Consider the following 81128-nt stretch of genomic DNA (forward strand, 5'->3'; position numbering starts at 1 on the left):
CCGCGAGATGCTGACGATCGACGTTGCCAACAAGCTGGCCGGCGAGCTGCGCTCGGCGCTGGAGCATGAGGACCGGGTGCTGATGGCGGTGCCCGGCGGCACCTCGCCCGGACCGATCTTCGACGATCTCTGCGCCGCCAATCTCGACTGGAGCCGGGTCGACGTGATGCTCAGCGACGAACGCTGGGTGCCGGAGGACAGCGAGCGCTCCAACACCCGCCTGCTGCGCGAAAGGCTGCTGGTCGAGCGGGCGGCGGCGGCGCGCTACCTGCCGCTCTATCTGCCCGGTGCCGCGCCCGAGGACCGGATGGCCGAGCTGACCGAGACAATCACCCCGCGGCTGCCGATCCAGGTGCTGCTGCTGGGCATGGGCGCCGACATGCACACCGCCTCGCTGTTTCCCGGCGCCGACAATCTCGCCCGTGCGCTCGACCCCCGCGCGCCCGCCCTGATGGCGATGCGTGCGCCCGGCGCGCCGGAGCCGCGGATCACCCTGACTGCGCCGGTGCTCGACGGGGCGATGTCGAAACATGTCGTCATCTTCGGCGATGAAAAGCGCGCCGCGCTGGAGCGTGCCCGCAGCCTCAAGCCCGCCGAGGCGCCGATTGCCGCGGTGCTGTCGCAGGCGCTGGTGCACTGGGCGCCCTGATCCCCTCAACCGTCTAATGAAGGACATCGCCTCATGTGGACCAAGCTGACCTCTCTGGCGCAGGCCGCCGAGACCCGGAAGATCACCGACTTGTTCGAAAACGCCAATCGCGCTGCGGAGTTCTCGACGCGTTTCGACCAGACCCTGTTCGATTTCTCCAAGACCAACATTGACGCCGAGACCCTGACGGCGCTGCTGGATCTGGCCGAGACCGCCGGTGTCGCCGCCAAGCGCGACGCGATGTTCGCCGGCGAAAAGATCAACCAGACCGAGGGCCGTGCGGTGCTGCATACCGCGCTGCGCAACCTCGACGGCGGGCCGGTTATGGTCGACGGCGCGGATGTCATGCCCGGCGTGCTCGAGACGCTGGACCGGATGGAGGGTTTTGCCAACGACGTGCGCGACGGAAGCTTTACCGGTCAGGGCGGGGCGATCACCGATGTGGTGAACATCGGCATCGGCGGTTCCGATCTCGGGCCGGTGATGGCCTACAAGGCGCTCTCGCCCTACGCCGACGGGCCTCGGGTGCACTATGTCTCGAACGTCGACGGCGCCGATATCGCCGACACGCTGCGCGGGCTGAACCCGGAGACCACGCTGGTGATCGTGGCCTCGAAAACCTTTACCACCATCGAGACCATGACCAATGCCCGCACCGCGCGGGCCTGGATGTCAGAGACCGTGTCGGATCCGGCGGCGCAATTCGCCGCGCTGAGCACCGATCAGGAGAAGACCGGCGCCTTCGGCATCGCGCCAGACCGGGTTTTCGGCTTCGAGGACTGGGTCGGCGGGCGCTATTCGGTCTGGGGGCCGATCGGCCTGTCGCTGATGCTGGGCATCGGGGCCGAGGCCTTCCGCGCCTTTCTGCGTGGTGGTCAGGCGATGGACCGGCATTTCTGTTCCGCCGATTTCGCCGAGAACATGCCGGTGCTGCTGGCGCTGGTCGGCATCTGGCACAACCAGGTGCTGGGCCATGCCACCCGCGCGGTGCTGCCCTATGACAACCGGCTGGTGCGCCTGCCGGCCTACCTGCAGCAGCTCGAGATGGAGAGCAACGGCAAGTCGGTCGCCATCGACGGCTCGGACCTGACCCACAACTCCGGCCCGGTGGTCTGGGGCGAGCCCGGCACCAACGGCCAGCATGCCTTCTATCAGCTGATCCATCAGGGCACGCGGGTGGTGCCTTGCGAATTCCTCGTTGCCGCCGAGGGCCACGAGCCCGACCTCGCGCATCATCACCAGCTGCTGGTGGCCAATTGTCTGGCGCAATCCGAGGCGCTGATGCGCGGCCGCACGCTCGACGCGGCGCGCGAGAAGGTGGCGGACAAGTTCGAGGGCGACGAGCTGGAGCGGCAGGCCCGCCACCGGGTGTTCCCCGGCAACCGGCCCTCGACCACGCTGGTCTATCCCAAGCTGACGCCGGAGATCCTCGGCCAGATCGTGGCGCTCTACGAGCACCGGGTGTTTGTCGAAGGCGTGATCCTCGACATCAACTCCTATGACCAATGGGGCGTCGAGCTGGGCAAGGAGCTGGCCACCGCGCTGGGGCCGATCGTGGCCGGCGAAGAGAGCGCGGAGGGCAAGGACGGCTCGACCCGTCAGCTGGTGGATTACGTGCTGAAACACCGCGGCTAGCGGCGGCGCGCCCTCCCGGCGGCGCGCCGGGCGCTTTTATCGCAGCCGTGTTGGCTGTGGCTGGCGGAGCAGGGGGGCGCTGCCCCCGTCGCCTTTGGCGACTCCCCCGAGGGTATTTTTGAACAGAAGAAGACTGGATCGCAGGGTCTCAGCCGGAACGAAAAAAGGACGGGAATGAATCCCGTCCAAGTTTGTAGAGCTGGTGGTAAAAACAGGTTCCAGCCAGAAGGCTAGAACAGGCCTTGCCAACCACCACGGACAAGGGCCGTCTCGCCGCCGCCCTGGATTGTCAGCACCAGCAGCGAGAAGAGGAACCCTGTCGCGTGCAGGAATTCCCAGATCGCCGCGGGTCCGTAGACAGCAGAGGGGGCGGAAAAATCGAAAAGAATGAGCACCGTGATGAGGACCATCGCCGAGAAGGCGATGATGCGGGTGCGGATGCCGAGCATCAGCCACAGCGCGAAGATGGCCATCAGCAGGACCAGCGGAACGGTCAGGAAGCGAAACTGCGACACGTAGTCGAAATTCATCCACGAATGGGCAAAGGGACCGTCGTAGGCACCGATCGTGGTCAAAGCGCAGACCAGCAGGGTGTACCCACAGAACAAGCGAGCCGTCAGGGTCATGTAGCGTTGGTATTTCATCACTGCCTCGATGGGATCGTGTTTTCTTTTGGTTGAGTTCATCATATTTAACAAAATTAGCAAATCAACTACAAAGGTGCATGTGAGATGCGGATTAACCGTCTCTGAGGGCCAAATTTTCCTCTAAGCTATTGGATATAAGGAGAATTTATGTGTGCACGTTAGGGGCGAGTGTTGTTTGCGGCTAGGTCGTATGTAAATCGAGGTGATTTACTCGCGCGCGTGATTGAGCGCATTACGTGGCTCGGCACTGCGTCATTTGCCGAGTGGTTTTCGGGTGCCGGCAATAGCCTGAGGCTATGAAAGCTGACGCGGGAGTATCCGAAGGAAAGCAAAATTGAGGCGTCAGTGCGCCTCCGGTCCCGTTTTTCGGCAGCGTTTCGCCGACCGGGGGCTTTGCATCCGCAGAAAGACGCCGGTGGGCACAAACCTGCTGGCCGCGGCAAAATGCAGCGCTAGGTTCGCGCGCATGGACATCAGAATTAGGAGATACCCATGAAACTCCCGAGCCTTGCGGCAGCAGCCTTTGCCATCACCGGTCTGGCCGCCTGCGACTCGCTCACCCCCGAACAGCGCTCTGTCGTTGGGGTGACCGGCGGTGCGGCAGCGGGCCTGATCGCAGCCTCCGCGCTTGAGGCGGACGACAACTGGCGCCTGATCGCAGCGCTGGCTGGCGCGGCCGCAGGCACCGTCGTGGCGCAGAACACCGCCACCGGAAACTGTGCCTACGCCCGTGGCGACGGCACCTATTACACGGCGCCCTGCTGAGGCGTCTGACCTGATCCGGCGGTGTCCCTCTGTCTGGGGCACCGCCACCCCGGCCGGTCATGGCCGGCTTCATGCACGCACACATGACAGCCCAGAGCCGCCCGGTCATTACCGCATGCTGCACCGCGTCATGGCTTTGCCGACACCCTCTGAAAATCGATAATTCCGGGTCTATAGGCTGCGCCTATGCCCGGGGTGGTGCGGCTTTGCCCCGTTCTTCTGCTGGGCGCGCGATTCGGCCTTCGGTTGTGCGAACTGGCCCAGTCGGTCGGGGCGGCGTGCTGGGCCCGTGCGATTCGCCCCTGCGGGAACGCAAAACGGGCCCCTCCAGGTGACTGGAGAGGCCCGCGGATCGGCGCTTTGGCCAAGGTTTATGTCTTGAGGATCGAACGGCCGGCATATTCCGCGGTCTCGCCGAGGATCTCCTCGATGCGGATCAGCTGGTTGTATTTCGCCAGCCGGTCGGAGCGCGCCAGCGAGCCGGTCTTGATCTGGCCGCAGTTGGTGGCGACCGCGAGATCGGCGATGGTCGCATCCTCGGTCTCGCCTGAGCGGTGCGACATCACGTTGGTGTAGCGCGCGCGGTGCGCCATATCGACGGCCTTGAGGGTTTCCGTCAGGGTGCCGATCTGGTTGACCTTGACCAGCATGGAGTTTGCCACGCCGCGTTGGATGCCGTCGGCCAGGCGGGTGGGGTTGGTGACGAAGAGATCGTCGCCCACCAGCTGGATCTTGTCGCCGAGCTTGTCGGTGAGGATCTTCCAGCCGTCCCAGTCGTCCTCGGACATGCCGTCCTCGATCGAGATGATCGGGTAGTCGTCGCAGAGCGCGGCGAGGTAATCGGCATTCTCTTCCGAGGTCAGCGACTTGCCTTCGCCCTTGAACTCGTACTTGCCGTCCTTGAAGTACTCGGTCGCGGCGCAGTCGAGCGCGAGGTAGATATCCTCGCCCGGGGTGTAGCCGGCCTTTTCGATCGACTTGAGGATGAAGTCGAGCGCATCGCGGGTCGAGCCCAGCTCGGGCGCGAAACCGCCTTCGTCACCAAGTCCGGTGGACATGCCGGCGGCCGAGAGCTCTTTCTTCAGCGTGTGGAACACCTCGGAGCCCATGCGCACCGCTTCGCGGATGTTGGTCGCGCTGACCGGCATGATCATGAATTCCTGGATGTCGATCGGGTTGTCGGCATGTTCGCCGCCGTTGATGATGTTCATCATCGGCACCGGCAGGACCCGCGCCGAGGTGCCGCCGACATAGCGGAACAGCGGCTGGGCGGTGTAATCCGCCGCCGCCTTGGCCACCGCGAGCGAGACGCCGAGGATCGCATTGGCGCCGAGACGGGCCTTGTTGTCGGTGCCGTCAAGCTCGCACATCGCCATGTCGATCGAGACCTGCTCGGTGGCGTCCATGCCGACGATCTCGTCGGCGATCTCGCCGTTGACCGCGGCGACCGCCTCAAGCACGCCCTTGCCCATGTAGCGGCTCTTGTCGCCGTCGCGCTTTTCCACCGCCTCATAGGCGCCGGTCGAGGCACCCGAGGGCACGGCGGCGCGGCCGATGGTGCCGTCGTCCAGGGTCACGTCGACCTCGACGGTCGGGTTGCCGCGGCTGTCGAGAATTTCGCGCGCAAAGATGTCGATAATAGTGCTCATGGGCTTGTCCCTCATGACGATAAAGTTGCCGCATCCTTAGCAGAGGCCTCGGGCTTTGGGAACCGGGTTGGTTAGCGCTAACAAGCTCTGCCGGCAGGAGAGTTCCCGCGATCCTGCCCCTGGGGCCTGCGGGCGGGCCGGGGCGCCCCGCGAATCTGCCCTCAGGCGGCGGCCATGGCCAGGCGATGCTCGCGGTAGAAGGTGTAGAGCCCGGAGGCCAGGATGATCGCCGCGCCCACCAGGGTCAGCGTGTCGGGCCGGTCGCCCAGCACGATCACCCCCAGCCCCATGGTAAAGACCAGCCGGCTGTAGCGGAACGGCGAGACGATGGCCGCCGGCGCCAGCCGCATCGCGGTGGTGACGAGGTAATAGCCCGTGGTGGTGACCAGCACCGCCACCGCCACATGGCCGAAGCCCGCGCCGCCGGTGGACCAGTCCGGCCCCATGATCAGCATCAGCACCAGCCCCGCCGGCACCGTCGCGGCGAACCCCCAGGTCGAGAGCGTCAGCGAGTTGACCGCATCCGGCACCCGCCGGGTCAGCAGATCGCGCGCCGCCAGGCCACAGGCCCCCATCGCCACCAACAGCGCCGCCGGCTCGAAGCCCGCCATGCCCGGCCGGATCACCAGCAGCATGCCGACCAGCCCGGCAAAAATCGCCGCCCATCGCCGCCAGCCCACGGTTTCTCCCAGAAACAGCGCCGCGCCGAGGGTGACGAGCAGCGGCGTGGTCTGCATGATCGCCGCCACCATCGGCAGCGGCGTCCAGGCGATGCCGGTCACCATGCCCAGCGCCGCGAGGATCTCGGCGCCGTTGCGCCACATGACAGTGGGGTGCCAGAAGGCCGGGCTGAACACCGGGATGCGGCGCACCGCGGCCACCAGCATGAACAGCAGCGTGCCGCCGAGGCTGAGAAAGAACATCACCTGTCCGGGCGGCAGGCTGTGCGCGGCCAGCTTGATGAACAGGTCGCTGAGCGCGAGGCAGGCCATCGACGCCGTCATGAAAAGGATCGCGCGCAGCACCAGCATCGGTTTGCTTTCAATGTGAAGTATCGGGCCCTGCCTATCCTGCGGCGGCGGGGATTCCAAGCCTGCTCATTTCTTGAGCGGCACGCCGTAAAGTTCCAGCCGATGCCCCTTGAGCCGGTAGCCCAGCTTCTCGGCGATCTTTTCCTGCAGCGCCTCGATCTCGGGGTCGACGAATTCGATCACCGCGCCCGAGTTCATGTCGATCAGGTGGTCGTGGTGGTCGCGTTCGGCATCTTCATAGCGCGCCCGGCCGTCGCCGAACTCGAGCTTGTCGAGAATGCCGGCCTCTTCGAACAGCTTGACGGTGCGATAGACCGTGGCGATCGAGATCGCCGCATCGCGGGCCGAGGCGCGGGCATAGAGCTCTTCGACGTCCGGGTGGTCGTCGCTGTCCTCGAGCACCGCCGCGATCACCCGGCGCTGGCCGGTCATGCGCAGGCCCTTGGCTTCGCAGCGTTCCAGAATGGTGTGGTTCATGATTTCGTCCGGCTGTCGTCACGCCGGCCGAGGTCTAGGCGATTTGCCCCGCGCGGGAAAGCCCCGGCAAGGGTTTTCTGCCGCCCGCTGCCGTGTCGGCGCGAGCATTGGACAAAAATGTCTAGACGGAATCGCAAGGTCCTCCTACCGTCGCCTGAGATGCCGGGGGAGCCTGCCATGAAGTCGCATTACCGCGTGGTCGTGATCGGTGGCGGTGTCGTCGGCGCTTCGGTGCTCTATCACCTGGCGCGCTACGGCTGGACCGATGTCTGCCTGATCGAGCGTGACGTGCTGACCGCTGGTTCGAGCTGGCATGCGGCGGGGGGCTTTCACGCGCTGAATGCCGATCCCAATATCGCCGCGCTGCAGGGCTATACCATCGACCTGTTGTCGGAGGTCGAGGCCGAGAGCGGCCAGTCGATCGGCTTGCATATGACCGGCGGCATGCATCTCGCCGGCACGCCCGACCGCTGGGAGTGGTTGCAGGCCAATTACCGCACCTTTCAGTCGATCGGCATCGACGACGTGCACCTGATCACCCCCGAGGAGGCCGGCCGCCTGTCGCCTGTGCTGAGCACCGAGGGCATTCTCGGCGGCATGTGGGCCGACCGCGAAGGCTATGTCGACACCACCGGCACCGTCCACGCCTATGCCGGTGCCGCGAAAAAGCGTGGCGCCGAGGTGATCGAGCACAACCGGGTGCTCGAACTGCACCAGACCGGCGGCGGCTGGCAGGTGGTGACCGAACAGGGCACCGTGACCTGCGAGCACGTGGTCAACGCCGGCGGTCTCTGGGCCAAGCAGGTGGGGCGGATGGCCGGGATCGAGCTGCCGGTCTCGCCGCTGGCACATCATTACCTGATCACCGACACCATCCCAGAGCTGCAGGGGCTCGCGCGCGAATTGCCGATGTGCGTCGATCTCGAAGGCTTCACCTATTCGCGGCAGGACCAGCAGGGGATGCTGGTGGGGATCTACGAGCTCACCCCGAAACACTGGATGATGGACGGCGCGCCGTGGAGCTATGGCATCGAGCTGTTGCAGGAAGAGCCTGACCGCATCGAGAGCGAGCTCTACCACGTGTTCCGCCGCTTTCCGGTGCTCGAGAGCGTCGGCGTCAAGACATGGGTGCATGGCGCCTTCACCTTCTCGCCAGACGGCAACCCGCTGGTCGGCCCGGTGCGCGGCAAGCCCGGCTACTGGTGCGCCTGCGCGGTGATGGCGGGGTTCCTGCAGGGCGGCGGGGTCGGCAAATCGCTGGCGGAATGGATGATCCACGGCGAGACCGAGGCGGATGTCTTTGGCATGGACGTGGCGCGCTATGGCGAATACGCCGCCAACAAGCGCTATATCCGCGAGACCACCGGCCAGTTCTATTCCCGCCGCTTCGTGATGACCTATCCCAACGAACAGCTGCCCGCCGGCCGGCCGCTGAAGATGGCCCCGGCGCATGACGCGATGACCGACGCCGGCGCCCGCTGGGGGGTGAACTTCAGCCTTGAGGTGCCGCTCTACTTCGCGCCGGACGGCTTCGAGGAGCACCCGAGCCTGCGCCGCTCAAACGCCTTCGATCTGGTGGCGACCGAGGTCCGCGGCGTGCGCGAGGCGGTGGGGCTTCTGGATATCTCGGGCTTTTCGCGGTTCGAGGTGAGGGGGCCGGGGGCGGCGGCTTGGCTTGACCGGATGATGGCGGGTCGGTTGCCGGCGCCGGGGCGCGCGCGGCTGGCGCCGATGCTGAGCCGCTCGGGTCGTCTGAAGGGGGATCTGACGGTCTTCAACTGGGGCGATGGCGCGTGGTGGATCATGGGCAGCTATTACCTGCGCGACTGGCACATGCGCTGGTTTGCCGATCATCCCGCGTCCGGCGTGCATGTCGGCGATATCTCCGACACCATCGTCGGCTTCGGTCTGGCCGGTCCCAATGCCCGCAAGGTCCTCGAACAGCTCACCGAGGGGCCGGTCGGCGAGTTGCCGTTCATGGCCTGCGGAGATTTCGACATCGGGCTGATCCGCGCCCGCGTCGCCCGGCTCTCGGTGACCGGCGCGCTGGGTTACGAGATCAACTGCCACGCCGCCGACCACATCGCGCTGCGCAGCATGTTGATGGAGGCCGGGACGGAGCTCGGGTTGCGCGAGATCGGCTACGAGGCGCTCGGCAGTCTCAGGCTGGAAAAGAGCTTCGGCATCTGGTCGCGCGAGTTCACCCAGATCTACACCCCGGGCCAGACCGGCCTTGACCGATGGATCGACTGGGACAAGGGCGATTTCATCGGCCGCGCCGCAGCGCTGGCCGAGGGTGATGGCCCCGGCCCCGAGCGGGTGATTGCCACGCTGGCGATCGAGGCCGAGGATGCCGACGCCAGCGGCTACGAGCCGGTCTGGCAGGGCGACAGGCGCGTCGGCTACGTCACATCGGGCGGCTACGGCCACGCCGTCGGTCTGTCGCTGGCGATGGCGATGCTTGACCGCGCGGCGGCGGCGGAGGGCACCGCGCTCACGGTACACGTGGTGGGCCGGGCGCGGGCGGCGCGGGTGATTGCGCCCGCGCCCTACGACCCTTTGGGCAAGGAGATGCGGTCATGACGGGCGAGGACACAAGGGCCCGCCGGCGCAAGCGCGCGCCGCGCGGTGCCGAGGCGCACCAGCGGCAGGTCACCTACACCGAGCTGCGCAGCCCGTTCCCGGTCATGAAGGCCTTTTCGGATGACAGGATCGAGGCGATCCACGAGGCCGCGCTGGGCCTGCTCGAGACCGCCGGCATCAAGGTACTGCTGCCAGAGGCGCGGCGGATCCTGAAAACCGCCGGTGCAAGCGTCGACGAGGCCAGCCAGATGGTGCGCCTTGGCCGCGAGATCGTGCGCGCCGGGCTGGCCACCGCGCCGCGACGGGTGGTGGTGAAGGGCGGCCGGCCCGAGCGCGACGTGACGCTCGCGCCGGGCCGGCTGGTGTTCCAGCCCGGTGGCGGCACGCCGCATGCCGCCGACCGGCTGCGCGGTCGCCGCCCCGGCACCGGGCGGGACTTTCGCGAGCTGGTGCAGATCACCCATAATTTCGACGCGCTGCAGATGGTCTCGGCGCTGCTCGAGCCGCAGGACATCGCCCCGGCGCTGCGCCACTACTTCATGATCGAGGCGCAGCTGACGCTGATGGACAAGGCGCCCTTTGTTTATGGACGCGGCAGCCCGCAGGTCCGCGAGAGCTTCGAGATGATCCGCGAATTCAGGGGCTTGTCGGACGAAGCTTTTGTATCGGATGCGTGGGGCTACACCGTCATCAACACCAATTCGCCGCGCCAGATCGACATTCCGATGGCGCAGGGGCTGATCGATTTCGCCCGTCACGGCCAGATGGTGATTGTCACGCCGTTCACGCTGATGGGGGCGATGGCGCCGATCACCGTCGCCGGCGCGATGACGCTCAGCCATGCCGAGGCGCTGGCGGCGATCACCCTCAACCAGCTGGCGAAACCCGGCGCGCCGGTGCTCTACGGCACCTTCACCTCCAACGTCGACATGAAATCCGGCGCCCCGGCCTTTGGCACGCCGGAGCATTTTACCGCCTCGCTCGCCGCCGGCCAGCTGGCGCGTCATATCGGCCTGCCGTGGCGCTGCGCCAGCGGGGCGGCCGGGGCGGCGGCGGATGCACAGGCCGCCAACGAGACCCAGTTCGGCCTCTGGGGCTGCCTGCTGTCGGGGGCGACGGTGGTGATCCATGCGGCGGGCTGGCTGGAAGGCGGGCTGACGCTGGGCTATGAAAAGCTGATCACCGACATGGAGGTGCTGAACATGGTGGCCGAGCTCTGCACGCCGACCTCCGCCGCCGAGGCCGAGCTGGCGCTCGACGCGCTGGCCGAGGTGCCGCCGGGCGGGCATTTCTTTGGCTGCGCCCACACCATGGCGCGCTACCAGACCCAGTTCTATCAGCCGCTGGTTGCCGATTGGTCGAACTTCGGCCGCTGGCAGGAGACCGGCAGCCAGACCGCCACCGAGCGCGCCACGGGCGTCTGGCAGGGCATCCTAGCCGCCGACGCGCGCCCCGAGGTCGACGCGGCACGGGTCGCCGATCTGCACGCCTATATCGCCAAGCGCAGCGCTGCGGGCGGCGCGGCACCGGAAAGCTGAGGCCCCGGGATGGCAAACGGCCCGCTGCTGCACCGAGACGATCCTGACAAGGCGCCGCTGACCGGCCATGTCAAGGTGACCCGCGAGGACTGGCTCAATGTCGCGCGCGACATCCTCGTCACCGACGGGGTGGCCGAGGTCAAGGTGCTGGCGATCGGCACCCGGCTCGGCGTCTCGCGCTCGAGCTTCTACTGGTATTTCAAGAGCCGCAAGGACCTGCTGGGCCAATTGCTCGACGATTGGGAGGCGCGCAATACCGCCCGCATCGAGGCCCATTGCGCGGTCGAGGCGGCGACGATCACCGCCGCGGTGTGCAGCTTCTTTCGCTGCTTCATGGACCCGGCGCAGTTCGATCAGGGCCTGGATTTCGCCGTCCGCGAATGGTCGCGCCGCGACGGCCAGGTACGCCGGCGGATCGATCTGGCCGACAAGGCGCGCATCGCCGCCGTCACCGCGATGTTCGCGCGGTATGGCTATGACAGCTACGAGGCCGATGTCCGCGCCCGCATCCTCTATTTCATGCAGCTGGGCTACCACGCGCTCGACCAGACCGAGCCGATGGCCGACCGGCTGGCGCGCACCCGCGGCTATCTGCTGGGGTTCACCGGGCAGGAGGCCGACCCACAGGCGCTGGCGGCATTCACCGCCTTTGCCGAGCGCCTCGGCTGAGCCGCATTGCCGCGCCGCCGGGCCGCGTGTAGTCAGCGCGGGCAGACGGGACGGGGCAGGGCATGACACAGGGCGGACGGGCATTGGGCATCGCCGCGGTGATCGCGGCGGCGGCGCTTTGGGGCACCACGGGTACGGTGCAGGCGCTCCTGCCGGACGGCAAGGAGCCGCTGGTGGTCGCTGCCCTGCGGCTGGCCTTTGGCGCCGCCGCGCTGATCGGTCTGGCGGCGCTTCGGGTCGAGAGCCGGCGGGCGGTCCGGGCCTTGCCGCTGGCCGGTGTGGTTGTCGCCGGGCTCGCGATCGGGCTCTACAACCTGTTGTTCTTCTGGTCAGTTCTGGAAACCGGCGTGGGCGTCGGCACTGCCATCGCGATCGGCTCGGCGCCGCTCTGGGTGACCGCCTATGAGGGGCTGATCCGCCGCCAGTTGCCCGACCGGAGGCGCGCCCTGGGCCAGGCGATCTCGATCTGCGGCGCGGCGCTTCTGGTGATGTCGGGCGCCGGCGGCGCGGGCTCGGTCTTCGGCGTCACCCTCGCGGCGCTGAGCGGCGCGGCCTATGCCGGCTATTCGCTGATCACCAGCCGCATCAGCCAGTCGGCACCCTCGGCCACTGTCGCCGCCGCCACTTTCACCGTCGCTGCGGTCGCGGTGCTGCCGGTGTTCTGGGTCGCGCCGCTGGGCTGGCTCGCGGCACCCGGCGTCTGGCCGGCGGTGGCGTTCCTCGGGCTGTGCGCGACTGGCGTCTCCTATGCGCTCTACACCTGGGGGCTCGGCCGGGTCGCGGCCTCGACCGCGGTGACCCTGGCCTTGATCGAGCCGCTGACAGCCTGGGGGCTGGCCACCGTGGTGGTGGGCGAGGCGCTGACGCCGTCGAAACTCGCCGGCGCGGCGCTGCTGATCGTCGGGCTGGCGATCGTCACCGCCTGTCCCCGGCGCTGAGCCTCAGGCGAACGCGACAAATTTTGCGAACGGCATCTCGCGCAGCCTGGTCCCGGTGGCGGCAAAGATCGCGCCGGCCAGCGCCGGGGCGGCGGGCGGCACCGGGGGCTCGCCGATGCCCCGGATATTGTCGCCGTTCTCCAGCCCGCGCACCGCGATCTCAGGCGCCTGAGAGAGCCGCATCGCCGGGTAGCCGTCATAGTTCGACTGCTGAGCGATCCCGTCCTCATAGGTGATCTCGCCGTGGATCGCATGCCCCAGCGCAAAGATCACGCCGCCCTGCACCAGGTTCTCGAAGTTCACCGGATCGAGCACGCGGCCGACCTCGGCGGCGACCCAGACGTTTTCCAGCTTGATCCCGTCGTCAGTCACGCGCACCTCCACCACCTCGGCGCAGCGTACGCCAAAGCTCGTGGTCAGCGCCACGCCGCGGCCGCGGCCTTCGCCCAGCACGCCCTGCCAATCGCTCATCTCGGCCACCGCCTCGAGCACCTGCCGCGCCAGCGGGTCGTTGCAGAGCCGCAGCCGCTCTTCCAGTGGGTCGGCACCGGCGGCATGGATCAACTCGTCAAGCGCGGCATTGTGGAAGAAGCCGGCATGCGAAGCGCCAACCGAACGCCAGGACGAGACCGGCGCCAGCTCCGGCGCGCGGTAGCCGGTAACCCGGTGGTGCGGAATGGCAAAGGGCGCGTTCCAGGCGCCCGAGACGATCTGGCTGTCTGGGCCGGGCACCGAAATGCCCTGACGGCCCATCTGTGACACCATCACCGAGGGGCTGGCGATATCCAGGTCCAGAGCGGTGACCTTGCCGCCCGATACCGCACCACGCAGCCGCGCCATGGCGATCTGGCGGGGGAAGTCGTGGGTCATGTCCTCTTCGCGCGAATAGGTCAGCTTGACCGGCACGCCGGGCATCTGCACCGCCACCTCCGCCGCGCGTTTGACCACCTCGTCCTCGAGCCTGTGGCCAAAGGAGCCACCCATCATTTGCACGTGCAGGGTCACGTCCTCTGGCGCGATCCCGGCAATCGCGGCGACGTTTTTCTGAACGAAGCGCGGGACCTGCGTGCCGGTCCAGACCTCGGCCTTGCCATCCTCAACGCGCACGATGGCAGAGATCGGCTCGAGCGGCGCATGGGCGAGATAGGGCGCGCGGTACTCGGCCTCGATCACCTCGGCCCCGGCCAGCGCGGTCTCGATATCGCCGTCGTCGCGCTGCCGGCTGTCCTGCCGGTCGCGGGTGAAGGCCGCGGCCAGCGCCTGCCAGTGGTCGTCCATGCTGGCGGGCATCTCGGACGGGCCCCATTCCGCCACCACCGCTTCGGCCGCGCGAAAAGCGCGCCAGGTGTTGTCGGCCACCACCGCCACGCCGCCAGTCACCGGCAGCACTGCCTGCACGCCGCGCAGCTTCTCGGCCTCGGTGGCGTCATACCCCAGCAGCGCGCCGCCCTGTGCCGGGTTCAGCTTGACGGCGGCATGCACCATGCCGTCGATCTCGAGATCGATGCCATAGACCTGCGTGCCGGTGCTCTTGGCCAGCATGTCGATCCGCTGCATCGGCTTGCCCAGATAGCGCCAGTCGGCGGGTGGGCGCAGGGCCACGTCCTGTACCACGTCGACCCCGGCCAGCGCCGGGATCAGCGCGGCATAGGGCAGGGCGCGGCCGTCCGGCAGGATCACCGTGCCGTTTTCGGTGCGGAGCGCGCTGGCGTCGAGCCCCTCCTGTTTTGCGGCGGCGGCTTTCAGGGTTTCGCGGGCCGAGGCGGCGGCGCTGCGCAGCTTGTCGAACTGGTCTGGCACCGTGGTCGAGCCGCCGGTGATCTGCATGCCCATCATCTTCATCACCGCGCCGACGGCGGTTTCGGCGACATTGCGCATCAGCCCGGCCGAGGGCACCGAAAACTCCGCCGCCTCGGCCGCGAGCGCAGTGTTCCAGTAGGCCGCGCCCGGCGGGCCGGGATCGACGCGCACCTGCGCGAGGTCGAGGTCCAGCTCTTCGGCCAGCAGCGCTGCCTGAACGTGATAGGCGCCTTGCCCCTTGTCGGCGCGCGGGGTGATCAGCGTCACACCCTCGGCATCGAGCCGCAGGTAAGGCGTAAGCGCGACCTCGCCTTCGGCCAGCGCCCCGTCCAGCGGGTTCTCATGCGGTGTGCGCACCGCATAGATGCCAAAGGCCACGCCGCCGGCCACGGCCACGGAGCCCACCAGAAAGGCGCGGCGGGAGTAGGTCTTCAGCCGGCCCATCTCACGCCTCCCTGAGGGTGGCGGCGGCGGTGTGGATCGCGGCGCGAATGCGGGGATAGGTGCCGCAGCGGCAGAGGTTGCCCGACATCACATCGTCGATCACCGCGTCGCTGGGGTCGGGATCCTCGGCCAGCAGGGCCGCGGCCTGCATGATCTGGCCGGACTGGCAATAGCCGCATTGCGCCACCTGATGCGCGACCCAGGCGGCCTGCACTGCGTGCAGCGCTTGCGGTTGGCCCAGCCCTTGAATGGTGGTGATTTCGGCGCCTTCGGCATCCTCGGCCCAGATCTGGCAGGACCGCACGGCCTCGCCATCCAGATGCACGGTGCAGGCGCCGCATTGGGCGATGCCGCAGCCGTATTTGACGCCCTTGATCTTCAACTCGTCGCGCAGCACCCAGAGCAGCGGCATGTCGGCCTCGACATCCACCTCATGGGCCACGCCATCCACGGTCAGTTTCATCGCAATGCCCCTTTGCCCTGTCCCCTTGCAGATAGGGACAGGGCAGGGCGGTCGCTATTCTGACGTAGCGGCAGGCTTCGGGGTCAGGCGGCTTTGGGGTCGCTGACCTCAAGGTGACCCGCGCTCCACAGCGCCGGGCAGACCTCGGCCTCGGCCTGACCGTTGCGCAGCCGGCGGCAGGCGCCGGTGGGGATGTCGCGGGCCATCAGCACCGGGTCGGTCATCATCGCGGCGGTTTGCGGCGCCAGCGCCGCATGGGTGCCGTCGAGCGAGACATTGACGTCGCAGGGCAGGAACACGCTGGCCCCGCCGACACCGGTGTCGGTCAGCGGCTGGCCAAAGGGCACGCCCACCGCGCCCAGCACGCAGACGGCGGTCTGCAACTCGATCGCGCGCGCCCTGGCACAGCCGAAGACCCGGTTGTAGCCGGTGATCATGTCGGTCTTGGCCGGGATGATGACGAGGTCGAGATCGAGCGCGCCCAGCCGCGACCAGAGGTCGGTGAACTCGCTGTCGAGACAGATGATCATCGCCAGCCGCAGGCCGTTCCACTCGATCACGTTGATGCTCTCGCCCGGCGCGGTGGTGCCACCGGCGCCCTGTGCCTCGAGCGGGGTGAGGCTCAGCTTGTCCTGGGTGTGGCGCCCGCCCTCCGGGGTCAGCAGCCAGGCGCGGTTGAAGAAGGCCGGTGCGCCCTTGACCGGCGGCGCGGCACAGGGAATGGTGCCCGGCAGGATCGAGACGCCGTGGCGCGCGGCCATCGCGGCGATGGCGTCAAGCGCGAGCGCCCCGGTTTCGGCCAGGTAGGAGAGGGTCTGCGCCGGGACCATGTCGAGCGGGGCAAAGCTCAGCCACTGGGCGCAGGCGAACTCCGGCAGCACCAGCATCTGCGCGCCGCGGGCCGCTGTCTGCGCGGCGCGGGCGTCGAGCTGGGCGAGCCAGGTCTGCAGGTCGGGCACCGCAGGTTGAAGATTTGCGGCCCAAAGGTCGATCGAAACATGTTCCACGGAGGGTGTCTGCCTTGTTGCAAGAGGTCCACCGCAAGTAGGACGGCGGCGCGCAAAGGCAATGGGCGTTGGGTTTTCGGGCCCGTCCGCGAAGCGCGCCCCCGGTCGCCGAAGGACCGGGGATGCGCGCGCGGGCCCCGGTCAGAGCCGGTTCAGCAACGCCCGCGTCGGCCAGGCGTCTGCCGGTATCCCCAGCTCCTGCTGCACCTTCTGCACCGCGTCGCGGGTGCCGGCGCCGAGGATGCCGTCGATCTCGCCCACGTCATACCCGCGCGCCTGCAGCTTGCGTTGCAGCTGTTTCATCTCTTCGCCCTCGAGCCCCGGCTCGGGAGTGCCGGCATTGAACACGGCGGCGCCTTCCAGCCGGTTGGCGAAATAGGCAGCGGTGAGCACATAGACGAAGCTCTTGTTCCACTCGAAATAGACGTTGAAGTTCGGATAGGCAAAGAAGGCCGGCCCCCGCCGCCCCTGCGGCAGCACCAGCGCGGCGGGCAGATCGGCGGCGGTGCCCTCGCGCACCCGCACGCCCATCGCCTGCCACTCAGAGGCCGGGCGCGGCTGGTCCAGCCCGGTCAGCGACCAGTCGAGATCGGACGGCACCGTCACCTCCTGCAGCCAGGGCTCATTGGCGCGCCAGCCCAGGTCGCGCAACATGTTGGCACCCGACAGCAGCGCATCGGGGGCCGAGGTCTTGAGGCTGACCTTGCCGTCGCCATCGCCGTCGACGCCATTGGTCAGGATGTCCTCGGGCAGCATCTGCACCATGCCGATCTCGCCGGCCCAGGCACCGGTGGTGGTGCGCGGGTCGAAACTGCCCTGCTCGTAGAGCTCGAGCGCGGCAAAGACCTGCGGCCGGAACAGCTCGGGCCGGCGGCAGTCGTGGCTCAGCGTCACCAGCGCGTTCAGCGTGTTGAAATCGCCCTGGACCTGTCCGTAGTCGGTCTCGAAGGCCCAGAAGGCCAGCAGAACGCCGGGCGAGACGCCGTAATCGCGCTGCATCCGGTCGAAGACCTCGGCGTAGCGCCGCGCGTTGGCCTTGCCGTTGTCGATCCGGTTCTGGCTGATCAGCCGGCGGGCGAAGTCGGTAAACGGCATCTGGAACACGCCCTGCCGCCGGTCGGCGCGCAGCACCTCAGGGTCCTGCCGCACGTTCGCGAAGAAGCCGTCGATGGCCGTGACCGAATGGCCCTTTTCGGCGGCCTCGGATTTCAGGTCGGCGACGAACTGGGAAAACGTGCCGCCGCACGCCTGATCCATGGCCGAGGTGGACTGGGCGGGCGAGGACAGGGCAAGGGCGCAGGCCAGCACGGCCGCGCTGCGGGAAACGTTCATGAAGGACCCTCTGACTGAGAAACTGTCCCGCGCAACCTAGCAGCCAGGGCCGGGGTCACAAGCGCGAACCAGACGGGCGCGGCGCGGGGCGCGCCGGGACCGACCGGCCGTTTTACAAAAATTCGTCAAAGTTAATCACTTGTTAAGGAATAGGGCAGAGGCTGATAGCCATGGGCGCGAGGGGCTGACACGGCCTGTCGAAGGGCAGTGTCCATGCATAGCCCCTGTCACGGTTGGGTCCGCGTCGGGATACCGTCTGATGGCGGGGACCAATTGCGAAATCTGGCAGGGCTGGTCTTCAGTACCGGTGTCCTTGGCAGGGCAGGTTGCCCGGGCAGGGCCGGGATTGCGGGCAAGGCCAATAGCGTCGAGGTCACAAGCATGCATGTACTCATCGTGGAAGCCAATCCGGCGCTCGGCCTGATCTGGACCCGACATCTCGAGCGTCTGAGCGCCCGGGTGGTTCTGGTCGATGCCGAAGGCGCGGCGATCCAGGCGCTGACCGATACCGATTTCGAGGTCATCATCCTCAACCTCGATCTCGCTGGCGGCATTGCGTTGACGGTGGCCGATTTCGCGTCCTACCGCCAGCCAGAGGCGCGGGTCATCTTTGTCACCAATGCCGGCTTCTTCTCGGACGGCTCGATCTTCCAGTTCTTTGGCAATGCCGCCGCCCTGCTGCCCTGTACCACGCCGCCAGAGGATCTGGCGGCGCTGGTCGAACATCACGCCGCCACGGGAAGCGAACTGTCGCGCCCGTGAGGGGCGTCAAAGTCGATCTCGGGGCCGATCGGCACGATCCGGTCCGGATTGATGCTGTCCTGGCTGTAGTGGTAGTGGCGGCGGATATGGTCGAAATCCACCGTCTCGGCCACGCCGGGCACCTGGTAGAGTTCTCGGGTGTAGGCCCAGAGGTTGGGGAAGTCGACGATCCGCGCACGGTTGCACTTGAAGTGGCCGTGGTAGGCATGGTCGAAGCGCACCAGCGTGGCAAAGAGCCGCCAGTCAGCCTCGGTCTGCCGGTCGCCCATCAGGTAGCGGTTCCGGCCCAGCCGGTCCTCCAGCCATTCGAGCGTGTCGAACAGCGGGTGCACCGCGTCGTCATAGGCCTCCTGCGAGGTGGCGAAACCGGCCTTGTAGACGCCGTTGTTCAAGGTGTCATAGATCCGGTCGTTGACCTCTTCGATCTCACCGCGCAGATCCTCTGGCCAGTAGTCGTCGTGGTTGCCGGTGATCTCGTCGAAGGCGCCGTTGAACATCCGGATGATCTCAGCGCTCTCGTTCGAGACGATAGTCTTGCGCACCTTGTCCCAGAGTACCGGCACCGTAACCCGGCCCGAGACCTTGGGATCGGCCTTGAGGTAGATGTCGCGCAGGTAGGGCAGGTCGTAGAGCCGGTCGCCGGTGGCACCGGGATAGGCGGCGTCCAGCTCCCAGCCGTCAGTGAGCAAGTCTGGGTGGACCACCGAAACGCCGATGTGGTCCTCGAGCCCTTTCAGCTTCCGGAAGATCAGCGTGCGATGCGCCCAGGGGCAGGCGAGGCTGACATAGAGGTGATAGCGGCCGCTCTCGGCCGGAAAGCCGCCCTCGCCGCTGGGGCCGGGGCTGCCGTCGCTGGTGATCCAGTGGCGGAATTTCGCGGAGGAACGCTTGAAGGCGCCGCCGGTCTTCTCGGTGTCGTACCCTTGGTCGTGCCATTCGCCGTCAATCAGAAGTCCCATGTCATCCTCCTTAGTTGACAGAAGACATAGCCATTAAATTCGCAGGCAACACCGGAACGACCGCGCAAGCCCTGCGCATGGCTGCACAATGGGCGACGGCCCCACCACGAGCCGGGCCAGCGGCGTGCCGCCGTGACGGTTCTAGTAAGGCAGTTTATCCCGGCACCTCCCGTAGAACCTCGAAAGGCACGGCCTGCGGCAGCCAAGGCAGCAGCCCGTCACGCCAAAGGCGTGCAACGATCATCGACGCGGTGCGACGGGGCGGGCAGCCGCTGGCCTCTCGCACTTTGCATGCAAAGTGCTGTCGGCATGCGTCTGCTATGCAAACGCCGAGAGACCGGCGGCCTTCGGCCTTGTTCCGGGCCGGAGCTTCGCCTCGACCTCATATTGCCAGCGTTGGGTGCCGGGTTGGCACCTCTCACTACCTCAGTTACGAGGCCACCAGAGCAACCCGACTACTGCAAATCGCTGAACGCCGTCTGCAGCCGCGCCACCGCCTCCTCTACCCGCGCCCGCGGGGTGGCGAAATTGAACCGCAGGAAGCTCTCGCCGCCCTTGCCGAAGGTCGGACCGTGGTTCACCGCGATCCGGGCCTGCTTTTCCACCCGGCGCAAGAGCTCCTCGTGCCCCATCCCGGTGCCGCTGAAATCGGCCCAGGCCAGATAGGTCGCCTCCAGCGGCATCGAGCGCACCCCCGGCAGCCCGTTCAGCCCCGCGTCGATCAGCCGGCGGTTGCCGTCGAGATAGTCGACCAGCGCATCGACCCAGTCCGCCCCCTCGGGGCTGTAGGCGGCCTCGATCATGTGCATGCCAAAGGCGTTGCCCGAGATCCCCAGTCCCGCCATGGCGGCGGAATAGGCCTGCCGCAGCTTGTCGTCGGGGATGATCGCATGGCCGGTGTGATGGCCGGCGAGGTTGAAGGTCTTCGAGGTGGCGCCCAGCACGACCAGCCGCTCGCGGGCCTCTGGCGCGGCCAGGTCGGTGGCGAGGAACCTTTGGCCGGGAAAGACGATGTCCTGATGGATCTCGTCCGACACCAGCACCAGATCGTGCCGGGCGCAGAAGTCGGCCACGCCGCGCAGTTCTTCGGCCGTCCAGACCCGGCCGCCGGGGTTGTGCGGCGAACACAGCAGCAGCACCTTCTCGCGGCCGGTCATCTGCGCATCCCAGGCGTCGAAATCCATCTCGTAGCGGCCGTTTCGATCCGCCAGCTGGCATTCAACCGCCACCCGGCGCGCGGCGCGGATGATCCGGCCGAAGGCGTGATAGACCGGCGACATCACCACGATGCCGTCACCGGGCTCGGAAAACGCATGGATGCACAGCGCGGCACCGGTGACCACGCCGGGGGTATAGCGGATCCAGCTCTCCTCGATCTGCCAGCCATGGCGCTCCTGCATCCACCAGGCGACGGCGGCATTGGTGGCCGAGGGATCGCCAAAGTAGCCATAGACGCCATGGGCCACCAGCGCCTCGAGCTTGGCCTGTACCGATTGCGGCGGGCGGAAGTCCATGTCGGCCACCCACATCGCGATACCATCCTCGGGCGAGACGCCGTAATGACCCTCCATCGCATCCCACTTCGAGCAATGGGTGCCGCGGCGGTCGATGATCTCGTCGAAATCGGGGGACATGTTCACACTCCTGACGTTTGCCCGGACGCTAGCAATTTGACCCGCGGATGCAAGACCCGCCGATTGCCCCGGCGCGCACGCTCGGCTAGAGCAGGCGCATGCAACTCTCCGATTTCGATTTCGACCTGCCGCAAGACCGTATCGCCACCCGCCCGGCGCGGCCGCGCTCCTCTGCACGGCTGCTGGTGGCCGAGGGCGCGCGTGTCACCGATGCCCATGTCTTCGACCTGCCGGACTGGCTGCGGCCCGGCGACCGTCTGGTGCTCAATGACACGCGGGTGATCCCGGCGCGGCTTTCGGGTACTCGGGCGCGCGACGGCGCGCAGGGGCCGACCGAGGCGCGGATCGGCGTGACGCTGCTCGAGCCGCAGGCCGATGGCACTTGGCAGGCGCTGATCAAGCCGCTGAAGAAGGTGGCTGATGGCGAGGTGATCCGCTTCTCTGATGCGCTCTCGGCGGTGATGGAACGGCGCGCCGAGGGGCAGGGCTTCTTGCGCTTCAACCTTGCGGGCGAGGATTTCGACACCGCCCTGGCCGAGGCCGGCGCCATGCCCCTGCCGCCCTATATCGAGGCGCTGCGCCCGGCCGACGACCGCGACCGCGAGGATTACCAGACCGTCTGGGCCGCGCGCAGCGGCGCGGTGGCCGCCCCCACCGCCTCGCTGCATTTCGACGCGGCGCTGCTGGCGGCGCTGCGCGACAGGGGGATCGCCTTCACCAAGGTCACGCTGCATGTGGGCGCCGGCACCTTCCTGCCGGTCAAGGTCGACGATGTGACCACCCACAAGATGCACGCCGAATGGGGCGAGGTCAGCGAGACCGCCGCCGCCGAGATCGCGGCGACGAAAGCCGCCGGCGGCCGGGTGATCCCGGTCGGCACCACCGCGCTGCGGCTGATCGAGACCGCGGCGCGCGACACCGGCGCGATCCGGCCCTGGCAGGGCGACACCGACATCTTCATCTATCCCGGGTTCCGGTTCCGCGTCACCGATGCGCTGATGACCAATTTCCACCTGCCACGCTCGACCCTGATGATGCTGGTGGCGGCGCTGATGGGCCGGGAGTGCATCCTCCGGGTCTACGATCACGCGATCGCCGGGGGCTACCGTTTTTTCTCTTACGGCGATGCCTCGCTCTTGATCCCGCAAAGCTAATCTGAGAGGCGTCACCGGACGCCCGCATTGAGTCGCTTTCGGGCCAGCGTTGACACCGAACCGGCGCTAGGGTGCCGGAAGCGAAGGGGATGAGCCGATGATGGCCGTGGTCTCGAACGCCTGGGCGTTGCTCCTGGGTATCATGCTGTTGATGGTCGGCAACGGTCTGCAGGGCACGCTGCTCGGCGTCCGGGGCGAGATCGAGGGCTTCTCGACGCTCGAGATGTCGATCGTGATGTCGGCCTATTTCGTGGGCTTCCTCGGCGGCTCGCGCATGGCGCCGGAAATGATCCGCCGGGTCGGCCATGTGCGCGTCTTTGCGGCGCTGGGCTCGTTCATTTCCGCCGTGCTGATCCTCTACCCGGCGCTGACCCACCCGATCGCCTGGACGCTCGGCCGGGTGATCATCGGCTTCTGCTTCTCCGGCGTCTATGTCACCGCCGAAAGCTGGCTCAACAACGCCGCCACCAACGAGACCCGCGGCCAGACGCTCTCGGCCTACATGATTGTCCAGATGGTGGGCATCGTTGCCGCACAGGGCCTGCTCCTGGTGGCGGACCCGTCGGGCTATGCGCTCTTCGTCATCATCTCGGTGCTGGTCTCGATCTCCTTCGCGCCGATCCTGCTGTCGATCTCGCCGACGCCGGCGTTTGACACCACCAAGCCGCTGAGCCTGCGCGAACTCTATGCCATCTCGCCGCTGGGCTGCGTCGGCATGTTCCTGCTGGGCGGCGTGTTCTCGGCACAGTTCGGCATGGCGGCGGTCTATGGCGCCGAGACGGGGCTGTCGCTGGGCCAGATCTCGATGTTCGTCTCGGCGTTCTATATCGGCGCGCTGGTGGTGCAATACCCGCTGGGCTGGCTGTCGGACCGGATGGACCGGCGGATGCTGATCCTCGGCGCGGCGCTGGTCTGCGGCCTTGGCGCGCTTCTGGGCGCGCTGACCGGCGGGTATTTCCCGGTGCTGCTGGTGGCGGCCTTCATGATCGGTGGCATGTCGAACCCGCTCTATTCGCTGCTGATGGCCTATACCAACGACTACCTGCAGGTCGAGGATATGGCCGCGGCCTCCGGCGGGATGATCTTCATCAACGGTGTCGGCGCCATTTCGGGCCCGCTGATCACCGGCTGGGCAATGGGGTTCTTCGGCCCGACGGGCTATTTCCTCTACATCGGCGCGCTGATGATCCTGATGTCGGCCTATGCGGCCTATCGCGCCATGGTGCGCCCCGCGGTGCAGGTGGAAGAGACCACCTCCTATGCGCCGGTCGCCCCCTCGGCGACCATGGTCGCGGTCGAATTCGCGCAGGAATACGCCGTTGCCGAGGCCGAAGAGGATGAAAAATCTGAATAAAGTGTTAACTCTGTCGCAAATCGTGAACACACTCTGCGGAAACATCCGGTACCGTGAAGATCACGGGGGTGAACGCAAGGAGACCAGAGATGGCAGCACCCGAGGATATTCTGGCCTTTTGGCTGGACGAAATTGGCCCCGAGGGCTGGTACAGGGCCGACGCGGCGCTTGACGCGACGATCCGAGAGCGGTTCGAGGCGGCCTGGACCGGCGCGATGGAGGGGCGCTACGGGCTGTGGCTGACCTATCCCAGCGGCACCCTGGCCTATCTGATCCTGCTCGACCAGTTCTCGCGCAACATGTTCCGCGGCGAGGCCCGGGCCTTCAGCTCGGACCGGCTGGCCCTGGCCGCGGCCAAGAGCGCGATCACCAAGGGCTATGACCTCAGGATCGACCCGCCTGCGCGGCAGTTCTTCTACCTGCCGCTGATGCATTCCGAGAACCTCTGCGATCAGGAGCGCTGCGTGCGGCTGATGGCCGAGCGGATGCCGGATGCCGATGGCAACCTGCTGCACGCCCGCGTGCACCGCGAGATCATCCGCAAGTTCGGCCGCTTTCCCTATCGCAACGAGGCGCTGTCGCGCCGCGCCACCGCGCCGGAACAGGCCTTCATGGCCGAGGGCGGTTATGGCGAGACGCTGCAGGAACTCGAGCAGGCGAGCTGAGCGCAGGGTGATTGAAGCCCGCCGGGCCTTGGGCTAGCGTTCCCCGACACCAGCCGGGGAGGGCGCTTGAATGGCAGGCCAGAGCTTTGACATGATTGTAATCGGGGCCGGGCCCGGCGGCTATGTCGCCGCCATCCGCGGCGCGCAGCTGGGCCTCAAGGTGGCGATCGTCGAACGCGAGCACATGGGCGGCATCTGCCTCAACTGGGGCTGCATCCCGACCAAGGCGCTGCTGCGCTCGTCCGAGATCCTTCACCAGATGCAGAACGCCGCAGCCTACGGGCTCAGTGCCGAGGGGGTGAGCTTCGATCTCGACGCCGTTGTCAAACGCTCGCGCGGGGTGGCGAAACAGCTCAACGCCGGCATCGGCCATCTGATGAAGAAGAACAAGGTGACCACCGTCATGGGCACGGCGACCCTGCCGGCAAAGGGCAAGGTCACCGTCAAGACCGACGGCGGCACCGAGGAGCTGACCGCAAAGAACATCGTGCTCGCCACCGGCGCCCGCGCCCGCGAGCTGCCGGGGCTCGAGGCCGACGGCGATCTGGTCTGGACCTACAAGCACGCGCTGACCCCGCCGCGCATGCCGAAAAAGCTGCTGGTCGTGGGCTCGGGCGCCATCGGCATCGAATTTGCCAGCTTCTACAATACCTTGGGCGCCGAGACGACCGTGGTCGAGGTTCTGGACCGCATCCTGCCGGTCGAAGACGCCGAGATCTCGGCCTTCGCCAAAAAAGCCTTCGAGAAACAGGGCATGGTGATCCGCGAAAAGGCGATGGTGAAACAGCTCGACCGTTCCAAGGGCAGCGTCACCGCCCATATCGAGCAGGGCGGCAAGGTGACGAAAGAGGATTTCGACACGGTGATCTCGGCGGTGGGCATCGCCGGAAATACCGAGGGCCTCGGGCTCGAGGAGTTGGGCGTCAAGGTTGAACGCAGCCACGTGGTCACCGACCGCCACTGCCGCACCGGCATCGAGGGGCTCTACGCGATCGGCGATCTCGCCGGCGCGCCCTGGCTGGCGCACAAGGCCAGCCACGAGGGGGTCATGGTGGCCGAGCTGATCGCCGGCGGCACCCCGCATGCGGTCGACCCAGAGGCGATTGCCGGCTGCACCTATTGCCAGCCGCAGATCGCCTCTGTCGGCCTCACCGAGGCGCAGGCGAAAGAGGCCGGCCACGACATCAAGGTCGGGCGCTTCCCCTTCATCGGCAACGGCAAGGCGATCGCGCTCGGCGAGCCGGAGGGGCTGATCAAGACGGTCTTCGACGCCAAGACCGGCGCGCTGCTCGGCGCGCATATGGTGGGGGCAGAGGTGACCGAACTGATCCAGGGCTACATCGTCGCCCGCCAGCTCGAGACCACCGAGGAGGACCTGATGAACACCGTCTTCCCGCATCCGACCCTGAGCGAGATGATGCACGAAAGCGTGCTCGACGCCTTCGACCGCGCCATCCACATGTGAGCCAGAACGGGGCTATGTCCCTCATGACGGCACCACTCACCCCCGGATATTTATCGACCCAAGGAAGCCAGGGACCCGCTCCCAGGCTTCATCTTGCCAGATAAACTCCCGCCGGAGGCTCCCGCAGCCAGCCAGATACGCGACGCCCACGAAAAAGGCGCCCCCGACAACAGGGACGCCTTCCAACAGGTCAAACGCGCCGGTCTCAGCGCTTTTCGATGTCCACGTAATCGCGCTCGGTCTCGCCGCGATAAAGCTGGCGCGGACGGCCGATCTTGTTCTGCGGATCGGTCAGCATTTCCTTCCACTGGCTCACCCAGCCCACGGTGCGCGACAGCGCAAAGATCGGGGTGAACATCGAGGTCGGGAAGCCCATCGCCTCGAGGATGATGCCGGAGTAGAAATCGACGTTCGGGAAGAGCTTCTTCTCGGCGAAATAGGGATCGTTCAGCGCCGCCTCTTCCAGCGCCTTGGCGGTCGCCAGCACCGGGTTGTTCTCGACGCCAAGCAGGTCGAGCACCTCGTCGGCGGACTGTTTCATCACCGTCGCGCGCGGGTCGAAGTTCTTGTAGACCCGGTGGCCAAAGCCCATCAGGCGGAACGGATCGTTCTTGTCCTTGGCGCGTGCGATATACTCGGGGATGTTCTCGGGCGAGCCGATTTCCTTGAGCATCTCGAGGCAGGCCTGATTGGCGCCGCCATGTGCAGGCCCCCAGAGGCAGGCGATGCCGGCCGCGATACAGGCAAACGGGTTGGCGCCGGACGACGAGGCCAGACGCACCGTCGAGGTCGAGGCGTTCTGCTCGTGATCGGCGTGCAGGGTGAAGATCCGGTCCATCGCGCGGGCGAGGATCGGGTTGACCTCGTATTCCTCGGCCGGAACCGAGAAGCACATGCGCAGGAAGTTCGACGCGTAGTCGAGATCGTTGCGCGGATACACGAAGGGCTGGCCGGTGTGGTACTTGTAGGCCCAGGCCGCGATCGTCGGCATCTTGGCGATCAGCCGGATCGAGGCGACCTCGCGCTGCCACGGGTCGTTGATGTCCGTCGAGTCATGGTAGAACGCCGACATCGCGCCCACCACGCCCACCATGATCGCCATCGGGTGCGCATCGCGGCGGAAGCCGCGGAAGAAGTACTGCATCTGCTCGTGCAGCATGGTGTGCTTGGTCACCCGGTTCTCGAAATCCTCAAGCTCTGTCGCCGTCGGCAGGTTGCCGTAGAGCAGCAGGAAGCAGACCTCGAGGTAATGCGATTTGCCGGCCAGCTGGTCGATCGGGTAGCCGCGGTGAAGCAGCACGCCCTCTTCGCCGTCGATATAGGTGATGGTGGAGTCGCAGGCCGCCGTCGAGGTGAAGCCCGGATCATAGGTGAAGACACCCGCCTGGCCATAGAGCTTGCGGATGTCGAGCACGTCCGGCCCGACGGTGGGGCTGTGGATCGGGAGCTCATAGCTCTGATCGCCAATCGTGAGCTTCGCGGTCTGTTTGCTGTCTGCCATGGTCATCCCTTCGTCCTTGAGCCGCGCAATCCTGCCTCGGCAATCTGTAAAGTCACGTGACGGTCAATCGGTAAATGCACCCTCAACCGGCATTCTTCGCGGCCTGGGTCAGTCGCAGGATAGTCTCGTCCTTGCCCAGTACCAGCATCATGTCAAAGACGCTGGGGGTCACCGTGCGCCCGGCCAGTGCGGCCCTGAGCGGGCCCGCCATCTTGCCGAATTTGATCCCGAGCTCCTCGCCGACCCGGGTTGTGACCGCCTCCAACTCTTCCCGCGACCAGCTAGCATTTTGCAACTGCGGCGTCAATCTGTCCAGTATACCACGGGATACATCGTCGAGGGCCTTGGCCGCCTTCTGGTCTGGTTGGACCGGCGCATCTGTCAGGGCAAAATGAGCCTTTTCAATGAGTTCTGGGAAGGTCTTCGCGCGTTCCTTGAGGCAGTACATGGCGCTGAGCATTTTTGTCTCCTGCGCCTCGCTCAGCGGTGGCTGCCCGCTGACGGCCAGATATGCCTGCAATTCTTGCAGCAGTGCAGCATCGTCTGACACGGCAATATGCTGGCCGCAAAGATTTTCCAGTTTCTTGAAGTCGAACCGCGACGGTGATTTGCCGATCCCGTCGAGCCCGAACCATTCCACGGCCTGGGCGTCGGTAAAGAATTCGTCGTCGCCGTGGCTCCAGCCCAGCCGCGCCAGGTAGTTGCGCACGCCGGCGGCCGGATAGCCCATGGCCTGGTATTCCTCGACCCCGAGCGCGCCGTGACGTTTCGACAGCTTCTTGCCGTCGGGCCCGTGGATCAGCGGGATATGCGCCCAGACCGGCACCTCCCAGCCCATCGCCTGGTAGATCATCATCTGCCGGGCGGCATTGTTGAGGTGATCGTCGCCGCGGATCGCATGGGTGACCCCCATGTCGTGATCGTCGACCACCACCGCCAGCATGTAGACCGGCGTGCCGTCTGAGCGCAGCAGCACCATGTCATCCAGTTGATCGTTGCGGATGGTGACGTCGCCCTGCACCTGATCGCGGATCACCGTGGTGCCGTCCTGCGGTGCCTTGATGCGCACGACGTAGGGCGCATCGGGGTGGCCCGCCGGATCGGCCTCGCGCCATGGCGAGCGGAACAGGGTGGACTTGCCCTCGGCCTTGGCCGCCTCGCGGAAGGCGGCGATCTCGTCCTGCGACGAGAAGCACTTGTAGGCCTTGCCCTCGGCCAGCAGCTGATGCGCCACTTCGGCATGGCGGTCGGCGCGGGCGTTCTGGCTGATCACCTCGCCGTCGTGGTCGAGACCCAGCCAGTCAAGCCCGCGCAGGATCGCATCGGTGGCTTCCTTCGTCGACCGCGCGCGGTCGGTATCCTCGATCCGCAGCAGAAACTTGCCGCCGCGGCCGCGGGCATAGAGCCAGTTGAACAGCGCGGTGCGGGCGCCGCCGATGTGAAGGAAACCTGTGGGCGAGGGGGCGAAACGGGTCACCACCGGAGAGACGTCGGACATGGGGGCCGTTAACCTTTCGATAACCATGGCGGGATAGCTTGGGGCCTGATTACCCTCCGCAGCGGGCGGGAACAAGCATGAGGATGTGGCACGCAGTCGGACAGGTGATCCTCGCCCAGCGGGGCGCGCTGATGCCCTGGTCGCCGGTGATGCTGGGCCTTGGCATCGGGGTCTACTTTGGCCTGCGGCAAGAGCCGGCGTCCTGGCTGCTCGTCCTGCTGGGTCTCTCGGCGACAGGCGCCTTTCTCGCGGCCTGGCGGGCCGGGCCTCTGCTCGGGCCCGGCCTCGTGGCGCTTGGTCTGCTCGCGGCAGGGGTGGTTCTGGCCGGCGCGCGGGCCCAAATGGTGGCGGCGCCGGTGCTGGATTTCCGCTACTACGGCCCGATCGAGGGGCGGGTCATCGGAATTGACCGCTCTGCCTCGGGCGCCTTGCGGCTGACGCTCGACGAGGTGCGCCTGCGCCGGGTGCGCGACACGCCCGAACGGGTGCGCATTTCCCTGCACGGCCCGCCGGGCACCACACTGGAGCCGGGCCTGCGGGTGATGACCACCGGCCACCTGTCGCCGCCGCAGGGCCCGGTCGAGCCCGGTGGGTTCGACTTCCGCCGCCATGCCTGGTTTCTCAAGATCGGTGCGGTGGGCTATGCCCGTGTACCGCTTCTGGCCAGCGCTCTGCCTGATGGCGATCAACCGGTGTTTGCCCTGCGCATGCGGTTGTCAGGCGCGGTGCAGGCGGCGCTGCCCGGCGAGGTCGGCGCCTTCGCCGCCGCGATCACCACCGGCGACCGCTCGCATATGGGAGAAGCCACCAAGCAGGCGCTGCGCGACACCAACCTGGCGCATCTGCTGGCCATCTCCGGCCTGCATATGGGGCTTCTGGCGAGCTTTGTCTTCGGTGCGGTCCGGCTGGCGCTGGTCATGGTGCCGCCGCTGGCGTTGCGCGTGCCGGTTCGCAAGATCGCGGCCGTCACTGCGCTTTTGTCCTCCGCCGGGTATCTCGCGCTGTCGGGCGGCAATGTCGCGACCGAGCGCGCCTTTGTCATGGTGGCGGTGGCCCTGGTGGCGATTCTGCTCGACCGACGGGCGATCAGCCTGAGGGCGGTGGCAGTGGCGGCGATGATCGTGCTCATCCTGCGGCCCGAGGCCTTGCTTGGTCCCGGGTTCCAGATGTCCTTTGCCGCGACGACCGCCCTGGTCGCGGTATTTTCACGGCTGCGCGGCGCCCCGCAGGTGATGCCGCGCTGGCTCTGGGCCGTGGTCGCGGTCATGTTGTCCTCGGCGGTGGCGGGGTTTGCCACCGCGCCGGTCGCCGCCGCCCATTTCAACCGCATTGCCCAATGGGGGCTGTTGGCAAACCTCTCTACCGTCCCGCTGATGGGCGTGTTGGTGATGCCCTCGGCAGTGGTCGCCGCCTGCCTCGCCCCCCTTGGCCTAGAGGGTCCGGCACTCTGGCTCCTCGGCCGGGGACTTGCCTGGGTCCTGACCGTAGCGCACGAGATCTCAGGCTGGGACGGCGCGCTGCGCCATGTGACGGCGCCGGGGCCCTGGGTTCTACCGCTCATGGCGGGAGGCAGCCTCGTCGCCATGCTCTGGCGCGGTCGTCTCGCCGCGTTGGGGGCCCTGCCGATCGTTGCCGCCCTGTCGCTTTGGGCTGACACCGAGAGACCGGACGTGCTGATCGACGATACCGGCAGCCTCGTCGGACTCCTGTCCGCCGAGGGACGGGCGTTGAGCCGACCGCGCGGCGCCGGTTTCGTTGCTCAGGTCTGGCTTGAGAACGACGGCGACGGAACCGACCAGGTTGGCGCTGCCGGTCGCTGGCCAAGTGTCTCAGGCTGGGACGTGCAGAGCGGGCGGGCCATGGCCAGATTGCCGGGCGGCGGCACCCTTTGGCATATCTCCGGGAAACGCGCCCGGGCTGACTTTCCAGGCTGCGCCGGTGCGGATGTGGTGGTTTTTAACACACCGGGCCTTCTGCCTGACGACTGTCTCATCTTTACGCCAGAAAACCTCCGCGACTCCGGAGCGCTGGCGCTCGCGTTTGTCGATGGTACTCCCGTGGTGACCACAGTGGCAGAGCGCAGCGGCCGACGCCTGTGGACTCCCTAAACTCAATAGGTCCGGATCAATCCGACGAGCCGGCCCTGCACTCGCAGCTTGTTCTCGGGCACGACGCGGGTTTCATACGCCGGATTGGCGGCCTCAAGCTCAATTGCACCGCCGCCGGCGCGACGATAACGCTTCAGCGTCGCCTCCTGACCCTCGATCAGCGCGACCACGATATCCCCGTTATCGGCAATGTCGGTTTCCCGGATTACCACGACATCGCCATCGTTAATTCCGGCGTCGATCATGGAATCACCTTGAACCTCAAGCGCGTAGTGCTCCGACCCATGCCGCAGCATCTGGCCGGGCACTGCAACGGAGTGCGACGCGTGGCTGATCGCTTCGATCGGTACGCCGGCCGCGATCTTGCCCATCACCGGCAGTTCGGTCACATGCATCGAACCGCCCTGCGCGCCCCGTGGACCCGGCCTGCCGCCATCGATCACCTGCGGCGGAAAGCCCTGTGTCGCCGCGGTCGGGGCACCACCGAGGGATTCGGGCAATTTGACGATTTCCAGCGCACGTGCCTTGTGCGCGAGCCGCCGGATGAACCCACGTTCCTCGAGCGCGGTGATCAACCGGTGGATGCCGGATTTCGACCGAAGGTCGAGCGCCTCTTTCATCTCGTCGAAGGAGGGCGGAATACCGTCACTTTGAATGCGCCTGTTAATGAAATCCAGCAAGTCCAGTTGCTTCTTCGTCAGCATGTCTCTCGCCCTTCAACGTGATGTGATTGCCTTTTGTTCTACGCATGTTCCCGTTTTGTGTCAACGGTCCCGTCGATAAACTGCGGAGAATACTGCTAAAATCGTTTGAAGCGACTAAGAATTTCTTAACTTCCTAGTGAAATATACTCCATCATCTCGCCGGCTTTGCGCGCCCTGTCTCTGGGCGGACGGACCAGAAGTGCGTTGGCTTGCGAGAGAACGTGAAGGAGGGCGGAATCCTGGGCGGCGAAGGGCGCGATGCCGTCAGGGGCCAGCCTGGCACGCATGTAATGCTCGCGCGGGCCATTTGCGGCAATGTCGATGGCCAGCGGTGCTGCTGCGCGGGGGGCGGCCTGCGCCGGAAGGCCGGTCATGGCGCGGATGACCGGAGCGAGAAAGACATGGCCGCAGACCATGGCCGACACCGGATTGCCCGGCAGGCCAAGCATCATGGCCGCGCCTAGACGTCCCGCCATCAGGGGCTTGCCCGGGCGCATGGCAACCTTGTAGAACGCGCGCTCCATGCCGCGTTCGGCCGTGACTTCGGCCACGAGGTCATGATCGCCCACGCTTGCCCCGCCGATGGTGACGATCAAATCGGCGTCGGCAGCAAGGTCGAGTGTCTGGGCAAGCGATGTCCTGGTGTCGCTGGCAATCGGCAGAAGCCGGGGTGCCGCGCCAAGATTGCGCAGAAGCGCATGTAGTCCGAGCGTATTCGAGGCGATAATCTGATCCGGTCCGGGTGTCTCGCCCGGCATGACAAGTTCGTCGCCGGTCGAGATGAGCGCCACGTTTGGCTGTCGTGCAACTGTGACTTTCGCCACGTTCATTGATGCCAGCAGCGCGATGTCTTCGGGTCTCAGTCGGCGCGGCGCCTTGAGGCGTGAACCGGCTTTGAAGTCTCCGGCGGCCGGTCGGATATGCATGCCGCTGTCGAGATTGTCACGAAGCTGGATCATGTCGTTCTGCCGCACGACATCCTCCTGAATGATCACTCGATCGGCGCCGACGGGGACCGGTGCCCCGGTGAAGATGCGCACAGCCTGACCAGAACTGACTGCGCCGTCAAAGCGATGACCGGCAGCGGATTCGCCGATAACAGCGAAGCGCGCGCCGGGCCGCGCCTCGGCGGCTGCAATCGCATACCCATCCATGGCAGAGGCGGCGAAGGGAGGCTGATCGCGGGTGGACACTGCGTCTTTCGCGAGAACTCTCCCAGAGGCTTGCAACAGCGACAGTTCTTCGGTGGACAGGCTGGGCGCAAGCGCGAACAGGTGATCGAGAGCCTCGGAAATCGCTATCATTTCGCTTCGTAACGTCCTGATTTTCCGCCGTCTTTCAAGGTCACGCGAATGCCGCCGATCTCCATCGACTTGTCCACTGCCTTGGCCATGTCATAGACCGTGAGGGCAGTGACCGACACGGCTGTCAGCGCCTCCATTTCAACCCCGGTCTGGCCGGTGGTCTTGACCGTCGCGGTCAGCCGCAGACCAGGGAGGTCCGCATCCGGCGTCAGGTCAACGGCAACCTTGGCGATCGGAAGAGGATGACATAACGGAATGAGCGCTGACGTCTGCTTGGCGCCCATGATCCCGGCAAGCCGTGCCACCGAGATGACGTCACCTTTCTTCGCGCGACCTTCCATAATGATATCAAAGGTTTCGCGCGACATCTTGATGTGACCTTCGGCGGTGGCGATGCGTGAAGTGACCGCCTTCTCAGAGACATCGACCATATGGGCGTCACCCTTGGCGTCGAAGTGCGTGAGGTCAGCCATGGGCGGGCACCGGGGTGGCCAAGAGGCTGCGGGTGGCAGCGGCGACGTCATGCTGCCGCATCAGGCTCTCGCCGATAAGAAAGGTGCGGGCGCCGTAGCTGGCCATGTCGGCGAGATCTGCCGGGCTGGTGAGACCGCTTTCGGAGACAAGGATCCGATCCTCGGGAATACGCTTCGAGAGCTCGCGCGTGGTCTCAAGAGTGGTCTCGAAGGTCTTGAGATTGCGGTTGTTTACGCCGAGCAGGGGCGACTTCAGTGAAAGTGCGCGCTCGAGCTCGGCGCCGTCATGTACCTCTATAAGCACATCCATGTGCCAGGACATGGCCGCGTCCTCAAGCTCTTGCGCCTGCGCATCGGAGACGCTGGCCATGATGATCAGGATGCAATCGGCCCCAAGCGCGCGAGCTTCGACGACTTGATAGGTGTCGTAAAGGAAATCTTTACGAAGTGCCGGCAAGCTGGTGGCGTTGCGGGCTTCGGTGAGGAAACTCTTGGCGCCTTGAAAGGAGGGGGTATCGGTCAATACGGACAAACAGGTTGCGCCGCCGGTCTCATAGGCTCGGGCAAGCGCCGCGGGATCGAAATCGGCGCGGATCAGTCCCTTTGACGGCGACGCTTTCTTGACCTCGGCGATCAACCCATAGCCGGTGCGTGAGGCGTGTCGCAAAGCCTCGGCGAAACCGCGCGTCGGGCCGGCGGCGCGGGCGGCGTCTTCGACGGCAGAACGCGGGGTCGTGGCCTTGTCGGCGGCAATTTCTTCGAGCTTGTAGGCCTTGATCTTGTCGAGAACGGTCTGGGTCATCTGCCTGTCCAGTCTATCGCGGGGGTGCCTTGCTTCTTAAGCCACTCGTTGACCCGACTAAAGGGCCGCGAGCCGAAAAATCCACGCCGGGCCGAGAGCGGCGAGGGATGCGCGGTCTCGATGCGGAGGTGTTGCGGATGGGTCAGCCGGGCGCCAAGCTTTTGCGCCGGCTTGCCCCAGAGCAGAAGGGCGCGGGGCGATCGGTCGAGCTCGGCCAGGATGTCGGTGGTCAAGTCGGACCAGCCGAGCTTGAGGTGGCCGCCGGCCTCGCCCGTCGGCACGCTGAGCGCTGTGTTGAGCAGCAGGACGCCCTGGTCGGTCCAGAAACGCAGGTCGCCGTTGGCGGGGCATTGGCCGAGGTCCGCCGCCATCTCGGTATAGATGTTGCGCAGCGAACGGGGCAACGGCGCGACATCGGGCTCGACCGAGAAGGCAAGCCCATGGGCATGGCCGGGCGTCGGATAGGGATCCTGCCCCAGGATCAACACCCGGACCTTGTCCGGCGGGCAGGCCTCGAGGGCTGCGAAGGTCTGCGATGCCGGGGGCAGGATGACGCGCGGGTCGGACTGCAATGCCTGTTGGACCGAAGGCCATGACCGGGCAAAGAACGGCAGGTGAGACCAGGCCTGAGGCACGTGCCACCCGGTCAGTGGGTGGGCGCTGAGTTCTGATTCAGTCTCGGGTCTGGATGAGGACTGGTTGTCGCGCGCATTGTCCGAGGTCTGGTTCGGCGTGTTGCCGGGCCTGTGGTCCGGAGAGTGGCCAGACACTCGGACCGGCGAATAGCCACGCGCTGGGTTGGTGCCTTGGTCTGATGGCTGGCCCGTCGAGTGGTCCTGAGCTTGGCCAGACGATCGGACGGGCACCGGGCCGCGCCCCTGCTTGGACCCTTGCTCCGATGCTTGGCGCGACGTTTGCTCGGGCAGGTCGTCAGGGCGGCTCATGGGCCCTGGGTGGCCTGGGCCAGCGCGATGATCCGGGCCTTGGCGGCACCGCTGTCGATCGATTGCGCGGCCAGTTCGACGCCGGTTTTCAGGTCGGGCGCCGTCTCGGCCACCACCAGCGCCGCGGCGGCATTGAGCAGCACCGCGTCGCGATAGGCCGAGAGCTCGCCGTCGAGCAGTGCGGCGAAGGCGCGGCCATTGGCCTCGGGCGCGCCGCCGAGGATTGCCTCGAAGGGATGTTCCGGCAGGCCGGCGTCCTCGGGGTGGATCTCGCGGTCGGCGACCGCGCCGTTCTCGAGGGCGGCGACCCAGCTGACGCCGGCGATCGACAGCTCGTCGGTGCCGTCGGAACCGTGTACCAGCCAGGCGCGCTCGGAGCCCAGGGCGAGCAGGGTCTCGGCCATCGGCCGGATCAGATCGCGGGAAAACGCGCCGGTGAGCTGTCGCCTGACCCCGGCCGGGTTGGTCAGCGGCCCGAGGATGTTGAAGATCGTCCGGGTGCCGAGCTCTTGCCTTGTGGGCATGACATGGGCAATGGCGGGGTGGTGCATCGGCGCCATCATGAAGCAGATGCCGGTCTCGGCCAGGGCGCGTTCGGCCACCTCTGGCCCGACCATGACGTTCACGCCCATCTGGGTCAGCGCATCCGCCGCGCCGGACTTCGACGACAGGTTGCGGTTGCCGTGCTTGGCCACCGGCACCCCGGCGCCGGCCACCACGAAGGCGGTGGCGGTCGAGATATTGAGCGTGCCCTTGCCGTCGCCGCCGGTGCCGACGATGTCCATCGCCCCCACCGGCGCCTTGACCGGGTGGCACTTGCCACGCATCACCGAGGCGGCGGCGGCATATTCCTCGACCGTCTCGCCGCGGGTGCGCAGCGCCATCAGAAGCCCGCCGATCTGGCTCGGCGTGGCCTCGCCCGCGAACAGGATGTCGAAGGCGTCCTCGGCCTCCTGGCGGGTCAGCGGGCGGTCGGCGGCAGCACCGATCAGCGGCTTCAGGCGATCGCTCATGCCGGCACCTTCATCAGGTCGGTGAAGTTGCGCAGCAGCGCGTGGCCATGTTCCGAGCGGATCGATTCCGGGTGGAACTGCACCCCGTGGATCGGTAGGGTCTTGTGCTGCAGCCCCATGATGGTGCCATCTTCGAGCTCGGCCGTGACTTCGAGACAGTCTGGCAGGCTTTCGCGTTCGACCACCAGCGAATGGTAGCGGGTGGCGTCGAAGGGCGTGGGCAGGCCGGCGAAGACGCCTTTGCCGGTATGGTGCATCCGGCCCATCTTGCCGTGCACGATCTCGTGGCAGCGCACCACCTTGCCGCCAAAGGCCTGGCCGATCGACTGGTGCCCGAGGCAGACGCCCATCAGCGGAAGGCCGGTCTCTGCCGCGGCCGCGACCAGCGCGAGGCAGATGCCGGCCTGGTCGGGATCGCAGGGCCCTGGCGAGAGCAGGATGCCTGCGGGGTTGAGCGCCATCGCCTGCTGCACGTCGAGCGCGTCATTGCGATGCACTTGCACCTCGGTGCCCAGTTCGCCCAGATAATGGACCAGATTGTAGGTGAAACTGTCGTAATTATCGATGAGCAGCAGCATGGGATGAACTTTGCCGTTAGGGGCTGGGAAGGCAGGCCTTCACCGCAGTATAAGGATCGGGGTATACATGTTCAGGCTTGGCCGCCAGCGTCAAGGGGCGGAGGGGGCTTGCGCAGGGCCGCGCCCGGTGAAAAAGAGACGCGGTCCGGGTTCGAGGAGTAGCAGTCATGGCACATAATTTCGTGGCGGGAGCGCTCGCCGGCGTCGTCGTGGCGGGGATCGGGGCAGGGACCATCTCGGTGCTGATGGGGCCGGTGCTGTCGCCAAGCCCGCAGGTGACCGAGGCCGTCGTCCCGGTGACCAGCGCGCCGCCGCCGGCCGCCGAACCCGATGCGCTGCCCCGCGCGGGCACAGGCGATGGCGTCTCGCCCCAGGCCCCGTCGCCGGGCATTCCCGAGCCTTATTCCGGATCGGAGCCGGCCGCAGCCGTCGATACGCGCTCGGCCGAGCGGCCGGAGACCGGCGCGGTGGCGGGTCTCGGCCCGGTGCCCGCGGGGGAGGCGGGCGAAGAGGCGCAGCAGGTGGTGGCGCAGAGCGATCCGCCCCTGCAACCCGGCGCACCCGCGCCGCAGCCGGCGCAGCCCGAGGCCGACGAGCTGTCGATCTCGAACAACCCGGTGCAGCCGCCGGCGCCGCTGGTCGAGGAGGCCGCGCCGCAGATGGGCGCGGTTGCGCCAGAGGTCGAAGACACCCCCGTCGTGCCGCGGGCCGAAGCCCCGGTCAGCGCCGCGGAGGAGGACCCGGAGCGCACCGAGGCTGAGCCCGCGGGAGACGCCGGGGTGAGCGCCGGCACCAGCGCCGCTGTGCCAGAGGCCGCCGAAACGCCGCCCGCCGCCGAGACGCCAGACGGCAGCCTGTCGACTGAGCCGCCGGCGGTTCCCTCTGCCGAGGCCGAGGCGCCGCGGATCGCCGAGGCGCCGCAGCAGCCCAGCGGCGCGCAGGAGCCGCCGAGCGTGGTGGAGGTGCCGGAACAGCCGTCCGCGCCGGTTGCAACACCGGTGACCGAGGCTGCTGCGCCTGAGGTGGAGACCGCCGAAACCCCGACAGATGTTGCCCCCGAGGTAGAGACCGCGTCGCCGCGTGAGCCTGTCGCGCCAGAGGTCGAGACCGCCGAGACCCCGGCGGATGTGGCCCCCGAGGTCGAGACCGCGTCACCGCGTGAGCCTGTCACGCCAGAGGTGGAGACCGCCGAGACCCCGGCGGATGTGGCCCCCGAGGTCGAAACCGATGCGCCGCGTGAGCCGGTCGCGCCTGAGGTAGAGACCGCGGAGACCCCGGCAGATGTGGGCCCTGAAGTAGAGACCGACGTGCCGCTGGAGCCCGTCACGCCTGAGGTCGAGATGGCCGAGCCCCCGGCAGACGAGGCCCCTGAGGTAGAAACCGCCGCCCCGCCGCAAACCGAGGTCGCGGCGCTCCCCGAGGAGGAGGCCCCACAGGCGGAGGAGCGGCCGCAGGTCTCCTCGCTGATCGACCGCGACAGCGACGGCGACGGGCGGCCCAGCATCGGCACGCCGGCCCGCACGCTGACCGACCGCGCCAGCGGCGTGACCACCGGCCGGCTGCCCTCGCTTGCCGCCGAGCCAGAGGCGGAGGACGTGCGGCGCCGCCCGGTCGAGCGCTTTGCCGAAAGAACCGATGTCGAGGCCGACAAGCCGCTGATGTCGATCGTGCTGATCGACGACGGCAACACGCCGATGGGGCTGGAGGCGCTGGAGTCCTTTCCCTATCCGATCACCTTTGCCGTCGATACCGGCTGGGCGGGCGCGGCGGCGGCGATGCGCGCCTATCGCGACGCCGGCTTTGAGGTGATGGCGCTGGCCAACCTGCCGCAGGGCGCGCAGCCGCAGGATGCCGAGGTCTCGCTGGCCTCGGCGCTCTCGGCGGTGCCCGAAGCGGTGGCGGTGCTCGAAGGCGATGCCGGCGGGCTGCAGGCCAGCCGCGCGGTCTCGGACCAGGTCGCCGATATTCTTGCCGACAGCGGCCACGGGCTGGTGCTCTACCCGCAGGGGCTCAACACCGCGCAGGCAATCGCCGCCCGCGCCGGGGTGCCCGCGGCGGTGCTGTTCCGCGATTTCGACAGCAAGGGGCAGAGCGCGACGGTGATCCGCCGCTTCCTCGACCAGGCGGCCTTCAAGGCGGGGCAGGAGGGGGCGGTGATCATGCTCGGCCGGCTGCGCCCGGAGACGATCTCTGCGCTGCTGATCTGGGGTCTGCAGGACCGCGCCAGCCGGGTGGCCTTCGTACCGGTGAGCCGGGTGCTGCTGCCCGACGGCACCGACAGCTAGGCCAGCGAGGCCCGATCAGGCAAAGGGCTTGTCCGGGCGCAGCAGCGCCTGGTCGCTCTCGGTGAGCTGGCTGAAGGTGCGGAAACCGGCGCCGCGCCCGACCTTGAGCGCGCTCGACATGCCGCGGCCGAGATGCTCCCAGACGATGCGCGCCATGCGGTGGCTGTTCTCGCTCTCATGGGTGATGCGGGCGGTAAAGCCGGTCCAGGTGCGGTTCTCGAGCGAGGGCACCCGGTGCAGGAAGGTGAACGAGCCGCTGGTCGCCCCGCGCCGCGCCACCAGCGCCGCCACACCGCGATCCTGACGATAGAAGAAGCCGCCGAACTCGCGGCCCCGCGGGCTTTCCGGCAGGCCGACGCGCGACATCGCCTCGCGCGCCTCATGCCCGCGCACAAAGCAGAAGTCGCCGAGCCGGTAGACATAGACCAGCGCCTCGACGAATTTCTGCTCGTCCATGAAAGAGCGGCGGATGAACCGGTAGAAGCCGTCGGGCAGCAAATCCTGGCCGATCTGGGTCACCTCCGGGCCGAGAAACCCGGCCAGTTCCGGGTGGTGCATCACGAAGCCCGAGGTTGTTGCAATTTGTTCCACCGGCTCGAGCAATATACGCGCATCAACGTCAAAGAAGGTGCAGATCCGATGCAGCACGTCCGGGCGAGGAAAGCTCTCTCCGCTCAGGTAACGGTTGAACTGGGTGCGATTGATGCCAAGATCGCGGCACAGGGCGGAAATCGACGGCGCGTCGCGGCACAGATGCTTGAGGTTTGCGCCGAACATGGCGCGCAGTTCGGCAGGCGAAGCGGTGGATCGGGACTGTGTTGTGGCAGGGTTGGGCAAAGTCTGAAGTCTCGCGGCGTGTGAGGCGGTCTTTTACGGTGCAAATCACGGAAGAAATTCACGAATCCGGGCGGGAGACCATGGAAATGATGCTGCTTCGCGTCAGGCGACGCGGATTAGCTTCAAACCTGACCCAAGCTGGCACAAATTACAAGAGTTCCTGACCCTCTCCGGACATTCGCAAGACTGAAATTTGTGCCACATTTGACAGCAACGAGACGCAATAAAGGTGAACGCGATGTCACTTGGACGCATGTGCGGGGTGGTGCTTTGGGCCAATCCTGACGACCAGAAAGCGGTGGTCTGGTGCGAGGATCAGGGCAATCTGGCCTTCTACCTTGAACCGCAGGATACCGCGTTGTCTGGCGTGGCGCTGGATGCCGGCGATCTGATCGAATTTGAGCTGCGCGAGGAGCCGCAGTTCCGCCGGGTGACCAACCCGACGCTGCTGGTGCAGGATCATGCGCCGGAGCTTGTCGCCAAGCTGGGCCGCTGCGCCAATTCCGCCGGTGCCGCGTCTGCGGGCACAGAGGCTGGCAGCAGCAAGAGCAACAGCAATGTCGTGCCCTTTCCGCGGGCGCGCGACTGGGCCCAGTCGCTCTCGACCCCGCAGGTCATCGCCTGATCCGGAGCTCGGCCGCACGGTGGGGGTGCGGCACGCAGGGAAACGCCGCCGTGAACCAGGGGTCACGGCGGCGTTTTTCGTGTCGGGTGCCGGCTGTCTGCAGGGCCGGCGCGGTCAGCGGATGTCGCGGCTCACTGCGGCCCGCGACTGATCGCTGCGACGCCGGTGCGCGCCACCTCGACGAGGCCCAGGGGCCGCATCAGCTCGGCGAAGGCGTCGATCTTGTCGGGCGCGCCGGTGATCTGGAAGACGAAGCTCTCGAGCGTCGAATCCACCACCTGCGCGCGGAACACATCTGCCAGCCGCAGCGCCTCGACCCTGTCGTCACCCTTGCCGGCGACCTTGATCAGCGCCAGCTCGCGCTCGACCGAGGGGCCTTCGACAGTCAGGTCATGCACCTCGTGCACCGGCACGATACGGCCGAGCTGTGCCTTGATCTGCTCGATCACCTGCGGCGTGCCGGTGGTGACCACGGTGATGCGGCTGAGGTGACCGGTATGGTCGACCTCGGCCACGGTGAGGCTTTCAATATTGTAGCCGCGGCCGGAAAACAGCCCGATCACCCGCGCCAGCACCCCCGGCTCGTTGTCGACGATGAGGGTCAGCGTGTGGCGTTCCTGCACGTCGGAGAAGTTCGGCCGCAGGTTGTAGGCGGAATGCTTCGATGAGCCTTTTTTGATCTTAAGCGCAGACATGATCTCTTCTTCCGTTTGAAAATACCTTGGGTGTCCGGGAGCAGAGCCCCGGACATGGCGACCTCAGACCATCACCGCGCCCTTGGAGCCGATCGCATCCTTGGTCGAGGCTGCGCCCAGCAGCATCTTGTTGTGCGGCTCGCCCGACGGGATCATCGGGAAGCAGTTCTCGTGCTTTTCGACCAGGCAGTCGAAGATCACCGGCCCGTCGTGGTTGATCATCTCGATGATCGCATCGTCGAGCTCGGCCGGGTCCTTGACCAGGAAGCCCTTGGCGCCGAAGGCCTCGGCGAGCTTGACGAAATCGGGCAGCGCCTCTGACCAGGAGTGCGAATAGCGCTCGCCGTGCAGCAATTCCTGCCACTGGCGCACCATGCCGAGGCGCTCGTTGTTGAGGATGAACTGCTTGACCGGCAGGTCGAACTGCACCGCGGTGCCCATCTCCTGCATGTTCATCAGCCACGAGGCCTCGCCGGCGACATTGATCACCAGTGATTTCGGATGCGCCACCTGAACGCCGATCGAGGCCGGGAAGCCGTAGCCCATGGTGCCGAGCCCGCCGGAGGTCATCCAGCGGTTGGGATCCTCGAAGCCGAGGTATTGCGCCGCCCACATCTGGTGCTGGCCGACCTCGGTGCAAATGTAGCGGTCATGCCCCTTGGTCAGCGCCTCGAGCCGTTCGAGCGCGTATTGCGGTTTGATGCCTGGACCGTCGTTCTTGTAGCTCAGGCAGTCGACCCGGCGCCAATCCTCGATCGACGCCCACCATTTCTGCAGCCCCTCGCGGTTGACCTTGCGGCCGCGCGCCTTCCAGACCTTGAGAATATCTTCGAGCACATGGCCCACGTCGCCGATGATCGGCATGTCGACGCGGATCACCTTGTTGATCGAGCTGGGATCGATGTCGATATGCGCCTTGCGGCTGTGCGGGCTGAAGGCATCGAGCCGGCCGGTGATCCGGTCGTCGAACCGCGCGCCGATGTTGATCATCAGGTCGCAGCCGTGCATCGCCAGATTGGCCTCGTAGAGACCGTGCATGCCGAGCATGCCGAGCCAGGCCTTGCCGGAGGCAGGGTAGGCGCCGAGGCCCATCAGCGTCGAGGTGATCGGAAAGCCCGTGGCCTCGACCAGTTCGCGCAGCAGCTGGCTGGCGGCGGGGCCGGAGTTGATCACCCCGCCGCCGGTGTAGAACACCGGGCGTTCGGCGGTCTCGATCGCTTCGACCAGCTCGGTGATGGTCTCCATGTCGCCCTTCACCCGCGGCTGGTAGTGGCCGAGGTCGGCCTTTTCCGGCGGGGTATAGGTGGCGGAGGCGAACTGCACGTCCTTGGGGATGTCGATCAGCACCGGGCCGGGGCGCCCCTGGGTGGCGACGTGAAAGCCCTCGTGGATCAGCGAGGCCAGGTCCTTGGTGTCCTTGACCAGCCAGTTCATCTTGGTGCAGGGGCGGGTGATGCCGACGGTATCGGCCTCCTGAAAGGCATCCGAGCCGATCATGAAGGTCGGCACCTGGCCGGTGAGCACCACGATCGGGATCGAGTCCATCAGCGCATCGGTCAGCCCGGTCACCGCGTTGGTCGCGCCGGGGCCCGAGGTCACCAGCGCCACGCCGGGCTTGCCGGTCGAGCGGGCATAGCCCTCGGCGGCATGCACTGCCGCCTGTTCGTGGCGCACCAGAATGTGACGGATGGCGTTCTGCTGGAACAGCTCGTCATAAATCGGCAGCACCGCCCCGCCCGGATAGCCGAATACCGTGTCCACACCCTGATCCTTCAGGGCCTGAACCACCATCTTTGCTCCGGTCATCTGACGTGTCATCTTGTTGCTCCGTTCATGACGTCATCCACTTGCTTGCGCGCACAAAAAAACCCCCGAAAACTTCGGGGGCGCATGGGGTACCGTTCAGGGTGTCCGTTACCGGCCCATGCGCCACTTGACTACTACGACGACTAGACGTGCCATTGAATGCGACCTTCCTTGTGCGTGGGCGCGACACTAGGTGAGCCCGGCCAGAGGGTCAACCGCTGTTTGGCCGGTTTTCTTTGCAAAAGTTGCCCGGCAGGCGGCTCTGACGACAGGAATGCAAACTTCATCCCGGCCTGGCACACCCTCGCGCGGCGGCTGAGGGGCCCCTGCGGCGGCCGATCCGGGACCGGCGACCGAGCCGCTGCGGCGTCAGCGCTAACAGTCAATTAACAAGACAAATATGACCGGATCACAAGCACTTGCCTGTCGTTGCGGCAGCGAGCAGATCGCTTGCTGCGCTGCAACCAAACCCCTTCGGATGCAAGTGCAAAAATTTTCGAATCCGGAAAATGTGGGTATTTCCACAGCCCGCCTCAGCCGCTAACCTCCGGCACGTTACCAACGATCCGCCACGTCCCGGCCGGCGCCAGCCGCAGGCCGGGACGTGGCAGAAAAAAACCAATGGGAGGTATGAATGGATCGTCGTTCATTTTTGAAGAATTCCGCACTCGGCGGCACCGCGGCCGCGGCCACGACCCTGGCCGCGCCGGCCTATGCCCAGGGCAAGCGCACCCTGCGCCTGGTGACCTCGGTGCCGGAGGGCTTTGCCGTCTTTGACGACGCGGCACAGTATTTCACCGACGCCGTCAACGCGATGTCGCAGAACCTGACCATCCAGAAGAACCCTGCCGGCACGCTCGTCGGCGCCTTCGAGGTGTTCGATGCCGTGACTGCCGGCCAGGCCGACCTCTATCACTCGGCCGACTACTACTTCGGCGGCCAGCACCCGGGCTACTACTTCTACACCGCCGTGCCCTTCGGCGGCACCGCCCAGGAGCTGATCAACTGGTACGAGCATGACGGCGGCAAACAGCTGCACGACGAGCTGGGCGAGATCTTCGGTCTGAAATCGTTCCTCGCGGGCAACACCGGCCTGCAGCCGGGCGGCTGGTTCAACAAGGAAATCAACTCGGCCGAAGACCTGCAGGGCCTGAAGTTCCGCATGCCCGGCCTTGGCGGCCGCGCGCTGGGCCTTGCCGGAGCCTCGGTGCAGAACGTGCCGGGCGGCGAGATCTATCAGGCGCTGTCCTCGGGCTCGATCGACGGTGCCGAGTGGATCGGTCCCTTCGCCGACGAACGCCTCGGCCTGCAGGAGGTCTGCGACTTCTACTACACCGCCGGCTTCCACGAGCCCGGCTCGGCGCTGTCGTGTGCCTTCAACCGCGACGTCTTCAACGAGCTCGACGCCGAAGATCAGAAGATCGTCGAGATTGCGGCCCAGGCGACCCACTACTGGTCGCTGGCGCAGAGCTATGCCAACAACGCGGCGGCGCTCGAGCGGCTGCAATCCGGCGGCACCAAGCTGATGACCTTCCCCGATGACGTCTGGGAAGCCTTCGGCAAGGCCTCGAGCGAAGCGCTCGACGAGCACATGGGTGACGAGCTTTATGCCCGCATCCGCGAAAGCTTCAACGCCTCGCTGAAGAAATCGTCGCGCTGGACCTCGGTCTCTGACGACGCCTATCGCCAGCAGCGCGACCGCGTTCTGGGCTGATCGGCCCGACACCCAACTGAAATGAGGTCCCCGGCACCCGTGCCGGGGGCCTTGCTGTACCGACGGCGGGGATCTCCGGGTCCGGCCGGAGGTGGGGATATCGAAAGGGAGCAAGATGCTGGACGGTCTCGTTTGGGCGCTGCAGAACCTCGTGCTGGCGTTCTGGAACCTCGCCACCGCGCTCGTCAACTGGTCACAGTGGATGAGCTGGACTGGCGGGCTGGACACACCCGAGGACAAGGCGGCGCTGATGCGCTTCATCTACTACGGCGGCTCGACAGAGCTGTTCTTCGTCGCCTTCACGCTGTTCCTGGTGATCTTCATCGCAGGGATCTTTGCCAACCGCTTCCTCTGGGGGGTGGTGATCGCGCTCGAGGGCTTTGCCAACGGCATCGGCCGGTTCTTTGCCTGGGCCGGCATCCTGATGGTGATCCAGCAGATCCTCATCGTCTTCAACCAGCGGATCTTCGCGACGCCCGAGATCGCACTCGGCTTCGGCTCGGTGCTGACCCGCGACATCAGCTGGTGGGCCGAGGAGCTCAAGCTCTACAATGCGATGATCGTGGCGCTCTGCGTCACCTATACCTTCGTGCAGGGCGGGCATGTGCGCGTCGACCTGATCTATTCCTCGATCTCCTTCCGCGCCAAGCGCATCGTCGACATGATCGGCTGCATGATCTTCATGATCCCGGCGGCGGTGCTGACCTGGATGTACGGCTGGTATTTCCTCTGGCGGCATCTGGTGGTGCCGAAACCCTCGGCCTCCGACACGCTCGACCGGCTGATCGCCAAGGCCCGCGCCCTGCGCTGGAACGTCGAGACCATCGGCTTTTCGCCCAACGGGTTCGACGCCTACTTCCTGTTCAAGATCCTGCTCGTCGCCTATGCCGGGCTGGTCTTCATCCATGCCTGGGCCTTCTTCTACCGCTCCTTCCTGGAGTGGCGCGAAGGGCCCGAGTCTGAGCACAAATACCTCGACCGTGACGTCCTCGGCAGCGAAGAAGCCGAGCTCGTGCACGCGATCGAAGAACATCACTAAGGGGCAGGGCACATGCTATTCGGACTTGATGGCGTCGAGATCGGCCTGATCATCGTCTTCCTCTGCCTCTTCGGGGGCATCCTTTCCGGCTTTCCGGTGGCCTTTGCCATCGGCGGCGCCGGCATCATCTCATTCGGCATCATCGCCGCGCTCGACAGCGCGGGGTTGCTCTTGCACCAGGCGATCGACACCGGCTCGGCGATGTATTCCGACCTGGTGGCCCAAGGGGTGCGGCCGGATTCGATATCGGTCTTCCGATACCCCGATCTGCCACGCTACAGCGAACCGGTCTTCCCGCGCGGCTGGGAAGTGGCGCTCGACCGCAACATTTCCTTTGTCGTCAACCGCATGAACGAGCGCGTGCTGGCCGGGCAGTCGATCGAGACCCTGCTGGCGGTGGCGATGTTCGTGCTGATGGGCATCACACTGGAACGGTCGCGGATCGCCAATGACCTGCTGACCACCATGGCGCGGGTCTTCGGCCCGCTGCCCGGCGGCCTCGCGGTCTCGGTGGTGGTGGTGGGGGCCTTCCTTGCCGCCTCGACCGGCATCGTCGGCGCGACGGTGGTGACCATGGGGCTCCTGTCGCTGCCCACCATGCTGCGGGCGGGCTATTCACCGCAGCTCGCCACCGGGGTGATTGCGGCCTCGGGCACCCTGGGCCAGATCATCCCGCCGTCGATCGTCATCGTCCTGCTCGGCACCCTTGCGGGCGATCTCTATTCCGCCGCACAGGAAGAGCGCGCCACGCTGGTCGGCTGTACCGATGCGCTGACCTATCTGGGCGAGCCCGCGGTGGTTTCGGTCGGCACCCTGTTCCAGGCGGCGCTGCTGCCCGGCATCCTGCTGGCCGGGCTCTACGGGCTCTATGCCTTTGGCTACGCGCTGGTGAACCCCTCGAAGGCCCCCGCGGTCGAGTTGGGCGACGCCAATGGCGAGCCGGTGACCCGTGGCGAGGCCATGACCTGGTTCCTCGGCGTGCCGGCGCTGCTGATCGTCGGCATGATCGCCCTCGGTCAGGTCGGCGTGATCGGCTCTCAGGACGTGACCGTCGACAGCTATTCCGACGCCGGCGAAACCGCCAGCCTGCGCACCAATGTCGGTGCCGACTGCCGCGCGGCGATGATCGACCTGCACGGCCAGGAGGCCTGGGACGCGGCGATCGCCGAGCAGCAGACGATCAACGAGGCCGGCGGTGTCGAGCAGGCCCGCGAGCTGAGCGAGGAAGAGCGCGAGACCCTGCGCCAGACCAAGCTGGCCAACAGCCCGGTGATCGGCACCGGCGTCGCGGTGGGCTTTTTGCTGCTGGCGCTGGCGCTCAGCGTGGCGCGCGGCGTTTCGCCCACCGCCGAGCCCTTGCCGCTGGTGGTTGGGGCGGTCGGCGTGGCGATGGCGCTGTTGTTCGATGCGCTCTTCATCTCGCCGCTGACCAGCTCTGGCGTGACCTTCCTGATCCTGCTGCTGCCCTTGGCGCTGACCCTCTGGGGGGTGCGCTATGCCGCGGGGATCCTGTCGCAGAACGAGCTTCTGCGGGTGGTCTTCCCGCCGCTGGTGCTGATCATCGCGGTGCTGGGCTCGATCCTCGGCGGCATCACCAACCCGACACCGGCAGCCGCGCTTGGCGCCGGCGGGGCGATCATGCTGGCGGCCTATCGCAAGCTGGCGGATGAGAACCGCTCGGGACGGATGATCATCTGGACTACCTTCGCAGTGGTGATCATGATCCTGGTGGGCGTGAACTTCGATCTGCGGATCGGGCTGGCCGATGTGGCGCTGGAGAGCTGGATCGCCTATCTGGTGGCGCAGGCGGCCTATCTGTTTGCCATCTTCGGGCTGTTCTATGCGCTCTGGGTGCTGTTTGCCGGCGGGGTGCTGACCCCGGTGGTGCGCGAGACGGCCAAGGTGACCTCGATGGTCTTCACGATCCTGATCGGCTCGCAGCTCTTGAACCTGGTGGTGATCTCCTTTGGCGGCGAGCATTACATCCAGACGTTCCTGCAGAGCTTCGACAACGAGTTCAAGGTCTTCCTGATCGTGATGCTGGTGCTCTTCGTGCTGGGGTTCGTGCTCGACTTCCTCGAGATCATCTACATCGTGATCCCGATCGTCGGCCCGGTGATCTATGGCGGCACGTTTGACCCCAAGTGGGTGACGATCATGATCGCGGTCAACCTGCAGACCTCGTTCCTGACGCCGCCCTTCGGCTTTGCGCTGTTCTATCTGCGCGGGGTGGCGCCCAAGGAGGTGACGACGGGGCACATCTATCAAGGCGTGCTGCCCTTCGTGCTGATCCAGGTGGTGGGGATCGCGATCCTGTGGTTCTTCCCGGCGATCGTGACCATCGTGCCGGATTTGATCCCGAACTAGGGTTCGGAGCGTTGCGGGGAGGCCGGGCCGGGGGTCCGGCCTTTTCCGTTGGCGGTGGGTTGGAAACCCACCCTACGCGAATCGGTGGGGAATTTTCCAAGCGCGTTAACAGCGGGCAGCGCCCGCCGCGCATCGCCGGGCCGCTCCCAGGCGCGGCGATTTGGCCGCCACCAGCGCTGCCCTCAGAAGTTCTACGGGCATTGCCGAGATAAACTACCATAGGGCGCCGATGGGTCGCCGCACCACGGCCCTGCGATGCGCGGCTCTGAACCGTCGCAATCGGTCCGCGCGCGTTAACAGCGGGCAGCGCCCGCCGCGCATCGCCGGGCCGCCCCCAGGCGCGGCGATTTGGCCGCCACCAGCGCTACCCTTAGAAGTTCTACGGGCATTGCCGAGATAAACTGCCATACAGCGCCGATGGATCGCCGCACCACGGCCCTGCGACGCGCGGCTCTGGACCGTCGCAACAGGTGAAAGCGCGTTGACAGCGGGCAGCGCCCGCCGCGCATCGCGCCCGCACCTTCGGGAATTTTCAGCCCATGGAACCGTCGCCCTTTTCGCGCATTGTCCTTGTGAGGCTAGACACCACGGACAGTGACCCATCATGCGCGCATGCATCATACTCAACCCGGCGTCCGGGCGGGGCGACCACAGGGGCGACGAGGTGCGCGCCGCGGCCGCCAAATATCCCGAGGTCGAGATTCGCGAAATCCCTTCGCCGAAGAAACTCTCCGAGACCGTCGAAAAGGCGCTGGCCGACGGCTGCGACCCGATCATTGCCGCCGGCGGCGACGGCACCATCGGCGCGCTGGCCTCGGCGCTTGCCGGCACCGGCGTCACCTTGGGCATCCTGCCGATGGGCACCTTCAATTACTTCGCCCGCAGCCTCGACCTGCCGCAGGATCCCGCCGAGGCGCTGGAGATCGCACTCAACGGCGCCTCGCGCCAGGTGCCGATCGGCGATGTCAACGGACGCATTTTCCTCAACAACGCCAGCCTCGGCGCCTATGCCTCGGTGCTCAGCGTGCGCGAGCACGTCTATCGCAACTGGGGGCGGAGCCGATTGGCGGCCTATTGGTCGGTGATCGTCGCGATGACCACCATCTACCAGTCGCTCAAGATGAAGATCACCGTCGACGGCGAGACCCACCAGCTGAAATCGCCGATGGCCTTCGTTGCGATCAGCGCCTACCAGCTTGACGAGTTCGACCTCGACGGCGCCGAGGCGATCAAGCAGGGCAAGCTGGCGCTCTTCGTGGCCCGCGATGTCGGCCGGCTGCAGCTGCTGTGGCGGGCGTTGCGGATCTTTTTTCGCGGCGCGCGGTCGGGCACCGATTACGTGCTGCTGACCGGCGCGGACATCACCATCGAGACCCGCCGCAACAAGCGCCTGATCGCCCATGACGGCGAGAAGGAGCGGATGCCCGGCCCCTACCGTTTTCGCCTGAGACAGGGCGCGCTGACCGTCCGGGTGCCGCAAGACGCCGAACAGGCCGCGTGATGCGGCTGGCTCTGCTCTCCGACCTGCACTTCGGCCGCGCCAGCCCCGAGCTGGTGCCGCCGCTGCTGGCGGCGCTCGACACCGCGGCACCCGACCATATCGTGATTGCCGGCGATTTCGTGCAACGCGCCCGCGCCAGCCAGTACCGAATGGCGCGCGACTTCGTCGACCGGCTGTCGGTGCCCTGGATGGCGGTGCCGGGCAACCATGACATCCCGCTCTTCAACCTGCCGGCCCGCCTCGGCTGGCCACGCCGCGCCTATCGCCGCTGGATCGCCAAGGACACCGAGCCGCTGCTCGAGACGCCGGGCTGCCTTGTCATCGGTCTCGACACCACCGACCGCTGGAGCCGACAGGGCGGGCGGGTCGATGACACGCAGATCGCCCGCGTGGCCGGGCTGATCCGCGACAATGCCGCCCACCGCATCGTGCTGATCGCCGCCCATCATCCGTTTCACCAGGGCGAGGATATCGCCAAGAAGCTGATGCGCGGCGCGCCGCAGGCGCTTGAGGCCTGGGCCGAGGCCGGGCCGCATGTGATCCTGACCGGTCACCTGCACCAATGGCTGGTCGAACCCTTCGTCTCGCGCAAGAACCGCTCGGCCACCCTGCAGGTGCACTGCGGCACCGGGCTCTCGACCCGGCTGCGCGGTGAGCCGAACGAGTTTGCCCTGCTCGACATGCACGACCGCGCGGTCGAGATCCGGCGGATGGTGGCAGAGGGGGCAGAGACCGGTTTTGTCGAGGCCGGCAACTGGTGCTTCGAGATCGACGCCGGAAACTGGGGTCTGTCGAAGAGCTGAGGAAGCTCAGCGCCGCTTGGGGCTGATGTCCGGCAACGAGATATTGGCCACCTGCTCGGCAATCGGGTCGGTCGACAGCGGATGGTGCTCGGCGTCATAGTCATCGGGATCGCGCATCGGCACCCAGCGCCCGCCGCGATAGACCTCGAGCCCGGCGAATTTCGCCTTGTAGCCCATCTTGGGGCTGCCCGGCACCCAGTAGCCGAGATAGACAAAAGGCAGCCCGGCCTCGCGCGCGATCTCGATGTGATCGAGGATCATGTAGGTGCCAAGGCTCTGGCGCGGCAGTTCGGGCTTGTAGAAGGAATAGACCATGCTGAGCCCGTCATCGAGCACATCGGTCAGGCAGACCGCGGTCAGGCTGCCCTCTGTCCGGTCGGTATATTCCACCACCCGCGAGCGGATCGGCGTTTCCTCGATCATCGCAGCGAATTCAAAGACATCCATATCGGCCATCCCGCCCTCGGCGTGGCGGCTCTCGAGATAGCTGCGGAACAGGTCGTACTGCTCGTCGGTGGCCCAGGGCGAGGTCGCCCGCCGCGCGAGATGGTCATTGCGCCTCAGGGTGCGCTTCTGGCTCTTTGACGGAGCAAAGGCCTCGACCGAGATGCGCGCCGACATGCAGGCGGCGCAATCGGTGCAGGACGGCCGGTAGAGCACGTTCTGCGACCGTCGGAACCCCTGTTTCGACAGGCTGTCGTTGAGTTTCTCGGCGCTCTCGCCCTGGAGCGCGGTGAACAGCTTCCGTTCCAGCCGGCCCTCGAGATAGGGGCAGGGCTGCGGAGCCGTCACGTAGAATTGCGGCGCGAGCGGAAGCGTGTGGCGCATGAGAGGATCCCTTGACTTGGCAAAAAGATAACAACGAAACCCGCCGTCGCCAAGCGCAAGACTTGGACGACGGCGGGGATTTGCGTGGGTCAGGGGGACGGGCGCGGTGCCCCGGCTCAGGCCCGGCGGTTCACCATCACGGTGCCAAGCACCATGTCGGTCAGGCCCTGGCCGCGTTCCGAGGTGATCATCAGCACCATCGAGCCCAGCTGGACCAAGGCCATCAGGCAGCTCAGATAATAACCCGTGGTGTGCAGGAAGGCGCCGCCAAGGTCGAGCCGCGCGCCTTCCGCGCTGCGCAATTCGACCGACATCACCCGCATCCCAAGGGTCGCCGATCCGCCTGAGATCGTCATCACCCGGTAGATGAAGCCGATGAAAGCATAGAGGAAGGGAAGGAAAAACAACCCGATGAAGGCCGTGAATGGCAGGGCGATCAGGGTCAGGCCGAGAATCAGGCCGACGTCGATCAGCCAGGCCAGCAGGCGTTTGGGTGCGATGTCGGCGTAAAACTCGGGGTGGTACTGTGGGTCGGGCAGGGCGGCGGTGTGCATCATGTCCTCCGTTGGGAAAGGTGCCCCCGCGTTTTGGGGGGCACCCGGTCGTGGTCTCATGCGGCGGCCGGGTCAGGCGTCCCGGCGCGGGTCCGACGCGGCATCATCCTCGGCACGGGCCTTGGCGGCCTCGCGGCCACGGTCGTCCATGAACTGGTCGAACTCGGCCTTGTCCTTGGCGGCGCGCAGCCGTTCGAGGAAGGCTTCAAAGCTCTCCTGCTCTTCCTGCAGACGGCGCAGGGTCTCTTCCTTGTAGGCGTCGAAAGCGCTGTTGCCAGAGGGTTTCATCGCGTTCCAGCGCGCCGCGTGGCGACCGGTACGGTAGGAAGATTTGCAGGACTTGCCGAACATGCGTTTGCTCCAGATCATGTAGCCGAGAAGGGCGAGGCCAACTGGCCAGAAGAAGATGAAGCCCAGGACCATCGCAGCAATCCAGGCGCCTTTGCCCTTACTGTCGAGCCAGGCCTCGCTACGCGAGAACCAGCCCTGTGTGGACCGGATCGGGTGGACTTCGGTTGCGACGGTTGTCATCGGGGCTCTCCGTTGTTGGTTTCGATGTGAATGTCTTTCACATTACATCAGATGGGACGCCCGCCCCCGGCCCGCAAGTCTCCATGTGAATGTTTTTTACATTTATTTTGACTCTGCAATGAAATCAGAAGCTTGCGCACCGGTCAGCGGTTCGAGAGCCGCCGAGGGCAGGGCAAAGACATGCCGCGGCGTGCCGCCGGCGGCCCAGATTTCGTCGAAGTCCAGCAGCCGCGGGTCCAGAAAGGCCCGGATCGGGTTCAGGTGGCCGATCGGTGCCACGCCACCGATGGCAAAGCCGGTCTGTGCCCGGATCAGCGCCGCATCGGCCCGGCCCAGCGGCTCGCCGGCCAGCGCGCTGGCCTTGCCATCATCCACCCGGTTGCCGCCGGCGGTGAGAAACAGGATCGCCTCGCCGCTCACCGCGCCGCGAAAGATCATCGATTTGGCGATCTGGTCGAGATGGCAGCCCACCGCCTCGGCTGCCTCCTGCGCGGTGCGTGCCTGTCCCACCTCGACGATCGCACTCTCGATCCCCGCCGCCTCCAGCGCCCGCGCCACCCGTTTCAGCGATTTGCTCATGCCTGTCTCCTTTGCCTCCGAAAAACCGAACGCCCGCCCCGAGGTCAAGCCACCCCTGCTTCTTCTGTTCACAAATACCCTCGGGGGAGGCCGCAGGCCGGGGGCAGAGCCCCCAAAGCCCCGACAGCCACAGGGCCCCGATCACCGCCACTTGACGCCATCCCACCCCCATGCACAACGTGCGCCATGACTTTCGCCAGCCGCATCACCCGCTTGCCCCACGCCTTCGAGCCCGACCGCGGCGCCGAGACCCGTGCGCTCTTTCCCGACGTCGACCCGGCCATCGGCGAGCTGCTGGCGGGCACCGGCGGCTGCAGCCCCTATCTCAAGTCGCTCTGCGAGAAAGAGCAGGACTGGATCGCCCCGGCCTTCGACGATGCCGACGCCGCGCTCGCGGCGCTGTTTGACGACCTGCGCGAGACACCGCCCGACCGGCTTGCCTCGGCGCTGCGCCGGGCCAAGCGGCGGGTGGCGCTGCTGTCCGGTCTGGCCGATCTCGGTGGCGTCTGGTCGCTCGAAGAGGTCACCGGCACGCTGACCCGCTTTGCCGATCTCGCCACCCACCTGGCGATCCGCGCCACCGTCGGGCATGAACTGCGCCGCGGCAAGATCCCCGGCAAGAGCGAAGAAGATGCCGAGACCGGCGCCGGCATGGTGGCGCTGGCGATGGGCAAGATGGGCGCGCAGGAGCTCAACTACTCCTCGGACATCGACCTGATCTGCCTGTTCGACGAAACCCAGTTCGAGCGCGACGACTACCACGAGGCCCGTGCCGCGCTGATCCGCGCCACCCGCAAGATGGCGGCGATGCTCAACGATCAGACCGGCGAGGGCTATGTCTTCCGCACCGACCTGCGGCTGCGCCCGGATGCCTCGGTGACGCCGGTCTGCATGACCATGGAGGCCGCCGAGCGCTATTACGAGAGCATCGGCCGCACCTGGGAACGCGCGGCCTATATCAAGGCCCGTGCCTGTGCCGGCGATATCGCCGCCGGCGAGGGCTTTCTCAAGACTCTGACCCCCTTCGTCTGGCGCCGTCACCTCGATTTCGCCGCCATTCAGGACGCCCATGACATGCGGCTCCGGATCCGCGAGCACAAGGGGCTGGGCGGCCCGATCACCCTGCCGGGGCACAACATGAAGCTCGGCCGCGGCGGCATCCGCGAGATCGAGTTCTTCACCCAGACCCAGCAGATCATCGCCGGCGGCCGCGACCCCGAGCTGCGGGTGCGCGGCACCGTCGAGGGGCTGGCGGTGCTGGCCGACAAGGACTGGCTGCCCGCGGACCTGGCCGGGAAGCTGACCGAGCACTACCGCTTTCACCGCGAGGTCGAGCACCGGCTGCAGATGGTGGCTGACGCCCAGACCCAGACCCTGCCGAATTCCGACGAGGGCTTTGACCGGATTGCCGCGATGATGGGCACCGACCGCGCCGCGCTGCAATCTGATCTGATGGCGCGGTTGACCGAAGTGCACGACAGCACCGAAGGGTTCTTTGCCCCCGATCCAGAGACCGGCGGCCCGGCGCCGAACGTCGATTTCGACAGCGGCGTCACCAGCCGCTGGCGCAGCTACGCGGCGCTGCGCAGCCCGCGGGCGGTCGAGATTTTCAACCGCATCCGCCCCGAGATCCTCCGCCGCCTGGCCGAGACCGAGCGGCCCGACGATGCGCTCAATGCCTTCGACGGCTTCCTGTCGGGCCTGCCCGCGGGGGTGCAGCTGTTCTCGCTCTTCGAGGCCAACCCGCAGCTGATCGACCTGCTGGTCGATATCGCCGGCACCTCGCCGGCGCTGGCGCGCTACCTGTCGCGCAACTCCGGCGTGTTCGACGCGGTGATCGGCGGCGATTTCTTTGCCGACTGGCCGGGCGAGGCGGCGCTGACCGAAGAGCTGACAGAGGTGCTGGCGCGCGAGGGCGACTACGAGCGCAAGCTCGACGCTGCCCGCCGCTGGGCCAAGGAATGGCACTTCCGCATCGGCGTGCATCACCTGCGCGGGCTGATCGATGCCGGGCAGGCGGGCGGCCAATATGCCGATCTCGCCAGCGCCAATCTCGCCGCGCTCTGGCCAGAGGTGGTGGCCCAGTTCGGCCGCAAGCACGGCGCGCCGCCGGGGCGCGGCGCGGTGGTGCTGGGCATGGGCAGCCTCGGCGCGGCGCGGCTGACCTCGGCTTCCGACCTTGACCTGATCGTGATCTACGACGCCGAGGGCGTCGAGGCCTCGGACGGCCGGCGGCCGCTGCCGGCACGCACCTATTACGCAAGGCTGACCCAGGCGCTGGTCACCGCGATGACCGCGCCGATGGCTGAGGGGCGGCTTTATGAGGTCGACATGCGGCTGCGCCCCTCCGGCACCCAAGGCCCGGTGGCGACCTCCTGGCAGAGCTTCGAGACCTACCAGCGCACCGAGGCCTGGGTCTGGGAGCACCTGGCACTGACCCGCGCCCGGGCGGTGGCCGGGGCGGCGGACCTGGGCGCCGATGTCGAGGCGCTGCGCCGTGACCTCTTGGGCACACGCCCTGGCGACGAGGTGCTGCGCGAGGTGGCCAAGATGCGGGCGCGGATCGCGGCGGCGAAATCCCCCGAAGGCGTGCTCGATGCCAAGATCGGGCCGGGACGGATGCAGGATATCGAACTGCTGGCCCAGGCCGGCGCGCTGATTGACGGCTGCGCGGTGCGCGACACCGGCGAGGGGCTCTCGGCGGCGGCGCGCGCCGGGGTGATCTCAGAGGCCGAGGCAGGCTATATCGCCAAGGCCTATGACCTGCAGGGCGCGCTGCAAATGGCCTCGCGGTTGCTCAGCGACCGGCCGCTGAACCCCGAGAAGCTCACCGGCGGCGGGGCCGGTTTCGTGCTGCGCGAATGCGGCGCCGAGACGCTGGGCGATCTCGGCGGCATGCTGGCGGATTACCGCGATCAGGCGGACCAGGCGATCAGCGGTGCGCTAAAGCGGGCAGAGGAGGCGTGATGGCCAAGGGCGATGCATTGGACCCGCGCGGGTTGATCCACGAGAGCTACCGGATCGAGGGGATCACCGAGGGCGAGTGCCGGTCGATTTTTCTCGACTGGGCGCTGGCGGTAGAGGGCGATGTCGGTGAGAGCATCGATGCGCTTCTGGCGCGTCACGGGGTGGCCGCGCCGGACCACCCGATGACCAAGGTGCTGCGCGAGGGCCGCGCGCCGGCCGCGAAACCGCGCCGCCGCGGCGGCTGGCGGTCGCGCGACCGGTAGGGCTCAGTTGCGGGCCAGCGCCGCGGCTTCGCGGGCGAGCTCTTCGATCGCCTTCCAGTCGCCGGCCTGCACCAGGTTCTTGGGCGCGACCCAGCTGCCGCCGCAGCAGAGCACGTTGGGCAGGCTCAGGTAATCCGGTGCATTCTTCAGCGAGACGCCACCGGTCGGGCAGAACTTGATCTGCGGCAGCGGCGCGCCGATCGAACCCAGCGCCTTGGCGCCGCCATTGGCCTCGGCGGGAAAGAACTTCTGCACGGTATAGCCGCGTTCGAGCAGGCGCAGCGCCTCGGTGGTGGTGGCGGCCCCCGGCAGGGTCGGCAGATCGGCGGCTTCGACCGCGTCGAGCAGACGGTCGGTGCAGCCCGGCGTCACGCCAAAGCGCGCGCCGGCCGCCTTGGCGTTCTGCACGTCCTCGGGCGTCAGCAGGGTGCCGGCGCCGACGATGCCGCCCTCGACCTTGGCCATCTCGCGGATCACGTCGAGCGCCGCCGGCGTCCGCAAGGTGACCTCGAGCGCGGGCAGGCCGCCGGCCACCAGAGCCTCGGCCAGTGGCCGGGCATGGGCCACGTCCTCGACCACGAGCACCGGGACAACCGGCGCGCGGCGACAGAGGGCTTCGGTTTCCTTGGAGGCGTCTTGGGGGGTCATGTCTTTCAGGCTCCTGAGCATGTGGCCGGCGGCGGGAGCCTCCGGCGGGAGTTTATTTGGCAAGATGAAGAGCAGGGGTCACACAACCACGGCAGCCCCGTTGGATGCAAGCCCAACATTCTGCCGGAAGGCCTCGAAAAGCTCGCGTCCGACGCCATGGCCGTTGCCGGAGAGATCGACGGTCACCGCCTCGCGACTGTCGAAATCCTCGACCAGCGCCTCGATCCTGCCGTTGGTGGCATCGACGCGAACGACATCGCCGTCGCGCAGCTTGGCCAGCGGACCGCCGGCGGCGGCCTCGGGCGAGATATGGATCGCCGAGGGCACCTTGCCGGAGGCGCCCGACATCCGCCCGTCGGTGACCAGCGCCACCTTGAGACCACGGTCCTGCAGCACCGCGAGGGTGGGGGTCAGGCCGTGCAGTTCTGGCATGCCGTTCGACTTCGGCCCCTGGAAGCGCACAACAATCACTGTGTCCGAGGTGAACTCGCCGTTCTTGAAGGCCTGTTTCACCGAATCCTGGTCATGGAACACCCGCGCCGGCGCCTCGATGATGTGCCGCTCCGGTGCCACTGCCGAGACCTTCATCATGCCATGGCCGAGGTTGCCGTACATTTGCTTGAGCCCGCCGGTCGGTTGGAAGGCCTCGCCCACCGGGCGCAGGATCTTGTCGTTCTGGCTCACCTTGGCGCCGTCTTCCCAGACCAGTGTGCCGTCCTTGATCTTGGGCTCCTGGGCATAGGCGGCAAGCCCGCCGCCCATCACCGTGGTGGTGTCACCATGTAGCAGGCCCGAGTCCAGCAGGTCGCCGATCATGAATCCCAGCCCGCCGGCGGCGTGGAAATGGTTCACGTCGGCCAGGCCGTTGGGATAGACCTTGGCCATCAGCGGCACGGCGCTCGAGATCGCGTCGAAATCTTCGAGCTCGAGCTCGACGCCCGCGGCCCGCGCCATTGCCGGCAGGTGCAGCACAAGGTTGGTCGAGCCGCCGGTGGCCATCAGCCCGACGATGCCGTTGACGAAGGCCTTCTCGTCGAGCACGTCGCAGACCGGGGTGTATTCATTGCCCAGCGCCGTGATCGCCAGCGCGCGTTCGGTCGCGGCCTCGGTCAGCGCATCGCGCAATTCGGTGCCGGGGTTGACAAAGCTGGTGCCTGGCAGGTGCAGCCCCATGAACTCCATCAGCATCTGGTTGGTATTGGCGGTGCCGTAGAAAGTGCAGGTGCCCGGGCCGTGATACGAGGCCATCTCGGCCTTCATCAGCTCGTCACGGCCAACCTCGCCGGTGGCGAACTTCTGCCGCACCTTGGCCTTTTCGTCGTTCGGCAGGCCCGAGACCATCGGCCCGGCCGGGATGAACAGCCCGGGAATATAGCCGAAGGTGGCGGCGGCGATGATCAGCCCCGGCACGATCTTGTCGCAGACGCCGAGGTAGACGGCGGCGTCATAGGTGTTGTGGCTGAGGCTGACACCGGTGGCCAGTGCGATCACGTCGCGCGAAAACAGCGACAGCTCCATGCCGACCTGGCCCTGGGTCACCCCATCGCACATCGCCGGCACCCCGCCAGAGACCTGCGCGGTGCCGCCGGCGCGCCGGGCAGCGGCCTTGATCAGCTGCGGATAGGTCTCGAACGGCTGATGCGCCGAGAGCATGTCGTTGTAGGCGGTGATGATCCCGAGGTTGGGCGCCTGGGTGGTGGCAAGCGTCTGCTTGTCGTCCATCGCGGCATAGGCATGGGCCTGGTTGCCGCAGGTCAGGTGGCCGCGGCGCGGGCCTTCGTCGGCGGCGCGGCGCATCTTGTCAAGATAGGCGGCGCGGCGCGCCTCGGAGCGTTTGCGAATTCGGTCGGTGACATCGGCAATGGTGGGGTTCAGGGTCATGCTGGCTCCTATCGCGGCGGCGGCTGCACCGGGGCTGTTAGCGCTAACTTCTGCTGTCTTCTAGCCGCGGGTCCCGGTGATTGCAAGCCTCGTGCCGGGCAGAAGATAGCACATCCCCGGGGAATGGCGACGGGTCTTTCCTCGGCGCGCATTTGCCCCTATCAGCGGGGCATGACAGATTTACCCGTGATCCGCCTGAAACCCAAAGCCAACGCCCGCGCCATCCGCCACGGCGCGCCTTGGGTCTTTGCCAACGAGGTGGTCACCGACCGCCGCACCCGCAACATCGAGCCCGGCGCGCTGGCAGTGCTCGAGGATGCCGACCGCACGCCGCTGGCGCTGGTGGCGGCCAATCCCACGTCCAAGATCATTGGCCGGGTGTTGTCGCGCGATCCGGGCGAGGTGATCGATCAGGCCTGGTTCGCCGCCCGCCTCGGCAAGGCCCTGGAACTGCGCGCGCGGCTCTACGAGGCGCCGTTCTACCGGCTGGTCCATGCCGAGGCCGACGGTCTGCCGGGGCTGGTGATCGACCGGTTCGGCGACACCGCGGTGCTGCAACCCAATGCCGCCTGGCTCGAGGTGCGGCTCGAGGCGCTGACCGCGGCGCTGCAGGAGGTCAGCGGCGTCAGCCATGTGCTGAAGAATGCCGCCGGCCGCACCCGCGCGCTCGAGGGGCTCGACGACACCTCCGGCGTGCTGGCGGGGCAGGCGCCGGAGGCGCCGCTGCCGGTGACGATGAACGGTGCCACCTACATGGCCGATCTCACCGGCGGCCAGAAGACCGGGCTGTTCTTCGACCAGCGCGACACCCACGCATTTGCCGCGCGGCTGGCGGCGCCGGGGGCCGAGGTCCTCGACGTCTTCTCCCATGTCGGCGGCTTCGGCCTCGCGTTGCTGGCAGCGGGCGCCGGCAAAGCCACCTGCGTCGATGGCTCGGCCCCGGCGCTGGCACTGGCCGAGGCCGGCGCGGCGGCCTCGGGCTTCGGCGACCGGCTCAGCCTGCGCCAGGGCGATGCCTTCGACACGCTCACCGCCCTGGCCGAGGAGGGCGCGCACTTCGACGTGGTGATCTGCGACCCGCCGGCCTTCGCCCCCTCGAAACAGGCGCTCGACGCCGGCTTGCGCGCCTACGAGCGCATCGCCCGTCTGGCGGCGCCGCTGGTCCGCGAGGGCGGCTACCTCGGTCTCTGTTCCTGCTCGCATGCCGCCGATCTCACCGCCTTTCGCACCGCCTGCACCCGCGGCATCGGCCGCGCCGGGCGCCAGGGCGCGCTGATCCACACCGGCTTTGCCGGCCCGGACCACCCGCTGATGCCGCAACTGGCGGAATCGGGCTATCTCAAGGCGCTGTTCTATCGGCTGTGAGCGGTTCCCTGCGTCTTCTGGCCGTCAAATATTCCTGGGGTGAGGCCGCAGGCCCAGGGGCAAAGCCCCTGATCCATCCCGATCCGGAGTCCCGACGATGAAGGTCCTGCTCGACGCCTGCGTGATCTACTCCACGGTGATGCGCGAAATGCTGCTCGGCGTGGCGGCGCGGGGCGTCTTCACCCCGCTCTGGTCGGCTCGCATCCTCGAGGAATGGGCCCGGGCAGCGCGCAAGATCGGCCCCCGCGGCGAGGCCCAGGCCCGCGGCGAGATCGCGCTGCTTGCGATTGACTGGCCCGCGGCCGAGGTGACCTTTAAGCCCTCGCTCGAAGACAGGCTGTGGTTGCCCGACCCGGCGGATGTGCATGTGCTGGCCGCAGCGATCGCCGGCTCGGCCGACATGATCTGCACCCTCAACGCCAAGGATTTCCCGCGTCAGCTGCTGGCGGAAGAGGGGCTGTCGCGGCTCGATCCCGACGGGTTGCTGCACGGCATCTGGCAGGCGCAGCCCGACCTGGTGGCCGAGGCGGCAGGAGAGGTGCTGGCCAAGGCCCGCAGCCTGTCAGAACACGACTGGCAGATGCGTCCGCTGCTGAAAAAAGCCCGGCTGCCGCGCCTCGCCAAGGCCCTGGCGTAGGGTGGGTTTGCAACCCACCGCTCTCACACCAATCGCCCTGTCACACGACAATCCCGCCACGTACACCGCATGGTGGGTTTGCAAACCACCACCTCCAATCGCTCTGTCCGAACACACCCCGCCGCGGCCATGTCCCTCCGTAGGGTGGGTTTCCAACCCACCGCGCCCCCGTGCGTCCCGCCGCCGAAGGTGGGTTCACAAACCCACCCTACGACCGCCAGCGTCCCTCGAGCTTCTCCAATGCTGCCACCCGGTCGGCGGTCTTCGGATGGCTCATCAGCCAGGCCGGCGCGGCGCCCGCGCGCTTCGCGGTCAGCGCGTCGAGCTTGTGAAACAGGCTGATCTGCGCCTCGACGCCGATCCCGGCCTTGGTCAGCAGCGCCGCGGCATAGGCATCGGCCTCGTATTCATCCGAGCGCGACAGCCGCGCCGCCAGAAGCGAGGTCAGCGCCCCGGCAATCCACACCCCGATCCCCGGCAGGAAGCGGCTCAGCACCATGCCAAGCGCGGTGCGCAGCGCATTCTGGCCCGAGAAATCGATCATCCGCCGCCGCGAATGGCCCAGCGCCACGTGGCCCAGCTCATGGGCGATCACGCTGGCCATTTCCTCGGCACTCACCTCGCCGTTGCGATACTTGCGATAGAAGCCGCGGGTGATGAAGATCCGCCCGTCCGGCGCCGCCAGCCCGTTGACCGGGTCGATCTCGTAGATATGTACCCGGATCCGCGCCAGGTCGAGCGCCGCCGCCATCCGGTCGGTCAGCTTCTTCAGCGCCGGATCGGCCAGTTCGGTCGAGCGTGCGTCAAGCTCCTTGCGCGTGCGCCAGGCCGAGAAGTGATACATCGCCAGGGCGTAGAGGATGGCGAGCAGGATGGGGGTGAACTTCAGCATCTCTCAGATATGGGGGCCGCGCGGCCTCATGTCGAGAGCGCCCGTGCGCGGGCCTTGCGCAACCGCGCGCGCAACAGCCAGCCAAGGCCCAGCGCCACCGCCGCCGCCACCAGGAACCCCGAGGCATTGGCCGCGAAATCCGCCACCAAGACCAGGTGGTCGGCAAAGCCGTAGCCCAGGCCGATATAGCCCCCGGCCCAGATCGCCTCGCCGGCGGCATCCCAGAGGGTGAACCGCAGCCAGCCCAGACCGCTGGCGCCGGCGACGAAGTTGACATAAGGCCCCAGCGGCGCCACCAGCCAAGTCGAAAAAAACACGCCAAGACCGCCGCGCCGCGCCACCAGCGCCCTGGCGCGGGCAATCAGGTCGGCCCGGTTCGGTCGTCGCTCTGCCAGCCGGTCAAGCAGCGGCGCACCACCGCGACCGATGGCATAGCCGGTCTGGTCGCCGGCCACCGCCGCCAGCCAGGCCGAGGCAAACACAGTCACAAACTCCAGGTCGCCCGCCGCCACGAAGGCGCCACCGGCCAGCATCAGCAGCGACGAGGGGATCGGCACCAGCAGGCACGACAGGAAACAGGCCGCCGCCAGCAGCCAGACTCCATAGGTGGCGACAAGCTCGAACAGTGCATCGCTCATCCGCGTGGCCCCGGCCCGAGCAGCCGATGCGCCGCGCGCTCGGCCTCGATTGCGGCGACCACCCGCGCGGCGATCTCTTCGAGGCTCACACCGTCGCGCGCCGCGATCTCGGCCAGGGTAATGCGGCCACTGCCCGGCCGGAGGTCGAGCGCCTCGGCCACCACCTCCGGCGGCACATGCCAGGAATGCGCCACATAGCGCGGGGTCATCCAAGGCTCGATCGCCTGGTTGCGATGCGTCGGATCGGCCCAGTAGATCCAGAAGGCCACGGTCCGGATCGCGAAAAAGGCCATCACCGCCAGCGCCAGCACAAAGCCGGCCAGAAGCAGCTTGTTGTCGCGCCAGAGCAGCGTCAGGGCGTGGGTCATGGGCGGCCTGCCTTCGGAGGCGAAGCACGATCTGGCTCGCGCAGGCATTGGGGCAGGGGCTGGGCGTCAGGGGTCATGGTCCCCAGACTAGCGGTCACCGGCAAACGGACCAAGCCCCGATCCATGCGCCGATCCATGCTAGGGCGGCGTTTCCCCGGCCTTGGCGCGGGTCATGTCATCGACCTTGCCGCGCAGCGCCCGCAGCAGCTTGGTGCGCTCCGTCCGCTCGACGCCGTAGCCGAGGTTCCACGAGTAATCGAAGTCCGGCACCTGCGCGCCGGTGACGTGCTGCACCATGGTCTCGATCTTGTCCAACCCCTTGGCCAGCGCCGCCTCGCGCGTCTCGCCACGGTCGTATTCCTCCCAGAGCGCCAGAAGCCGGACGGTCACATCTGCCGGCAACCCCTCGCAGAGCTCCTGCAGGTCGGCGCGCTCGCGGGCGGATTTGTCATCCTCGGGAGCCTGGTAGATGGCCGGCACGTCGCCCGAGATCGCCTCTCCCAGATCATGCACAAGGCAGAGCCGCAGGAGCTGAAGCAGGTCGACGCCCTTGAGCTCGTCTTCGAGCAGCAGCACCAGCAGGCAGAGCGACCAGCTGTGCGCCGCCACGCTCTCTGGCCGGCCAGCGCCGGTGCGGGCCGAGCGCAGGGTGTCCTTCAAAGCCTCGGCCCGTTGCAGGAAGCCCAGCAGCCGGTCGAACCGGTCGGGCGGGGTGTCTGGATTGGCTGTCATCCGGCCAGAGTGGCGGGCCACGCGGGGATTCGCCAGCCTGTCGCGCCTGTGCGGATTTCCGCACTGACCGCCGCTAACCCTGTGCGGTTTTCCGCACGGGGTGGCGCGAGCAAGACGGCGCTCTGACGGCCTGAATTCACAAAATCAGAGGCTTATGGGTCGATCCTCATGTTGCCTCATAAGCTCTTGAGCGGTTTTTCGCCTCGGGCTTTAGTACCGGCAGCGGTCCGGGGTCACCCCCCGGACCCGTCAACTCTTGGGAGGAGAGACCAATGAAAGCATTCCTGACAACCGCCGCCACCGCCGTGGCCCTGACCGCCACCGCCACCACCGGCGCACTGGCCGCCTGCGACGATGGCGAGATCGTCATCAAGTTCGCCCATGTCACCAATACCGACAAACACCCCAAGGGCATCGCCGCCTCGCTGCTGGAAAGCCGCGTCAACGAGGAGATGAACGGCAAGGCCTGCATGGAAGTTTTTCCGAACTCGACGCTCTACAACGATGACCAGGTACTCGAGGCGATGCTGAATGGCGACGTGCAGCTGGCCGCGCCTTCGCTTTCGAAGTTCGAGCGTTTCACCAAGCAGTTCCGCATCTTCGACCTGCCGTTCATGTTCAAGGACATCAACGCCGTCGACGCCTTCCAGAACTCCGACACCGGTCAGGCGATGAAGGAATCGATGACCCGCCGCGGTCTGCTGGGGCTGGCGTTCTGGCACAACGGCATGAAGCAGATGTCGGCCAACAAGCCGCTGATGTCACCCTCAGACGCCGAGGGCCTGAAGTTCCGGGTGCAATCGTCGGACGTGCTCAAGGCGCAGATGGCGGCGATCGGCGGCTCGCCGCAGCCGATGGCGTTTTCCGAGGTCTATGGCGCGCTGCAGACCGGCGTGGTCGACGGCCAGGAGAACACCTGGTCCAACATCTACGGCCAGAAGTTCTTCGAGGTGCAGGACGGCATCACCGAGACCAACCACGGCATCATCGATTACCTGCTGGTGACCTCGGTCGATTTCTGGGACAGCCTGCCCGATGACGTGCGCGACCAGCTCGGCACCATCGTCGATGAGGTCACCGAGGCCCGCAACGCCGAATCCGCCAAGGTCAACGCCGAGGCCAAGCAGGCGATCATCGATGCCGGCGGCGTGGTCCGCACCCTCGACGGCGACCAGCGTCAGGCCTGGGTCGACGTGATGAAGCCGGTCTGGGAAGAGTTCAAGGAAGACGTCGGCCAGGAAAACATCGACGCCGCCCAGGACATCAACATGATGAACTGATCCGGCCTTGCCGATCCCCGTCCCGGGGCAACCGGGCCGGGGCCGCCAATGAGCGGGGGACAGGGGCCGGGATCACGATTCCGGCCCGCCTTGTATCCGGGGACATCCGCCGCCAGCCGGCGCGGCCCCGGTCACTTCCAGACGAAAAGGGGACGGGCGCATGTCAGCCCATTACGAACCCAAGGGGATCCTGGGCCGCATGGTCCATGAACTCGAGGAAACCTTCATCGCGCTGATCCTCGGCGCCATGACGATCATCACCTTCATCAACGTCGTGCTGCGCTATGGCTTCAACACCGGGCTGATCTGGGGGCTGGAGATGACCGCCTTCCTGTTCGCCTGGCTGGTGCTGTTCGGGGTGAGCTACGCCGTCAAGGTGACGGCGCATCTCGGCGTCGACGCGGTGATCAACCTGTTCGACCGGCCGGTGCGCAAGGCGCTGGCGCTGGTCGCCGGGGTGATCTGCATCGGCTATGCCTTCCTGCTGCTCAAGGGCGCCTGGGACTACTGGGCCAATTTTGCCAACCTGCCGCAGACCACCGGCCGCTGGTTTCCCACCGGGCTCGAGGAGATGGGCCGGTCCTCCTTTCGCTCCTGGTACGAGGTCAACGACATCCCGATGCCGGCCTGGCTGGCCTGGCTGGGCGACGCGATGAACGAGGGCGAGGCCTATGAGAAGATCCCCCGCTTCATCCCCTACATCATGCTGCCCATCGGCGCGGCGCTGCTGCTGTTTCGCTTCATCCAAGCCTTCGTGCGTCTTGCCACCGACCGCGCCGAGGGGCTGATCGTCAGCCACGAGGCCGAGGACGCCGTCGATGATGTCCGTCACATGAATATCGAGGAATAATCCCATGGAAGTCGTCTTCCTCTTTGTCATGGTGATCGGACTGATGCTGATCGGCGTGCCGATTGCCGTCTCGCTCGGCATGTCGTCGATCATCTTCCTGCTGGCGCTCAGCGACACCTCGCTGGCCTCGATCGCGCAGACCTTCTTTCAGGCGATGGCGGGGCATTACACCCTGCTGGCGATTCCCTTCTTCATCCTCGCCTCGGCCTTCATGTCGACGGGCGGGGTGGCGCGGCGGATCATCCGCTTCTCGATCGCGCTGGTCGGTCACCTGCCGGGCGGTCTGGCAATTGCCGGGGTCTTTGCCTGCATGCTCTTCGCCGCGCTCTCGGGATCGTCGCCGGCAACGGTGGTGGCGATCGGCTCGATCGTCATCGTCGGCATGCGCGAGGTCGGCTACACCAAGGATTTCGCCGCTGGCATCATCGCCGTGGCGGGCACGCTGGGGATCCTGATCCCGCCCTCGATCGTCATGGTGGTCTATGCCTCGGCGACGGATGTGTCGGTTGGCCGGATGTTCCTCGCAGGGGTGATCCCGGGGCTGATGGCGGGCTTCATGCTGATGCTGACGATCTACATCATCGCCCGCATCCGCAACCTGCCCAAGGGCGAATGGAAAGGCTGGGGCGAGGTCTTTACCTCCGGCCTCGAGGCCGGCTGGGGGCTGTTCCTGATCGTGATCATCCTCGGCGGCATCTACGGCGGCATCTTCACGCCGACCGAGGCGGCGGCGGTGGCGGCGGTCTATGCCTTCTTCATCGCCACCTTCGTCTATCGCGACATGGGGCCACTGAGAAAACCCGAGGGCGAGCGCAACCTCTCGCTGATGCAGAAGCCCATCGCGCTGGTCACGGCCTTTGTCCACCGCGACACCCGCGACACGCTGTTCGAGGCTGGCAAGCTGACGGTGACGCTGATGTTCATCATCGCCAACGCGCTGATCCTGAAACACGTGCTGACCGACGAGCAGATCCCGCAACAGATCGCCAGCTCGATGCTGGCGGCGGGGTTCGGCGCGGTGATGTTTCTGGTGATCGTCAACGTGATCCTGCTGATCGGCGGTCAGTTCATGGAACCCTCTGGCCTGATCGTGATCGTCGCGCCGCTGGTGTTTCCGATCGCCATCGAACTCGGCATCGACCCGATCCACCTCGGCATCATCATGGTGGTCAACATGGAGATCGGCATGATCACCCCGCCGGTGGGCCTCAACCTCTTTGTCACCTCGGGCGTCGCCGGCATGCCGATGATGCGGGTCGTCCGGGCGGCGCTGCCGTTCCTCGCCGTGCTCTTCGTCTTCCTGATCATGGTGACCTACATCCCCTGGCTCTCGACCTGGCTGCCGACGACGTTCATGGGGCCGGAAATCGTGGTGAACTAGGCCTGATCAAAAGGTGCGCTTCCGCGCGCTGACTCTGGAAACTGGCAAGGCGACGCTCCCGTTCGGGCGTCGCCTTTGCTTGTGGGTGCGGGAGCCTCCGGCGGGAGTTTAGCGGGCAAGATGAAGCTTGTCGGGGAGCGCTCCCTCGTTCATCTTGCCTTGAAAACTCCCGCCGGAGGCATCCCGAACCCTCAGCCCGCGCTGGCCGCGAGGGCGTCGATGATCGGCCCGAAATCTTGCGGCTTGAGGCTCGCGCCGCCCACCAGTGCGCCGTCGACATTGGAAACGGCGAAGATCTCGGCGGCGTTGCCGGGTTTCACCGAACCGCCGTAGAGGATGCGGAAGCTGCCGCCGGTCTCGGCGCCGAAGCGCTCTTCGAGCCGGGCGCGGATGAAGTCGTGCACCTCACCGATCTGCTCGGTGCTGGGCACCTTGCCGGTGCCGATCGCCCAGACCGGCTCGTAGGCGATGACCACGGTCTCGCCACTGGCGCTGTCGGGCAGGGAGCCTTGCAGCTGGGTGCCGATGACCTCGAGGGTCTGGCCCGCCTCGCGCTCCTCGAGGCTTTCGCCGAGGCAGATCACCGCGATGAGGCCGGCAGAGATCGCGGCCTCGGACTTGGCGCGGACCAGAGCGTCACTCTCGCCGTGATCGGCGCGGCGTTCGGAATGGCCGAGGATCACGTGGCTGGCGCCGGCGTCCTTGAGCATCTCGGCCGAGGTGTCGCCGGTATGGGCGCCGGTAGATGCGGTATGGCAATCCTGGCCACCGAGCGCGATCTGGCTGTCCGAGAGCGCTTCGGCGGCGCGGCTCAGGAGCGTGGCGGGCGGGCAGATCAGCACGTCGCAGCCGGCCGCGCTGTGGCGCTCGGCCAGGGTCGCCAGCCGGTCAAGTTCGGCCGAGGTTCCGTTCATCTTCCAATTGCCGGCGGCAAGTTTTCTGCGCATGACCACTCCTTGGGTTTGATTGGCGCGCATCATTGCCGCTGCCGGCCAAAGGTCAACCCCGGTTGCAGGCGCAGCCGGGTTCTGAGACACGAGGGGCAAGAGGGAGGACCGCCGATGATACCGAGGATCGATGCCTGTTCGCTGCGCGCGGGCGATCCGCTGACGCTTGATGCGCTGCGGGTGGCGGCGCAGGAGATCGGCTTTCTCACCCTGACCGGCACCCGGCTCGACGCCGCCCGGGTGCGTGCGGTGATCGGGGCCTATCGCGATTTCTTTCGTCTGCCGGAGGTCGAGAAACGTCACGTCGACATGGCCCGCACCGGGTCGAACCGCGGTTGGGGCGCGGCGCAGAGCGAGCAGGTCGATCCCGGCGCCAATCCCGATTACAAGCAGGTCTTCGATTGCGGTTACGAGCTGGCCGCGGACGACCCGCTGCGCGCCGGCGGGCTATCGGTCTATGCCGACAACCTCTGGCCCGAGCGGCCCGAGGGGTTCCGGCGCCTCGTCCAGGCCTATTACGGCGACGCGCTGCTCGTGGCGCGCGACATGCTGCGCGGCATTGCCCGCGCGATCGAGGCGCCAGAGGACTACTTCGACGACAAGTTCACCCGGCCGATGGCGCTGTTGCGCGGCAACTATTATCCCGAGCGGCCCGACTGGGCCGGCGAGAAGGATTTCGGCATCGCCCCGCACACCGATTACGGCTGCCTGACGCTGCTGGCCACCGATGGGGTGCCGGGGCTCGAGGTGCAGGCGCGCGATGGGCGCTGGCTGCCGGTAGCGGCGGAGCCCGGGACCTTCATCATCAATTTCGGCGAGATGCTGGAGATGTGGACCGAGGGGCAGGTGGTGGCGACGCTGCACCGGGTGAGAGGATCGGAACAGGAGCGGATCTCGGTGCCGATGTTCTTCAATCCCAACCATGATGCGAACGTGGCGCCGCCGGGCTCGGGACAGGTAATCCGCGCCGGCGATCATCTCGCGAAGCGGTTCAACGAGACCTATCTGCATTTGAAGGACAAGGGGTAGGGCCCGCAGGCGCGCCGGTCCCGGACCTGATCCGGGACCTCTCGCGTGGAGCCCAGGTGGAGGTCCCTGCGCGGAGGCCGGGACGGTGGCGGGAGACTATCGGGACACAGTGAGGGACTGCCTCGGAGACGCGACTTGACCTGCTACCGTCGCGTGGCGGCATGGTTCGCGCCGGTCACTGGCATCTGAACGGGGCCCTCGCCCGTCCGGGACCTGATCCGGGACCTCTCACGCAGGCCTCAGGGCGAGGTCCCGGCGCGGGGGCCGGGACGCGGGCAGTCTGTCAGGAGAGCTTCGGGACGCCGTTGGGGAACTCTTCGGCGAGTTCCTCGACATCCTTGAACTTGATCGATTCACCGCAGCCGCAGGCGTCCTCGACATTGGGGTTGTTGAACTTGAAGCCGCTTTCGAGCAGCGAGGTCTGGTAGTCGATCTCGGTGCCGAAGAGGAACATCTGCGCCATCGGGGCAATCATCACCCGCGCGCCCTCCTGTTCGACCACCTCGTCGTGATCGCCGATCTCGTCAGCGAAATCCATGGTGTATTCCATGCCGGCGCAGCCGCCCTTCTTGACGCCGATGCGCAGGCCGGCATGGCCTTTCTGCTGCATCAGCCTGACGATCTGGCGGATCGCGGCGGGGGTCATGGTCACGGCCTGCTTGCCGGGGATACCAAACATGATCGGAACTCCTTTGCGCCTTACCTAAGCGTGGCTCTGTCGCGAAACAAGCGGGCGGGCGGGATTTCCGCCCACGGTGAGGCCCGGCGCCACGTCGCGGGTGACCACGGCGCCGGCGCCGATCACCGCGTCATCGCCGATGGTGACGCCCGGCAGTAGAATCGCGCCGCCGCCGATCCAGACATTGCGGCCGATGGTGATTGGCCGGCCGTATTCCAGCCCCTGGTCGCGGACTGCCGGATCGCGCGGGTGATCTGCGGTCAGGATCTGCACGTTGGGCCCGATCTGTGTCATGTCGCCGATGGTGATCGGACAGACGTCAAGCAGCACGCAGCCGTAGTTCAGGAACACGCCGCTCCCGAGGTGCACATTCCAGCCGTAATCGACGTAGAGCGGCGCGCGCAGGGCACAGGCCTCGCCGCGGCTGCCGAGCAGTCGGTCGAGGATCGCGTCGCGCTCTGCGCCCTCGCCGTAGATCGTGGCGTTGTAGTCACGCATCAGCGCCTGAGCGCGTTTGCGCGCCGCGACCAGCTCGGCATCGCCGGCGTCATAGAGCTCGCCGGCCTGCATCAGGTCCTTCTGCGATGCCATGCGGGCCTACATGAACCCCAGCTCGAGCCGGGCCTCATCGCTCATCATGTCCATGCCCCAGGGCGGATCCCAGGTGATATCGACGTCGACCTCCTGCACGCCGTCGACCGGCGAGACCGCGTCGACCAGCCAGCCGGGCATTTCGCCGGCCACCGGGCAGCCGGGCGCGGTGAGGGTCATGATGATCATGACCTTGTTCTCGTCGCTGATCTCGATCGTGTAGACCAGACCGAGGTCGTAGATATTCACCGGGATCTCCGGGTCATAGACCGTGCGGCAGGCTTCGACGATCTTGTCATAGAGCGGATGCTCGGTGCTCGAAGGCTTGATCAGCGGCGCGCCTTCCATCGGCGCGGTGGCGTCATTCATCACGGGGGCCTCGTTTGATTTCTTACCAAACATATAGGGAATGCGGAAAGCAGGGTCCAGAGGGGGTGGGGTGCGGCGAATGCGAGCGGCGGCGCTTGGTGGAGGCCGTGTTTACGATTCGTGCAAGAATGGGAGCCGCGCGGCGTCGGGCCGTCGTGCGGCGCACCGACAGGAGCTGTATTGGCAGGTTGTCCCTGCAACCTCCGTCGCACATTTGTGCGTGGCGCATGTGGCAGCCAAATCGCCGTGCCGGGGGAGGTGCCATGCCTTAGGCATGGCTGCGGCATTACGATGCGCGGCGGGCGTGCAGCCCGCTGTTATCGTGCAAGGACGTCCCCTGCGCCGAAGATGCGAAAACTCATGGTTTTACCCGCGGAAACGCCGACACCACACCGGCAGACCTGCAGCCCGCTAAACCTGCGCTTTCAATCCGTCTTCCGCCGGCGCACCGGTTGCGGGCGTACATGGGTCTCGATGTGATCATAGAGCAGCCCTGCGATGTTCTTGCCACTGGCCTTCTCGATCCCCTCGAGTCCGGGCGAGGAGTTCACCTCGAGCACCTTGGGTCCGCCCTCGGAGCGCAACAGGTCGACCCCGGCGAGCTTGAGCCCGAAGACCCGCGCCGCCTTGACTGCCGCCTCGCGCTCGGCCTTGGAGATCCGCACCACCTGAGCGGTGCCGCCGCGGTGCAGGTTGGAGCGGAAATCGCCCTCAGCCCCGGTACGCTTCATCGCCGCCACTACCTTGCCGCCGACCACCAGACAGCGGATGTCTTCGCCGGCGGCCTCCTTGACGAAATCCTGCACCAGGAAATTGGCCTTCAGACCGCGAAACGCGTCGATCACCGATTGCGCCGCCTTCTTGGTCTCGGCCAGCACCACGCCCTTGCCCTGGGTGCTCTCCAGCAGCTTGACGATCAGCGGCGCCGTGCCCACCAGGCCGATCAGCCCGTCGGTGTCCTTGGGGCTGGCGGCAAAGGCGGTGTTGGGCATGCCGATCTTGTGGCGCGCCATCAACTGGTGGGCACAAAGCTTGTCGCGGCTCTGGGTAATGCCGGCCGAACCGTTGATGCAATAGGTGCCGATGGTCTCGAACTGGCGCACCACGGCGGTGCCGTAGCTGGTGATCGAGGCGCCGATCCGCGGGATCACCGCATCATAGCGCGGCAGCCGCTTGCCATCGTAGTACACATCCGGAGACAGGGCATTTATCGCCATGTAACAGCGGGTTGTGTCGACAACTTCAACCACGTGGCCACGCTCTTCGCCCTCGGCCACCAGCCGCGCGGTCGAATAGTTCGCCTCACGCGACAGCACCGCCACCCGCAGCGCCCGGTTCGGCGCCATCTTGCGCACGCGGGTCGAGTGATAGACGTCGAAGCTCAGTTCGGGCTGCTGGAATTTCTCCGACGGCACCACCGTGACCGCCTCGGTCAGCGCCTGCCGGCCCAGCAGCATGTGGTTCGACATGCCGCGCCGGTCGGTCAGAGTGATCTCGATCGGCCAGGATTTCTCTGCGACCTTGATGTCGGTGCGGATCACGTAGCGGCTTTCCGAATCCCCGTTCGACGAGATCACCTCGCGGCGGTCGACGATTTCCGCCGAACAGGGGATCGACAGGTCGTCGCGGCCGGGGATCGGATGCACCGCAAAGCGCACCTTGGGCTTCGACGCCGGGCCGAACCGCTCGATCTCATAGGCGTGCAGGGCCGAGGTTCGTGCCCCGGTGTCGACCTTGGCCCGCAGGGCCGGCAGGCCCAGATCGGGCAGCGACACCCATTCCTCCCAGCCCAGCTTGATCTCTTCGCTCATGTCGTCTGCCCCCGGCTACCTTGGGTGGCAGCGGTAGCGAGTGCAGGGCGATGTATCAAGGAAAGAACGGGGGCGTCAGCCGGATGAGTGCTCATCATCCGCAAGATAACCCAAGGGCCTGACAGGTCAAACCCGGACTCTCGACAAACGCCGCCAAACAGGGCAGATCGGTCGGATGACACAGACCTCCTTTACCCTGCAGGCCAGCGATGGCCGTGCCCGTACCGGGGTGATCTCGACCCCGCGAGGCGAGATCCGCACCCCCGCCTTCATGCCCGTCGGCACCGCCGCCACGGTCAAGGCGATGCTGCCGGAAAACGTGCGCGCCACCGGCGCCGACATTCTGCTGGGCAACACCTACCACCTGATGCTGCGGCCCACGGCCGAGCGCATCGACCGGCTGGGCGGTCTGCACGATTTCATGAACTGGCAGCGGCCGATCCTGACCGACTCGGGCGGGTTCCAGGTGATGAGCCTGGCCTCGCTGCGCAAGCTCACAGAGGAGGGGGTGTCGTTCAAGAGCCATATCGACGGCTCGAAACACATGCTCAGCCCGGAACGCTCGATGGAGATCCAGCGGCTGCTGGGGTCCGACATCGTGATGTGTTTCGACGAATGCCCGGCGCTGCCCGCCGACCGCGACCGCATCGCCGAGAGCATGGAGCTGTCGATGCGCTGGGCCGCGCGCTCGAAAGAGGCCTTTGGTGACCGCCCCGGCCACATGCTCTTCGGCATCCAGCAGGGCGGGCTCGAGCCGGACCTGCGGCAGCAGTCGGCCGAGGCGCTGCGCGAGATCGGCTTTGACGGCTATGCCATCGGCGGGCTGGCGGTGGGCGAGGGGCAGGAGGCGATGTTCGGCTGTCTCGATTATGCGCCGGGGCAGTTGCCCGAGGACCGGCCGCGCTACCTGATGGGGGTGGGCAAGCCCGACGACATCGTCGGCGCCGTGGCCCGCGGGGTCGACATGATGGACTGCGTGCTGCCGTCGCGTTCGGGGCGCACCGGTCAGGTCTTTACCAGGCTCGGCCAGCTCAACATCAAGAACGCCCGTCATCAGGACGACCCGCGGCCGCTCGACGAGACCTGCACCTGTCCGGCCTGCCGGACCTATTCTCGCGCCTATCTGCACCACGTGTTCCGCAGCCAGGAGATCATCTCTTCGATGCTGCTGACCTGGCACAACCTGCATTACTACCAGGAGCTTATGCAGGGGATGCGCGATGCCATCGCCGAGGGCGGTTTCGCGCAGTGGGCGGCCCGGTTTCACGCCACCCGGGCGCAGGGCGACATCGACCCGCTGTGAGCCGGAGATGTCGCGGTCCGGCCGGCTTTCGCTCAGGTAAATTAACCTTGCGTTTGCAAGACTCGGTTATTCGTCTATGAAGCCAGCCAATCAACGAGCAAGCAGGCGCATGACCGAAACTTCCCAATCGCCCCGGCGATCCCCAGAACCGCGCAAGGCGAGAGACTGGGTCAAACTCCTCTCGGACTACCGAGATCCCAGCACCGCGAGAAGCTGGTTCGAGCTGGCGGTGACCATCGGTCCCTTCGTCCTTCTGTGGGCGCTGGCCTGGTGGTCGTTGGGGGTAAGCTACTGGCTGACCTTGGCAATCTCGGTGGTCAATGCCGCCTTTCTGCTGCGGCTCTTTGCCATCCAGCACGATTGCGGCCATGGCGCCTTCTTCCGCAACCGCACGCTCAGCGACTGGCTGGGGCGGGTGCTGGGGGTGCTGACGCTGACCCCCTATGACGTCTGGCGGCGCTCGCATTCGATCCATCACAGCACCGCCGGCAACCTCGGGCGGCGCGGCATGGGCGACATCCACACCCTCACGGTGGCGGAATACCGCGACCTCTCGCCGCTCAACCGGCTGATATACCGGCTCTATCGCCATCCGATCGTGCTCTTCGGCCTCGGCCCGGGCTATATCTTCTTCCTGCAGAACCGCATCCCGCTGGGACTGATGGCCACCGCCCGCTACTGGGTCAGCGCGATGGCTACCAACGCGGCGATTCTCCTGCTGCTCGGCGTGATCTTCTGGTTCGGCGGGCTGAAGCCGATTCTGCTGATCTTCCTGCCCTCGACCCTGCTGGCAGCGACCGCCGGGGTCTGGCTGTTCTATGTCCAGCACCAGTTCGAGACCACCCATTGGGAGGCCGAGGAAGACTGGCAACTGCATGACGCCGCGCTGCACGGCAGCTCGCATTACGTGATGCCGGCGGTGCTGCAATGGCTCAGCGCCAATATCGGCATCCACCATGTGCACCACCTGCACAGCCGCATCCCGTTCTACCGCCTGCCCAGCGTGCTGCGCGATCACGCCGACCTGGCCACCGGCAACCGGATGACGATCCGCGAGAGCATCCAGAACGCCCGGCTGCACCTCTGGGACGAAAACAGCAAGCGCCTGCTGTCCTTCCGCGAGGCCCGCGCCCTGATCCGTTGATCCCCGGACAGGACCTCGCCGCTCTGGCGGGGTCCGTCCTTTCGCTGGTCTGAAAGATATCCCGGTGGTGCCGCAGGGGATGGGGCAGAGCCCGGATCCCCGATCACGCCTGTCTCCGGCAGGTCCCGAGAGCCGCACCCCGGGAACCAGCCGCGCCGCACGGCGTTGGCAGGCCATGAAACCCCTGCAGCTTCTCCCCGCTCTCATCCTGGCGCCCTTGGCCGCCGTGGCGCAACCTTCCCCCGAGGCGATCTCGTCGGCGCAGTATGACGGCGGTCCGCTGCCTGACGGCCAATCGGCGATAGCCGTGGTCGTTCAGGTGCTGCTCGACCGCGCCGGCACCAGCCCCGGGGTGATCGACGGCTACCGTGGCCCGATGTCCGAAAGCGCGCTCCGCGCCTTCGAGACCCGCGAGGGGCTGGCGGTCGACGGGGTGATGGACGCCGAAGTTTGGCAGGCCCTCGGCGGCGAGGGGCGCGACCCGGTGCTGCAGAGCTACACCATCACCGAGGAGGACGCCTCCGGCCTCTCCGACCCGCTGCCCGAGGATTACGCGCAACTCGCGCAATTGGACCGGCTCGGCTACACCAGCGTCGCCGAGAAGCTGGCCGAAGATTTCCACATGGACGAGGGTTTCCTGCGCGATCTCAACCCCGGCGCGGGCTTCGCCCCCGGCGAGACCATCTCGGTCGCCGTTCCTGGCGCGGACCTCACCGCCGAGGTCACCCGCATCGAGGTGCGCAAGGACGTGGCGCGCGTCGCGGCCTTTGACGGGGCGGGCCGGATGATGGCGAACTACCCGGCCACCGTGGGCTCTGATGACCTGCCGTCGCCTTCGGGCAGCCATGAGGTGGTCGCGGTGGCGATCGACCCGACCTATACCTACGACCCCGAGAAGAACTTTCAGCAGGGCGATAATGACGAGATGCTGGTGCTGCCGCCGGGGCCGAACGGGCCGGTGGGCGTGGTCTGGATCGACCTCAGCAAGCCGACCTACGGCATCCACGGCACTCCGGACCCCGACAGCCTGTTCCAGAGCCAGAGCCACGGCTGCGTGCGGCTGACCAACTGGGATGCGCGTGAGCTGGCCGGGATGGTCGGGCAGGGCGTGACGGTCGCATTCACCGGGGACGGCGGGTGATGCGGCTAACCCTGATCGCCGCGGTGCTGGCCACGCCGGTGTTGGCACAAGAGGACGCGCCCGCCCGCCCCGGCCCGCCGCCCGAGACCTCGCTGACGCCCATGTTGCGGCCGGGTGACCTTGGCAAGGCTGCCGAGACCCCCGAGGTTGAGACCCCCGAGATTGAGGTGCCCGCGGCCGAGACAGCCGAGACCGCCCCTCCCGCGATGAAGGCGCCCGAGGCTGAGACGCCAGAGGCAGGCGCACCCGGTTACGTCGCGCCGGACAATGAGATCTCGGTGATCGATCCCGAGCCGCCGGTGCCAGACCGCATCGCTTTCGACGCGGCGGCGCTGGCCGCCTGCCACGCCGCGCTGGATGACCTGGGGGTGAGCTACCGGGAAATCGACCCGATTGCCGAGCCCGAGGACGCCGGTTGCGGCATCCGCCAGCCGGTCGAGGTAACCGGATTGCCCGGCGGCGTGGCGCTGGAGCCCACCGGCCAGATGCGCTGCGAGACCGCGCTGGCACTGGCACAGTGGGTACAGGATTTCGCCCTCCCGGCGTCTGAGGCGCTGCCGGAACGCGGCCGGCTCTCGGCCATCGAACAGGGCAGCACCTATGTCTGCCGCCGGCGTAACAATGCGCCCGATGGCAAGCTCTCGGAACATGCGGTGGGCAACGGCGTCGACATCATGAGCTTTCGCTTTGCCGAGGGGCCGCCGATCCCGGTGATGCCGCGCGAGCGCGATGGCACCATGGCCGAGGCCTTCCAGGACGCCGCCCGCGCCACCGCCTGCCTGCACTTCACCACGGTTCTGGGGCCGGGGTCCGACGAGGCCCATGCCGATCACCTGCACCTTGACGTGCTCGCGCGGCGCGGCGGCTTCCGGCTATGCCAATGACGCTCAGCGCTTCAGCTTGAGCAGGCCTTCGATGGCTTCCTGCCGGCCCTCGCCGATGTAGCGGGTGTAGTCCGGGTGCTCGAACAGGTGGCCGTAGTAGATCTGGTGGCGATAGGGCAGGTAGTCCTGGTGGATCAGGTTCTGGTTGCGGTGGATGCGGATCGCCTGCTGACCGGCGTTCAACTCGGCAATCGCGCGCAATTGGCCGTTGTGTTCGCCGTACATCTCGAGCTCGGACCCCAGCACATCGTCGAAATACATGAAGATCCGCGGCAGGAAATGCTCGGGGCGCTCGGTCACCGCGTCAAAGATGCGAAAGCTCTCGCGGGTCGAGGAATGGTAGTCGGTGTCGTTGAACATCACACCGATCGGCGCGGGCTTGTGCGCGTCGAGAAAGCCCGCGATGGTCTCTCTGATGTCGCCGATCACCAGTTTCGCCTGCGGTACCCGGGCCTGCAGCGCGGCGCGGTCCATCCGGTACTGCTTGGCGGCGAACCAGTAGGGCAGGTCATAGGCCCCCTCGGGCTCGGGCATGCCGTCGCCGGTGTCGAAGCCGTAGCACTCGACGGTGACGCCGGTCACCCGTTTCACGTCTTCGGCAAAGTCGCACATGTAGGCCAGCCCGTTGCCGCCGGCGACGCCGAACTCGATGGCCGAGATCCGGTCATGGCCCAGCGCCTTGCCCAGCCGCGCGGCATTGAGCATGCAATAGGCGTAATGCGGCCGCTCGACCGCCAGCATGTCGACCTGGAAATCGACCGAGTAGTTCATCCGCGGCGCGGTGGCGCGGATCAGCTTGCGGGTCAGCGCCCCGGCCATGGAATTGCGGAATTCGCGGGAATAAAGCAACTGGGAAATCAACGCCTTCATGCGGTACCTCGACTATGATGGCCGGCCAGACCTTCTGCCTGACGGGAAACACGGGTCACGCCGCGCCTCATGCCCGGCAAATGTGGCGATTTTACGGGGGCACGCCGTCGCGGCGGGCGGGCGTTTGTGACAGTTCCGCAAGATACCCGCTTGCCCCGCCGCGCCGGCGGGGGCATTCTGAGCGCCAACGAGACCACAGGACCCATCCTTGAATGGGGCAGGGCAACGCCCTACCTGATAAGCCTGACAGGAGCCGATAAGCGCTGCCGCCAAGCGGGGCCACATCGGTTTGCCAAGAATAAGGAAAGAGCATGCAAGACCCCCTCAACTCAAGCTATCCCGTACTTCCGCTGCGCGATATCGTGGTCTTCCCGCATATGATCGTGCCGCTGTTCGTGGGGCGCGAGAAATCGGTCCGCGCGCTGGAAGAGGTGATGGCCGACGACAAGCAGATCCTGCTGTCGAGCCAGATCGATCCCTCGGTCGATGACCCCGAGGCCACCGGCATCTACAAGGCGGGCGTGCTGGCCAATGTGCTGCAACTGCTCAAGCTGCCCGATGGCACCGTCAAGGTGCTGGTCGAGGGCGTGGCCCGGGTGCGCATTGTCGAATACCTTGAAAACGAAGACTTCTTCGAGGCGAAATGTGACTACCTGACCGAGATGCCGGGCGACCAGGCCTCGATCGAGGCGCTGCTGCGCACCGTCGCGGGTGAGTTCGAGCGCTACGCCAAGGTCAAGAAGAACATCCCCGAAGAGGCGCTTGTCGCCGTGTCGGAAACCGAAGAGCCGGCCAAGCTGGCCGATCTGGTGGCCGGGCACCTCGGGATCGAAGTCGACCAGAAGCAGGACCTGCTCGAGACCCTGTCGGTCTCGGAGCGGCTTGAGAAGGTCTATGGCCTGATGCAGGGCGAAATGTCGGTCCTGCAGGTCGAGAAAAAGATCAAGACCCGCGTCAAATCGCAGATGGAGCGCACTCAGCGCGAGTACTATCTGAATGAGCAGATGAAAGCCATTCAGAAGGAGCTGGGCGACGGCGAGGACGGCGCCAATGAGATCGCCGAACTGGAAGAGAAGATCGCCGGCACCAAGCTGTCGAAAGAGGCGCGTGAAAAGGCCGATGCCGAGCTGAAGAAGCTCAAGAACATGTCGCCCATGTCGGCCGAGGCCACGGTGGTGCGCAACTACCTCGACTGGATGCTGTCGATCCCCTGGGGCGTGAAGAGCCGCGTCAAGAAGGACCTCAACAAGGCGCAGACCATCCTCGATGACGATCACTACGGTCTCGAGAAGGTCAAGGAACGCATCGTCGAGTACCTTGCCGTGCAGCAACGCTCGAAGAAGCTGAAGGGCCCGATCATGTGCCTCGTCGGCCCTCCGGGCGTCGGCAAGACCTCGCTTGGCAAATCGGTCGCCAAGGCCACGGGACGCGAGTTCATCCGCATCTCGCTGGGTGGCGTGCGCGACGAGAGCGAGATCCGCGGTCACCGCCGGACCTACATCGGCTCGATGCCCGGCAAGATCATCCAGGCGCTGAAAAAGGCCAAGACCACCAATCCGCTGATCCTGCTCGACGAGATCGACAAGATGGGGCAGGACTTCCGTGGGGATCCGGCCTCGGCGATGCTGGAAGTGCTTGATCCGGAACAGAACGGCACCTTCGTCGACCACTATCTCGAGGTGGAATACGACCTGTCGAACGTGATGTTCCTGACCACGTCCAACAGCTACAACATGCCCGGCCCGCTGCTCGACCGGATGGAGATCATCCCGCTCGCCGGCTACACCGAGGACGAGAAGACCGAGATCGCCAAGCGGCACCTGATCAGCAAGCAGATCAAGAACCACGGCCTCAAGAAGACCGAGTTCGAGCTGACCGACGAGGCGCTGTCGGACATGGTGCGCTATTACACCCGCGAGGCCGGTGTGCGGAACCTCGAGCGCGAGATCGCCAAGACCGCGCGCAAGGCGGTGACCCGCATCGTCAAGGGCGAGAGCGAGAAGGTGGTGGTGGCCTCGGACAACCTTTCGGACTTCCTCGGCGTGCGCAAGCATCGCTACGGGCTGGCCGAAGAGGAGCATCAGGTCGGTGTGGTCACCGGCCTGGCCTATACCTCGGTCGGGGGTGACCTCTTGCAGATCGAGGCGCTGCGCCTGCCCGGCAAGGGCCGGATGAAGACCACCGGCAAGCTCGGCGACGTGATGAAGGAATCGATCGATGCGGCCGCGAGCTACGTGCGCTCGATCTCGCCGCAGATCGGGGTCAAGCCGCCGCGGTTCGAGAAGTGGGACATCCACGTCCACGTGCCCGATGGCGCCACGCCCAAGGACGGCCCTTCGGCCGGCCTGGCCATGGTGACCTCGATCGTCTCGGTGCTGACCGGCATTCCGATCCGCAAGGACATCGCCATGACCGGCGAGGTCTCGCTTCGCGGCAACGCGATGCCGATCGGTGGCTTGAAGGAGAAGCTGCTGGCGGCGCTGCGCGGCGGGATCAAGACGGTGTTCATTCCGGAAGAGAATGAAAAGGACCTGGCGGATATCCCCGACAACGTCACCTCGGGCCTGAAGATCATCCCGGTGACCCATGTCTCGGAGGTTCTGGCGGCAGCGCTGATCCGCAAGCCCGAACCGGTGGAGTGGGACGAGGCCGCCGAGGAAGAGGCCGCGGCCCAGCGCGCGCTTTCCAAGGGCGACGACAGCGCGAGTGCCGTGGCACACTGAGGCGCATCGCCAGAAACAAGGAAGGGCCGCCCTGCATGTCGGGGCGGCTTTTTTCATGCCCTGACTGACGGGCGGCGTCAGCCGTGCGACAGCGCCGCACCGAAGACCAGCAGCGCCATCGGCAGCACCACGGTGGTGGTACCAGAGGACCTGCCGGCCTCGGTTTCGACCACCACGACCTCTGGCGGGGCATAAGAATCGGGCCCGCCGGCCATCGCAGAACGCGCGAGGCGCATGGCGCAAGTGGCTGCAATCAGGGTTTTCTTCATCTCCGGGGTACGTCTTTCGGTATACTTTCCCGAGTTGGGCGCACCCGGCCCAACCCGGCAAGTGATCCGGCCGCACCCCCGATCCAGCGGCGATTGCGCGCAACAGACCGTCCCCGGCGGAGCGGGCCGGAAAACGCTGCAATTTTCTCGGCCACCCCCCTTGCACGCGTGGAAAACCGGCGTTAAGAGACGCGCTACCGGGTGATTAGCTCAGTGGTAGAGCGCTTCGTTCACATCGAAGATGTCAGGAGTTCAAATCTCTTATCACCCACCATCAACCCACTGATTTTATTTTCTTTCTTTTGTTCGAGTCGGAAGCTGAGAAGTGGTGCAGGGTTCACTGAACCAAAACTTGGCATATTCTTTCCGACTTGAGTTTGTACTCCGCTCTGACTGCGGCTTTCTCTTCTTCCGTTGTAAGTCGTCAGGTGACTTGGGAGACGAGTGCCTGATCGCGAACGGAGCGTCTGGCTCACAGGGTTGCAACGCGGCGCTTCTCAATGGTCTTGGCTTTGATCTCCCTTCGCCCTCTTAGGACGGTCTCGGCCCTAGATCGTTTGGTTCCCGGAAATGAATTTTTCCCTTTGGATGCTAGACTAGGACCCATCGATTTCCGGCTGGTGGTTTGTCTGTCAATCGGCAGGCAATCTTGACCCCCTATCGGCATTCAAAAATGACCCCCTGGATCGCTCGGGTAGCTGGCCCGATGCGGTGTAGCCCTCACACAGCGCAGCCGTATCGGGCCAGCGGGTTCACG

Annotated in this window: 72 protein-coding genes and 1 tRNA gene (1 of these 73 only partly in view); 34 read left to right on the top strand and 39 right to left on the bottom strand. The window is 66.6% G+C overall.

Features of this window, described 5'->3' with window-relative positions:
* Window positions 1-649: the 3' portion of a 6-phosphogluconolactonase gene (gene pgl / locus VOI27_RS08700; RefSeq protein WP_323764937.1), read on the top strand. The gene continues 23 nt to the left of window position 1, outside the view; the window shows 649 of its 672 coding nt (coding positions 24-672); its start codon lies beyond the left edge, outside the window; the stop codon is at window positions 647-649.
* 33 nt (window positions 650-682) lie between these two features.
* Complete coding sequence (gene pgi, locus VOI27_RS08705) at window positions 683-2284, top strand: glucose-6-phosphate isomerase (RefSeq protein ID WP_323764938.1); 1602 nt, start codon at window positions 683-685, stop codon at window positions 2282-2284.
* A gap of 230 nt (window positions 2285-2514) precedes the next feature.
* Here the strand turns inward: pgi and VOI27_RS08710 are convergent, their stop codons facing one another.
* Window positions 2515-2928 (bottom strand): hypothetical protein, encoded by a 414-nt coding sequence (locus VOI27_RS08710; RefSeq protein ID WP_323764939.1) that lies wholly within the window; start codon window positions 2926-2928, stop codon window positions 2515-2517.
* Between the two features lie 495 nt (window positions 2929-3423).
* Here VOI27_RS08710 and VOI27_RS08715 point away from each other — a divergent pair, with 495 nt between their 5' ends.
* Window positions 3424-3696, top strand: coding sequence for a glycine zipper 2TM domain-containing protein (locus VOI27_RS08715; RefSeq protein WP_323764940.1), 273 nt, complete (start codon window positions 3424-3426; stop codon window positions 3694-3696).
* Between the two features lie 371 nt (window positions 3697-4067).
* Here VOI27_RS08715 and eno read toward each other — a convergent pair whose 3' ends face one another.
* The 3 genes from eno to VOI27_RS08730 form a co-directional block, all read right to left on the bottom strand.
* The gene (eno, locus tag VOI27_RS08720; RefSeq protein WP_323764941.1) at window positions 4068-5345 is read right to left on the bottom strand and encodes a phosphopyruvate hydratase; all 1278 of its coding nucleotides are present in this window, start codon (window positions 5343-5345) and stop codon (window positions 4068-4070) included.
* 161 nt (window positions 5346-5506) lie between these two features.
* Window positions 5507-6376, bottom strand: coding sequence for a DMT family transporter (locus VOI27_RS08725; RefSeq protein WP_323764942.1), 870 nt, complete (start codon window positions 6374-6376; stop codon window positions 5507-5509).
* A gap of 66 nt (window positions 6377-6442) precedes the next feature.
* On the bottom strand, window positions 6443-6853 hold the full coding sequence (locus VOI27_RS08730) for a Fur family transcriptional regulator (protein WP_323764943.1): 411 nt from the start codon (window positions 6851-6853) through the stop codon (window positions 6443-6445).
* A gap of 177 nt (window positions 6854-7030) precedes the next feature.
* Between VOI27_RS08730 and VOI27_RS08735 the strand changes: the two genes are divergently transcribed.
* From VOI27_RS08735 to VOI27_RS08750, 4 genes are all read left to right on the top strand, one after another.
* A complete protein-coding gene (locus tag VOI27_RS08735) occupies window positions 7031-9436 on the top strand; it encodes an FAD-dependent oxidoreductase (RefSeq protein ID WP_323764944.1) in 2406 nt (801 codons plus the stop codon).
* Window positions 9433-10974: a trimethylamine methyltransferase family protein gene (locus VOI27_RS08740; protein WP_323764945.1), complete on the top strand. Its 1542-nt coding sequence runs from the start codon at window positions 9433-9435 to the stop codon at window positions 10972-10974. Before VOI27_RS08735 ends, VOI27_RS08740 begins: the two co-directional genes overlap by 4 nt.
* Before the next feature lie 9 nt (window positions 10975-10983).
* Window positions 10984-11643 carry a TetR/AcrR family transcriptional regulator gene (locus tag VOI27_RS08745; protein WP_323764946.1) on the top strand — a complete coding sequence of 220 codons (660 nt, stop codon included), beginning with the start codon at window positions 10984-10986 and terminating at the stop codon, window positions 11641-11643.
* A 62-nt stretch (window positions 11644-11705) separates the two neighbouring features.
* Window positions 11706-12581, top strand: a complete 876-nt coding sequence (locus VOI27_RS08750; RefSeq protein ID WP_323764947.1) for a DMT family transporter — start codon at window positions 11706-11708, stop codon at window positions 12579-12581.
* 3 nt (window positions 12582-12584) lie between these two features.
* Here VOI27_RS08750 and VOI27_RS08755 read toward each other — a convergent pair whose 3' ends face one another.
* From VOI27_RS08755 to VOI27_RS08770, 4 genes are all read right to left on the bottom strand, one after another.
* On the bottom strand, window positions 12585-14825 hold the full coding sequence (locus tag VOI27_RS08755) for a xanthine dehydrogenase family protein molybdopterin-binding subunit (RefSeq protein WP_323764948.1): 2241 nt from the start codon (window positions 14823-14825) through the stop codon (window positions 12585-12587).
* 1 nt (window position 14826) lies between these two features.
* Complete coding sequence (locus VOI27_RS08760; protein WP_323764949.1) at window positions 14827-15288, bottom strand: (2Fe-2S)-binding protein; 462 nt, start codon at window positions 15286-15288, stop codon at window positions 14827-14829.
* Window positions 15289-15371: 83 nt separating this feature from the next.
* Complete coding sequence (locus VOI27_RS08765; RefSeq protein WP_323764950.1) at window positions 15372-16295, bottom strand: nitrilase-related carbon-nitrogen hydrolase; 924 nt, start codon at window positions 16293-16295, stop codon at window positions 15372-15374.
* 141 nt (window positions 16296-16436) lie between these two features.
* Window positions 16437-17627: a lytic murein transglycosylase gene (locus VOI27_RS08770; protein WP_416374660.1), complete on the bottom strand. Its 1191-nt coding sequence runs from the start codon at window positions 17625-17627 to the stop codon at window positions 16437-16439.
* Window positions 17628-18008: 381 nt separating this feature from the next.
* Between VOI27_RS08770 and VOI27_RS08775 the strand changes: the two genes are divergently transcribed.
* Window positions 18009-18389 (top strand): hypothetical protein, encoded by a 381-nt coding sequence (locus tag VOI27_RS08775; RefSeq protein WP_323764951.1) that lies wholly within the window; start codon window positions 18009-18011, stop codon window positions 18387-18389.
* Here the strand turns inward: VOI27_RS08775 and VOI27_RS08780 are convergent.
* Together VOI27_RS08780 and VOI27_RS08785 are read right to left on the bottom strand one after the other, a co-directional pair.
* Window positions 18353-19348, bottom strand: coding sequence for a glutathione S-transferase family protein (locus tag VOI27_RS08780; RefSeq protein WP_323764952.1), 996 nt, complete (start codon window positions 19346-19348; stop codon window positions 18353-18355). The two genes, VOI27_RS08775 and VOI27_RS08780, sit on opposite strands and share 37 nt — an antisense overlap.
* Window positions 19349-19803: 455 nt before the next feature.
* A complete protein-coding gene (locus tag VOI27_RS08785) occupies window positions 19804-20982 on the bottom strand; it encodes a MalY/PatB family protein (protein WP_323764953.1) in 1179 nt (392 codons plus the stop codon).
* A gap of 98 nt (window positions 20983-21080) precedes the next feature.
* Here VOI27_RS08785 and queA point away from each other — a divergent pair, with 98 nt between their 5' ends.
* The 4 genes from queA to lpdA all read left to right on the top strand — a co-directional run bounded on the left by queA (window position 21081) and on the right by lpdA (window position 25620).
* On the top strand, window positions 21081-22136 hold the full coding sequence (gene queA, locus VOI27_RS08790) for a tRNA preQ1(34) S-adenosylmethionine ribosyltransferase-isomerase QueA (RefSeq protein ID WP_323764954.1): 1056 nt from the start codon (window positions 21081-21083) through the stop codon (window positions 22134-22136).
* A gap of 97 nt (window positions 22137-22233) precedes the next feature.
* Window positions 22234-23490, top strand: coding sequence for an MFS transporter (locus VOI27_RS08795; protein ID WP_323764955.1), 1257 nt, complete (start codon window positions 22234-22236; stop codon window positions 23488-23490).
* A gap of 89 nt (window positions 23491-23579) precedes the next feature.
* On the top strand, window positions 23580-24155 hold the full coding sequence (locus VOI27_RS08800) for a DUF924 family protein (protein WP_323764956.1): 576 nt from the start codon (window positions 23580-23582) through the stop codon (window positions 24153-24155).
* Window positions 24156-24225: 70 nt separating this feature from the next.
* Window positions 24226-25620: a dihydrolipoyl dehydrogenase gene (gene lpdA / locus VOI27_RS08805; protein WP_323764957.1), complete on the top strand. Its 1395-nt coding sequence runs from the start codon at window positions 24226-24228 to the stop codon at window positions 25618-25620.
* A 205-nt stretch (window positions 25621-25825) separates the two neighbouring features.
* Here the strand turns inward: lpdA and gltA are convergent, their stop codons facing one another.
* Both gltA and gltX read right to left on the bottom strand, forming a co-directional pair.
* Complete coding sequence (gltA, locus tag VOI27_RS08810) at window positions 25826-27121, bottom strand: citrate synthase (protein ID WP_323764958.1); 1296 nt, start codon at window positions 27119-27121, stop codon at window positions 25826-25828.
* An 82-nt stretch (window positions 27122-27203) separates the two neighbouring features.
* Entirely contained in the window at window positions 27204-28619 is a 1416-nt protein-coding gene (gltX, locus tag VOI27_RS08815) for a glutamate--tRNA ligase (protein ID WP_323764959.1), read from the bottom strand.
* 77 nt (window positions 28620-28696) lie between these two features.
* Here gltX and VOI27_RS08820 point away from each other — a divergent pair, with 77 nt between their 5' ends.
* Window positions 28697-30727 (top strand): ComEC/Rec2 family competence protein, encoded by a 2031-nt coding sequence (locus VOI27_RS08820; RefSeq protein WP_323764960.1) that lies wholly within the window; start codon window positions 28697-28699, stop codon window positions 30725-30727.
* A gap of 2 nt (window positions 30728-30729) precedes the next feature.
* On the opposite strand, the gene lexA is transcribed toward VOI27_RS08820, so the two are convergent.
* The 7 genes from lexA to VOI27_RS08855 all read right to left on the bottom strand — a co-directional run bounded on the left by lexA (window position 30730) and on the right by VOI27_RS08855 (window position 36545).
* Entirely contained in the window at window positions 30730-31431 is a 702-nt protein-coding gene (gene lexA, locus VOI27_RS08825; RefSeq protein WP_323764961.1) for a transcriptional repressor LexA, read from the bottom strand.
* Window positions 31432-31556: 125 nt separating this feature from the next.
* The gene (gene glp, locus VOI27_RS08830; RefSeq protein ID WP_323764962.1) at window positions 31557-32735 is read right to left on the bottom strand and encodes a gephyrin-like molybdotransferase Glp; all 1179 of its coding nucleotides are present in this window, start codon (window positions 32733-32735) and stop codon (window positions 31557-31559) included.
* The gene (moaC, locus tag VOI27_RS08835; RefSeq protein WP_323764963.1) at window positions 32732-33208 is read right to left on the bottom strand and encodes a cyclic pyranopterin monophosphate synthase MoaC; all 477 of its coding nucleotides are present in this window, start codon (window positions 33206-33208) and stop codon (window positions 32732-32734) included. Before moaC ends, glp begins: the two co-directional genes overlap by 4 nt.
* On the bottom strand, window positions 33201-34010 hold the full coding sequence (gene trpC, locus VOI27_RS08840) for an indole-3-glycerol phosphate synthase TrpC (protein ID WP_323764964.1): 810 nt from the start codon (window positions 34008-34010) through the stop codon (window positions 33201-33203). The genes moaC and trpC overlap by 8 nt, the downstream gene beginning before the upstream one ends.
* Window positions 34007-34582, bottom strand: a complete 576-nt coding sequence (locus VOI27_RS08845; protein ID WP_323764965.1) for a uracil-DNA glycosylase — start codon at window positions 34580-34582, stop codon at window positions 34007-34009. Before VOI27_RS08845 ends, trpC begins: the two co-directional genes overlap by 4 nt.
* Before the next feature lie 368 nt (window positions 34583-34950).
* Entirely contained in the window at window positions 34951-35967 is a 1017-nt protein-coding gene (trpD, locus tag VOI27_RS08850; protein ID WP_323764966.1) for an anthranilate phosphoribosyltransferase, read from the bottom strand.
* The gene (locus VOI27_RS08855) at window positions 35964-36545 is read right to left on the bottom strand and encodes an aminodeoxychorismate/anthranilate synthase component II (RefSeq protein ID WP_323764967.1); all 582 of its coding nucleotides are present in this window, start codon (window positions 36543-36545) and stop codon (window positions 35964-35966) included. Before VOI27_RS08855 ends, trpD begins: the two co-directional genes overlap by 4 nt.
* A gap of 167 nt (window positions 36546-36712) precedes the next feature.
* On the opposite strand from VOI27_RS08855, the gene VOI27_RS08860 reads away from it, so the two are divergent.
* Window positions 36713-38830: a divergent polysaccharide deacetylase family protein gene (locus tag VOI27_RS08860; RefSeq protein ID WP_323764968.1), complete on the top strand. Its 2118-nt coding sequence runs from the start codon at window positions 36713-36715 to the stop codon at window positions 38828-38830.
* Window positions 38831-38845: 15 nt separating this feature from the next.
* Here VOI27_RS08860 and VOI27_RS08865 read toward each other — a convergent pair whose 3' ends face one another.
* Window positions 38846-39607, bottom strand: coding sequence for a helix-turn-helix transcriptional regulator (locus VOI27_RS08865; protein ID WP_323764969.1), 762 nt, complete (start codon window positions 39605-39607; stop codon window positions 38846-38848).
* Window positions 39608-39905: 298 nt separating this feature from the next.
* On the opposite strand from VOI27_RS08865, the gene VOI27_RS08870 reads away from it, so the two are divergent.
* The gene (locus tag VOI27_RS08870) at window positions 39906-40292 is read left to right on the top strand and encodes a hypothetical protein (RefSeq protein ID WP_323764970.1); all 387 of its coding nucleotides are present in this window, start codon (window positions 39906-39908) and stop codon (window positions 40290-40292) included.
* Window positions 40293-40423: 131 nt separating this feature from the next.
* On the opposite strand, the gene ilvN is transcribed toward VOI27_RS08870, so the two are convergent.
* Window positions 40424-40987 (bottom strand): acetolactate synthase small subunit, encoded by a 564-nt coding sequence (gene ilvN / locus VOI27_RS08875; RefSeq protein WP_323764971.1) that lies wholly within the window; start codon window positions 40985-40987, stop codon window positions 40424-40426.
* 63 nt (window positions 40988-41050) lie between these two features.
* The gene (locus VOI27_RS08880; RefSeq protein ID WP_323764972.1) at window positions 41051-42805 is read right to left on the bottom strand and encodes an acetolactate synthase 3 large subunit; all 1755 of its coding nucleotides are present in this window, start codon (window positions 42803-42805) and stop codon (window positions 41051-41053) included.
* A gap of 622 nt (window positions 42806-43427) precedes the next feature.
* Here VOI27_RS08880 and VOI27_RS08885 point away from each other — a divergent pair.
* The 5 genes from VOI27_RS08885 to VOI27_RS08905 all read left to right on the top strand — a co-directional run bounded on the left by VOI27_RS08885 (window position 43428) and on the right by VOI27_RS08905 (window position 50217).
* Window positions 43428-44507 (top strand): twin-arginine translocation signal domain-containing protein, encoded by a 1080-nt coding sequence (locus tag VOI27_RS08885; protein ID WP_323764973.1) that lies wholly within the window; start codon window positions 43428-43430, stop codon window positions 44505-44507.
* Between the two features lie 115 nt (window positions 44508-44622).
* Window positions 44623-45546, top strand: a complete 924-nt coding sequence (locus VOI27_RS08890) for a TRAP transporter small permease subunit (protein ID WP_323764974.1) — start codon at window positions 44623-44625, stop codon at window positions 45544-45546.
* Window positions 45547-45558: 12 nt separating this feature from the next.
* Window positions 45559-47913, top strand: a complete 2355-nt coding sequence (locus VOI27_RS08895) for a TRAP transporter large permease (RefSeq protein WP_323764975.1) — start codon at window positions 45559-45561, stop codon at window positions 47911-47913.
* A gap of 604 nt (window positions 47914-48517) precedes the next feature.
* Window positions 48518-49414: a diacylglycerol/lipid kinase family protein gene (locus VOI27_RS08900; protein ID WP_323764976.1), complete on the top strand. Its 897-nt coding sequence runs from the start codon at window positions 48518-48520 to the stop codon at window positions 49412-49414.
* Window positions 49414-50217, top strand: coding sequence for a metallophosphoesterase (locus VOI27_RS08905; RefSeq protein WP_323764977.1), 804 nt, complete (start codon window positions 49414-49416; stop codon window positions 50215-50217). Before VOI27_RS08900 ends, VOI27_RS08905 begins: the two co-directional genes overlap by 1 nt.
* Window positions 50218-50223: 6 nt before the next feature.
* Here the strand turns inward: VOI27_RS08905 and VOI27_RS08910 are convergent, their stop codons facing one another.
* The 4 genes from VOI27_RS08910 to VOI27_RS08925 form a co-directional block, all read right to left on the bottom strand.
* Window positions 50224-51045: an arginyltransferase gene (locus tag VOI27_RS08910; RefSeq protein ID WP_323764978.1), complete on the bottom strand. Its 822-nt coding sequence runs from the start codon at window positions 51043-51045 to the stop codon at window positions 50224-50226.
* A gap of 116 nt (window positions 51046-51161) precedes the next feature.
* Entirely contained in the window at window positions 51162-51599 is a 438-nt protein-coding gene (locus tag VOI27_RS08915) for an RDD family protein (RefSeq protein WP_323764979.1), read from the bottom strand.
* Window positions 51600-51671: 72 nt separating this feature from the next.
* On the bottom strand, window positions 51672-52130 hold the full coding sequence (locus tag VOI27_RS08920; RefSeq protein WP_323764980.1) for a DUF2852 domain-containing protein: 459 nt from the start codon (window positions 52128-52130) through the stop codon (window positions 51672-51674).
* Window positions 52131-52232: 102 nt separating this feature from the next.
* Entirely contained in the window at window positions 52233-52709 is a 477-nt protein-coding gene (locus VOI27_RS08925) for a YbaK/EbsC family protein (protein WP_323764981.1), read from the bottom strand.
* A gap of 186 nt (window positions 52710-52895) precedes the next feature.
* Here VOI27_RS08925 and VOI27_RS08930 point away from each other — a divergent pair, with 186 nt between their 5' ends.
* Entirely contained in the window at window positions 52896-55676 is a 2781-nt protein-coding gene (locus VOI27_RS08930; RefSeq protein WP_323764982.1) for a glutamine-synthetase adenylyltransferase, read from the top strand.
* On the top strand, window positions 55676-55939 hold the full coding sequence (locus VOI27_RS08935) for a hypothetical protein (RefSeq protein WP_323764983.1): 264 nt from the start codon (window positions 55676-55678) through the stop codon (window positions 55937-55939). Before VOI27_RS08930 ends, VOI27_RS08935 begins: the two co-directional genes overlap by 1 nt.
* Before the next feature lie 3 nt (window positions 55940-55942).
* Here VOI27_RS08935 and eda read toward each other — a convergent pair whose 3' ends face one another.
* Window positions 55943-56587: a bifunctional 4-hydroxy-2-oxoglutarate aldolase/2-dehydro-3-deoxy-phosphogluconate aldolase gene (gene eda / locus VOI27_RS08940; protein ID WP_323764984.1), complete on the bottom strand. Its 645-nt coding sequence runs from the start codon at window positions 56585-56587 to the stop codon at window positions 55943-55945.
* Between the two features lie 78 nt (window positions 56588-56665).
* Window positions 56666-58468 carry a phosphogluconate dehydratase gene (edd, locus tag VOI27_RS08945; RefSeq protein WP_323764985.1) on the bottom strand — a complete coding sequence of 601 codons (1803 nt, stop codon included), beginning with the start codon at window positions 58466-58468 and terminating at the stop codon, window positions 56666-56668.
* A gap of 171 nt (window positions 58469-58639) precedes the next feature.
* On the opposite strand from edd, the gene VOI27_RS08950 reads away from it, so the two are divergent.
* Window positions 58640-59833, top strand: coding sequence for an RSP_2647 family RNA methyltransferase (locus VOI27_RS08950; protein ID WP_323764986.1), 1194 nt, complete (start codon window positions 58640-58642; stop codon window positions 59831-59833).
* Window positions 59834-59930: 97 nt separating this feature from the next.
* Entirely contained in the window at window positions 59931-60470 is a 540-nt protein-coding gene (locus VOI27_RS08955; protein WP_323764987.1) for an RSP_2648 family PIN domain-containing protein, read from the top strand.
* Between the two features lie 208 nt (window positions 60471-60678).
* Here VOI27_RS08955 and VOI27_RS08960 read toward each other — a convergent pair whose 3' ends face one another.
* The 4 genes from VOI27_RS08960 to VOI27_RS08975 all read right to left on the bottom strand — a co-directional run bounded on the left by VOI27_RS08960 (window position 60679) and on the right by VOI27_RS08975 (window position 63100).
* Window positions 60679-61362: a M48 family metalloprotease gene (locus VOI27_RS08960; protein WP_323764988.1), complete on the bottom strand. Its 684-nt coding sequence runs from the start codon at window positions 61360-61362 to the stop codon at window positions 60679-60681.
* A gap of 26 nt (window positions 61363-61388) precedes the next feature.
* Window positions 61389-62000, bottom strand: coding sequence for a DedA family protein (locus VOI27_RS08965; RefSeq protein WP_323764989.1), 612 nt, complete (start codon window positions 61998-62000; stop codon window positions 61389-61391).
* Window positions 61997-62368, bottom strand: coding sequence for a hypothetical protein (locus VOI27_RS08970; protein ID WP_323764990.1), 372 nt, complete (start codon window positions 62366-62368; stop codon window positions 61997-61999). The genes VOI27_RS08965 and VOI27_RS08970 overlap by 4 nt, the downstream gene beginning before the upstream one ends.
* Window positions 62369-62506: 138 nt before the next feature.
* The gene (locus VOI27_RS08975) at window positions 62507-63100 is read right to left on the bottom strand and encodes an HD domain-containing protein (protein ID WP_323764991.1); all 594 of its coding nucleotides are present in this window, start codon (window positions 63098-63100) and stop codon (window positions 62507-62509) included.
* Window positions 63101-63372: 272 nt separating this feature from the next.
* Between VOI27_RS08975 and VOI27_RS08980 the strand changes: the two genes are divergently transcribed.
* From VOI27_RS08980 to VOI27_RS08990, 3 genes are all read left to right on the top strand, one after another.
* Window positions 63373-64380, top strand: coding sequence for a DctP family TRAP transporter solute-binding subunit (locus VOI27_RS08980; protein WP_323764992.1), 1008 nt, complete (start codon window positions 63373-63375; stop codon window positions 64378-64380).
* A gap of 160 nt (window positions 64381-64540) precedes the next feature.
* Window positions 64541-65230 carry a TRAP transporter small permease gene (locus tag VOI27_RS08985; protein WP_323764993.1) on the top strand — a complete coding sequence of 230 codons (690 nt, stop codon included), beginning with the start codon at window positions 64541-64543 and terminating at the stop codon, window positions 65228-65230.
* A 4-nt stretch (window positions 65231-65234) separates the two neighbouring features.
* The gene (locus VOI27_RS08990; RefSeq protein ID WP_323764994.1) at window positions 65235-66611 is read left to right on the top strand and encodes a TRAP transporter large permease; all 1377 of its coding nucleotides are present in this window, start codon (window positions 65235-65237) and stop codon (window positions 66609-66611) included.
* A 191-nt stretch (window positions 66612-66802) separates the two neighbouring features.
* On the opposite strand, the gene tpiA is transcribed toward VOI27_RS08990, so the two are convergent.
* A complete protein-coding gene (tpiA, locus tag VOI27_RS08995) occupies window positions 66803-67558 on the bottom strand; it encodes a triose-phosphate isomerase (RefSeq protein ID WP_323764995.1) in 756 nt (251 codons plus the stop codon).
* A gap of 114 nt (window positions 67559-67672) precedes the next feature.
* On the opposite strand from tpiA, the gene VOI27_RS09000 reads away from it, so the two are divergent.
* The gene (locus VOI27_RS09000; protein WP_323764996.1) at window positions 67673-68587 is read left to right on the top strand and encodes an isopenicillin N synthase family dioxygenase; all 915 of its coding nucleotides are present in this window, start codon (window positions 67673-67675) and stop codon (window positions 68585-68587) included.
* A 283-nt stretch (window positions 68588-68870) separates the two neighbouring features.
* Here VOI27_RS09000 and VOI27_RS09005 read toward each other — a convergent pair whose 3' ends face one another.
* From VOI27_RS09005 to rimK, 4 genes are all read right to left on the bottom strand, one after another.
* Window positions 68871-69266, bottom strand: coding sequence for an iron-sulfur cluster assembly accessory protein (locus VOI27_RS09005; RefSeq protein ID WP_323764997.1), 396 nt, complete (start codon window positions 69264-69266; stop codon window positions 68871-68873).
* Between the two features lie 24 nt (window positions 69267-69290).
* A complete protein-coding gene (locus VOI27_RS09010; RefSeq protein WP_323764998.1) occupies window positions 69291-69857 on the bottom strand; it encodes a sugar O-acetyltransferase in 567 nt (188 codons plus the stop codon).
* Window positions 69858-69863: 6 nt separating this feature from the next.
* Window positions 69864-70226, bottom strand: coding sequence for an SUF system Fe-S cluster assembly protein (locus VOI27_RS09015; RefSeq protein ID WP_323764999.1), 363 nt, complete (start codon window positions 70224-70226; stop codon window positions 69864-69866).
* Between the two features lie 425 nt (window positions 70227-70651).
* Entirely contained in the window at window positions 70652-72037 is a 1386-nt protein-coding gene (rimK, locus tag VOI27_RS09020; protein WP_323765000.1) for a 30S ribosomal protein S6--L-glutamate ligase, read from the bottom strand.
* A gap of 175 nt (window positions 72038-72212) precedes the next feature.
* Here rimK and tgt point away from each other — a divergent pair, with 175 nt between their 5' ends.
* The 4 genes from tgt (at window position 72213) to VOI27_RS09040 (ending at window position 76509) form a co-directional block, all read left to right on the top strand.
* Complete coding sequence (gene tgt, locus VOI27_RS09025; protein ID WP_323765001.1) at window positions 72213-73340, top strand: tRNA guanosine(34) transglycosylase Tgt; 1128 nt, start codon at window positions 72213-72215, stop codon at window positions 73338-73340.
* Between the two features lie 109 nt (window positions 73341-73449).
* Window positions 73450-74484 carry a fatty acid desaturase gene (locus tag VOI27_RS09030; RefSeq protein WP_323765002.1) on the top strand — a complete coding sequence of 345 codons (1035 nt, stop codon included), beginning with the start codon at window positions 73450-73452 and terminating at the stop codon, window positions 74482-74484.
* A 175-nt stretch (window positions 74485-74659) separates the two neighbouring features.
* Window positions 74660-75625, top strand: coding sequence for a L,D-transpeptidase (locus VOI27_RS09035; RefSeq protein WP_323765003.1), 966 nt, complete (start codon window positions 74660-74662; stop codon window positions 75623-75625).
* Window positions 75625-76509, top strand: coding sequence for an extensin family protein (locus tag VOI27_RS09040; RefSeq protein WP_323765004.1), 885 nt, complete (start codon window positions 75625-75627; stop codon window positions 76507-76509). Before VOI27_RS09035 ends, VOI27_RS09040 begins: the two co-directional genes overlap by 1 nt.
* 3 nt (window positions 76510-76512) lie before the next feature.
* On the opposite strand, the gene VOI27_RS09045 is transcribed toward VOI27_RS09040, so the two are convergent.
* Window positions 76513-77379 carry a hypothetical protein gene (locus VOI27_RS09045; RefSeq protein ID WP_323765005.1) on the bottom strand — a complete coding sequence of 289 codons (867 nt, stop codon included), beginning with the start codon at window positions 77377-77379 and terminating at the stop codon, window positions 76513-76515.
* 311 nt (window positions 77380-77690) lie between these two features.
* On the opposite strand from VOI27_RS09045, the gene lon reads away from it, so the two are divergent.
* Window positions 77691-80102 (top strand): endopeptidase La, encoded by a 2412-nt coding sequence (gene lon / locus VOI27_RS09050; RefSeq protein ID WP_323765006.1) that lies wholly within the window; start codon window positions 77691-77693, stop codon window positions 80100-80102.
* Between the two features lie 77 nt (window positions 80103-80179).
* On the opposite strand, the gene VOI27_RS09055 is transcribed toward lon, so the two are convergent.
* Window positions 80180-80371: a hypothetical protein gene (locus VOI27_RS09055; RefSeq protein ID WP_323765007.1), complete on the bottom strand. Its 192-nt coding sequence runs from the start codon at window positions 80369-80371 to the stop codon at window positions 80180-80182.
* 199 nt (window positions 80372-80570) lie between these two features.
* Here VOI27_RS09055 and VOI27_RS09060 point away from each other — a divergent pair.
* Window positions 80571-80645: transfer RNA gene (locus VOI27_RS09060), tRNA-Val, on the top strand.
* Window positions 80646-81128: the final 483 nt, after the last annotated feature.

This window comes from Marinovum sp. (assembly GCF_034669705.1).
Classification (GTDB): domain Bacteria; phylum Pseudomonadota; class Alphaproteobacteria; order Rhodobacterales; family Rhodobacteraceae; genus Marinovum.

What these genes read in the sequence shown, in the direction of transcription:
- pgi (WP_323764938.1), top strand. Translation starts at nt 683, where the DNA reads ATGTGGACCAAGCTGACCTCTCTGGCGCAGGCCGCCGAGACCCGGAAG.
- VOI27_RS08710 (WP_323764939.1), bottom strand. Translation starts at nt 2,928, where the DNA reads ATGAAATACCAACGCTACATGACCCTGACGGCTCGCTTGTTCTGTGGG.
- VOI27_RS08715 (WP_323764940.1), top strand. Translation starts at nt 3,424, where the DNA reads ATGAAACTCCCGAGCCTTGCGGCAGCAGCCTTTGCCATCACCGGTCTG.
- eno (WP_323764941.1), bottom strand. Translation starts at nt 5,345, where the DNA reads ATGAGCACTATTATCGACATCTTTGCGCGCGAAATTCTCGACAGCCGC.
- VOI27_RS08725 (WP_323764942.1), bottom strand. Translation starts at nt 6,376, where the DNA reads ATGCTGGTGCTGCGCGCGATCCTTTTCATGACGGCGTCGATGGCCTGC.
- VOI27_RS08730 (WP_323764943.1), bottom strand. Translation starts at nt 6,853, where the DNA reads ATGAACCACACCATTCTGGAACGCTGCGAAGCCAAGGGCCTGCGCATG.
- VOI27_RS08735 (WP_323764944.1), top strand. Translation starts at nt 7,031, where the DNA reads ATGAAGTCGCATTACCGCGTGGTCGTGATCGGTGGCGGTGTCGTCGGC.
- VOI27_RS08740 (WP_323764945.1), top strand. Translation starts at nt 9,433, where the DNA reads ATGACGGGCGAGGACACAAGGGCCCGCCGGCGCAAGCGCGCGCCGCGC.
- VOI27_RS08745 (WP_323764946.1), top strand. Translation starts at nt 10,984, where the DNA reads ATGGCAAACGGCCCGCTGCTGCACCGAGACGATCCTGACAAGGCGCCG.
- VOI27_RS08750 (WP_323764947.1), top strand. Translation starts at nt 11,706, where the DNA reads ATGACACAGGGCGGACGGGCATTGGGCATCGCCGCGGTGATCGCGGCG.
- VOI27_RS08755 (WP_323764948.1), bottom strand. Translation starts at nt 14,825, where the DNA reads ATGGGCCGGCTGAAGACCTACTCCCGCCGCGCCTTTCTGGTGGGCTCC.
- VOI27_RS08760 (WP_323764949.1), bottom strand. Translation starts at nt 15,288, where the DNA reads ATGAAACTGACCGTGGATGGCGTGGCCCATGAGGTGGATGTCGAGGCC.
- VOI27_RS08770 (WP_416374660.1), bottom strand. Translation starts at nt 17,627, where the DNA reads ATGAACGTTTCCCGCAGCGCGGCCGTGCTGGCCTGCGCCCTTGCCCTG.
- VOI27_RS08775 (WP_323764951.1), top strand. Translation starts at nt 18,009, where the DNA reads ATGCATGTACTCATCGTGGAAGCCAATCCGGCGCTCGGCCTGATCTGG.
- VOI27_RS08780 (WP_323764952.1), bottom strand. Translation starts at nt 19,348, where the DNA reads ATGGGACTTCTGATTGACGGCGAATGGCACGACCAAGGGTACGACACC.
- VOI27_RS08785 (WP_323764953.1), bottom strand. Translation starts at nt 20,982, where the DNA reads ATGTCCCCCGATTTCGACGAGATCATCGACCGCCGCGGCACCCATTGC.
- queA (WP_323764954.1), top strand. Translation starts at nt 21,081, where the DNA reads ATGCAACTCTCCGATTTCGATTTCGACCTGCCGCAAGACCGTATCGCC.
- VOI27_RS08795 (WP_323764955.1), top strand. Translation starts at nt 22,234, where the DNA reads ATGATGGCCGTGGTCTCGAACGCCTGGGCGTTGCTCCTGGGTATCATG.
- VOI27_RS08800 (WP_323764956.1), top strand. Translation starts at nt 23,580, where the DNA reads ATGGCAGCACCCGAGGATATTCTGGCCTTTTGGCTGGACGAAATTGGC.
- lpdA (WP_323764957.1), top strand. Translation starts at nt 24,226, where the DNA reads ATGGCAGGCCAGAGCTTTGACATGATTGTAATCGGGGCCGGGCCCGGC.
- gltA (WP_323764958.1), bottom strand. Translation starts at nt 27,121, where the DNA reads ATGGCAGACAGCAAACAGACCGCGAAGCTCACGATTGGCGATCAGAGC.
- gltX (WP_323764959.1), bottom strand. Translation starts at nt 28,619, where the DNA reads ATGTCCGACGTCTCTCCGGTGGTGACCCGTTTCGCCCCCTCGCCCACA.
- VOI27_RS08820 (WP_323764960.1), top strand. Translation starts at nt 28,697, where the DNA reads ATGAGGATGTGGCACGCAGTCGGACAGGTGATCCTCGCCCAGCGGGGC.
- lexA (WP_323764961.1), bottom strand. Translation starts at nt 31,431, where the DNA reads ATGCTGACGAAGAAGCAACTGGACTTGCTGGATTTCATTAACAGGCGC.
- glp (WP_323764962.1), bottom strand. Translation starts at nt 32,735, where the DNA reads ATGATAGCGATTTCCGAGGCTCTCGATCACCTGTTCGCGCTTGCGCCC.
- moaC (WP_323764963.1), bottom strand. Translation starts at nt 33,208, where the DNA reads ATGGCTGACCTCACGCACTTCGACGCCAAGGGTGACGCCCATATGGTC.
- trpC (WP_323764964.1), bottom strand. Translation starts at nt 34,010, where the DNA reads ATGACCCAGACCGTTCTCGACAAGATCAAGGCCTACAAGCTCGAAGAA.
- trpD (WP_323764966.1), bottom strand. Translation starts at nt 35,967, where the DNA reads ATGAGCGATCGCCTGAAGCCGCTGATCGGTGCTGCCGCCGACCGCCCG.
- VOI27_RS08855 (WP_323764967.1), bottom strand. Translation starts at nt 36,545, where the DNA reads ATGCTGCTGCTCATCGATAATTACGACAGTTTCACCTACAATCTGGTC.
- VOI27_RS08860 (WP_323764968.1), top strand. Translation starts at nt 36,713, where the DNA reads ATGGCACATAATTTCGTGGCGGGAGCGCTCGCCGGCGTCGTCGTGGCG.
- VOI27_RS08865 (WP_323764969.1), bottom strand. Translation starts at nt 39,607, where the DNA reads ATGTTCGGCGCAAACCTCAAGCATCTGTGCCGCGACGCGCCGTCGATT.
- VOI27_RS08870 (WP_323764970.1), top strand. Translation starts at nt 39,906, where the DNA reads ATGTCACTTGGACGCATGTGCGGGGTGGTGCTTTGGGCCAATCCTGAC.
- ilvN (WP_323764971.1), bottom strand. Translation starts at nt 40,987, where the DNA reads ATGTCTGCGCTTAAGATCAAAAAAGGCTCATCGAAGCATTCCGCCTAC.
- VOI27_RS08880 (WP_323764972.1), bottom strand. Translation starts at nt 42,805, where the DNA reads ATGACACGTCAGATGACCGGAGCAAAGATGGTGGTTCAGGCCCTGAAG.
- VOI27_RS08885 (WP_323764973.1), top strand. Translation starts at nt 43,428, where the DNA reads ATGGATCGTCGTTCATTTTTGAAGAATTCCGCACTCGGCGGCACCGCG.
- VOI27_RS08890 (WP_323764974.1), top strand. Translation starts at nt 44,623, where the DNA reads ATGCTGGACGGTCTCGTTTGGGCGCTGCAGAACCTCGTGCTGGCGTTC.
- VOI27_RS08895 (WP_323764975.1), top strand. Translation starts at nt 45,559, where the DNA reads ATGCTATTCGGACTTGATGGCGTCGAGATCGGCCTGATCATCGTCTTC.
- VOI27_RS08900 (WP_323764976.1), top strand. Translation starts at nt 48,518, where the DNA reads ATGCGCGCATGCATCATACTCAACCCGGCGTCCGGGCGGGGCGACCAC.
- VOI27_RS08905 (WP_323764977.1), top strand. Translation starts at nt 49,414, where the DNA reads ATGCGGCTGGCTCTGCTCTCCGACCTGCACTTCGGCCGCGCCAGCCCC.
- VOI27_RS08910 (WP_323764978.1), bottom strand. Translation starts at nt 51,045, where the DNA reads ATGCGCCACACGCTTCCGCTCGCGCCGCAATTCTACGTGACGGCTCCG.
- VOI27_RS08915 (WP_323764979.1), bottom strand. Translation starts at nt 51,599, where the DNA reads ATGCACACCGCCGCCCTGCCCGACCCACAGTACCACCCCGAGTTTTAC.
- VOI27_RS08920 (WP_323764980.1), bottom strand. Translation starts at nt 52,130, where the DNA reads ATGACAACCGTCGCAACCGAAGTCCACCCGATCCGGTCCACACAGGGC.
- VOI27_RS08925 (WP_323764981.1), bottom strand. Translation starts at nt 52,709, where the DNA reads ATGAGCAAATCGCTGAAACGGGTGGCGCGGGCGCTGGAGGCGGCGGGG.
- VOI27_RS08930 (WP_323764982.1), top strand. Translation starts at nt 52,896, where the DNA reads ATGACTTTCGCCAGCCGCATCACCCGCTTGCCCCACGCCTTCGAGCCC.
- VOI27_RS08935 (WP_323764983.1), top strand. Translation starts at nt 55,676, where the DNA reads ATGGCCAAGGGCGATGCATTGGACCCGCGCGGGTTGATCCACGAGAGC.
- eda (WP_323764984.1), bottom strand. Translation starts at nt 56,587, where the DNA reads ATGACCCCCCAAGACGCCTCCAAGGAAACCGAAGCCCTCTGTCGCCGC.
- edd (WP_323764985.1), bottom strand. Translation starts at nt 58,468, where the DNA reads ATGACCCTGAACCCCACCATTGCCGATGTCACCGACCGAATTCGCAAA.
- VOI27_RS08950 (WP_323764986.1), top strand. Translation starts at nt 58,640, where the DNA reads ATGACAGATTTACCCGTGATCCGCCTGAAACCCAAAGCCAACGCCCGC.
- VOI27_RS08955 (WP_323764987.1), top strand. Translation starts at nt 59,931, where the DNA reads ATGAAGGTCCTGCTCGACGCCTGCGTGATCTACTCCACGGTGATGCGC.
- VOI27_RS08960 (WP_323764988.1), bottom strand. Translation starts at nt 61,362, where the DNA reads ATGCTGAAGTTCACCCCCATCCTGCTCGCCATCCTCTACGCCCTGGCG.
- VOI27_RS08965 (WP_323764989.1), bottom strand. Translation starts at nt 62,000, where the DNA reads ATGAGCGATGCACTGTTCGAGCTTGTCGCCACCTATGGAGTCTGGCTG.
- VOI27_RS08970 (WP_323764990.1), bottom strand. Translation starts at nt 62,368, where the DNA reads ATGACCCACGCCCTGACGCTGCTCTGGCGCGACAACAAGCTGCTTCTG.
- VOI27_RS08975 (WP_323764991.1), bottom strand. Translation starts at nt 63,100, where the DNA reads ATGACAGCCAATCCAGACACCCCGCCCGACCGGTTCGACCGGCTGCTG.
- VOI27_RS08980 (WP_323764992.1), top strand. Translation starts at nt 63,373, where the DNA reads ATGAAAGCATTCCTGACAACCGCCGCCACCGCCGTGGCCCTGACCGCC.
- VOI27_RS08985 (WP_323764993.1), top strand. Translation starts at nt 64,541, where the DNA reads ATGTCAGCCCATTACGAACCCAAGGGGATCCTGGGCCGCATGGTCCAT.
- VOI27_RS08990 (WP_323764994.1), top strand. Translation starts at nt 65,235, where the DNA reads ATGGAAGTCGTCTTCCTCTTTGTCATGGTGATCGGACTGATGCTGATC.
- tpiA (WP_323764995.1), bottom strand. Translation starts at nt 67,558, where the DNA reads ATGCGCAGAAAACTTGCCGCCGGCAATTGGAAGATGAACGGAACCTCG.
- VOI27_RS09000 (WP_323764996.1), top strand. Translation starts at nt 67,673, where the DNA reads ATGATACCGAGGATCGATGCCTGTTCGCTGCGCGCGGGCGATCCGCTG.
- VOI27_RS09005 (WP_323764997.1), bottom strand. Translation starts at nt 69,266, where the DNA reads ATGTTTGGTATCCCCGGCAAGCAGGCCGTGACCATGACCCCCGCCGCG.
- VOI27_RS09010 (WP_323764998.1), bottom strand. Translation starts at nt 69,857, where the DNA reads ATGGCATCGCAGAAGGACCTGATGCAGGCCGGCGAGCTCTATGACGCC.
- VOI27_RS09015 (WP_323764999.1), bottom strand. Translation starts at nt 70,226, where the DNA reads ATGAATGACGCCACCGCGCCGATGGAAGGCGCGCCGCTGATCAAGCCT.
- rimK (WP_323765000.1), bottom strand. Translation starts at nt 72,037, where the DNA reads ATGAGCGAAGAGATCAAGCTGGGCTGGGAGGAATGGGTGTCGCTGCCC.
- tgt (WP_323765001.1), top strand. Translation starts at nt 72,213, where the DNA reads ATGACACAGACCTCCTTTACCCTGCAGGCCAGCGATGGCCGTGCCCGT.
- VOI27_RS09030 (WP_323765002.1), top strand. Translation starts at nt 73,450, where the DNA reads ATGACCGAAACTTCCCAATCGCCCCGGCGATCCCCAGAACCGCGCAAG.
- VOI27_RS09035 (WP_323765003.1), top strand. Translation starts at nt 74,660, where the DNA reads ATGAAACCCCTGCAGCTTCTCCCCGCTCTCATCCTGGCGCCCTTGGCC.
- VOI27_RS09040 (WP_323765004.1), top strand. Translation starts at nt 75,625, where the DNA reads ATGCGGCTAACCCTGATCGCCGCGGTGCTGGCCACGCCGGTGTTGGCA.
- VOI27_RS09045 (WP_323765005.1), bottom strand. Translation starts at nt 77,379, where the DNA reads ATGAAGGCGTTGATTTCCCAGTTGCTTTATTCCCGCGAATTCCGCAAT.
- lon (WP_323765006.1), top strand. Translation starts at nt 77,691, where the DNA reads ATGCAAGACCCCCTCAACTCAAGCTATCCCGTACTTCCGCTGCGCGAT.
- VOI27_RS09055 (WP_323765007.1), bottom strand. Translation starts at nt 80,371, where the DNA reads ATGAAGAAAACCCTGATTGCAGCCACTTGCGCCATGCGCCTCGCGCGT.